Source organism: Cytobacillus gottheilii (assembly GCF_900166665.1).
Taxonomy (GTDB): Bacteria; Bacillota; Bacilli; order Bacillales; family Cytobacillaceae; genus Cytobacillus; species Cytobacillus gottheilii_A.
The window spans coordinates 572081-687423 of sequence record NZ_LT800494.1; the positions used below are offsets into that span (position 1 = coordinate 572081).

General features: G+C 38.2%; 109 protein-coding genes and 2 pseudogenes (2 of these 111 running past the window's edge). 96 read left to right on the plus strand and 15 right to left on the minus strand.

Annotation, left to right across the window (positions count from 1 at the left end; translation table 11 throughout):
• The 14 genes from B7E07_RS02795 to B7E07_RS02860 all read left to right on the plus strand — a co-directional run.
• On the plus strand, positions 1–394 hold the 3' end of the coding sequence (locus B7E07_RS02795) for a CehA/McbA family metallohydrolase (protein ID WP_080843963.1). Its footprint begins 1088 nt before the window's first position; only the last 394 of its 1482 coding nucleotides appear in the window; its start codon lies off the left edge, out of view; the stop codon is at positions 392–394.
• A gap of 541 nt (positions 395–935) precedes the next feature.
• Positions 936–2900, plus strand: a complete 1965-nt coding sequence (locus B7E07_RS02800; protein WP_080843964.1) for a M14 family zinc carboxypeptidase — start codon at positions 936–938, stop codon at positions 2898–2900.
• Between the two features lie 432 nt (positions 2901–3332).
• A complete protein-coding gene (locus tag B7E07_RS02805; protein ID WP_080843965.1) occupies positions 3333–4613 on the plus strand; it encodes a nucleotide sugar dehydrogenase in 1281 nt (426 codons plus the stop codon).
• A 12-nt stretch (positions 4614–4625) separates the two neighbouring features.
• Positions 4626–5333: a WecB/TagA/CpsF family glycosyltransferase gene (locus tag B7E07_RS02810; RefSeq protein ID WP_080843966.1), complete on the plus strand. Its 708-nt coding sequence runs from the start codon at positions 4626–4628 to the stop codon at positions 5331–5333.
• 40 nt (positions 5334–5373) lie between these two features.
• Positions 5374–6120, plus strand: coding sequence for a LicD family protein (locus B7E07_RS02815; protein WP_080843967.1), 747 nt, complete (start codon positions 5374–5376; stop codon positions 6118–6120).
• 291 nt (positions 6121–6411) lie between these two features.
• Positions 6412–7866 carry an oligosaccharide flippase family protein gene (locus B7E07_RS02820; RefSeq protein WP_080843968.1) on the plus strand — a complete coding sequence of 485 codons (1455 nt, stop codon included), beginning with the start codon at positions 6412–6414 and terminating at the stop codon, positions 7864–7866.
• A gap of 391 nt (positions 7867–8257) precedes the next feature.
• Positions 8258–9706, plus strand: coding sequence for a flippase (locus B7E07_RS02825; RefSeq protein ID WP_218970394.1), 1449 nt, complete (start codon positions 8258–8260; stop codon positions 9704–9706).
• A 304-nt stretch (positions 9707–10010) separates the two neighbouring features.
• Entirely contained in the window at positions 10011–11078 is a 1068-nt protein-coding gene (locus tag B7E07_RS02830; RefSeq protein WP_080843970.1) for a glycosyltransferase family 4 protein, read from the plus strand.
• A gap of 20 nt (positions 11079–11098) precedes the next feature.
• Entirely contained in the window at positions 11099–12562 is a 1464-nt protein-coding gene (locus B7E07_RS02835; RefSeq protein WP_080843971.1) for an O-antigen ligase family protein, read from the plus strand.
• 209 nt (positions 12563–12771) lie between these two features.
• On the plus strand, positions 12772–14007 hold the full coding sequence (locus B7E07_RS02840; protein ID WP_257391384.1) for a glycosyltransferase family 4 protein: 1236 nt from the start codon (positions 12772–12774) through the stop codon (positions 14005–14007).
• A gap of 17 nt (positions 14008–14024) precedes the next feature.
• Positions 14025–14906: a UTP--glucose-1-phosphate uridylyltransferase GalU gene (galU, locus tag B7E07_RS02845; RefSeq protein ID WP_080843973.1), complete on the plus strand. Its 882-nt coding sequence runs from the start codon at positions 14025–14027 to the stop codon at positions 14904–14906.
• 620 nt (positions 14907–15526) lie between these two features.
• Positions 15527–17401, plus strand: a complete 1875-nt coding sequence (locus B7E07_RS02850) for a phosphocholine cytidylyltransferase/choline kinase family protein (protein ID WP_080843974.1) — start codon at positions 15527–15529, stop codon at positions 17399–17401.
• 359 nt (positions 17402–17760) lie between these two features.
• Positions 17761–18450, plus strand: coding sequence for a sugar phosphate nucleotidyltransferase (locus B7E07_RS02855; RefSeq protein ID WP_080843975.1), 690 nt, complete (start codon positions 17761–17763; stop codon positions 18448–18450).
• Between the two features lie 475 nt (positions 18451–18925).
• Positions 18926–19990: a glycosyltransferase family 4 protein gene (locus B7E07_RS02860; protein ID WP_080843976.1), complete on the plus strand. Its 1065-nt coding sequence runs from the start codon at positions 18926–18928 to the stop codon at positions 19988–19990.
• A gap of 773 nt (positions 19991–20763) precedes the next feature.
• On the opposite strand, the gene B7E07_RS02865 is transcribed toward B7E07_RS02860, so the two are convergent.
• Both B7E07_RS02865 and B7E07_RS02870 read right to left on the minus strand, forming a co-directional pair.
• Positions 20764–21834 (minus strand): LCP family protein, encoded by a 1071-nt coding sequence (locus B7E07_RS02865; RefSeq protein WP_080843977.1) that lies wholly within the window; start codon positions 21832–21834, stop codon positions 20764–20766.
• Positions 21835–21973: 139 nt separating this feature from the next.
• Complete coding sequence (locus tag B7E07_RS02870) at positions 21974–22609, minus strand: YigZ family protein (RefSeq protein ID WP_080843978.1); 636 nt, start codon at positions 22607–22609, stop codon at positions 21974–21976.
• A 641-nt stretch (positions 22610–23250) separates the two neighbouring features.
• Here B7E07_RS02870 and B7E07_RS02875 point away from each other — a divergent pair.
• Both B7E07_RS02875 and B7E07_RS02880 read left to right on the plus strand, forming a co-directional pair.
• Complete coding sequence (locus tag B7E07_RS02875; protein ID WP_080843979.1) at positions 23251–24393, plus strand: sensor histidine kinase; 1143 nt, start codon at positions 23251–23253, stop codon at positions 24391–24393.
• Between the two features lie 47 nt (positions 24394–24440).
• The gene (locus B7E07_RS02880) at positions 24441–25124 is read left to right on the plus strand and encodes a response regulator (protein ID WP_080843980.1); all 684 of its coding nucleotides are present in this window, start codon (positions 24441–24443) and stop codon (positions 25122–25124) included.
• 178 nt (positions 25125–25302) lie between these two features.
• On the opposite strand, the gene B7E07_RS02885 is transcribed toward B7E07_RS02880, so the two are convergent.
• Positions 25303–25602, minus strand: a complete 300-nt coding sequence (locus tag B7E07_RS02885; protein WP_080843981.1) for a hypothetical protein — start codon at positions 25600–25602, stop codon at positions 25303–25305.
• A gap of 284 nt (positions 25603–25886) precedes the next feature.
• Here B7E07_RS02885 and B7E07_RS02890 point away from each other — a divergent pair, with 284 nt between their 5' ends.
• From B7E07_RS02890 to hpf, 35 genes are all read left to right on the plus strand, one after another.
• Positions 25887–26726: a DegV family protein gene (locus tag B7E07_RS02890; RefSeq protein ID WP_080843982.1), complete on the plus strand. Its 840-nt coding sequence runs from the start codon at positions 25887–25889 to the stop codon at positions 26724–26726.
• A 343-nt stretch (positions 26727–27069) separates the two neighbouring features.
• Complete coding sequence (locus B7E07_RS02895; RefSeq protein WP_373886038.1) at positions 27070–28581, plus strand: ATP-dependent helicase ComFA; 1512 nt, start codon at positions 27070–27072, stop codon at positions 28579–28581.
• Between the two features lies 1 nt (position 28582).
• Positions 28583–29251: a ComF family protein gene (locus B7E07_RS02900; RefSeq protein WP_257391385.1), complete on the plus strand. Its 669-nt coding sequence runs from the start codon at positions 28583–28585 to the stop codon at positions 29249–29251.
• A 47-nt stretch (positions 29252–29298) separates the two neighbouring features.
• Complete coding sequence (locus B7E07_RS02905) at positions 29299–29721, plus strand: TIGR03826 family flagellar region protein (RefSeq protein WP_080843984.1); 423 nt, start codon at positions 29299–29301, stop codon at positions 29719–29721.
• 315 nt (positions 29722–30036) lie between these two features.
• Positions 30037–30303, plus strand: coding sequence for a flagellar biosynthesis anti-sigma factor FlgM (gene flgM / locus B7E07_RS02910; RefSeq protein WP_080843985.1), 267 nt, complete (start codon positions 30037–30039; stop codon positions 30301–30303).
• A 12-nt stretch (positions 30304–30315) separates the two neighbouring features.
• Positions 30316–30795 carry a flagellar protein FlgN gene (locus B7E07_RS02915; RefSeq protein WP_080843986.1) on the plus strand — a complete coding sequence of 160 codons (480 nt, stop codon included), beginning with the start codon at positions 30316–30318 and terminating at the stop codon, positions 30793–30795.
• A 24-nt stretch (positions 30796–30819) separates the two neighbouring features.
• Positions 30820–32694, plus strand: a complete 1875-nt coding sequence (gene flgK, locus B7E07_RS02920) for a flagellar hook-associated protein FlgK (RefSeq protein WP_080843987.1) — start codon at positions 30820–30822, stop codon at positions 32692–32694.
• 12 nt (positions 32695–32706) lie between these two features.
• Entirely contained in the window at positions 32707–33759 is a 1053-nt protein-coding gene (flgL, locus tag B7E07_RS02925; protein WP_080843988.1) for a flagellar hook-associated protein FlgL, read from the plus strand.
• Positions 33760–33813: 54 nt separating this feature from the next.
• Positions 33814–34392 carry a DUF6470 family protein gene (locus B7E07_RS02930; protein ID WP_080843989.1) on the plus strand — a complete coding sequence of 193 codons (579 nt, stop codon included), beginning with the start codon at positions 33814–33816 and terminating at the stop codon, positions 34390–34392.
• Positions 34393–34405: 13 nt separating this feature from the next.
• Positions 34406–34855, plus strand: coding sequence for a flagellar assembly protein FliW (gene fliW / locus B7E07_RS02935; protein WP_080849089.1), 450 nt, complete (start codon positions 34406–34408; stop codon positions 34853–34855).
• A complete protein-coding gene (gene csrA, locus B7E07_RS02940; RefSeq protein ID WP_080843990.1) occupies positions 34849–35070 on the plus strand; it encodes a carbon storage regulator CsrA in 222 nt (73 codons plus the stop codon). The genes fliW and csrA overlap by 7 nt, the downstream gene beginning before the upstream one ends.
• A gap of 140 nt (positions 35071–35210) precedes the next feature.
• Positions 35211–36182: a flagellin N-terminal helical domain-containing protein gene (locus tag B7E07_RS02945; RefSeq protein ID WP_080843991.1), complete on the plus strand. Its 972-nt coding sequence runs from the start codon at positions 35211–35213 to the stop codon at positions 36180–36182.
• A 204-nt stretch (positions 36183–36386) separates the two neighbouring features.
• The gene (locus tag B7E07_RS02950; protein ID WP_080843992.1) at positions 36387–36974 is read left to right on the plus strand and encodes a hypothetical protein; all 588 of its coding nucleotides are present in this window, start codon (positions 36387–36389) and stop codon (positions 36972–36974) included.
• A 22-nt stretch (positions 36975–36996) separates the two neighbouring features.
• Positions 36997–38010, plus strand: a complete 1014-nt coding sequence (locus B7E07_RS02955) for an SDR family NAD(P)-dependent oxidoreductase (protein ID WP_080843993.1) — start codon at positions 36997–36999, stop codon at positions 38008–38010.
• Positions 38011–38046: 36 nt separating this feature from the next.
• The gene (locus B7E07_RS02960) at positions 38047–40344 is read left to right on the plus strand and encodes a motility associated factor glycosyltransferase family protein (protein ID WP_080843994.1); all 2298 of its coding nucleotides are present in this window, start codon (positions 38047–38049) and stop codon (positions 40342–40344) included.
• A 74-nt stretch (positions 40345–40418) separates the two neighbouring features.
• Positions 40419–41795 (plus strand): CDP-glycerol glycerophosphotransferase family protein, encoded by a 1377-nt coding sequence (locus B7E07_RS02965; RefSeq protein WP_080843995.1) that lies wholly within the window; start codon positions 40419–40421, stop codon positions 41793–41795.
• Positions 41796–41811: 16 nt separating this feature from the next.
• Complete coding sequence (locus tag B7E07_RS02970; protein WP_139785557.1) at positions 41812–43281, plus strand: glycosyltransferase family protein; 1470 nt, start codon at positions 41812–41814, stop codon at positions 43279–43281.
• Between the two features lie 16 nt (positions 43282–43297).
• Positions 43298–44671: a CDP-glycerol glycerophosphotransferase family protein gene (locus B7E07_RS02975; protein WP_080843997.1), complete on the plus strand. Its 1374-nt coding sequence runs from the start codon at positions 43298–43300 to the stop codon at positions 44669–44671.
• 25 nt (positions 44672–44696) lie between these two features.
• Complete coding sequence (locus B7E07_RS02980; protein ID WP_080843998.1) at positions 44697–45824, plus strand: glycosyltransferase family 2 protein; 1128 nt, start codon at positions 44697–44699, stop codon at positions 45822–45824.
• A 20-nt stretch (positions 45825–45844) separates the two neighbouring features.
• The gene (locus B7E07_RS02985) at positions 45845–46513 is read left to right on the plus strand and encodes an HAD family hydrolase (protein WP_080843999.1); all 669 of its coding nucleotides are present in this window, start codon (positions 45845–45847) and stop codon (positions 46511–46513) included.
• Positions 46514–46523: 10 nt separating this feature from the next.
• On the plus strand, positions 46524–46922 hold the full coding sequence (gene tagD / locus B7E07_RS02990) for a glycerol-3-phosphate cytidylyltransferase (RefSeq protein ID WP_080844000.1): 399 nt from the start codon (positions 46524–46526) through the stop codon (positions 46920–46922).
• 2 nt (positions 46923–46924) lie between these two features.
• Positions 46925–47905 carry an ATP-grasp domain-containing protein gene (locus B7E07_RS02995; protein WP_080844001.1) on the plus strand — a complete coding sequence of 327 codons (981 nt, stop codon included), beginning with the start codon at positions 46925–46927 and terminating at the stop codon, positions 47903–47905.
• Between the two features lie 12 nt (positions 47906–47917).
• Positions 47918–48649 (plus strand): cytidylyltransferase domain-containing protein, encoded by a 732-nt coding sequence (locus B7E07_RS03000; protein WP_080844002.1) that lies wholly within the window; start codon positions 47918–47920, stop codon positions 48647–48649.
• Between the two features lie 3 nt (positions 48650–48652).
• The gene (gene pseG, locus B7E07_RS03005; protein WP_080844003.1) at positions 48653–49690 is read left to right on the plus strand and encodes a UDP-2,4-diacetamido-2,4,6-trideoxy-beta-L-altropyranose hydrolase; all 1038 of its coding nucleotides are present in this window, start codon (positions 48653–48655) and stop codon (positions 49688–49690) included.
• The gene (gene pseI, locus B7E07_RS03010; protein WP_066442547.1) at positions 49687–50733 is read left to right on the plus strand and encodes a pseudaminic acid synthase; all 1047 of its coding nucleotides are present in this window, start codon (positions 49687–49689) and stop codon (positions 50731–50733) included. The genes pseG and pseI overlap by 4 nt, the downstream gene beginning before the upstream one ends.
• 11 nt (positions 50734–50744) lie before the next feature.
• Entirely contained in the window at positions 50745–51686 is a 942-nt protein-coding gene (locus B7E07_RS03015) for an SDR family NAD(P)-dependent oxidoreductase (protein WP_080844004.1), read from the plus strand.
• Between the two features lie 27 nt (positions 51687–51713).
• On the plus strand, positions 51714–52895 hold the full coding sequence (pseC, locus tag B7E07_RS03020) for a UDP-4-amino-4,6-dideoxy-N-acetyl-beta-L-altrosamine transaminase (protein WP_080844005.1): 1182 nt from the start codon (positions 51714–51716) through the stop codon (positions 52893–52895).
• A gap of 107 nt (positions 52896–53002) precedes the next feature.
• Positions 53003–53392: a flagellar protein FlaG gene (gene flaG, locus B7E07_RS03025; protein ID WP_080844006.1), complete on the plus strand. Its 390-nt coding sequence runs from the start codon at positions 53003–53005 to the stop codon at positions 53390–53392.
• A gap of 21 nt (positions 53393–53413) precedes the next feature.
• Complete coding sequence (locus B7E07_RS03030) at positions 53414–55273, plus strand: flagellar hook-associated protein 2 (RefSeq protein ID WP_080844007.1); 1860 nt, start codon at positions 53414–53416, stop codon at positions 55271–55273.
• 18 nt (positions 55274–55291) lie between these two features.
• On the plus strand, positions 55292–55690 hold the full coding sequence (gene fliS / locus B7E07_RS03035; RefSeq protein ID WP_080844008.1) for a flagellar export chaperone FliS: 399 nt from the start codon (positions 55292–55294) through the stop codon (positions 55688–55690).
• Positions 55690–56037, plus strand: a complete 348-nt coding sequence (locus tag B7E07_RS03040) for a hypothetical protein (protein WP_080844009.1) — start codon at positions 55690–55692, stop codon at positions 56035–56037. The genes fliS and B7E07_RS03040 overlap by 1 nt, the downstream gene beginning before the upstream one ends.
• A gap of 147 nt (positions 56038–56184) precedes the next feature.
• Positions 56185–56331: a hypothetical protein gene (locus B7E07_RS23460; protein WP_176215100.1), complete on the plus strand. Its 147-nt coding sequence runs from the start codon at positions 56185–56187 to the stop codon at positions 56329–56331.
• 17 nt (positions 56332–56348) lie between these two features.
• Complete coding sequence (locus B7E07_RS23465; protein WP_176215101.1) at positions 56349–56552, plus strand: hypothetical protein; 204 nt, start codon at positions 56349–56351, stop codon at positions 56550–56552.
• A 135-nt stretch (positions 56553–56687) separates the two neighbouring features.
• Positions 56688–57263 (plus strand): plasmid pRiA4b ORF-3 family protein, encoded by a 576-nt coding sequence (locus tag B7E07_RS03050; RefSeq protein ID WP_080844011.1) that lies wholly within the window; start codon positions 56688–56690, stop codon positions 57261–57263.
• A gap of 254 nt (positions 57264–57517) precedes the next feature.
• Positions 57518–58075 (plus strand): ribosome hibernation-promoting factor, HPF/YfiA family, encoded by a 558-nt coding sequence (hpf, locus tag B7E07_RS03055; protein WP_080844012.1) that lies wholly within the window; start codon positions 57518–57520, stop codon positions 58073–58075.
• 715 nt (positions 58076–58790) lie between these two features.
• Here the strand turns inward: hpf and B7E07_RS03060 are convergent.
• The 5 genes from B7E07_RS03060 to B7E07_RS03080 all read right to left on the minus strand — a co-directional run bounded on the left by B7E07_RS03060 (position 58791) and on the right by B7E07_RS03080 (position 62604).
• On the minus strand, positions 58791–60452 hold the full coding sequence (locus B7E07_RS03060; RefSeq protein WP_080844013.1) for a methyl-accepting chemotaxis protein: 1662 nt from the start codon (positions 60450–60452) through the stop codon (positions 58791–58793).
• Positions 60449–61441 carry a BMP family lipoprotein gene (locus tag B7E07_RS03065; RefSeq protein ID WP_445079831.1) on the minus strand — a complete coding sequence of 331 codons (993 nt, stop codon included), beginning with the start codon at positions 61439–61441 and terminating at the stop codon, positions 60449–60451. The genes B7E07_RS03060 and B7E07_RS03065 overlap by 4 nt, the downstream gene beginning before the upstream one ends.
• Before the next feature lie 271 nt (positions 61442–61712).
• Positions 61713–61991 carry a YkvA family protein gene (locus B7E07_RS03070; protein WP_080844015.1) on the minus strand — a complete coding sequence of 93 codons (279 nt, stop codon included), beginning with the start codon at positions 61989–61991 and terminating at the stop codon, positions 61713–61715.
• 65 nt (positions 61992–62056) lie between these two features.
• Positions 62057–62446, minus strand: coding sequence for a sporulation protein (locus B7E07_RS03075; RefSeq protein ID WP_257391387.1), 390 nt, complete (start codon positions 62444–62446; stop codon positions 62057–62059).
• Positions 62447–62472: 26 nt separating this feature from the next.
• Positions 62473–62604, minus strand: a complete 132-nt coding sequence (locus tag B7E07_RS03080) for an FbpB family small basic protein (protein WP_306807538.1) — start codon at positions 62602–62604, stop codon at positions 62473–62475.
• 365 nt (positions 62605–62969) lie between these two features.
• Here B7E07_RS03080 and B7E07_RS03085 point away from each other — a divergent pair, with 365 nt between their 5' ends.
• A complete protein-coding gene (locus B7E07_RS03085) occupies positions 62970–63503 on the plus strand; it encodes a chromate transporter (RefSeq protein ID WP_176215102.1) in 534 nt (177 codons plus the stop codon).
• A gap of 20 nt (positions 63504–63523) precedes the next feature.
• Positions 63524–64060: a chromate transporter gene (locus B7E07_RS03090; RefSeq protein WP_080844018.1), complete on the plus strand. Its 537-nt coding sequence runs from the start codon at positions 63524–63526 to the stop codon at positions 64058–64060.
• A gap of 20 nt (positions 64061–64080) precedes the next feature.
• Here the strand turns inward: B7E07_RS03090 and B7E07_RS03095 are convergent, their stop codons facing one another.
• Entirely contained in the window at positions 64081–64434 is a 354-nt protein-coding gene (locus tag B7E07_RS03095; protein ID WP_080844019.1) for a YrhK family protein, read from the minus strand.
• A 431-nt stretch (positions 64435–64865) separates the two neighbouring features.
• On the opposite strand from B7E07_RS03095, the gene secA reads away from it, so the two are divergent.
• The 12 genes from secA to B7E07_RS03155 all read left to right on the plus strand — a co-directional run bounded on the left by secA (position 64866) and on the right by B7E07_RS03155 (position 80827).
• Complete coding sequence (gene secA / locus B7E07_RS03100) at positions 64866–67376, plus strand: preprotein translocase subunit SecA (protein ID WP_080844020.1); 2511 nt, start codon at positions 64866–64868, stop codon at positions 67374–67376.
• 114 nt (positions 67377–67490) lie between these two features.
• A protein-coding gene (gene prfB / locus B7E07_RS03105) for a peptide chain release factor 2 (RefSeq protein WP_139785558.1) occupies positions 67491–68592 on the plus strand; the annotation gives its coding sequence in 2 pieces (ribosomal slippage) (positions 67491–67562 and positions 67564–68592; 1101 coding nt in all).
• 699 nt (positions 68593–69291) lie between these two features.
• Complete coding sequence (locus B7E07_RS03110; RefSeq protein ID WP_080844022.1) at positions 69292–70164, plus strand: YitT family protein; 873 nt, start codon at positions 69292–69294, stop codon at positions 70162–70164.
• 52 nt (positions 70165–70216) lie between these two features.
• Entirely contained in the window at positions 70217–70564 is a 348-nt protein-coding gene (gene cccB / locus B7E07_RS03115; RefSeq protein WP_080844023.1) for a cytochrome c551, read from the plus strand.
• A 627-nt stretch (positions 70565–71191) separates the two neighbouring features.
• On the plus strand, positions 71192–71878 hold the full coding sequence (gene ftsE, locus B7E07_RS03120; RefSeq protein WP_080844024.1) for a cell division ATP-binding protein FtsE: 687 nt from the start codon (positions 71192–71194) through the stop codon (positions 71876–71878).
• Complete coding sequence (ftsX, locus tag B7E07_RS03125) at positions 71868–72761, plus strand: permease-like cell division protein FtsX (RefSeq protein WP_080844025.1); 894 nt, start codon at positions 71868–71870, stop codon at positions 72759–72761. Before ftsE ends, ftsX begins: the two co-directional genes overlap by 11 nt.
• A 163-nt stretch (positions 72762–72924) precedes the next feature.
• The gene (locus B7E07_RS03130; RefSeq protein WP_257391388.1) at positions 72925–74259 is read left to right on the plus strand and encodes a murein hydrolase activator EnvC family protein; all 1335 of its coding nucleotides are present in this window, start codon (positions 72925–72927) and stop codon (positions 74257–74259) included.
• 238 nt (positions 74260–74497) lie between these two features.
• Positions 74498–75943, plus strand: a complete 1446-nt coding sequence (locus B7E07_RS03135; RefSeq protein WP_080844026.1) for a S41 family peptidase — start codon at positions 74498–74500, stop codon at positions 75941–75943.
• A gap of 194 nt (positions 75944–76137) precedes the next feature.
• A complete protein-coding gene (locus B7E07_RS03140; RefSeq protein ID WP_080844027.1) occupies positions 76138–77331 on the plus strand; it encodes a PDZ domain-containing protein in 1194 nt (397 codons plus the stop codon).
• 573 nt (positions 77332–77904) lie between these two features.
• A complete protein-coding gene (locus B7E07_RS03145) occupies positions 77905–78846 on the plus strand; it encodes a DNA/RNA non-specific endonuclease (RefSeq protein ID WP_080844028.1) in 942 nt (313 codons plus the stop codon).
• 578 nt (positions 78847–79424) lie between these two features.
• Positions 79425–80066, plus strand: coding sequence for an NUDIX hydrolase (locus B7E07_RS03150; protein ID WP_080844029.1), 642 nt, complete (start codon positions 79425–79427; stop codon positions 80064–80066).
• 104 nt (positions 80067–80170) lie between these two features.
• Complete coding sequence (locus tag B7E07_RS03155; protein ID WP_080844030.1) at positions 80171–80827, plus strand: Type 1 glutamine amidotransferase-like domain-containing protein; 657 nt, start codon at positions 80171–80173, stop codon at positions 80825–80827.
• Between the two features lie 263 nt (positions 80828–81090).
• On the opposite strand, the gene B7E07_RS03160 is transcribed toward B7E07_RS03155, so the two are convergent.
• Together B7E07_RS03160 and B7E07_RS03165 are read right to left on the minus strand one after the other, a co-directional pair.
• Positions 81091–81504 carry a MarR family winged helix-turn-helix transcriptional regulator gene (locus B7E07_RS03160; RefSeq protein WP_080844031.1) on the minus strand — a complete coding sequence of 138 codons (414 nt, stop codon included), beginning with the start codon at positions 81502–81504 and terminating at the stop codon, positions 81091–81093.
• Positions 81505–81551: 47 nt separating this feature from the next.
• Positions 81552–82598, minus strand: a complete 1047-nt coding sequence (locus B7E07_RS03165) for an NADH:flavin oxidoreductase/NADH oxidase (protein ID WP_080844032.1) — start codon at positions 82596–82598, stop codon at positions 81552–81554.
• Between the two features lie 296 nt (positions 82599–82894).
• Between B7E07_RS03165 and B7E07_RS03170 the strand changes: the two genes are divergently transcribed.
• The 3 genes from B7E07_RS03170 to B7E07_RS03180 all read left to right on the plus strand — a co-directional run bounded on the left by B7E07_RS03170 (position 82895) and on the right by B7E07_RS03180 (position 85269).
• Positions 82895–83692 carry a hypothetical protein gene (locus B7E07_RS03170; protein ID WP_080844033.1) on the plus strand — a complete coding sequence of 266 codons (798 nt, stop codon included), beginning with the start codon at positions 82895–82897 and terminating at the stop codon, positions 83690–83692.
• Between the two features lie 360 nt (positions 83693–84052).
• Positions 84053–84436 (plus strand): DUF1398 family protein, encoded by a 384-nt coding sequence (locus B7E07_RS03175; RefSeq protein WP_176215103.1) that lies wholly within the window; start codon positions 84053–84055, stop codon positions 84434–84436.
• A gap of 350 nt (positions 84437–84786) precedes the next feature.
• Positions 84787–85269: an SRPBCC family protein gene (locus B7E07_RS03180; RefSeq protein ID WP_080844035.1), complete on the plus strand. Its 483-nt coding sequence runs from the start codon at positions 84787–84789 to the stop codon at positions 85267–85269.
• A 106-nt stretch (positions 85270–85375) separates the two neighbouring features.
• On the opposite strand, the gene B7E07_RS03185 is transcribed toward B7E07_RS03180, so the two are convergent.
• Both B7E07_RS03185 and B7E07_RS24350 read right to left on the minus strand, forming a co-directional pair.
• A complete protein-coding gene (locus tag B7E07_RS03185; RefSeq protein ID WP_080844036.1) occupies positions 85376–85705 on the minus strand; it encodes a four-helix bundle copper-binding protein in 330 nt (109 codons plus the stop codon).
• 205 nt (positions 85706–85910) lie between these two features.
• Positions 85911–86105, minus strand: a pseudogene (locus B7E07_RS24350) (hypothetical protein); the annotation flags it as partial.
• On the opposite strand from B7E07_RS24350, the pseudogene B7E07_RS03195 reads away from it, so the two are divergent.
• The 13 genes and pseudogenes from B7E07_RS03195 to B7E07_RS03250 all read left to right on the plus strand — a co-directional run bounded on the left by B7E07_RS03195 (position 86039) and on the right by B7E07_RS03250 (position 97242).
• Positions 86039–86385, plus strand: a pseudogene (locus B7E07_RS03195) (Lrp/AsnC family transcriptional regulator). The pseudogenes B7E07_RS24350 and B7E07_RS03195 overlap by 67 nt on opposite strands.
• A gap of 144 nt (positions 86386–86529) precedes the next feature.
• Positions 86530–86700 carry a hypothetical protein gene (locus B7E07_RS23885; RefSeq protein WP_218970395.1) on the plus strand — a complete coding sequence of 57 codons (171 nt, stop codon included), beginning with the start codon at positions 86530–86532 and terminating at the stop codon, positions 86698–86700.
• A gap of 81 nt (positions 86701–86781) precedes the next feature.
• The gene (locus tag B7E07_RS03200) at positions 86782–87291 is read left to right on the plus strand and encodes a methylated-DNA--[protein]-cysteine S-methyltransferase (RefSeq protein WP_139785560.1); all 510 of its coding nucleotides are present in this window, start codon (positions 86782–86784) and stop codon (positions 87289–87291) included.
• A gap of 325 nt (positions 87292–87616) precedes the next feature.
• Complete coding sequence (locus B7E07_RS03205; RefSeq protein WP_080844037.1) at positions 87617–88897, plus strand: right-handed parallel beta-helix repeat-containing protein; 1281 nt, start codon at positions 87617–87619, stop codon at positions 88895–88897.
• A complete protein-coding gene (locus tag B7E07_RS03210; RefSeq protein WP_139785561.1) occupies positions 88894–89448 on the plus strand; it encodes a nitrous oxide reductase accessory protein NosL in 555 nt (184 codons plus the stop codon). Before B7E07_RS03205 ends, B7E07_RS03210 begins: the two co-directional genes overlap by 4 nt.
• A gap of 31 nt (positions 89449–89479) precedes the next feature.
• Complete coding sequence (locus B7E07_RS03215) at positions 89480–90295, plus strand: ABC transporter permease (protein WP_306807539.1); 816 nt, start codon at positions 89480–89482, stop codon at positions 90293–90295.
• On the plus strand, positions 90292–90987 hold the full coding sequence (locus B7E07_RS03220) for an ABC transporter ATP-binding protein (protein WP_080844040.1): 696 nt from the start codon (positions 90292–90294) through the stop codon (positions 90985–90987). The genes B7E07_RS03215 and B7E07_RS03220 overlap by 4 nt, the downstream gene beginning before the upstream one ends.
• A 181-nt stretch (positions 90988–91168) precedes the next feature.
• A complete protein-coding gene (locus B7E07_RS03225; protein WP_139785562.1) occupies positions 91169–92851 on the plus strand; it encodes a methyl-accepting chemotaxis protein in 1683 nt (560 codons plus the stop codon).
• A gap of 435 nt (positions 92852–93286) precedes the next feature.
• The gene (locus B7E07_RS03230) at positions 93287–93697 is read left to right on the plus strand and encodes a MarR family winged helix-turn-helix transcriptional regulator (RefSeq protein WP_080844042.1); all 411 of its coding nucleotides are present in this window, start codon (positions 93287–93289) and stop codon (positions 93695–93697) included.
• A gap of 35 nt (positions 93698–93732) precedes the next feature.
• Complete coding sequence (locus B7E07_RS03235) at positions 93733–94671, plus strand: ring-cleaving dioxygenase (protein ID WP_080844043.1); 939 nt, start codon at positions 93733–93735, stop codon at positions 94669–94671.
• 19 nt (positions 94672–94690) lie between these two features.
• A complete protein-coding gene (locus B7E07_RS03240; RefSeq protein WP_080844044.1) occupies positions 94691–95299 on the plus strand; it encodes an alpha/beta hydrolase in 609 nt (202 codons plus the stop codon).
• A gap of 182 nt (positions 95300–95481) precedes the next feature.
• The gene (locus B7E07_RS03245) at positions 95482–96585 is read left to right on the plus strand and encodes an AI-2E family transporter (protein WP_080844045.1); all 1104 of its coding nucleotides are present in this window, start codon (positions 95482–95484) and stop codon (positions 96583–96585) included.
• A gap of 174 nt (positions 96586–96759) precedes the next feature.
• A complete protein-coding gene (locus B7E07_RS03250) occupies positions 96760–97242 on the plus strand; it encodes a DUF2798 domain-containing protein (protein WP_080849093.1) in 483 nt (160 codons plus the stop codon).
• A gap of 360 nt (positions 97243–97602) precedes the next feature.
• On the opposite strand, the gene B7E07_RS03255 is transcribed toward B7E07_RS03250, so the two are convergent.
• Complete coding sequence (locus tag B7E07_RS03255; RefSeq protein WP_080844046.1) at positions 97603–97857, minus strand: alpha/beta-type small acid-soluble spore protein; 255 nt, start codon at positions 97855–97857, stop codon at positions 97603–97605.
• A 129-nt stretch (positions 97858–97986) separates the two neighbouring features.
• Between B7E07_RS03255 and B7E07_RS03260 the strand changes: the two genes are divergently transcribed.
• From B7E07_RS03260 to uvrA, 3 genes are all read left to right on the plus strand, one after another.
• Positions 97987–98223, plus strand: coding sequence for a CsbA family protein (locus B7E07_RS03260; protein WP_080844047.1), 237 nt, complete (start codon positions 97987–97989; stop codon positions 98221–98223).
• 284 nt (positions 98224–98507) lie between these two features.
• A complete protein-coding gene (gene uvrB, locus B7E07_RS03265; protein ID WP_080844048.1) occupies positions 98508–100487 on the plus strand; it encodes an excinuclease ABC subunit UvrB in 1980 nt (659 codons plus the stop codon).
• Between the two features lie 7 nt (positions 100488–100494).
• Positions 100495–103374, plus strand: coding sequence for an excinuclease ABC subunit UvrA (gene uvrA, locus B7E07_RS03270; RefSeq protein WP_080844049.1), 2880 nt, complete (start codon positions 100495–100497; stop codon positions 103372–103374).
• A gap of 86 nt (positions 103375–103460) precedes the next feature.
• Here the strand turns inward: uvrA and treP are convergent, their stop codons facing one another.
• Positions 103461–104897, minus strand: a complete 1437-nt coding sequence (gene treP / locus B7E07_RS03275; RefSeq protein ID WP_080844050.1) for a PTS system trehalose-specific EIIBC component — start codon at positions 104895–104897, stop codon at positions 103461–103463.
• Between the two features lie 280 nt (positions 104898–105177).
• Between treP and B7E07_RS03280 the strand changes: the two genes are divergently transcribed.
• The 12 genes from B7E07_RS03280 to hisB all read left to right on the plus strand — a co-directional run.
• A complete protein-coding gene (locus tag B7E07_RS03280) occupies positions 105178–105495 on the plus strand; it encodes a magnetosome magnetite crystal formation protein family (RefSeq protein WP_080844051.1) in 318 nt (105 codons plus the stop codon).
• Positions 105496–105786: 291 nt separating this feature from the next.
• On the plus strand, positions 105787–106896 hold the full coding sequence (locus B7E07_RS03285) for a DUF4097 family beta strand repeat-containing protein (RefSeq protein WP_080844052.1): 1110 nt from the start codon (positions 105787–105789) through the stop codon (positions 106894–106896).
• A 57-nt stretch (positions 106897–106953) separates the two neighbouring features.
• Entirely contained in the window at positions 106954–107301 is a 348-nt protein-coding gene (locus B7E07_RS03290) for a phage holin family protein (RefSeq protein ID WP_080844053.1), read from the plus strand.
• 280 nt (positions 107302–107581) lie between these two features.
• Entirely contained in the window at positions 107582–108517 is a 936-nt protein-coding gene (gene hprK / locus B7E07_RS03295; protein ID WP_080844054.1) for an HPr(Ser) kinase/phosphatase, read from the plus strand.
• A gap of 45 nt (positions 108518–108562) precedes the next feature.
• Positions 108563–109381, plus strand: coding sequence for a prolipoprotein diacylglyceryl transferase (lgt, locus tag B7E07_RS03300; protein ID WP_080844055.1), 819 nt, complete (start codon positions 108563–108565; stop codon positions 109379–109381).
• A gap of 6 nt (positions 109382–109387) precedes the next feature.
• On the plus strand, positions 109388–110335 hold the full coding sequence (locus B7E07_RS03305; RefSeq protein ID WP_080844056.1) for a nucleoside recognition domain-containing protein: 948 nt from the start codon (positions 109388–109390) through the stop codon (positions 110333–110335).
• Positions 110325–110978, plus strand: a complete 654-nt coding sequence (ppaX, locus tag B7E07_RS03310; RefSeq protein WP_080844057.1) for a pyrophosphatase PpaX — start codon at positions 110325–110327, stop codon at positions 110976–110978. Before B7E07_RS03305 ends, ppaX begins: the two co-directional genes overlap by 11 nt.
• Positions 110975–111508, plus strand: a complete 534-nt coding sequence (locus B7E07_RS03315; RefSeq protein ID WP_066442611.1) for an acyltransferase — start codon at positions 110975–110977, stop codon at positions 111506–111508. The genes ppaX and B7E07_RS03315 overlap by 4 nt, the downstream gene beginning before the upstream one ends.
• 487 nt (positions 111509–111995) lie before the next feature.
• Positions 111996–113180, plus strand: coding sequence for an ATP phosphoribosyltransferase regulatory subunit (locus B7E07_RS03320; RefSeq protein WP_080844058.1), 1185 nt, complete (start codon positions 111996–111998; stop codon positions 113178–113180).
• Positions 113177–113821: an ATP phosphoribosyltransferase gene (hisG, locus tag B7E07_RS03325; protein WP_080844059.1), complete on the plus strand. Its 645-nt coding sequence runs from the start codon at positions 113177–113179 to the stop codon at positions 113819–113821. The genes B7E07_RS03320 and hisG overlap by 4 nt, the downstream gene beginning before the upstream one ends.
• Positions 113821–115089, plus strand: coding sequence for a histidinol dehydrogenase (gene hisD / locus B7E07_RS03330; protein WP_080849094.1), 1269 nt, complete (start codon positions 113821–113823; stop codon positions 115087–115089). The genes hisG and hisD overlap by 1 nt, the downstream gene beginning before the upstream one ends.
• A 12-nt stretch (positions 115090–115101) precedes the next feature.
• Positions 115102–115343, plus strand: partial view of an imidazoleglycerol-phosphate dehydratase HisB gene (gene hisB, locus B7E07_RS03335; protein WP_080844060.1) — the beginning only. It continues 346 nt past the right edge of the window; 242 of the gene's 588 nt are visible here — the first part of the coding sequence; its start codon is at positions 115102–115104; its stop codon lies beyond the right edge, outside the window.

Genomic DNA, 115343 nt, shown 5'->3' on the forward strand with positions numbered 1-115343 from the left:
AGGACATGTGTATCTGTCGCGAGGTCCTATATTAAACTGCTTGGTTACAAAAGACGATCAGGTGTATCAATTAGGTGACAGATTACAAGTTGAAACAGATGAAGCAGACTTTGATTTTCAATTCACTGTAGAATATAGCAGCATTACAGAACCTTCATTCATAACCTGGATTGAAAATGGGGAAATCATCGATCAGTATGAACTAAATGAAAACGGAGAGTGCCCAAGAGCATTTACATGGAAAACGCATGAGTATAATTGGGTAAGGATAGAAGTACGCTCCAGAAATAATGTATTATTAGCATGCACCAACCCAGTATATGCTGGTGAGACAAATACAACGCTTGAGACGTGGGAGGATTTATTAATTGCAGGCAAAGACCACTTATCCTAACAGCCAATTGGATCTGGAAACAATAAGCATGATTCCATAATGATTTCATCTTTTCGGGAGAGAGGCTGGGCATAAGTATTCAATAGAGTGATATATGAGGCTGGACATAAGTATTTAGCCTAGTGATACATCCGAATGATTAGAAAACAAAACTTTCTAATCATTCGGTTTTTTGTTTGTTATTTAATAATATGTCTTTCGAACATGAGTGAAATGGAGAGGAGGATTCTCGATTCCTGCGGGTAATAGAAGATAGAATGAGACCCCCGCTTGAACATTTGCGACGACCAGGCTTATGCTTCTTATTCCGAGAGAAAAAAGATTCCGCAGCGCAATGGAAAGGACTGGTTTTACTGCTTGCTGAATGCTTTGATTAGTCGTATATAGGGATAGTCTTTTTATTTTTTTCTCACCTCTTTCTTCTTTATACTAAGTTTCTTTTTAAACTGTTCATTACAGTAAAACATTGTCACAATTCTATAAATCTTATAAAATATTTTGGTATAATTCATAGAGTAAAATAAATAGGCAGGAGGAAACTATGAAAAAAACAGTAGCTGCTTTGATATTCGGCGGATTCATTTCGATAGCTTCATTTGCACATGCAGAGGAAGTGAATATTCATGAGATTAATACGAAAGAGGAATCAAGTCAGGTAGATGCTAATCAAAATCTTCAGGAGACTAGTCAAATCGGTTGGGTGGAAATAGATGGTGATTGGTACTACTATATTGAAAATGTAAAGAGTAAGGGACTTCTTGAGTTGGAAGAGGGTGTCTACTATTTGCATCCTGAAACGGGAGAGCGTCAGTCAGGCTGGGTTGAGTTTGCGGAAGGATGGTCTTATTTTTCATATGAAACTGGTGCTAGACAAACTGCCTGGGTTACAGATCAAGGCAAACAATATTATCTGAACGACAATGGAATCATGCTTTCGAATGGATGGTATTTCATAGAAGAAACATGGTATTTCTTTGATAAAAGCGGAGCAATGAAAAAAGGCTGGATAAAGGACCGAAATAGATGGTATTACCTTATGAGCAGCGGGAAAATGGCGACAGGCTGGGTATATGATCAATATAAGTGGTATTACATGAATCAAAGTGGAGCTATGGTGACCGGCTGGGTAAACGAAGCAGGCCAATGGTATTTTATGGACAGCAGCGGAGCGATGAAAAAAGGCTGGTTAATAGACCAAAATAAATGGTATTACCTTATGAGCAGCGGGAAAATGGCGACCGGCTGGGTATATGATCAGTATAAGTGGTATTACATGAATCAAAGTGGAGCTATGGTGACCGGCTGGATAAACGAAGCCGGCCAATGGTATTTCATGGACAGCAGTGGAGCGATGAAAAAAGGCTGGTTGAAAGACCAAAATAAATGGTATTACCTGATGCAAAGTGGAAAGATGGCGACAGGCTGGGTGAAGGTTGGTTATCATTGGTATTACTTAAATAATAGTGGAGCTATGCTCACTGGATGGTATACGGTGGATGGAGAATGGTATTACTCTTTTGGCAGTGGCGCCATGGCTGCTAACACAAAAATTGGCAGCTATTACGTTGGGTATAGCGGCAAGTGGCTTCCGGATATTGTAAATCCTAAAACGGTGTATACATATGAACAAATGGTCACGGATATCAACGAATTTAAAAATACTTATCCTGATTTCATTCATACAGAGGTTATAGGGAAATCAGTTGATGGAAGAGATATCATTGCGGTTAAACTTGGCAAGGGGAAAAGGGAGATATTCCTTAATGGTTCCCATCACGCCAGAGAGCATCTTACGACTAACCTCTTAATGGAAATGCTCGATCAATATGCTGCAGCCTATGCAGATAATCGTCCTTTTGCAGGGTATTATACTGGATCAATCCTGAATCAAACATCTATTTGGTTTGTTCCAATGGTAAATCCAGATGGAGTTACGCTTGTTCAAAAAGGACATAAAAGTGCTAAAAACCCTAATTATGTATTAGCGCTAAATAATTATAATACGGATTTTTCAGGCTGGAAGGCTAATATACGCGGAGTTGATTTAAATCGTCAATACCCGGCAGATTGGGAGAACATCAAAGGTAATCCAGGTGTCCCTTCAACCCAAAATTTTAAAGGCTATTCTCCCCTAAGTGAACCAGAGGCAAAAGCAATTTATGACTTTACACTAGCACACGATTTTAAAACTGCTGTTGCCTACCATTCATCTGGCGAAATTTTATATTGGTATTTCAATCAAAAGGGATATGAATATACTAGAGATTACGCCTTGGCTGCAAAATATGGGGGTTTAACTAGTTATTCATTGGTCAGGGCAACGCCAAATCCAAGTGGCGGCGGATATACAGATTGGTTTGTACAAGACATTAAGCTGCCTGGTTTTACACCGGAAATTTCCCCATATACTTATGGAAAACCTGTCCCTGTCAAGAATTTTGATAAAATATGGCAGCAGAATAAAGCAGCGGGGTTAATGCTTGCGAAAGAATCTGAAAAATATTAAAAGATAAGAATTATGTTTATTAGGATCCTCAATAGATAAGCTCAAATCCTAAATGTAAAAGCTTGTCGAAGAAATGAAATTGTAATTTGCTTTTACCTAATTTTAGTGTCATAATTCGACTAGAAGTTCGTTCATTATTTAGCTTGTATTTACATTATATAAACATTAAATAGAAATATTCTTTCAAGTTCGGTCTTAAATAATGTTGCTTTTAAACCCTTCTAATCCTTTGGGGGAAATTGTATTCATTCAGCAAGTGAAATTGCTGAATGAACTACACTATTTTTGATGTGGTTTTTCAATTGTAAAAAGGGTATGAACATTTTCTTTTTGTCTTTAACCCTCCTATTTAACTATTTTTAATCATTTATTAGTGGTTCTTAAAGGGATTAACACAGGGTTAATTTTTTATTTTGGAAAGGAAGAAAAACAATGGAAAAGATTTGTGTAATTGGACTAGGTTATATCGGCCTGCCTACTTCTGTCATGTTTGCAAACCATGGAAAAAAAGTACATGGAGTAGATGTGAATGCTTCAGTAGTTGCTCAAATAAATAAAAAAGAAATTACAATAGAAGAAAACGGTTTAGAAGAAAGATTAATTACAGCAGTTGACAGCGGAAACTTTACTGCATCAACTACACCTGTCGAGGCTGATGTCTTTATTATTGCTGTGCCTTCTCCTATTAATGAAGATAAATCTGCTAATTTAAAATATGTTCAAGATGCAACTAGGTCAATCCTTCCTTATGTTAAGAAAGGCGATTTAGTCATTTTAGAATCGACTGTTCCACCAAGAACGGTACAGGATATTATGATTCCTATCCTTAAAGAAAGTGATTTGGAGATTGGTGTTGATCTATTTGTATCGCATTCTCCAGAACGGGTTATACCTGGCCATGTGTTTGAAGAGCTTGTTAATAATAGCCGCATTGTTGGTGGTGTGAATCAAGAGTCTTCACAAATGACAGCTGACTTATATCGTACCTTTGTAAAAGGTGAAATTTTCATTACAAATGCAACGACAGCTGAGATGGTTAAAGTAATTGAAAATACGTATCGTGATGTCAATATTGCATTTGCCAATGAGCTGGCCAAAATCAGTGAGAATATTGGTGTGAATGTATGGGAAGCCATTTCCTTGGCTAACCACCATCCGAGAGTTAACATTCACCAGCCAGGTCCTGGGGTAGGCGGGCATTGTATAGCTGTAGATCCTTGGTTCTTAGTTGAATTGGATAAGCAAAATGCTGAGATTATCAATTTAGCAAGAAAAACAAATGATGGAATGCCTGAATTCACTGCAAAAATGGTTCAGGATATTTGCGCTCAAGAGAGCATTCATAATCCAAAGGTTGCTGTGTTGGGATTATCTTTTAAAGCGGATATTGATGATATGCGGGAAAGTCCTTCGTTAGATGTGCTAAATCATTTAGCTGAATTAAATATTAAGACGGTTGCTTACGACCCTCATATTCATGAGATGAAGTTGGATAACCAAACGAATAATCTTTCTGATGCTGTGACCCATAGTGATTTAATTGTCGTTTTAACAGCACATTCAGAATTTAAGGAATTAGATCCAAATGAACTAGCTAACATGGTACGCTCTAAAATCATTTTAGATACAAAAAATTGTCTGGATCGACAAAAGTGGGAATCAGCTGGATTCAGGGTTAGATTACTTGGAGACGCTGCTGGTAAATCTATCTGAATAGGTGACATGATGAAAGAAAATATAATGGGAATTGATGTTTGCAGATATAATTACAATGATTTATCTACTATTCTTATTGAGAATATTGATAAGAAACAGAAGAGCTTTATCGTAGCCATTAATCCAGAGAAAATAATGAAAGCACAGGAAGATCAGGAATTAAAAAAGCTATTAAACAGTGCTGATTACCAAATTCCAGATGGTGTTGGAATTATCATTGCCTCGAAGTTAAAAAGAGGTAACATTAGGGATCGGGTAACGGGCATAGATATGATGCTACGTTTATGTGAAGAAGCTGCTAATAATAATAAAAGAATTTTCCTATATGGGGGTTCGCCGGGTGTTGCTCAAACCGCTAAGCAAGAGTTAGAACGGCGATACCCTAACATTAAAATTGTGGGTACAATAGATGGTTATGAGAAGGATGAACAGCTGATTGAAAATGCAATTAATGAGAGCAAGGCTGATATCCTTTTCGTAGCCTTGGGCAGTCCGAAACAAGAGTATTGGATTACGAAAAAAATGAACCAATTACATCCTACCGTTTATCAAGGTGTGGGTGGTTCGTTTGATGTGATTTCAGGTGATATCAATAGAGCTCCCGAGGTATTTCAGAAGTATGGATTGGAATGGTTTTACCGGTTATTAAAGGAGCCTTGGCGTATAAAACGGCAAATGATCTTACCTAAGTTTCTTATTAGTGCGTTGAAGAAATAATTAATAGAAGTTTACGCTTGAAAGGAATAAGGTGTTTGATGTGGCGGGGTTAATAGATAAAGTTTTAAAACAGATACGAACAAGTGCGGGGTATGAAAAAGCAAAAAACAACAAAGTATTGCGTCCTCTGAAACAAAAGTATGATCTATACAGAGTGAATAAAATGAAAGCTAATGTCCATGTAAGTGGTTTACAAACGCTTTTGTATGTGAAAGAGGCGTTTGCTAAGATTGATCATGATTTCTGGTTGGATTATGGAACTTTATTAGGTGCTATCAGGGATAATGACTTTATAGCTCATGACAACGACCTTGATATTGGAACATTTGATATTTCGGAAGAGAAAAAAAACCGACTCGCAGAATATCTACTAAGTAAAGGTTTCACGAGATTTAAACAATATATAATTGATGATGTGATTATTGAAGAAGCATACGATTATAAGGGAGTTCACATTGATTTCTTCTACTATCATCAAGGTGAGAATAATAAAATTTGGTGTTACTTCTGTGAAATTGGCCCTAAAATTGAATTTGAAAACTTCAAGGACTTTCAGTTAGCAAAAGGATATACGACTAATATTACAACTACAACGTTTGAAGGTCTAATGGAGTATATGTTTAAGGGACACAGCTTCAAAGTTCCAGTTAACTTTGATACGTACCTTAAAGACAATTATGGGGAAACCTATTTGATCGTTAATGAAAATTTCCATACCTCAGAGCTCGAGGATAGTAATATTACTTTTGTTGGGAACGACGTAGCAGTAGTTAGAGAATATATTTAATTTCATTTCAATAAAGTATGCTTCATCCATTAGGATGAAGCTTCTTTTTAGAAGGGTGAGTAACTTTTTAAACATTTTCAGTGTTTGAATCTAGCGCCTAGACCTTCCTGCTTATCAGCCAATTTATTTTGAATGGTTAAAGAAAAGCATTTTGATCAGACCGACTTTATGCTTAAGACTTACAAGATATGGGCTTTGCAGATGCTGCGGCAGGACATAGCGCAAAATCATCTGTTCTCCATGGTGTAGTGAGGTGCTTGTGCGTTTCTTAAGAAGGACAGGTAATATAAAATGAAAAAAAAATCTTTAATGAAAAACGCTTTTTATAAGATCATCCTAAATTTCTTTAATCTTATGCTGCCAATTATTATTGGGCCATATGTTTACCGAACTTTAGGAGCAGAATCAATTGGCAGTGTAAAGTTCGCTGAATCAATCTTTAATTACTTCTTTATTTTTGCGTCTTTTGGTATTTACCAGTATGGAATTAGAGAGCTTAGCAGAATTAAGAATGATAAGCAGAAGGTTTCTCAAATGTTTTCCAGCTTATTTGTTCTTAGTTTAGTGACGAATTTTGGAGCACTGCTTGTCTTTTTCATTGTCACATATTTAGGCTATGGACAAGATGTGATTTTCCCCATCTTAATGGTGTTATCTATTAATTTCATTTTGAATATATTCTATGTCGAATGGATCAATGAAGCTTTTGAGGATTATGATTTTATCACCATTAAGACAATTGTCGTGAAAATATTTTATGTTGTTCTATTATTTACTTTTGTTAATCATTCAGATGACTATTTAATATTTGCATTGTTGCTGGTGTTTTCGACATTGCTAAATAATATAATTAGCTTTATTTATGTAAAGCGTAAAGTAAAGTTTCATTTTAAAAATATCACCATTAAAAAGCATTTGCGTCCGTTGTTTTTAGTAGTGATATTTTCGAATGCAAATGTACTGTATTCTCAATTAGACCGTTTTCTTCTTGGAGAATTTGTAAATGACGTCTCGGTATCCTACTATGCGATGTCGCAGCAAATCATGACGCTGATTAATGCGATTATGATCGGAATTATACAAGTAACCATTCCAAGACTATCTTTTCTGCAGGGGGAAAATTCCGAAGAAGTATATCTATCATTATTAAATAGGGTTGTTAAAATTTACTTCACTATTCTATTTCCAGCTTCGATCGGTTTATTTGTGATATCTGACATAGGTGTTGTTGTCTATGGAGGGCAGGAATTTGTTAATGCTGGACCAGTTTTAGCTGTCTTTTCATTGTACATGATTACAGTAGGAATAGAGTCAATACTTGCAAATCAAGTCATCTATATAAAGCAAAGAGAGAAAATATTAGTATACTTTATTTTCCTTTGTGGCTTTATTAATTTATTTTTAGATGTATTGCTCATTCAATTAAATGTGTTTACAGCATTAACGGCAATTATCACAACTGCGGTTGCCAATGTCATTCTAGTATGTCTGGAATACTACTATATAAGAAGAGTGATCAAAGTTCCGATTGCACTGTTTGATATGACAAAAATGAAATATTTATTTTATGCCTTATTATTTGTTCCAGTAGCATATGCAATTAGAATGGTGATAACTGGAACATTTGAATCATTCTTTGTTATCATATTTATAAGTGCTATTCTGTATTTATTGATTTTGATTTTCACTAAAGATGAAATATTGACAATTCTTATTGATAAGGTGAAAGCAAGAGTGAAAAAATGATAATTAAAGTATTAATTGCTCAGGATTAGTATATATAAGGTATGTCTGATTTTGCTTAATGGAATAGTACGATGTGTTTAATAAATGTTTCTGAAAGAATGTTGTTTTTAGTAATACTTTTTAAAGGGCATTTTAGTTGTATCTCTGTTGAATGAAACGAAAGAATTCGAGACTTCTGCGGGCATGGATGCTCAGCGTCCGCCCCGCCGGAATGCGAGGTTTTTGAAGTGGGGTACTTTAATCATATAAGGAATAACAATTAAGTTTGCGATGATAGCCTTCTCTAAAAATTTACAAGTTCACAATACTTTACTAAACATTTACTTAATTGAAGTATTTTTAATATTTTCTTTTGATACACTTAAACTGCTGTCTACTACTATCGTTAGGCGTGATCAAAATAAATAAATTAAATAAAAATTTCATGTATGTCATTATTCAGCAGTTTATCTTATTAGGATTACCTTTCTTAACTATACCGTATATAACACGTGTTCTCGGTCCAGGCGGTGTCGGTCATTATAGCTACAGTTTTTCAATTGTTACTCTTGTGATTAGTATTTTTTTGTTAGGTTCGAATTTATATGCTGTGAGAGCTGTTGCTAAAATAAAAGACAACCAGGAAGAACTTAATAAGGTTTTTACGGAAATTTTGGTTCTAAGGTTTAGCTTAATGACTGTTGCAGGAATTCTTTATGCAATTTTGTGCAATCGCTACTTTGATAATGATGTTGTATTTTATTTACAACTCATTCATATAATTGGTGCTGCCATAGATGTTACTTGGCTTTTCCAAGGCCTTGAGAAGTTCTCAAAAGTTGTGGTAAGAAATATTTTAATCAAACTTCTTGGTTTTGGGTGCGTTTTTATTTTTGTACAAACGTCAGCAGATATAAATAAGTATACTATAATCATGGGCCTATCCGTCTTATTAGGGAATTTATTTTTATTGTGGGGATTGTTCAAATATGTTCGATTTGCCGCAGGGATTTCGATCGTGAGATACAAGCCGCATTTAATAGGGATGCTTATCCTTTTCATTCCGAGTTTTTCAGCATTAATTTACTCTGTAATGGATAAAACGATGATTGGTATATTATCTACAACTGAAGATGTTGGATATTATGACCAGGCATATAAAGTTGTTTTCATGATTACATCACTTATAAATGCTACAGGGATCGTCATGCTTCCTAGGGCTTCTAATCTAATAGCTAATAATCAGCTTTCGGTCCTAAAAGAAGTAGTGAATAAGGGGTTAATTATTACTTTAATTTTAGTCTTTCCGCTTGTGTTTGGGTATATCATTATAGCGGATGAATTTATCATCTGGTTTATGGGAGATAATTTTCAGGAAAGTATTCTAATCAGTATTATAATGGCGCCTACTATCATTTTTAAGGCATTAGGAGTGGTGTTTGGCTCTTGGTATCTAGTGCCTCTGCAAATGAATAAGGCGTATACGTGTCCCATCGTCATAGGGGCAATCGTCAATTTTGTATTTAATATACTATTCATTCCTTATTACGGAGCAGTTGGTGCTGCGGCTGTTACTCTGATTACTGAAGCAATCATTCTTCTCATTCAAGTTTGGTTTCTGAGAAGGGAATTTGAATTTGGACGCCTATTTAAACAGTACGTCTTAAGATATTTTTTAATGGGCTTTATCATGTTCACTAGTTTATTCTTACTTGAATTCGCTTTCAAACGAATTTCTGTAAATTTTATTCGTATGGGTGCTGAAATTATAATCGGGCTGATTATTTATCTTGGTTTATTGTTTATTACGAAAGATCAGCAAGTACTTCCTTTATTGAAAAAAATACGGAGATCGAACTAATTCGCATTTTAAAAAATTGGAAACATTTCATAGCTGTAATAGCATATAAGGGAAAATTGAATGTTAGCTGATGAACACTCACGGGTCGATAAATATTAGGCTCAAATGTTCTTATTTGAAGTGTGAAAGGTATTAAGCAGTACATTTGGGAGTCATGAGCATTTCTATCGTTATACGCCCTGGTTGAAAATCAAACTTTAAAATGTTGCCTAGTATTCTTGATTTTTATAGTAATACAAGATAACATTTTATTTGATTTTCTATATTTATAAAGACAAAATTCAAGTAAAACAGAGGCGATTTTTTGGATAAAGTACTTTTTATATTAAATTATACTGGTGATGGCGGCACAGAAAAATATGTTTTGGATTTAATTCGCTACTATGGACCAGAAAACTGTGTATTTGTTTACTCCCAAAGCGGGCCAGGACTTAAAAAGTTTGAAGAAACAGGGACAAGTATACACCAAGTCGATATGAAAAATCCTTTTGATTTTAAAGCAGCGAAACGTTTGAAAAAAATCATTGCAGATGAACAGGCTACGATCGTTCATGCTCAGTTTCTAAGAGAGAATTATATTTCTATTCTTGCTGTACTGATGGGTGCTAAGGTTAATGTCATTTGGACATATCATGTAGATGTGCCTATGGGCAAAAATGTAAGATTTCTCAACCGCATAGTTACCCGAATGAATAAGAAGGTTATTGCGGTTTCGCACTTTATGAAGGACCGGCTAATAGAAAAGGGAATTCCTGAACAAAAAATCAAAGTGATTTATAATGGAATAGACATGCCGGCTCACTTGGATCGTCATTCTATGGCTATAACCCATGACCCTCCTGTCATTACTGCAATTGGCAGGTTAAGGAACGAAAAAGGGCAGGACTTTTTGATTGACGCTCTGGCAAAAATAAAATTAGAAAATCCTTCACTAAAGTGGAAGTGCTACTTATATGGGGATGGACCTGAAAAAGACGATTTGGTAAATAAGGTAAAGTTAATGAAGTTAGAGGATTATGTGTCCTTTAAAGGTTATACTACAAACAAGGATCTAATTTATTTAAATAGTGATATAATAGTTGTACCTTCTAAGAACGAAGCTTTATCGTATGTAGCCATTGAGGCTTTGGCTTATTCTAAGCTGGTCATTGCAACGGATGTCGGAGGCTTACCAGAGGTTATTATAAATGGACAAACAGGATATTTGGTTAACTATGGGGATACAGAAGGGTTGGCTTCAAAATTATCTGATGTATTAATGAATAAGATGAATAATCAGCATATTATTGAAAATGGGTATAAGCACTTTATGACCCATTTTGAATCAACGAAGATGATGAAGGATCTTTCTAAAGTATATAAGGATAAATAAAAATAGTAGGGGTAAGAAATATGTTGAAAATCACTAGAGAGAATATAATTCTTTTAAGCTCAGTCATATTAGTGATAGTAGGGCTAGTATTTAATCATTCTATGTTAGCTGCAATCATTTGCCTTTTGCTGGCTATCGGTACTTTGAGTAATAAGTCGCTTGGAATTATGTTCTTATTAATGTATATACCAGTGAGGCCGTTCTTAATCACGGTTAATCCAGGTTTTAAAGTAATAGGTGATGCAATTGTCTTTGCATTATTAGTAAGAACAGTATTTGATTATAGAAAAAATGTGAAACAATTGTTTGTATTTAATAAATTTGAGATTGCTTTCTTATTATTTTGTGTGATCGGATCCATCTCTGCCCTATTGACAGATGTATCCCTGACAGCTATCATTTTCCAATTAAGAGCTTATTTATTGTTTTATATCCTATTCTATGTATTAAAAAGAATGGACTATTCCGAATTTAATATCAAAAAATATGCTCTATTAACGTTCCTATTAGCTGTTGTGTTATCGTTACAAGGCTTTGTGGAGAAAATCTCGGATAAGACGTTATTAATGCCTGAAGAATGGACAAATTGGTGGTTATCTCCTACAAATCATGTACGTGTGTATGGTTTGCTAAAAGGACCAAATGAGCTTTCGCTGTACCTGATGATTGCCATTTTTATCTCCATTTACTTAATTAGTCTTGTCAGTGTGAAAAACAGAAAATATATTTACATTGGAATAAGCCTTATTTTCACCACTATTTTATTGACCTATTCAAGAGGCGCATTATTATGTGCTATTGGCTTTGGCATCATCTATTTAGTGTTGTACCGAGAAACCTTAAAGAAAATTATTGTTCCAGCCATCATAATAGGTGCAGCCTCTACTATGTTATTCTTTTCGATTAACTGGGGAGCAGATATCTATTATAGCAATGTGATTGAAAATGAACAGAACTATGCTGACGAAGAAACAGGAGATACGGAAAGCGAGAGTTCGAACAAGGGATCTAACAGATATAAAGATGCTTTTTCAAAGACAACACTTGAACAAAGTATGTCTGCAGGACGAATTTACTATGTGCAAAAAGGGGTAGAAATTTTCAAGGATTATCCAATAATCGGCAGTGGATTTGCAACATTTGGAGGAGCAGCAACGTTATCTTATTCATCACCTATATATGAAGATTACAATATTGATCGAGACTTTTATTCCGATAATCAATATATCTTAGTGTTAGTTGAAACGGGGATCGTTGGTACACTTGCTCTATTTGCTACTTTTATCTTTTTGGCTTTATTTGTATGGAAGAGAAAGACGGGCTATTATTTTTCACCTTTATTAATGTTCTTGTTTATAAGTACATTGATTGGTGGAAGTGTATATAACATACTTGAAAATGATTCCTTTATGATGTTCTTTTACATGATTTTAGGATTGGCTGCCCATTTTGCGAAAAATAATGAGATAAGTTCAAAACTATAGGCTGTTTTGTTGTTTGTGGACAAGTTTTCTGATTGACAAAAGGCTAGTTGATTGGAGCGGAAGTTGTGAGGCTCCTGCGGGAGGAATGGGAACGGTGAGACCCCGAAGGAGTGTAAGCTACGAGGAGGCTTATCGCCCACCCCCGCAGAAAGCAAACATCCTGGAGCGAAAAATCAACTTCTGCTCATTTAAATTCATAGCAACCATGTTTGCAATTTAGAAATGAACCAAACGATAAAATACGCATCAGTTTTGCGTATTTTATTTTGAATTTATCACATAACACTATTAATGCTGATGATTTTAAACTCTTATTTCTCACATTGATCATTGCAATTAAAAAGGAGCTTTCGATGAGGATCTTTTTAGTATCAAATATGTACCCAAGTAAAGAATATCCTAACTATGGCGTTTTTGTTAAAAACACAGAGGAAATCTTAAAAGATAACGGCTGGGAAATTAGTAAAGCAGTTATGTATAAGCAAACAAACAAGATTGCAAAAATGATTCATTATATTATGTATTATTTAAAGATAATCTTAAAAGGTTTATTTCTTAAAAATGATCTTATCTATGTACATTATGCCTCTCATAATGCATACCCTTTACTCTTCCTAAAGAGATTAAAGAATGTGAAAATATATGTTAATGTACATGGCAGTGACGTTGTTCCGGAAGTAGCGTCCCAAGAAAAGTATCAGCCTTATGTAAAGAAGCTATTAAGTTGTTCCACTAAAGTTATTGCTCCTTCCAATTACTATAAAGAATTAGTTTCTGAGAAGTTTGGTATAAATAAAGATAAAATCTTTGTTTTTCCTTCTGGCGGTGTAAACAAAAATACATTTCGTGTCATGGAGAATAAGGATACAATCAGACAAGAACTTCAATTATCTGCTGAATATAACTACATCGGATTTGTTGGCAGAATAGATGTTGGTAAAGGATGGGATATTTTTTTAGAGGCTTATAAAGCTGTAAAAGATACAGGTGCATATGACCAAACGAAGATGCTCATCGTAGGAAAAGGAGCTCAACAAAAAGAATTTGAAGATAGGATTGATCGTCTGGGGTTACGTTCTGATTTAGTCTATTTTCCTCTTCTTCCTCAATCGCAGCTTGCCCAGGTATATAATTGTTTGGAATTATTCTGTTTCCCAACGACCAGAAAAGGTGAGAGCCTAGGTCTGGTTGGCTTAGAAGCAATGGCCTGTGGAGTTCCTGTCATTGGCAGTCGAATTGGCGGATTGAAAGATTATATTCAAGATCAAGTAAACGGACTATTTTTCGAACCTGGAGATTCAAATGCTTTAGCCCGGCAATTAGAAAAATACTCCCAGCTAAGTAAAGATGAACAAGATAAAATGAAAGAACATGCCTTGATAACAGCAGAAGGATACGAAGTGAATAACATTAAGCAGACGTTAGTCGAAATCTTTAAGCGGTAGAAAGGTGCAGTGATCATATGATTAAAAAAGCAGTAATACCAGCAGCGGGTTTAGGAACTAGATTCCTTCCTGCAACAAAAGCACAGCCAAAAGAAATGTTGCCAATTGTTGATAAACCAACAATTCAATATATCATTGAAGAAGCTGTAGAATCGGGAATTGAAGATATTATCATTGTCACAGGCAGAAATAAGCGTGCTATTGAAGACCATTTTGACTTTTCAATTGAGCTTGAAATGGAGTTGGAAGAAAAAGGAAAAGATGAATTGCTAAGCATGGTTAAGAAAATATCCTCAATGGTTAATATTCACTACATACGCCAGAAAAAGCCCCTTGGCCTAGGACATGCCGTGTATTGTGCTAGAAGGTTTATTGGAAATGAACCATTTGCTGTACTGCTTGGTGATGACATCGTTAACAGTGAGGTTCCTTGTCTTAAACAATTAATTAATGTGTATAACAAGTATGAGACAAGTGTGATTGGCACAAAAATAATGTCTGATTCAGAATTGCATAAATATGGAGTTATTCAACCTGTTGCCCAAGATCAACAGTTAAACTTGGTAGAAGTTAAAGATATGGTAGAAAAACCTAGAGAGAATGCTCCATCTAATTTTGCTATTATGGGAAGATATATATTAACTCCACAGATCTTTGATTATCTTGAAAAAGTAGATGTAGGCCATGGTGGAGAAATACAATTAACTGATGCCATGAAAATGATGGCAGCTGACCAATCTGTCCTAGCATATGCTTTTGATGGCATACGTTATGATGTTGGAGACAAGTTTGGCTTTTTAAAAGCAACAATCGAGTATGCATTAGAACGTGAAGAACTTAGATCCGACGTAGTGGACTATCTAAAGGGTCTATATCAAAATGAATTTAACATTAAATAGTTGCTATAATTAAATATTCAGGTCAGTAATATATCCGAATGATTAGAAATCAACATATTCTAATCATTCGGTTTTTTTATTGCTTTAAAATGAATTTTTAACTTGAGTGAAATGGGGCAAAGGACCTTTTCTTGCGGGGAGATAGAGAAAAGGGTGAGACTCTACAGGAGCGGCAGCGACAAGAAGATTTGGCTCCTCTTCCTTCCCGCGGAAAGCGAAGGTCCATAACGCATTGAGACGGGCTCGTTAACAGCTTAACTAGTAGTAAGATTAATTGTAATCGTGATGGACATCTTAATCTTGTCCCACCCTCTTAAAATAACTTGAGATGAGTTGGATAAATTATTTATGAACTTTAGCAGTGGTAACAATTAGCTTCAGGGATTTATGAGCAAGACGCTCAAAATAGGTGTGATCCGGTTTCAATACATAGCATTATTATAAACGATAACCACCTTAGAAAAATGAATTTATGTTCCCATTACTGTCAATGATCATCCATAATTATCAACAAGATTTTTACATGTTTTCAACTTCATGGGCGTCTTATTTACAACTAAATTTATAATTGGTATGCTTGTAGGGTTCAAAATTTGAATGTTTTTTGGGAGAGAAAACTTATGGTAGATAACTTCAAAATCATGGATATCATTTCAAATAATCCCGATTTAAGTCAAAGGGAAATTGCTGAAAAATGTCATGTTTCTGTAGGCAAGATTAATTATATGATTAGTAATCTTCTCTCTAATGGCTTGCTGGAGGTTGAAAAATCCCACAAAAAGCACCGTTATTCCCTTACAAAAGCAGGGAAGAGAGTTATGAAAATTGAACTAGAGCAGCTTCAAGAGACTAAGGTTAGGATGCATCATGAAGAAAAGCGTGTAAACTGTGCAGTCATCTTGGCTGCTGGGAAAAAGCGTGAGTTAGATATGTCTGCCGGTCTTATTTCCATTGGAGAAGATGAGACCTTGATTAAGAGGACTTTAAATATATTAAAAAATAATGGCATAAACAAAGTTATAATCGTGACTGGATTTAAAAGCTGGTCTCTTGAAGCTCAGCCATTTCTAATTAATAATCCAGATATCCATCTGGTACATAATTCTAATTATGAATGGACAGGGTCTATGGCGTCTTTAGCTATTGCTAAAGAATTCGTAGATGATGATTTTATTCTTATAGAGGATGATATCCTGATTGAAGAACAAGCTATTACGAAACTTATTGAAAGTAAGGAACGTGACTGCATCCTCATCACAAAAGAAAGCGGATCAGGTGACGAGGCATATATAGAGATTAAAAACAATTATTTATATAAGATATCCAAGGACATACATCAGTTAAATCGAATTGATGGAGAAATGATTGGGGTCACTAAGATTTCTTACGATGTATACAATGAGATGCTTGAGAACTTTAAATCCAATAAAAATCCTTTTATGAATTATGAGTATATGTTGTTAGATGTTTCGAGAAAGTTAAATATCGGTTACTTGAAAATTTCTGATTTGTTTTGGGCTGAAGTAGATAATCTTTCTCAGTTGGATACACTTGTTGACAAGGTATATCCCATGTTATTGAGAAAGGAAGCACAAATTAAAGAGCAGGAACTTAAAGAAGCTATAGGCAAGGCGATTAACATAGACATCGAAGCTATTACACATATAGAGCCTTTTGGCGGCATGACAAATAAAAATTACAAAATGATCATTAATGATGAAGATTGGGTTGTACGGGTAGCAGGTCTGGGAACGGGGCGGTTAATAAATAGAAGAGAAGAAAAGATAAATTCAAATATTGCAGTTGATATGGGGGTGTATCCAGAAATCCTCTATTTTGATGAACATGGCGGCCTGAAGATTTCTAAAATGATCCCTAATGCTGAGACTCTAAATGTAAAAACAGCTAAACGCATGGATATGATGCAGTTAATAAAGGATTTATTAAGAAAAGTTCATGATTCCGATAAAATTATTCCAAATGATTTTGATTTCTTTGATAAATTATGTCAGTACGAACAATTGACGATCCAGGTTAATGGTGTATTTTATGAAGGATATGAAGCTGTAAGAGAAAAAGTCATGCAAATTAAGGAGGATTATGAGCTATTTCCAGTAAATAAAGTACCCTGTCATAATGATACAATTCCAGAGAATTTTGTGAGAAGCGGTGATGAAAAGCTCTATTTAATCGACTGGGAATATGGAGGAATGAATGATCCTTTATGGGATATAGCTACTTTAACTTTAGAGGGCTTTAGTCCTGAGGAGGAAAGACGGTTTTTAACATTATACTTAGAGGGAGAGCTTACGGAGGAATTGGATCAGCGAATGCTAATTAATAAGATTTTTGCAGACTTTTTATGGACAGTGTGGACAATCTATAAAGAAGCATGTGGAGAAAATTACGGCACTTATGGGCAAGATCGATTTCAGAGAGTGAAAAAAAACATTAATGAATATAACCTTTTATACAAGGGGATAAGAAAAATATAATAGTGGAACGACCATAAACTCGGCATCCTTTTAATTAAATTTTTTTCTAATAGGCTGCTGGTTGTATTGAACGGCATGATGTACGGATGGGAAAATGGAAACAGGCCCCTTAAGGGTGATGCGTCTCACTCCCTGAAGCCGGAACTTTGAGTGAGAATTTTCACTTCTTCTCATTTAAGCCTTTAGAAAAAATCGGTTTGCTCTGATTTAATTCAGTTAAATAATAATTTGTATTCCTAGCAATTAATTAGAAGGATATGATAATGTACCTACTAAAGGTTTGAAGGGATCATTGGATTCCTTTACTATTGGTTGATGATTATAAGAGAAATTAAAAGCACAGAAGGGAAAGGGTAGAAATGAGGGCAATAATATTGGCAGCAGGACTTGGAACGCGATTGCGACCATTAACAAATGATACTCCGAAGGCACTAGTAAAGGTTGCTGGAAAACCCATGCTGGAAAGACAAATTGAATTTTTACATGAAAAAGGTATTGAAGACATTACCATTGTTACTGGGTACTTAGCGCATAAATTTGACTACTTAAAAGCAAAATATGATGTCAAACTTGTACTGAACGAAAAATATGATGTTTATAATAATATTTATACTATGTATAAGGTAAAAGATATCCTTCCTGGCTCTTATGTAATTGAGGGGGATATTTATATGAATAACAATGTTATTGATCCAAATCCTAAGGTTTCTACCTATTACTCAGCCTTCCGAACTAATTTCCAAAACGAGTGGAAATTAGTAACAGATGAAAACGGCCGTGTCACAAACATTGTCGTTGGTGATGGTGAGAATGACCATATTATGACGGGGATTTCATATTGGAGTAAGGAGGATGGGGAGTATATTGTTAAAGAACTCGAACAAGCAATCGAGTCTGGCGGGTTTGACGAGTTATTTTGGGATGACATGGTAAGAAATAACTTTTCAAACTTAAATGTCTACCTTCATCCATTAGAAGAATTTGACAGCTTCGAAATAGATAGTGTAGATGATTTGGAGAAGGTTGAAGAAATAATAAGTAAAAAATGAGGCTGATACATAAGTATTCAGCCTAGTGATCCGAATGGTTAGAGTACAACACTTTCTAATCATTCGGATTTTTTTGTTTGTTATTTTATAATATACCTTTCAAAGATGAGTGAAGTGGAGAAGAGGAAGATGGCTTTCACGTCACGGGAAGCGAGGTCCGCAGCGCAATGAAACGGACTTGTGTAAATACCAAAACCATGACATTGAACTCGTGTTTTAGAAATATTATTTTCTTATTGTCCTACATTCTTTTTTATTTAATCGAAAAACAACTCTAAAAAACTAGTATATTGTTGAATAATGTGGAAATGAAAATTATTTTGCTATTTAAATAGATTGTGATATAATTCATTTTGGTAAACAATAAATGTAAATGCTCGGTTAGCTCAAAGAGAAAAATATTGGCAGATAATAAAGAATAAATACCTGATTTGAAAGTGTGTTACTTGGGTATCATTTAAATAAGGAGGGCATCATGTTATACGTTACCCTAATACTGTGCTTCCTATGTTCAATACTAATAACACCATTTATAATAAAATTAGCTCATAAAATTGGAGCTACAGACAAACCAAACCATCGAAAAGTACACCAAAAGGTAATGCCTCGATTAGGTGGTGTAGCGATCTTTATTAGCTTTGTATTAGGCTTTTTAATTTTACGCCCAGAAAGTCCATATTCACTTCCTATTTTAGTGGGAAGTATCATTATCATCATTACCGGGATATTAGATGATAAATATGAAATTTCTGCTAAATACAAGCTTCTTGGTCAATTAGCTGCTGCTTTAGTTGTTGTAATATGGGGTGGAATTGATGTTGAATTTATTAACATACCATTTATGGGTGAAAAGCTAAACTTTGGTATATTCACAATTCCAATTACCGTTTTATGGATTATTGGTGTTACCAACGCGATTAACTTAATTGACGGACTAGACGGTCTGGCAGCTGGAGTTTCTTCCATTGCCTTAATTACCATTTCTGGAATGGCGATTATAATGGGGAATGGATATGTAATTGCAATTGCCTCCATTGTGCTATTCAGTACATTAGGGTTCCTGTTCTACAACTTTCATCCAGCTAAAATATTCATGGGTGATACTGGGGCGCTTTTTTTAGGATACATGATTGCAGTACTTTCCTTACTAGGATTCAAAAATGTAACGTTGATTTCCTTTATTGTACCAATAATCATACTTGGTGTTCCAATCTCCGATACATTTTATGCTATTATTCGGAGGATTGTTAATAAAAAGCCGTTATCTGAAGCAGACAAGTCTCATTTGCATCATTGCTTGTTGCGGTTGGGATATTCACATCGACAAACGGTGTTAATGATCTATGCGATGGCTGCTTTATTTGGACTAGTTGCGGTGATCTTCTCCCAAGCAAAACTTTGGGGCGCATTTCTGCTTGTGATCGCACTGCTTGTATTAATTGAATTGCTAGCAGAAAAAATTGGTCTTGTCGGTAAAAATTATAGACCGCTCCTGAAACTATATAAAGATATACGGTATTCTACTGCGAAAGACCGTTAGTGCCAAGGAACCTTAGAGTTGCTAAAAAGGTCTGCTGTAAAATATGAAAATGAAAATCCGAACTGTCTTAAATTCTACCGAAGAATTTAAACATAGTTCGGATTTTTTTATTTGTACCCGTATGTTTCTGCTCCTTATCCCATATAAGCATGAATGACAGAGTGTTCATTGATTACGGAAGTTGAATTGAATTATACCCGCTTGCTTGTTAGAACCCTTTAACTTTTACAGCTGTGATTACAAATTAGAGAATAAAAAGACATGCTTAACAAATTAGTTGTCAAAGAACATGTTTAAATTATCTCCACTTGGCTTCTTAACTATTCATTCCATTCTAAAGCATTCACTTTTTTAATTTAGAATTCCCCCTTGGACCAGGGCTTTCATAAGTGTAATCGATTGTGTATCAGTGGGTTTTTCAATGAAGAATAAAAACATCCTCTAAATTTCTATATATGAAAATACAGACAAGAATGGACAATAGGGATTGGAAGGGGCACTGTTAATGGCAAGCAAGCATCTTAGTAAGTAACATGATTGTTCGAATATAGAGGGTTTATTCCCTTTGTTGACGACAGATGGCGGCAGAAGATGTTATAAAGCTGATTTTTGGAAATGGTTAGGTTTTAAATAATTCTAATGAGCTAAGTAATCCTATATCTTTTATTAGTCAGATATAGGATTTGTGTGTCAGCTATCTTATAAGGACTATTAGTTTTTTTCTTCAATAATGTCTAGATATAAAAAAAGCTGCCAATATGGCAGCTCGTACATCAGTTCTGAGAATCCTCACTATCTGTTTGACCGTTTTCTTGATCAGGATCGTCAATTGTATTTTTTTCGGTATTTATCGTATTAGAGTTAAGATGGTTTTTCATCTCTGTTTTAACTTCTTCTAACTTTTCTTCATTCAACTGGTAATAATAAACATTAATACCGCTGGAATTTGGCAAGTACATGTCTGCTCCAGCTAAATTCAGGTTGTCGATATTAAGAGATGTTCCACCTGATACATAATCCATAAACGATTTCATTTGTTCAAATGATAGATCAGTCTCCATATTGTTTCCAACAGCGTCTATGACGTCTCCATACTTAGTGATTGACCCTGCGGATAATGATCTTTTTATGATTGCTTTGAGTATTTCTTGCTGCCTTTTTCCGCGTTCAATATCATTATCTAACTTACGTGTCCGTGCAAGGGCAAGGGCTTCTTCACCATCCAGAATTTGTTCTCCTGGTAATAATGTGATGGCATTTGCGACATCACTTGAATTCTGCTCTGAAAATTTAAAAGGAACGTCTACTTCAATTCCATCTAATGCATCGACAATGTCTATAAACGCATTAAAATTGAGTTTTACATAATAATCTATTGGGATATCAAGTAGATTTTCAACCGTTTCAATTGTCGTTAAAGGACCTCCGTGGGCGTGTGCATGGGTAATTTTATCTTCATACCCCAGTTTGGGGATATGCACATACGAATCACGTGGAATACTCAATAGCTTTATGGATTTGCTTGTCTTGTTAAAAGTCGCGACGAGTAAAGCGTCGGAACGGGCACTATTACTGAAGCCTCTTTCACTGCTATCATCCACTCCAATAATTAAGAGAGAGATGTTGTCTACCTCAGGTTTAGCTGCTGAAGCCCGATTGGTCTCCCTTTTTATTGGCTTGTATGAATCTTCAATAGCTGAGGAGGCTTTATTATAAAGATATGCGCCATATGCTGTTGCACTTAAGGCTAAGAGCATGATAGGGAGCAGTACCCAGATTAGGACTCGTTTTCTAATTCTTGATTTTCTTTTCTGATTATTATAATAACGTCTATTATCAGACATTGCTTTCTCCTTTTCGACATAAAATGATGTATTTCTAAGTATAAACTAGTGTTAATTTTACATTCTTTTTACGTAATAGTAAAATTATTTATTTAAACTAAAGACACTTTTTGGTTGTGGGATTTTCCGATTTATGGTGTTACAGAACAAGCTCCTCCATATAAAGGCTTACCCCTTTGCGGATCTGCGCTTGTCCATTTGTCAATTCGGTCATCCATTCCGAGAATGATGCTGTTTGATCTTCTTCTACATATACTTCTATTTCGACATTGTCTACATAATGAATCTCTTTAATGGTATAAACGGAGGAACGCAGCTCATTTTCAAGCTTTCCAAGCCAGGTATAATCTACTGCTGTGTGCATAACAGCCATGAGTTTCCGTTCAACAATTCCGGTCGCTGTCAATCCTTCCGAAGTCGCTTTTCCGTACGCGCGAATTAAGCCGCCTGCTCCTAATTTAATACCCCCAAAGTACCGGGTAATAACAGCAACGGTATCTTTTAGCTGTCTTTTTTTCAATACTTCGAGAATCGGCACGCCAGCGGTACCGCTTGGTTCACCATCATCATTTGCCTTTTGAATTTGATCGTTTTCTCCGATTAAATAGGCTGAGCAATTATGTGTGGCGTTCCAGTGTTCTTTCTTTATTTTTTGTATAAATTCCTGTGCTTCTTGTTCCGTTTCTGCTCTAGAGATGAAAGCAATAAAACGGGATTTTTGTATAACAATTTCAGTTTCTCCATAACCTTTTACTGTTAAATAGCTCGGCAGCATAAAGTGTCGCTCCTAACGGTTGTTTTCATGTTTGATCATCAATTGACCCCTATCCGGTGGTGGAGTGTAAGCCTGCTTATTTTAAACATATGATTTTTAAATGTCTTCCATTCGAACAGGTATCCCTATTATAAATCGACATAATCCAACATGTCTTCTTTTATACTATCATAATTTATAACACAGTAGAGAGAATGGTTTGTTAGAGGGAGTGGATCTATATTTAAATGTAATTTAAGCCTTGCGAAAACTCAATCGCCGCATAGCTTGCTTGCTGCTCAGTAAGCTTTCTTTAAAAGGATTGTAATGAAACTTTAATATGGATGTCTTAGGACCATGTTATAATAAAAAATATTCTTCAAGTGATAACGTTTTCGCTATGCGTATTCTGAGATATAGGATAAATGGCACGTTATCTGAAAATAATTATGAGACTAATTAACGAATTTAGCGGAATTTCGCACAATTTGCGGTTTTCTCATATAGAAACGAACATTTTTTCGAGTTAAAATAGGGTATAGCAACATGGAGATTATAATGGAAGTAGGTCTGGCAGGCTATTCTGACAAAAAGAGAGAATACAACATAAGTTAGCGCCAAGAACCTTATGCTGCGCTTTTCTTTCCCTTGGAGGAATGTGAATGAGTTTAAAGAAATTTGATACAAAAGCACTTGATTTAATATTGCAGAAAATGATTGAAACAGTCGGAACGAGTAAAGATGAAATTTTTCGGATTGGCGAACAGTGCCGAAAAGATTATGAAACGCTAACAGATGAGTTAAAAGAGGTCAAGCTGAATGTAGCGAAAATAATTACTGCTGGTGACGAACTCGAAGTAAAGACGAGGTTTGCCCGAAAACGGCTGTCTGAAGTCAGTATGCATTTTAAGGATTATACAGAGGTTGAAGTGCGCGAGGCATATGAGAAGGCTCATCAGCTGCAAATGGATCTTTCAATGAACCGGCAGACGGAAAAACAGCTGAGAGACAAGCGCGATGATATTGAAAGAAGACTCTTAACTGTTCATGATACGATTGAGCGGGCTGAGCATCTAATCTCACAGATTACCGTTGTGATGAATTACTTAACGAGTGATCTCAAGCAAATGGGTGAGGTGCTGGAGGATGCAAGGCTGAAGCAGGAATTTGGCTTAAAGATCATTGAAGCACAGGAAGAGGAAAGAAAACGCCTGTCGCGTGAAATCCATGACGGCCCAGCGCAAATGATGGCAAATGTGATGATGCGTTCTGATTTAATTGAAAGAGTATACAAAGAACGCGGCGGTGCAGAAGCAATTGTAGAGATTAAAAGCCTGAAGAAAATGGTGAGAAGCGCCCTGTATGAGGTGCGGAGAATTATCTATGATCTGCGGCCAATGGCGTTGGATGATTTGGGACTTGTTCCAACCTTGAAAAAGTATTTGCAAACAATTGAAGAATATCATCAAAACGTTGGAATTAGTTTTCAAAACATTGGAGAAGAGCGGCGGCTGCCTCCACAATATGAAGTGGCCTTATTCCGGCTGATTCAAGAATCAGTGCAAAACGCGCTCAAGCATGCGCAATGCTCGGATATTTCGGTCAAGCTGGAAATCCGCAGTGACAGAGTGGCAGCGGTAATCCGCGACAATGGCAAAGGATTTAATATAAAAGAGAAAAAGGGAGATTCCTTTGGTATCATGGGAATGAGAGAACGTGTGGAGCTTGTTGAGGGTCAGCTTTCCATTGATTCTAAGCAAGGAAGAGGCACAATCGTAATCATTCAAATCCCTTTAAGTTTATAAAAAAAGGAAATGAACATAAAAGAGAGAGAGCTTGGGAGGCGGAGAATTTGACAACAAAAATCGTAATCATCGATGATCACCAACTATTCAGAGAAGGGGTAAAAAGAATTTTGGATTTTGAAAATTCTTTTGACGTAGTAGCAGAAGGAGATGACGGCAGCGAGGCAATGGGCCTAGTTGAGACGCATCGTCCAGATGTTGTGATTATGGATATTAATATGCCAAATACAAATGGAGTCGAAGCGACACGTTTATTGACTGAAAAGTATCCAGAATCAAAAGTCATCATCTTATCCATTCATGATGATGAAAACTATGTAACACACGCACTAAAAACTGGTGCTAGCGGTTATCTGCTGAAAGAAATGGATGCTGACGCTCTAGTAGAAGCTGTAAAGGTTGTGGCTGATGGCGGATCCTATCTGCATCCAAAAGTTACACATAACCTAGTCAATGAATACCGCCGTTTGGCTTCTGAAGGGACAAACAATCGCAGTACCTATATGCAAGTGGAAATTCGCAGACCGCTTCATTTGCTGACACGCCGTGAATGCGAAGTTCTTCAGCTGCTTGCTGACGGAAAAAGCAACCGCGGTATTGGTGAAGCTCTATACATTAGCGAAAAAACCGTTAAAAACCATGTGAGCAATATCCTGCAAAAAATGAATGTAAATGACCGTACACAAGCTGTTGTTGTCGCGATTAAAAACGGCTGGGTTGAGGTTCGATAAAAAAACTGCACGTAAAGGGGAGCACCCTTTACGTGTTTTTTTTGTACTGCAGAAAATGAGGCACCCGAAAGAATATGCCGGGTGCCTCATTCGGTTTACTGCAAATCTTAATTGTGCATCTTTCTCGCTGTATATTTTAAAATCTTGAGGTCAAAGGGTAAATGGTTTTATGCTTATTTTATGTGAGAGAATCTATGGTGAGAGCTGATACGGCCATTTCAATAATGGCTTTTGTATCAGAATGATGTTTGCGTGCTTTTTGAATCATCAACACGAGCTTATCTATATATTGAGGAGAAGAATTGTGTATGAGCCAATCTGCTAACTCGGAACCGCTAATCTGTTCCTGATGAGCAGGAATGATAATTTTTTCGTGTTTTTGTAATTCGTGCCGCAGAATATTATGATTAAAAACGTTTCTGCCTTCAAAGTATTCACGATCCTTATACAGGAATCGAGAGTGAAAAAAGTCTTCCAACTGCTTTTAAAACCACCTTTCTTATAATATTTGTCAATTCAACAAGTATAGAGTTTAACACAATTGTTAGAAATTAGAAGATGTTTGCGGATTCACGTAATTTTAAAATTGTTGGGATTTTTCTATTTATATTGTCTATTTAATTTAAGACTTGATCTTTATTAAATATTTACATAGTGATCTGTAAGAATCTGCTTGTAAGTAATGCAATTTTTCATTCATTCATATAAAATAATAGAAGAACATATAGTAGAGAAAAAAGGATAAGGATGGTAGCTCTATTTATGAAAACAGCTGTTGTTACAGATAGTACGGCATACATACCACTAGAAATACGGAAAAAATTGAACATACATATGATTCCTCTAAGTGTCATTTTCGGCAATGAAACCTATCAGGAGGAAGTAGAAATTACCGCAGATGGCTTTTACGAGGAAGTTAAAACAAAAGAACTGCCAACCACTTCTCAGCCACCTGTTGGCGAGTTTATGGAGCTGTTCGAAAAGCTGTCAAAAGAATACGATGAAGTCGTTTCGATTCACCTTTCAAGCGGTATTAGCGGTACATTCCAGGGAGCTGTGTCTGCTGGAAGCCTAGTTGAAGATATTAAAGTATTTCCATTTGATTCAGAAATCAGCTGCATGGTTCAAGGCTTTTATGTCTTGGAGGCGGCGGAGATGGCAGCTGAGGGCAAGAATGCCGCAGAAATTATGGAACGTCTTGAAGAAATGCGCAAAACCTTAAAGGCGTATTTTATGGTGGATGATTTATCCCACCTGCAGCGCGGCGGACGCTTGTCCAGTGCTCAAGCCTTAATCGGCAGTCTTCTTCAGGTGAAGCCTTTATTGCATTTCGAAGATAAACTGATTGTTCCATTTGAAAAAATTCGCACAAGAAAAAAGGCAATGAAACGCATTGTTGAATTGCTTGGCGAAGCAGTCCAAAGCGGCGAGCCACACCGTGCAGTTATTATTCATGCAAATCGGGAGCAGGAAGCAATTGACTGGAAAGCAGAGCTTGAGGAGCAATTTCCGCACGTGGAGTTTGTGATCAGTTATTTTGGACCGGTTATTGGCACTCATCTTGGCGAAGGATCCATGGGACTTGGCTGGGTGAAGAAATAGAGTTTGAAAGGCACCATTTCCGCTGGGCGGGGGTGGTGTTTTTTTGTTGTGTTGGGGTTGGCGGGTGAATTTTTGTGGTTGGCAGTGCCGAATTAGAGGTTTGGCGAATAAAAGTATGTTTACAGCGAATATATGAATTTAATGGCGAATAAAATTTTTTCACGGCGAATAAATCAAATGAACAGCGAATAAATCCTCTGGACGGCGAATATCCAACCTCGAACCAGTAGCATTTCGGCACGACCAAAGAATCTACGCTCCAACGACCATATTTCCACCTCTTAAAAACTGACCCCCACCAAATTTCATGATAAAATAATCACAAAAAGAGAGGTGGTCCTATTTGCGCTTTACTCTGCAAGAAAACAAACTAAAGCTCTCAACCTCCACAGACCCAAACAGCACAACAATCGCAGCGCTCACCCACATCCCGCAGCCAGAAATAAATCCCAATTACCCTTTCAGCCAAAACCTTCAGCACTTTCTCCAAGGTCGAATGCTCCTTCACGACGAACTTCCCTTTCCGAAAGAACAGCTCCATGAACACTATGAAAATGGCTATATCCACTATCACAAAGGAATCAGCATTGAAAAAGGAAAACCTGTCTGCACACGCTGCGGCAATAGCACCAGGCATCATTTTGCAGCATTTTCTTGTGCGCGCTGCGGTGAAAAAGAGTGTTTGTACTGCCGGCATTGTATTATGATGGGCCGAGTCAGCAGCTGCACTCCACTTTTATCATGGGCAGGACCTGCAGCCCACTTATCAGGTACAGCGGCGCTGAAATGGGACGGAACGCTTTCCCAAGGACAAGCCCATGCTTCGAAAAAAGTCACTGAAGCTATTCAAGCAAACGGGGAGCTATTAGTTTGGGCGGTGTGCGGAGCAGGGAAAACCGAGGTGCTTTTCGCCGGCATTGCAGCAGCACTTGCACAAGGAAAACGCGTCTGTATCGCGACTCCGCGCACAGATGTTGTCCTCGAGCTCAGCCCCCGCCTCCAAGCGGTTTTCCCTGGTATCAAGGTAGCTGCACTTTATGGAGGCAGTGAAGAGCGCAATGAAAACAGCGTCCTAACGATCTCAACCACACACCAATTATTCCGCTTCCATGAAGCGTTCGACACGATTATTATTGATGAAGTTGATGCCTTTCCGTTCTCAGCGGACAGATCCTTACAGCATGCTGCTCAAAAGGCACGAAAAAATAGCTCAGCTCTTATCTCCTTATCAGCGACCCCGAACGAAAAATGGCAAAACGAATGCAAAAAGGGAAACAGGCCTTTCGTGACCATTCCCGGACGCTATCATCGCCACCCTCTGCCCGTTCCTGAGATGAAGTGGTGCGGAGATTGGGAGAAAACCTTAAAACGCGGAAAACTTCCCCTTATTGTAGAAACTTGGATTACTAAAAGGCTAACAGAAAAAACACCAGCCCTCCTTTTCCTTCCTAAAATTGAATTAATGGAAGTACTGCTTCCCTATATGAAAACCTTTGATGAACGAATTGAAGCAGTACATGCCGAAGATCCACAAAGAAAAGAAAAAGTACAGCGGATGCGGAACAAGGAAACACCACTCTTGGTGACGACAACGATTTTGGAGAGAGGGGTCACGTTTCCAGGTGTGGATGTTGCGGTGCTTGGTGCGGAGGATCGCATTTTTACCGAAAGTGCTCTAGTACAGATTGCCGGCAGGGCAGGAAGAAGCTCAAGTCAGCCAAACGGAAACATAACCTTTTTTCACTATGGAAAAACAAACGCCATGAACAAGGCATACAGACAAATCACGAATATGAATAAGGAAGCGTTCGAGAAAGGACTGATTGATTATGTTTTGCCTGGGATGCGGAACTGAATTGAAAAAGCTGGTCAGCTGGCAGAGTCTGTTTGCGAAGGAGGAAGGACCGGTATTATGCCAAGACTGCTTAGCAAAACTTGACTATATCACCGGAGACATGTGCAAACTATGTTCGCGCCCTCTGGAGCAAACCTCCTATCACCAGGACGGAACCTGCCTGGATTGTCTTCGGTGGGAAGAAAACGCAGCCTGGTCAGGTGTTTTGGATTTGAACATTTCCGTGCTGATATATAATGATTACTGCAAGGAACTGGTTGCTCTTTTTAAATATAGAGGTGACTATGCCGTCTCGGCTGCCTTTGCAAGCCTGCTGAAACCGAAACTCCAAACCCTCACATACGACCTCGTTGTACCGGTACCACTTAGTCCGGAGCGCCTTTATGAACGGGCATTTAATCAGTCAGAAGCGCTCATTCTCTCTTTAGGAAAAGAACCCACCCATCTCCTCACCAGAAAACATAGTGAAAAACAGTCGAAAAAATCCCGTCATGACCGCATTCATTTACCACAGGTATTTCAAATGATAGAGCAGACAAATTTATCCGGTAAACAAATTGTCTTAATTGACGATATATATACAACAGGATCTACATTGCGGCATGCTGCCATTCTTTTAAAGGAGGCGGGAGCAAAGACTGTGACATCGCTCACCGTCGCGCGCGGGTAGAGTCCGTTATGATCTATTGGAGATAAGAAAAATTAGAGGTGGAACCGATGGCTGAACTATCAAATTGTCCTAAATGTGACGCACTTTTTGTAATGAATCAATTCCGTAACATTTGCCAAAACTGCTATAACGAAGAAGAAAAAGCGTACGAAACGGTTTACCAATACATTCGCAAACGTGAAAATCGCACAGCAATGATGGACCAGGTTGTCGAAGCAACTGGGATTGAAGAAACACTGATCCTCAAATTTATTAAAACCGGCCGTCTAAAATTGACACAGTTCCCGAACTTAGGCTACCCTTGTGAAAAATGCGGCACATCCATCCGCGAAGGTAAAATTTGCTCAAGCTGTGCAGTCTCCCTGCGCAAAGAACTGCAAAACCACGAAACCGAAGAAGAACGCAAAAAAGACATAGAAAAACGCGACAAACAAGGCGCCTACTTCGTCTTTGATGACAAACTGAAATAACAACAAGTTAAAAGCAAGTAGGGAAAAAGTCATATATTTCTTACTTGCTTTTCTTTTGAAAAATAATTTGATCTTTTACTTTGTTGTTTGGAGCGGAAGGGTACGAGACTCCGGCGGGAGAAGCTCATCTCTCACCCGCGGAAAGCGAGCACCCTGCAGCGGAAAACAACACGCAGAAACTTTATATGCAATAAAATCAGCATGCATAGATAAGTAAATTTTACTAAATGCTAAGAAATATTTAAAAATCTGCGTTTTTCACCGATAATAGAAGTAAGAATCATTTTGCACGGAAACGAAAGTGAGTGATAAACAATGAAGATCAATAATATTGGAACTTCAGGAATTAATCCGTATAAACGTCAAATGAACAAAATCGATCAAACGAGCAAAACAACGGCATCTGCGTCTGATAAAATTGAAATCTCTTCTGCAGCAAAAGAAATGCAGCAGGCGTCTTCAACAACACAGGCCCGCCAAGCGAAGATTGACGATTTGAAAATTCAAATCGAAAACGGCAACTATAAGCCAAATCCAAAAGACATTGCGAAAAGCATCGTCAGCTACTACACAAAACATTAAGGAGGGAAGCGCATGTCTGCTACTGCTCTTATAACAGCGATGGAAAATCTGTTGAAGCTGCATAAAAGTCTCAATGAGCTAGCGATTAAAAAGACTGATATTATTAAGGCTGGCGACATGCCTGCCCTTGATCAAATGCTGAAGGACGAACAGTCCCATGTTGCAGCGATCGAAAAAATGGAACAGCTGCGGCAGGCTGCCTGCAGCAAGGTCGTACAGCAGCAGGAAAAACCAACGCTTGAAGATTGTCTTCCGTTCTTAGAGGAAGATATTAAAAGCAAAGCCTTAACCTTGAAGGACAGTCTGGTAACAGAAGTAGAAGCACTGCAGGAGCGCAATCAGCTCAATCAGCAGCTTATTTACCAATCACTGCAATTCGTTAATATGTCTATGAGTCTTCTGCAGCCGCAATCGATGCAGAACTTTAATTATACAAATCCAAAGAGTAATCAGTCTAAACCGCAAAAGGGCATGTTTAATTCACGTGCGTAGCCTTACAGCGATCGGAGGGTAACGATGAGATCATCATTTATGGGGTTAGAAACAGCACGCCGCGCGCTTTTCACGCAGCAGGGTGCTTTATATACAACTGCACATAATATTTCAAACGCAAATACACCAGGCTACTCCCGTCAGCGTGTCAACTTCAATCAGACGGAAGCCTACCCATCCATCGGCATGAACAGTCCGCTTTTGCCTGGACAAATGGGAACAGGTGTTGAAGCTGGATCTGTACAGCGCATTCGCGAAGGATTCCTAGATTCACAGTTTCGTAATGAAAACAATAAATTCGGTTACTGGAGCTCCCGCAGTGAAGCCTTAACACGAATGGAAGACGTGATGAACGAGCCTTCTGAGGACGGACTTGCTCAAACGCTTGATCGCTTCTGGAACTCTCTGCAGGATCTTTCCGTACAGCCGGAAGATTCTGGGGCACGCTCGGTTGTAAGACAGCGCGGAATTGCAGTGGCTGAAACATTTAACTATCTTTCCGGCCAAATTCAAGCGCAAAAAACAGACCTTGGCAATCAGATTGATCACTCTGTGAAAGAAATCAACTCGCTCGTCAGACAGATTCAAAACATCAATAACCAAATCGGTGACGTGGAGCCGCACGGCTACCTGCCAAATGATTTATATGATGCGAGAGATACACTCGTTGATCAGTTATCTGGACTTGTGAATATTAAAATTACACCTGCGCAAAGCGGCGGCATGTCCAGCAGCTTAGCTGAAGGTAAATATACAATTGAAATCTTAAACAGCAGCGGTAAATCAGTTGGTACGCTTGTAGATGGAAAAAATAATCTCATTAACGAAATGACCGTTAAAAAGAATCAAGAATCTGGAGCAATTACAGGTTTTACAGTTGGCAATAAACAAGTAGCTGCGGCTGATTTTACTTCAAATGGGCAGCTGCTATCTCAGGTACAATCCTATGGCTATGAGGATGCAACTGGTAAAGAAGTAGGCGAATATCCTAAGATGCTTGAAAACCTTGATCTAATGGCTTTTCGTTTTGCTCAGAACTTTAACGCCGTTCATAACAGCGGCTGGAGCATTACCGAGATTCAAAATGGTGCAAAACAAGGATTTGATTTCTTCTCTTATGAAGGCGGAGAGCTTCTTTCACCAAAAGGTGCAGCTTCCAAGCTGAAACTCTCGGATGATATTAAAAACGAACTGAATAATATTGCCGCATCATCAAGCGGAAAAATGTTCAGCGGCGGCATTACTGCTGGCGGAGCAAATACTTCGACTGGCAATCCAACCGTTCTAGGTGCTTTTGCAGGAGTCACTTCTGCGGGTACAGAACCGGTAGTGCATGACCAGGTGAAAATAGAAGTTTCCTATAATGCTGGTCAGTGGACATATACAGCAACTGACAAGAATACTGGCAGCCCAATTGCTGGACATGAAAATCAAACTGTACCAGAAAACATGGAATTATTCGGTCTTAAACTAGATCCTTCTACAATCAAAAATCTCAGCGCTGGCGACAGTTGGTCATTTGAGCTTGAAGGAACGGGTGTGAATCCTTCCAATCAATCCTTTGTCGGAGACGGATCAAATGCATTAGCACTTGCTAACGTGAAAGACAGCAATATGGAATTCAACGGCTCAACATCGAGCATCATGAGCTTCTACCAAGGAATCATCGGCCAAATGGGTGTCGACACAGAAGAAGCAAACCGCATGGTGCGCAACACACAAAACCTAGTAGACACAGTTGAATATAACCGCTCATCTGTCAGCTCGGTTTCACTTGATGAAGAAATGACCAACATGGTCCAATTCCAGCACGCCTACAACGCTGCCGCTCGACAAATGACTGCCATCGACGAAATGCTTGATACAGTAATCAACGGCATGGGCAGAGTCGGCAGATAAGGAGGAAACTAAATGCGCGTAACACAATCCATGCTATCAGCCAACTCGCTGCGGCATATACAAAACAGCTATAAAAACCTCGGCAAGCTAGAAGAACAGCTTACCACTGGTAAAAAAGTAAGCCGCCCTTCAGACGACCCTGTTGTCGCCATGAAAGGCATGCGCTACCGCTCACAAGTCGTTGAAGTTGAGCAGTTTAACCGTAACCTATCAGAAGTTTATAACTGGATGGATAATGGGGATGCGGCTTTGGATGAAGTGAACAATGTAATGCAGCGAATTAGAGAATTGACTAGTCAAGCTTCTAATGATTCTTATGAAACATCTCAGCGCCAGGCGATTGCAAGTGAAGTGAAGCAGCTTCGTGTTCATCTTGAATCTCTTGCAAATACGAAAGTAAACAATAAGTATATCTTTAATGGTTCTGATACATCCGGAAAACCAGTTGACTTAAGTAAGATTGACCAAGAAATCGACATAGCAACAATCAATGAAGGTAACGCTAAAGATTATACACTTTTTGCGGAAGATGGTACGCAGCTTCTGTGGAACGATACTAGTGGAGCATTCATTGATTCAAAAGGAACAAAGGTTGAAGTTCCAGTAGCGGGTGAATACGCGGCAAAGGAAGTTGGAGCTGTTTCCGTGAACCAAAGAGATGTTGATATTGAAGTAACCAAGGGTGTTAACCTGAATGTAAACATTACACCTCAAAATGTGTTTTCCTTAGATTTCTTTTCGGACATAGGTAAACTTGTATCTGCTCTAGAATCTCCTGAAACAAAGGGCGAGGATCTGAGTGAATTTCTTGGGATTCTTGATGGTCATGTTGATAATATTATTTCAGAACGAGCTGAGCTTGGAGCACGGTACAACAGAGTTGAAATGGTAGAAAGCAGGCTATCATCTCAGGAAATCATTGCAAAGTCAACAATGTCAGAAAATGAAGATATTGACGCTGAAAAAACCATCATTGAACTGACTTCACAAGAAACGTTACATCGTGCCTCTTTAGCAGTTGGCTCGAGAATTATACAGCCTTCTTTAATTGATTTTTTACGTTAAGCTATCAAATTTTGATAGCTTTTCTTTCTATTTTTAGTTAAAAGTGGTGAAACTATGAATATGCCGTCTTTGCAGGTACATCAAATTAGTGCGAAATTAGGTATTAATATTTATCAGCCGACAATGAAAATTCAGCAGTCTCAAGCCGAAATGCGAATTGAACAGCCTGCTGCTAAATTAGAAATTAACTATAAAAAGTCTAAGCTAAATATTGATCAAACAGAAGCTTTTGCGGATGTTGATCAGAAAAGCGCCGCGAGAAGAACGAGAGAGTGGGCAGAGCAAAGTAAGCAAATGCTAGCACAAGGTGTTGCACGAAGAGCTCGTGAAGGGGAACAAATGATGAAGATTGAGAATGGGGGGGATGCTATTGCTCGTATCTCCAAACAAAACAGTAGCCCTCCCATGAAAGAAATCGGGATCGGTTATTTGCCGAAAACACCATTTCGAGTCAAGATTGATTATGATCCAGGAGATGTCGATGTAAACTTTACTTCATTTAAGCCAAGAATCGATGTCACTACTAATAAACCAGTCATGCAGCATGAAAATTGGAGCGCAGATCCTTACTTGAAACAAAAAAATTCGTTTAAATTAGAGGTCGTTAACTTCCATATGGATGAGTATGTATAAGAGGTGAAAAATGATGAAAATAGCCACGAAATACCAAGGAGAACTAGAAATTGATGAAAAACAGGTGATTTATTTTAAAAAAGGTATCCCTGGGTTTCAAGATGAAACAGAATTTGCATTGCTTCCATTCTTAAATGAATTGCCTTATTTTATCCTGCAATCAACACAAACTCCAGAACTAGCCTTTGTGGTTGTGGATCCGTATCCATTTTTTCCAACATATCAATATCACCTTCCCTCAGCGTTGATTGAATCCTTAAAAATAGCAAGTCACGAAGATGTTGCAACATTTGTGATTCTAACATTAAAGGAACCTTTTTCAGCATCTACTGCCAATTTAAAGGGCCCGGTGGTTATTAATGTGAAAGAAAAAAAGGGGAAACAACTTATACTTAATGATTCAGACTATGAGACAAAGCAACCGCTTTTTCCAGCCTCAACTAAGGAGGAATCCTCATGTTAGTGCTAACTAGAAAACAAAATGAATCAATTATTATTAACGATACGATTGAACTAACGATCCTAGCGATCGATGGAGATCAAATCAAGCTCGGCATTAAAGCTCCAAGAGAAGTTGATATACACAGAAAAGAAATCTATCTGCAGATTCAGAAGGAAAATAGTGAAGCATCTGACCTTCCATCTAATTTAATTGAGCTGCTAAAAAATAGAAAATAAAAAAATAAAAATAACTGTAAAACTATTAGAAATCATGCCGATATAATTTATAGAAGCTGAGGGGGCGGCCGCCTCTCAGCTCAACAAAACAAAAACTACCACATGGATGTGGGACAGTTAAAATCAGGGAGGAAACAAAAATGATTATCAACAACAATACTTCAGCATTAAATACTTACCGTCAAATGGGCGTAAATAACAATGCTGGTGCAAAAGCAATGGAAAAATTATCTTCAGGTCTTCGTATCAACCGTGCAGGAGACGATGCTGCAGGTCTAGCAATTTCTGAAAAAATGCGTGCTCAAGTACGTGGTTTAGACCAAGCTAGCCGTAACGCTCAAGATGGTATCTCTATGATTCAAACTGCTGAGGGTGCTCTTGGAGAAACTCACAACATTCTACAACGTATGCGTGAACTTGCTACACAAGCAGCGAATGACACGAACGTAACTGTAGACCGTAACGAGATTCAAAAAGAAATCAACCAGCTTACATCTGAAATCAACCGTATCTCTAATACAACTGAGTTTAACACTCAGAAATTGTTAAGTGGTGGCGGTGGCTCTACTGGTACAGGTTCAGCTACATCATTCACAGCTACTTTCCAAATTGGTGCTAACATGGGCCAAAGCATGGAAATTGAAGTTATGAATATGAGCGCAAAAGCTCTTGGCTTAGAAGGAGAAAAAGGTGCAGATGCTACAGCAGGTTCTTCAGTTACAGAACTAACAGACAACAGTGATGTTGCTGGTGCTAAATTCAGTGGCGCTGGTGTTACGAACGGAACAAGCAGTGCTAAAACAGGTTCTGCATTAAGTGTTCAAAACCACGATGATGCAACTGCAGCAATCAAAGTAATCAACAATGCAATTGAAGCAGTTTCTGCACAGCGTTCAGATCTTGGTTCATTCCAAAATCGTTTAGAGCACACAATATCTAACCTAAACAACTCTTCTGAAAACCTATCTGCAGCTGAATCTCGTATTCGTGATGTAGACATGGCTAAAGAGGTAATGGAAATGACTCGTGCAAACATCTTAGGTCAAGCTTCTCAAGCAATGCTTGCTCAAGCAAACCAAAAACCTCAATCAGTACTACAATTATTAGGTTAATATTTAAAAAAGAAGACTTTGGATTTCCAAAGTCTTCTTTTTTTTTGTATTTTTATTTATTGATCCCCACATACTAATTGAAATACTGGTTATCTTTCCTATAAAATAACTCCCTAGGTCCTTATAGCTATTCCTTAATAGATATTGTTAACTTTTGTAGAAGAATGTCGATATAAAACATATCGAAGAATCGGGGGAATTAAAATGAAATTAAATGCCATGGGTATGGAATTCACATTTGAAAATAGTGAAAAAGGTACATCAGAACTAATTGAGAAAATCAACGAACTTCTAGCTAATGGTGATCAATATTTTAGTCATTTAAATATAGATGGTATTGAGATTTACTCGGAACATAGTGATTATATCGTGGGAAATATAAATGATATTAAAGAAATCACCTTGAAATTAAGCACCGTTGAAGAATTTATCTCGAATCTGTTGGTATCTTTATACGATTATACTAATGGAGGAATTCCAGAAATTAAAAAAATGGTTGATGAATTCTATCAAAATCCAACAGATCAAACATGGGAAACGTTAACCCTATTATTAGAAGGTATTGCTTGGATTTATCAAACTGTAAAGAGTATTGACGATACTAACCATAATATAGCTGGATGGGAAGAAATTCTAAAGAGTATTGCGACTTTCGATGTGGAGTTGCCTAATTTATTGGAAGCCTTGGAAAATAAAGACTCTACGCTTATTGCAGATATTATTTTGTACGAGATTTTACCACAATTTGAAATAATTAACGCAGAAACAGAGAGGAACTTTGAAGTAAAATGAAACTAACGAAGTGGGTATTTTGATGCAAAAAACAATGTATACGAATAAGAAAATCCTTATTATTGGCGGTACCGGGACTATAGGTCAGTATTTGACAAAAGAACTGCTTTTACAAGGTCCAAATGTTATCCGAATTTTTAGCAGAGATGAATATAAACAATTTGAGATGCAGCAAGAATTACAGGAACATCATAATATCAGGTTTTTAATAGGTGATGTAAGAGATGAAAAAAGACTCTCCCGGGCAATGGAGGATATTGATTATGTTTTTCATCTTGCTGCTATGAAACACGTTCCAGCTTGTGAATATAACCCATTTGAAGCAGTCCAAACCAATGTATTAGGCACACAAAATGTTATACAGGCAGCTTTAGAAGCGGGAGTAAAAAAAGTTTTATTTACAAGTACAGATAAAGCGATAGCACCAACGAATACTTATGGAGCAACTAAATTAACAGCTGAAAAGTTAATTTCTGCTACTGAATTTCAAAAGGGACCAAAGGATACAGTTTTTTGTTCTGTAAGATTTGGAAATGTAATGGGTTCACGTGGATCTGTTATTCCGCTTTTTAAGAAGCAAATCCTAATTGACAAAAAAGTTAATGTCACAGATTTGGCAATGTTAAGGTACATGATGACCCCGTCGCAAGCGATCTCACTTATTTTAAAAGCAAATGAGATGGCAGTTGGAGGCGAAGTATTTGTTTTAAAAATGCCAGTCATAAAATTGAAGGATTTAGTAGAGGTTTTAATTGAGGGAGTTAGAAAGAAACATAGTCTGAATGATACAGTTCAAATTAAAGAAGTTGGCCTTCGTCCAGGGGAAAAAATGTATGAACAGTTAATGACTGAAGATGAAGCAAAGATAGCTCTAGAGACAGAAGAACTTTTTATATTGCTACCTTCATTTGGAGGTAAGGGACCGAACTACAAAACATTAAAAAAATATAATGGTGAACCTCCTTCTCCCTTTAAGAAAGATACAATTAACAAGGATACTTTAAGAAAATGGCTGCTGGATGAGGAGCTATTTTAACTGAAATTGCTTAGAAATAACGGGGTGAATGTTTGTATGTATAAAGAAAATTTAAACTACCTTAAATTACATTATCCAAGTGTTTTAAATATATTAGAGAGCGAAGTTTCAGGCAATGATTTTTTAGAGTCAATAATAGAAGAAACAAAAAGTCATGAATTAACGATAAAAGCTGTTACTCAAAATCAATCCATATACATTCATAGTAAGTATGACCCGTTAAAGGAAGCAGAACGGATAATCTACAATTATTCCAGTAAAATTGGCGATGATACTCATGTCATGTTTTATGGGATTGGACTTGGTTATCAGATTGAATATTTTACAAAAGTTTTTCCTGTTACAAGTTTTTCTATTTATGAACCGAGTATTACTTTATTTAAAGAGATACTCAATAATCGTATCTTTCCGAATTTCAATACGAGTAATTTGGAGAATATCTATTTAGAAAATAGTCCTAACTCTTTAGAAGAATGTTTAAACCATTTTTCTTCATCAATATTTGGTGATGTTGTTTTGATCCCCTTGCCTAGTTATGAAAAAATTTTTCCCAATCAATTTAGCAGTTTTGCAAAGAGGATAAAAATTGCAATAGAAGCAAGAGTTTATAACCTTGGTGTAGATTATCATTTTGCTAGGAGATGGACTCTAAATTCTTTAATGAATTTACCAACAACATTAAGTACTCCAAATTTTATAGAAGAGAAAAAAGATTATTTTAAGGGCAAAACAGTAATAATTGTTTCAGCTGGTCCTTCATTACAAGATGAATATGAAAACTTAAGATATATCAAAGAGAAGGGCTTAGCTTATATTTTTGCAGTTGGTTCTGCGAACAAAGCACTAATTGCAAATGATATCCTGCCAGATGCAGTTTTAACATATGATCCACAAGAGCATAACTTTTCTGTTTTTAGTGTTTTTGAAAAAGAAGGAATTACTTCTGTACCGATAATATACGGTACAAGTGTTGGTTATGAGACAATTCAAAGATACCCTGGCCCTAAATTTCATTTTATAACATCACAGGACACAGTGTCTCCTTTTTATCTTAAGAATAAAAACAATAGTTATATAATAAATGATGCCTTTTCAATCGCAATCGTCACTATTGATATCCTATCAAGGTTAGAAGTAGGAATGATTATTTTAGTTGGACAAAACCTCGCCTTTAAAGGTAATCTGTTTTATTCAAAAGATATTAACAGAGGCAAAAACAAAAATGCTGAAATCCAAAAAAAGGATATGATTGATTTAGTTGAAGTTGAGGATGTTTTTGGGAACAAGATCAACTCAAATTCTGCATTTAATCAAATGCGTTTTATGATGCAGCAGTATATAGAACAAAACAAACAAATAGAGTTTATTAACACCACAAATGGTGGAGCGAAGATTGAAGGAGCTCCTTATCAGCAACTTGAAGACGTAGTTAAAAAGAGGTTACAAAATAAGGTTGTCTCAAAAGAAACCTTTTCTAACAACGCAACTGATTCGTTTCTTAAATATGTCACTGACAAAGTAAGAAAAATGCAGAAATCAATGAGGGATTATGTAAAGCTAATTATCGAAATTTATGACCAGTTAGATGCGTTAGAAGAATTAGTAACTACTAATAGTTTAACTAAGATCCAATCAGTTTACGTGAAATTTGATAAAAAAATTAATAATCTTTTAGAAAACGAATTTTATAAAGTTTATGTTAGGCCTATTACTAGAGTGCAATTTGAATTACTAGAGAAAAGCATACAAAAGGTTAAAAACGAAGAAAATTCAAAAATTAAAGCTATGCAGATTAAGAATTTATTTGAAGCATATTTGGATATATGCAAGCAAACCTATAATGATCTTGCACCGACAATAAAGAACTATGTTCATAAGTATATTGAAAACCAGGACAAATACAGGAATTGTAAAAGATTCGAGAGTGATTCAGGAGAATTTCACTATACTGAGAATTGGTTTAAGCAAGAAACTAAGCTTCAAAATAAAATGTATAAAGATCAATTTGTATATAGTTGTATGAAGACAACCACAATAAATGAAAATATTAAATTCAAATTCAAAGGTACATTTCTAAGAATTATCGGTGGAAAACATATAGATAATTCATCAAAAATATCTATAAAAATTGATGGGGTTTCATATACCTTCTCATCGAGTGAAAAATTATATGATAATTCATTTGTATGTGATTACGAAAATGTAATCTTTGAAAAAAGTAAACTATCTAACACTATACACGAGGTTGAAATTATAAACTTAGATGAAAAGACCTTTATTTTTCAAGCTGTTGAAATAGATTTGGATGGACATTTAATTCATAAGGATGTTTAAAGAAAGATAAGGTAGTTTACAGAAAATAACTAATATTAAATATTGTAAAATAAACAAGATAGAGGTTATCTGGAATGGATATTATTATATTTGGTTCAGGGAGTGCTGCTGAAGAGGCATTAGCACAAATAAGTGAATCAATTAACATCATTGCAATTTCAGACAATGATATAAAAAAATGGGGTACAAATTGGAATGGATATCGTATAGCTCCTCCCATGGAATTAAAAGAAAGTAAATATGATTTTATATTAATATGTAGCATGCACACAGCTGAAATATTAGAAGGTTTGCTAAAGATGGGTATAAATAGAGAGAAAATTGTTCCATTCTTTGATAATATTGATTGGTTTAAGAAATATAGGGACCAGTCAGAGAAAGAAAAACTAATAAGGAACATTATCTTTCCAAAAAGAGAAAGTAAAAAAATTGGACTGCTTTCTAGAAGAAATTCAGGCTGTAATTGTCTTGCACTTTATAGGAAGACTCCAACGGATATAAAAAAGAGATTCAAAGTGGAATTGATTGACCTGGAAGAATACAGAAGGAGTTGGAAGGAATATGAGATTATAGTCACGACTCATATGGAATCTAGAAACTATAAAAGTGAGATAAATATAGAAACATGGCACGGTTTCCCATTAAAAGCATTAGGAGCAATGGTGAAAAATACAGATAATCTGGGGAATGTGGATAAAGGTATAGATTATATCATATCGTATTCTAATTTTTATAGTTACATGATTTCTAGTGTGTTTAATATAGATATAACTAAATTTAATACAACTGGAATGCCAAGAAATGATCTATTACATTCACCTAAGGCAAGTACCTTTCTCTCGCTTTTAACTGGGAAAAAAAGTGAACATAAGAAGGTGATATACTATATACCAACCTTTAGAAGGAGAGAAGGGGTAGAATATATCGAAGGAGATAATATCTCTAATTATGGTGATGAATTAAGTATTATTGATCAATATTTAGGTAGTAAAGATAGTATACTACTAGTTAAAAAGCACCCCTTTGATGCAGACTTAAGTATTGAACAGGGATATAAACATATCTATTTTGTTTGCGATGAAGATTTTAAGAGGTTAAATATTGATTTCTATGAAACTTTAGATGGAAGTGACCTACTAATTACAGATTATTCATCTGTTTACTTTGACTATTTACTTTTAAATAAACCACTAGTATTTTGGACCAGGGATCAAGAACAATATGAAAACAATAGAGGTTTTTTATTCGACAATCCAGAGACCATGATGCCAGGCCCAAATGTAAAAAATGTAGAAGACTTGATCAAGGCGATTGATCGATTTTTAGTGGATGATAAATGGTATTCAAGCGAAAGAACTCACATTAAAAAAATGGTCCATAAATATGATGATTTTGACTCATCTAAAAGAGTATGGGATCTTATTATATCTAAATACGAGGGAAAAAAATGAGAGGGAAAAATCTCTGATGGAAAACTTGAAAAAATATTTAAAAGAAAATTATAAGAAAATAATCGGTTGGGGTACAAGTGGTTATTATCAAGAAACTTCAAAAAAACTTAATATTGAAATTGACTATCTGATAGACAGTGACCCAGCAAAGGTTAATACAAAGTTAGATGGAAAACAAATTATGAGTTCAGATAGCCTATTAAATGAAAAAGCAAGTGAAGTATTAATAATTGTATTTTCGTCATTTTATAAAGAGATATGTGAAACAATAGAAGCATATGACAATTTTTATACAATTAGTGGAGAAGAACTATTACGATTTTTTTCCCTACAAAAACTAGGTGAAGATGAAATAAATCAGATAAGCGATAATTCAGTAATTACCATTTCGAGGAATAATTTTGCTTTATATCTAGGAGGAACTAGCAAATTTATTAGAGAACAAATGGAATTACTTAATAAAAAGAATTATACACATGTGCATCTGTTTTGGAGAAAGTATAATATTAAACAATTCAGAGGAACTTACTTTACGATTGTGATAAATGGAATCGAGTTAGGCTATAGTACGATCGCGGATATCAATTCTCTTCTAAAAAAGGTAAAAGCAATATTTATTCATAACTTAATAGGAATGCAACTTGAAATTTTATTGCCAATCTTTGAAAGTGTTAAGAAAAGAATACCTGTGATTTATTACCTGCATGATTTTTCAAGTATATGCAGTAACATAAAGCTAATTTACAATGATGATGAGTTTTGTGCAGGTTTTGATGATAATTGGGGAAAATGTTCAACCTGTAAAAGCGGGAAATTAAAAAAGGATATTTATGAATTTCATCAAAAGCTTTTTCACGATGAGTTTATTCAATTAATTGCACCATCTAATAGTACTAAAGAGATCATTCAGAGATCTTTCAATCTGCCAGCTGGAAAAATAAAAGTTATTTCCCATCAAAATTATAGTATTGAATCTAAATTAGTAACAAAAATAAATCCATCTATAAAAATCGCTTATGTAGGTTATAAAAATAAACATAAGGGCTGGGACACTTTTAAAAAATTAGTTCAAGAATTTCAAGGTGATTATGAATTTTACTGCTTTGGCTTTAGTGATGAAATATTAGAGGGAGTACAACATATTGATGTTTCGTTTATAGAAGATGGAGAACTAGCAATGACAAATAAGCTGAAAGAATACAATATAGATATCTCCTTTTTATGGTCTGTATGGCCAGAAACATACTCATACACTTATTATGAAAGTTATGCGGCAGGAACTTATGTTATAACTAATAACCTAAGTGGGAATATACACGACCAAGTCATGATAAATGGTAATGGAATATCATTTGAAAATTATGAACAGCTAAAAATGATATTAATGGATAAGATAAAGATAAAAGAACTAATTCTAAATAATAAGTCATTCATATCAGGGTTAAGAAGAAACGAAGAGGACATATTACAATTAATTCATAATTAGATATTGGTGAGGTTTGATGAAAAAAATATTTTTATTCGGTGCGTCCAAATTAGGAGAACTGGCTGTTGATAAATTATTATCTCATTATGATATTAAAGGTTTTATTGATAATGATCCAAATAAACAAGGGACTCTTTTGCTAGATAAAAAAGTATATGGTATAGAAATTTTAGAGAACTTTCAAGACTGGGAAGTAATTATAAGTAGTGTATATGATATTGAAATTGCGAAACAATTGATAGACCATGGAATTAATAAATTTGTGGTATTTGAGTTAATTGAAGATGACTATTGTTTAAATTTTTACGATTATTCACAGGTTGATAATTTTAATATTAATCACAAAAAAGTTTGTCTCCTAGTTGAAAATAATTCAGGTTCAAACACATTTGCTCTTTCGAAAAATATAGAGGAATCGAATATGGAGCAAGTAGATATTATCACGATTGATAAAAGTAAAAAAAACAACAATTATTATTATGATATCTTAACAAGTTTCGTAATTATTACAACCCACGACTATAGATGTAACGATAAACAAATTAATATCCAATTATGGCACGGAGTACCGCTTAAAGGCCTATCGTATATGAGCAAATATGAAAACCAAAATGTTGAGGCAAATCATTTTGCGTGGTCTAAGTTTGATCATATTATTTCATATTCTCAAACTTACAGTACTCTTTTAAATGCCTGCTATGGAGTAGAGGGAAAAAAATATGAAGTTCTCGGAATGCCGAGAAATGATTTGTTATTTGACTTTTTTGAAAGCAGGAGAAATCTAGAAGGAATTTTAGATCAAAGTTTAGAAGGGAAAAAAGTTATATTCTTTTTACCAACTTTCCGAAAAACAATATATGGTGAAAAGAATGGCCGAATTGATCGTGATCAAGATTTTTTTGATATTGAAAATTTACATGAAATCAACTCATTTTTAAGGATTAATAATATTATTTTAGTTGCAAAACCTCATCCACAAGAACGAAAGAATCTTTCAGAACTTAGCAATATATATATTTTAAACGAAGAAACTTTAAATAACAGAAATATTGATTTATATGAAATTTTGGGTGCTGCTGATACACTAATTACAGATTATTCATCTGTCTTTTTCGATTATTTATTACTTGATAAACCAATAATTTTTTATACTCCAGACTACGAGGAGTATATAAGTGATAGAGGATTATTATTAGAACCCTTTGATTTTTGGTCTCCTGGAAAAAAATGCAATAATATTAAAGAGTTAAAAGAGGCTATCCTTCAAACGTCAGAGAATGACCTTTTTAGTAAAGAAAGAAGACAAGTTCTCAATATACTTCATAGGTATAAGGATCCTTACTCATCGAGAAGATTATGGGATTTTATAAAAAAGTTAATAACAAACTAATTTTGAAGTAGTAAGGAGTATACCGATGATTAGTGTTATTCTGCCAGTATATAATGGTCAAAAGTATATTCGTGAATCTATAGAGAGTGTGATTCAGCAAGACTATATAGACTGGGAATTATTAATTATAGATGATGGTTCCACTGATAATACAGCTTCAATTATCAAAGATTATATAAATGAAAAAATTCATTACCATTATCAGTTAAATCAAGGACCATCTGCTGCTAGAAATTATGGAATTTCGCTCTCAAAAGGAGAGTACATTGCTTTTATAGATGCTGACGATTTGTATATGTCAGATAAACTGTCTGAGCAACTACAATTTATTGAAAAAAACCCTGAAACACAAATAGTATATTGTGATGCTAGAGTAGTAAATAATTCATTAGATCAAATCAATGTACTGAAAAGTGAAGGATTATTTAACAATAAAGAAGATTTTCTAGCACAACTTCTTTTTAGGCAGATTGTACCTTTACCACAAGCAATGCTGCTCAAGAAGGATTGTTTTAAAAAACTTAGGTATAACGAAAATTATATAAATGCAGAGGACTATGATTTAACTATAGAACTGGCTAAACTTTTTAAATTTGGATATTTAGCTAGAGAATTATATGTTTACCGTAGACATGAAAATAATCTAACTAATTCGCATGAAAAACAAGTGCAAGCTGAAAAGAAGATTATTCAAAATATAGGCATTTCAAACATTAAAAATACTGTTATGAAAAGTTCGTTCCCCTTTGAGGATAAAGTATTGCTACTAGCAAAGATATTTATGAAGATTGAGTATTACGAGGAAGCAATACAATTACTCAATGAATTAATTCCAGTTAAATCCCAAAATCCACTTATATACTTTTACATGGGAAATTGTGCATATGCTATGAATGAAGCAGAGAGAGCGGAGTATTATTATCGTCATGCATTGACTTACGATGACAATATGGCTGAGGCTTACAATAATTTGGGTTGTTTATTGGTAACAAAAAACAGTAGAACTGATGCAGAAAAATTATTTAATATAGCATTAGATATAAGAGAAAATTATATGGATGCTTTTTTTAATAGAGGTCAACTTAGCAGTGCTAATCCAAGTTTGAAAATAACTTGGAGAGAATTAAGAAGAAATCTAACTACTTATATCTAACTATAATGAAGGAAAATGCTATGCTTGATTATAAAGCTTATATTTTTGACTTGGACGATACTTTATATTGTGAACATGAATATGTGAAATCTGGCTTTAAGGCAGTTGCAGAAGAGATTGCCAGTCAATCTAATTATAGTATTAACGATGTTTATCCCCAATTATTAGCTATGTGGAAAGAAAGTGGCCGTGGGAAGATTTTTGATGATGTTTGTAAAATGATGAATATTGAACTAGATATTGCTCATCTAGTTGATGTATACCGGTCTAACAAACCAATTATTTCACTATATGAAGATGCTCAAGTTTTTTTAAATTTCCTTAAAGAAGAAAGAGTTAAAGCGGCTCTTATAACGGACGGTAACTCTCTAATGCAATGGTCAAAAATCAAAGCCCTCAATTTAGAGGGGCGTTTTGATTGTATTGTAGTGACAGGAGATTTAGGTAGTGATTTTTGGAAACCGCACGAGTTGCCTTACAAGAAAGTTGTGGAATGTCTGAATATGAGCTACGAACAATGTGTTTACATTGGCGATAATCCTAATAAAGATTTCATTACAGCAAGTAAACTAGGTATGGGAACAGTACGTATAATTCGGGATGTTGGAGATCATATGAAATTAACATTATCTAAAGAATATGAAGCCGATAGGAATATTTATTCCTTATTAGAGCTTATAGATAAGTAAGGAGACAACTATGAAAAGAGTAATCACTTATGGAACGTTTGATCTGTTGCATTACGGCCATATCAACATATTACAGCGTGCTAAGGAGTTAGGGGATTATTTGATTGTCGGTTTATCAACAAATGAATTTAATTTATCGAAGGGAAAAGAGAGCTACTTCTCATATACTGAACGTAAGCAATTACTCGAATCCATTCGCTACGTTGATTTAGTAATTCCTGAATATCATTGGGATCAAAAAATTAATGATATTATAGAGTACAAGGCAGATTTATTTGTTATGGGTGACGACTGGAGAGGGAATTTTGATTATCTGAAAGACTATTGTGATGTGAAATATCTGAGTAGAACTCCAGAAATCTCTACAACCAAAATAAAGAGTGATTTGAATCTGGTTACAATAAAGTGAGTATGATTAATAGGAATACGACTGGTTTTAAAAGTCCGTCTAATGTGTTAATAACAAGCATCTCTCGTAAAGTTCCATTGTTACAATCGATTAAAGCAGCTATGGCTAAAATAGATTTAAACATGAAGCTATATGGTGGAGATAACGATAGATCTGTTATAGGAAAGCATTTTGTGGATACCTTTTGGGAGATGCCAATCATATCTAATTTGGATATTGAAGAATTAATCTCATACTGTAAAAAAAATGAAATTCGGTTTATTATTCCTACCAGAGATGGTGAGTTAAAGTACTTCTCATTAAATAGGGAAAGGCTTAAACGTTTGGGGATTCATATAATGATTTCTCCGTTATTCAATATTGAAATCTGCCTCGATAAATTTAATTTTTTTTCATATTCAAGAGAGAATGGTATACCGGTAATTCCGACTTTCCTATGTATAGAAGATAGCAGAGAGAGCATGAAATACGTTGTTAAAGAGAGGTTTGGAGCAGGTTCCCAAACACTAGGGAAGAGTCTTACTTCTACACAAGCTCTGAACCATGCAAAAAATCTTAAAGAACCTATTTTTCAGCCAATGATAGAAGGTACAGAGTATAGTATAGACATATACGTTGATATAAATGGCAGGTCGAAAGGTGTAATTTCTAGGACAAGGGATAAAATTGTAGATGGAGAATCTCAAATAACTACTATAAGAAATATACCGGAACTAGAAAAACTATGTTCTGCTGCTGCAGAAAAATTAGGCCTGTATGGGCATGTCATCTTTCAAGTTATAATTGATCAGAATAATGAATTTCATATTATTGAATGTAACCCTCGCTTCGGCGGTGCATCTACTCTGAGTGTTGCAGCTGGCCTTGATAGTTTTTATTGGTTCTTTCTAGAATCCATGGGTGTAAATCTAGATCAATATTCTTTTATTCAAAATGAAAAAGTATCAACAATGGTTCGCCATCCGCAAGACTATATTTATTAGTAAGGTGATCATATGGATGTAATTATCATAATCCAAGCCAGAATGGGCTCCTCACGTCTTCCTGGTAAGGTGCTAATGCCGCTTGGTAATTCTGTTGTATTGGATTATGTCATAGCGAGATGTCAGCAGATTCCTAAAATTAAGGAAGTTATCATTGCTACTTCCACTTTAACCCAAGATGACCCTATAGAAGAATGGTGTCAGCAAAATGGTGTAATTTGTTTTAGAGGTTCTGAAGATGATGTTCTATCTCGGTATTATGAATGCTCAAAACAATACCAGCCAGACTATGTGATAAGAGTTACAGCGGACTGCCCATTTGTCGACTATCATTTGGCCGAAGATATTATTAATAAAATGGAGTCTCAGCCAACTGATATCATGGATCTTGAGGGTGAATTGCCTAGAGGGCTTGTGGTTGAAATGGTCTCTTATAATGCATTAAGATATATGTTTCAACATGGCAAAGAGGATAGACATCGTGAACATGTGACATACTATGCAAAAGAAGAGAAACATATTAATGAATTTAAACGGACACTCTATACTATTCCCGATAATATGCAGCATCCTCATCTGAGAATAACCTTAGACACTGAAGAAGACTATGAACTGTGCAAGAGTATTGCCAATCATTTTAAGGGAGATCTATTGGTGTCTTCAGCAAATGTAGTAGCCTATCTGTTAGAAAACCCTGAAATTGCCCAAATAAATGCCCATATAGAGCAGAAACCGGTTGTGTAGCTAATGAATATTTTCTTTCGTGTTGATGCTTCAACGACAATAGGAACAGGACATATTATGCGTTGTCTCACCTTGGCAAACTTCTTGAAAGAGAACGGAGCCAAGGTTACTTTTATTTGCGCTGACATAAAAGGAAACATGATTGAACATTTAAAATCTAAAGGCTTTGAAGTTTTTACAGTTGCTGACGAACTAGAAGTCGATGCTCAATGTACTATCTCTATTTTAAAAAATATGAAAGTTGATCTGATAATTATAGATCATTATCAGATTGATATCATTTGGGAAAGGACCGTAAGAAAAGCTTTTCCTTCCTTGAAAATGATGGTAATTGATGACTTAGCTAATCGTGAGCATGATTGTGATATACTTCTTGATCAAAATTATCAAGATAACTATCAATTCCGGTACGATCAATTAGTCCCAAAAGCGTGTGAACAACTGCTTGGACCACGATATCTTCTGCTTAGACCGGAATTTTATAAAGAAGAAGTAAAACGGAAAAGTGATCGAATAAGTAGCATACTGATTTTTTATGGTGGTTCCGATCCTACAGGAGAAACTTTAAAGTTGGTAAACGCATTGAATCAGTTGGCGCTTTCTGAAATGAAAATACATGTTGTCGTTGGGTTATCAAATCCCCAAAAAGATATTATTAAGGAGACATGTATCGAAAAAGGTTACAAATATCATGAGCAAATTGACTACCTTGCAGATTTAATGGCGGAATGTGATTTAGCTTTCGGAGCGGGTGGGGTAACGATGTGGGAACGCTGTTATCTTGGGCTTCCTTCAATTGTGACAATTGTAGCCGAGAATCAAAGGGAATCAACTATTGCTGCGGCAGAATATGGGGCCATTTGGAATCTTGGCTGGCATGAGGGTGTAAAACAAACAGATCTTGTCGATATAATTAAAAGAGCAATAAAATGCCCAAGCAAACTGAAAGAACTTTCTTTAAGATCGAGTATATTAATGCAAAAAAGACAAAGAGAGCATATAAATCCTGTTGTAAAAGCAATTATGGAGGGTACAAAATGACAATTAATATTGAAGGGCGATTAATAGGCTCTCAACAAAAGCCTTTTATTATAGCTGAGATGTCTGGTAATCATAATCAGTCATTAGAGAAGGCCTTGCAAATTGTAGAAGAAGCTGCAAAGGCTGGAGTAGATGCATTAAAACTTCAGACATATACAGCTGATACCATGACTTTAGATATAAATGAGGGCGAGTTTTATATAGATAATCCAGATAGTTTATGGAAGGGAACTTCTTATTATGATTTGTATAAAGAAGCCTATACACCTTGGGAGTGGCATGAACCAATCTTTAAAAGATGCCGTGAACTTGGATTAATTGCATTCAGCTCACCATTCGATGAGACTGCAGTCGATTTTCTTGAAACGTTAAATGTACCATGTTACAAAATTGCTTCCTTTGAAAATACTGATATTCCGCTCATTGAAAAAGTGGCATCCACAGGTAAGCCGCTGATCATATCCTCAGGTATGGCGACTGCTGCTGAATTAGATGATTCTATAAGAGCCGCTCGCAAAGCAGGATGCAAAGAAATCATTCTTCTAAAATGTACAAGTACATATCCTTCTTCTCCAGAAAACACCAATCTTCAAACACTTGCACATATGAGAGAATTATTTCAATGTGAAGTCGGTTTATCCGATCATACAATGGGAATTGGAGTGGGAGTAGCAAGTGTTGCATTAGGAGCGAGTGTAATTGAAAAGCATTTTACCACTTCAAGAGCTGAAGGCGGAACGGATGCTGCATTTTCTATGGAACCTGCAGAAATGAAGTCTCTTGTAGAAGAGACTGAAAGAGCTTGGTTAAGTCTTGGCAGTATTACATATGGCCCGACAAAAGCAGAAGAGCCTTCTCTTAAGGATCGTCGTTCACTATATGTGGTAAAGGATATACAAGCCGGAGAAATATTAACAAAAGAAAATATTCGAGCCATTCGTCCAGGTTTTGGACTTCCACCAAAACATTTAAAAAGTGTACTAGGAAAAGTGGCAAAAACCAGTGTGAAAAAAGGAACTCCATTATCATGGGAGTTGTTATAGGGGGTAAATAAATGAATGTTTTGCTTACTGGAGGAGCTGGCTTTATTGGTCGCGCTGTTGCCAAAAAGCTTCTATCTGACGGTCATAAAGTTTGGATACTAGATGATTTATCAAATGGAAGAAAGGAAAACATTAAAGATTTCAGGAATGAGCTTGAAGATTTTATTACCGGTGATATAAAGAATGAAGAGTTATTAAATGATCTCTTCAATGAAATTCCATTTGATATATGTTACCATCTTGGTGCATCAATAAATGTACAAGATTCTATTGATGATCCAAGAACCACCTTTAATAATGATACACTTGGTACTTTTTATATTCTTGAACAATGCCGGAAGCATAACGTAAAGGTTGTTTTTATGAGTACATGCATGGTATATGACCGCTGTTTAGATGAGAGTGGAATTACTGAACGGCATCCAATTAAACCAGCTTCACCTTATGCTGGGGCAAAAATTGCAGCAGAGAATATGGTTCTGTCCTACTATCATGCGTATGGGCTTCCTACAGTAGTCATACGACCTTTTAATACCTACGGGCCTTATCAGAAAACTGGCGGAGAAGGCGGTGTTGTAGCTATCTTTATTAAGAAAAAGCTATCTGAGGAAACTTTAAGTATTTACGGAGAAGGAACGCAGACACGAGATCTGCTTTATGTGGATGATTGCGCTGATTTTGTCGTACAAGCCGGATATTCAGATCAGGTTAATGGCGAAATAGTAAATGCTGGCCTAGGAAGAGACATATCTGTCAATGATTTAGCTATGTTAATTGTGAAGAATCCAGCAAAAATTGAACATGTAGAGCATATTCATCCGCAAAGTGAAATTAAAAAACTTTTATGTAATTACGAGAAGGCTAAAAACCTGCTCGGCTGGGAACCTAAGATTTCCCTTGAAGAAGGAATTAGAAGAACGGAACAATGGATAAAATCAAGTCACCTTATTTAAAGGGTGACTTTTTTTGGAGGGATATTTATGACTTTGGCCATATTTGGAGGAAAGCCTGTTAGAGATACATTTTTATCTTATGGTTCACAATGGATTGATGAAGAAGATATAGAGATCGTGGTAAGTACCTTGAAGAGTTCATTTTTAACTCAAGGACCGATGATAAGAGAATTCGAACAATCAATAGCTAATTATGTTGGAGCCAAGCATGCAGTAGCATTTTCAAATGGAACTGCTGCTTTGCATGGTGCTTGTTTTGCCGCAGGCATTAGCGACGGGGATGAAGTGATTACTTCTCCAATTACATTTGCAGCAAGTAGTAATTGTGTTTTATATTGTGGTGGGAAACCAGTTTTTACTGATATTGATCAAAAAACATACAATATAGATCCGCAAAAAGTCAAAGAAGCTATCACTAAGAGAACAAAGGCAATCATTCCGGTTGACTTTACCGGTCAGCCGGTTGACTTAGATTCAATAAACTCAATAGCGAAGGAACATGATTTAATTGTAATTGAAGATGCTGCACATTCTATAGGTGCGAGTTATAAAGGAGTCAAAATTGGTTCCCAAGCGGATATGACAATGTTTAGCTTTCATCCAGTAAAACATATTACAACAGCTGAGGGTGGAATCATTGTAACTAATTCTGATGAATACGCGGAAAAGCTTCGATTATTTCGTTCACATGGTATTAAAAACACAGATTTATTGAAAGAAGAGGGACCTTGGTATTATGAAATGGTGGCTCTAGGATACAACTATCGAATGACAGATATTCATGCTTCATTAGGAATTTCACAATTAAATAAGCTAGATTATTTTATTGAAAGAAGAAGAAGTATTGCAGCCCGCTATGATAATGAATTTTCTAAAATAAGTGGGGTGAGAACTCCTTATCAGTCAAAGGATACAAACTCTAGCTATCATCTGTATATGTTACAACTGGATTTAGAGAAGTTTAAGGTAGGTAGAAGGGAAATTTTTGATGCACTAAGAGCGGAGAATATAGGGGTTCATGTACATTATCTGCCTGTATATATGCATCCATATTATCAGGAGTTGGGATATGAAAAAGGATTATGTCCAATTGCCGAAGATTGGTATGAGTCAGCACTAACAATTCCCTTATTTCCTAAAATGAGTGAATCAGATGTTTCCTCTGTTATCGAGGGAATAAGCAAAGTTATCAACTATTATCTTAAATAAACTTATCTTCCAAAATTGCTATTCGGCTTAAAAATTTAAAAGATCATTTAAGATTCCTTATGTTTTGTCCGATATAATACTTAGGTTAATATAAGGAGTTGCTCATTATGAGTTTTAATGGGGTATCAAATAATATTCAAAGTAGTTCTAACAACTATGCTGTTAAAACTGAAATGAATTCTTCACCTTCGAATCTGCTGGAATCTAGCCAACAGAAAACTGTTCAGGAATTCAGCACACAACTAATTGAGAAGAACAGTAAGAGTAACTTTGATAAACAAGAAGTTGAACATATTGTTAAAGGAATGAATGAATTTTTAAAGCCTCATTATAGCTCTGTGAGCTTTAAACTGCATGAAGAATTAGAAAAGTACTATGTTGAAGTGATAGATAAAGAAACAAAAGAAGTCATTCGTGAAATCCCTAATAAGGAAATTTTAGACATGTATGCCAAGATGAAAGAATACTTAGGGCTATTTATAGATGAAAAACTCTAATTATTAGAGGAGGTAGTAAATATGGTTAATTCAATACGTTTTTCAGGTATTGCAAGTGGGATGGATACTCAATCAATTGTTGATTCTATGATGAAAGCTCAAAGAATACCATTAGATAAAATTCACCAAAAAAAGCAGTTGTTAGAATGGAAACGCGATGATTATAGAAATGTCAACCTTATGTTAAAGGAACTTGATGACTTTACTTTTAATGGTATTTTCAGACAAGCTAACTTACTTAAGAAATCTGTTTCGTCATCTAATACTGAATTTGTGACTGCAAATGCAAGTCCAAATGCTGCTAATGTCAACTATACAATTAAGGATGTTAAGTTAGCGACAGCAGCAAGACAGCAGGGGCAAAATATAAGCTCATCTAAACTAGACCCAGATAAAAGTTTAAGATCACAACAAAATATATTTTCTTCTACATCAAGTATTGATTGGCAAGAGGAGACGAAAACAGAAACCCTTAAAGTTCCTGAAGGCAGTAATGGTGAGTTCCAGCTTTCTAAAAAAGAGATATCGATTACGGCTGGCGCAAACATTTCTGTTGGTGGACAAGACTTTACAGTTAGAACGGATGCAATAACTGACGGAAATCCACTAAAGGAAAATGAAGTTTACGTTAATCAAACTACAGGTAAGGTGAAATTCGGAGCTGAATTGGCTGCTGGGACAACTTTTGATGTTAGCTATACGAATCATTATCTGGAGTTTGATATTAAAACATATAATGAGCAGGGAGAAGCACAGTATAAGAACTTTAAGTTTGATGGCAGTACTTCATTAAATAATATGTTCAATACGATAAATAAATCTACTGCTGGAGTTAACATGTTTTATGATAGCAGTTCTGATCAAGTTTCTGCAATGAGAACAGAAACTGGTGAGTTCAACAAGAATGGAAACGAAATTGAATTTCTTAATGTAATAAAGGATAGCAATGGCGATCCTACAAGGTCGAGTAGCAGCTTCTTCAATAATGTTTTAGGTTTAGGAAATGACATAGCAGGAACAGGAACAGATGCTGAGTTTTCCATTAATGGGCTTAACACGACAAGAAAATCTAACACATTTACTTTGGATGGGGTTACATTTACATTAAAAAAAGATTCTGTGGTTAATGGCGTAAGCACAGGAGAATCTGCAACAATCAATATCCAATCGGATACTGATAGCATAATGACAACTATTAAAGATTTTGTTAATAAATATAATGAAATAATCGGTAAGGTTAATGGTGAATTGACTGAAGAACGTTATAGAGATTACTCTCCATTAACAGATGAAGAAAAAGAAGCTTTGAGTGAAAAAGAAGTTGAAAAATGGGAAGATCAAGCGAGAAGTGGAATGCTTCGACGGGATTCCATACTATCTGGAGCTTTAGATCAGATGCGTAACAATATGTATTCTGAAGTAACGGTTAGCGATTCTAATGGAATGAATTCCAATTACAATCAATTGGCTGAAATAGGTATTACTACTACTAGAAATTACTTAGACCGAGGAAAGCTTGAGATCGATGAAGAAAAGCTGAAAGCTGCTATAGAAGATGATCCAGAAGCTGTATACCAATTATTTATGGCAGATGGGAATACATCTAGTGAGAAAGGACTAGCAAGAAGACTGCGCGACAGTATCTCATCAACAATTCAAACAGTAGAACAGCGAGCGGGAAATAGTTACAAGACCCCACAATCTTATACAATGGGGAAACAATTGTTAGATTATGAAGAACAAATAGACAGATTTGAAACAAAACTTGTGACAATAGAAGATCGTTACTGGAAACAATTCAATGCAATGGAAAAAGCTATGCAAAATCTAAACAACCAATCCAATCAACTATTATCGTATTTAGGAATGGGTAACCAATAAAATAAGTAGGTGAAAATAATGGCAATACCACAGCCACATCAAGCATACAAGCAAAACTCCGTTAACTCGGCTTTGCCAGAAGAGTTAACATTACTTTTATATAACGGCTGTTTAAAGTTTATAAAACTAGCTAAAAGGGCAATGGACGATGATAATATTAGCGAACGTAACGTGAATCTGATTAAAGCCCAAAAGATTATACAAGAACTAATGATCACATTAAATATGGATATTGAACTTTCACATAATTTAATGAGAATGTATGATTATCTCTACAATAGGTTAGTAGAGGCAAATACAAAGAATGATGTTGAAATTATTAACGAAGTTGAAGGATATATAGTAGAGTTTAGAGATACATGGAAGTCAGCAATTCAACAAGTAAAAAAACAACAGCTTGAGAGCAGTCAGGTTTAATGGAAATACTCAAACAATATCTGCAAACTTCTATGGAACTAAAGAATATTCTTAAAGAAGAAATCACATTTAAGGAACAAGATCACTATTTAGAAAAGATTGAATATTTATTAGAAAAAAGGCAGGCCTATCTGAATAGTTTCCCTGATTTATCTTCTTTAGAACCTTCTGTAAAGGAAGAAATAATTAAATTAGAGAGGGAAATTAAAACTCTAATTGATACCAAGAAAACTAAAATTCAAAGCAATTTAAAGATATTGCAGGTAAAGAAAAAGAAAAAAAATCAATATTCTAATCCTTATGGCGATGTATCTATAGATGGAATGTTCCTTGATAAAAAAAAATAGACCTATTTGGTCTATTTTTTTTATCAAGAATGAAGGTTAAGATTAACTTTGCAAGTCTTAAGGAATTGTCCTAAAGAATATGGGCCATTCTGTAAACACCCAAGAAGATAATTTAAAAGCTATACTATTTTCAAAGCTGGTGTGAACATGGATCAGGAAACAATGTTAAAGGACATTTTAAATGCCCTAAATTTACACTCTCGTAAAATGGATGAAAAATTTGAGCAAGTGGACGCTCGATTTGAACAAGTAGATGCCCGCTTCGAGCAAGTGACGCTCGATTTGAACAAGTAGATGCCCGGTTCGAGCAAGTGGATGCCCGATTCGAACAAATGGAAGCGCGTTTTAACCAGGTAGACGCCCGCTTCGACCGCATTGAAGAACGATTAGATCGGGTTGAGAAAAAAATGGGTGGCTTTCGTACAGAGATGTCTGAAATGCAGGAAACCGTTGACTTTATCTCCTCGAAGACAATTCAGCATGAAAAAAAGCTCCGTGAATTCAACCGTCAGTAATTTTACCAGCAGACTAAAATCCCACTAAAACTACGAAATACACTTCAAGGGAAACCTCTATTTTATAGATTGCTTGTTTAGACTCACCTCTCTTAGCTATACTAATAGATAAGGCTGTGGAGAGGAACTGTACATATGATCTACCAATTAAAAATCCTTTTAAAAGATACCAAACCGCCGCGTTGGAGAAGAGTGCTTGTACAGAAAGATATGACATTTGCCCACCTTTATGAAGCCATTCAAATTGCTTTTGATTGGGAAGGTGTATTTTTGCACGGATTTGTGCCAATGAAGGTAAAGGGAGAAAACGTCAGAAGTTTGCCCATTTTAATTCGCCCGAAAGAATTTGACGGAGAGATTCTCACCAAAAAGAACTACGATTATGATGACAGTGAAGAAATTCTCTCAGATTGGCTTGTTTTTAAGAAGGATAAAATGATGTATGTTTACGACTATAGGGAGTACTTACAGCATGAAATTGTCTTGGAGAAAATAGTTCCCTTTGACAGAGATCTGCATTGTCCCTACGGTGTAAAAGCAACACTTGGATCTCAGCCAGAAGCAGAAGAGGAATGGGGTTATACAGATCTTAAACAACTAACAGAGGATATCTACGATCTATTTAAGGCCCATTTTGTTTCTCAAGGAAAAGAACAGGATGTAACCAGCTTCTTTAATGAACTCGAAATTTTACGAATTCCATTTGATTGATAGTATTCCCTGTTTTTCCTATAATCTTCACGAATTCGACAAAATTCTTCTAATTGTTTTTCCGTTTTAGCAGGAATTTGTTGGGGTAAAATAGAAATGTAATACATAGTCTTTTTTAAAGGGAAAATGTTTTCAAGCAGAAGACTTTTTCTCATAAGACGAGACTGTTTGGGAAAGCTAATATGGTGTTTTTTTACGGGAAATCCACAAAACCCAGCAGTCATTATTGCCCATTGAAAAGGAGGAGTTCACATATGAATTATAACATTCGTGGTGAAAACATTGAGGTAACTCCAGCAATTCGAGAGTATGTCGAGAAGAAGATTGCTAAATTGGAAAGGTATTTTACTGAAACTCCTAATGCAAATGTGAATGTCAATTTAAAAACGTATAATGATAAATCATCAAAGGTAGAAGTAACTATTCCAATGCAGAACCTTGTGCTTCGTGCAGAGGAAGTACATGCTGATATGTATGCAGCGATTGATTTAATTACAGATAAGCTTGAACGCCAAATTCGTAAACACAAAACAAAAGTAAATCGTAAATTCCGTGAAAAGGGCAATATCAACGCTCTATTTGCGGCAACGGATGAAGGCGGCGCACCAGCAATTGAAGAGGACGATACAGAAGAACTAGAAGTTGTCCGCCAAAAAAGCTTTGATTTAAAGCCAATGGACAGCGAAGAAGCCATCCTGCAAATGAACATGCTTGGCCATAGCTTCTACGTCTTCACTAACGCAGAAACAAACTTAACAAACGTTGTATACAAACGAAAAGATGGCCGTTACGGTCTAATTGAAGCTCAATAAAATATGAAAAGAGGCTGACCTTGGTGTCAGCCTTTTTTTTGGGGTTTTGGGGAGTGGAATTTCAAAGAGAGGAATACCATGTTAAAGGCAATTGACCTAAAAGTTGATGGAAAAGATCGAAACCCTAAATGAAAAGACCGAATATCCTTTTCAAATGATCGAGTAAAGTAGGGAAATGATCGATAAATTTTGGGAAATGATCGAATACCTTTAAGAAGAGATAGAAAATTGGTTAGTTCACCGCTTGAGCAGAGATTTGATAGGAAACCGGAAAAGTTTGATAGGAAAAAGCGAGATTTTGATAGGAAATCAAGAAAGTATGATAGGATAGAACGGGAATTTGATAGGAAATCAAGAAAGTTTGATAGGAAACAAGCTGCTTGATCCATTAAAGCGGTAATTTAATACCGTACAGAACAAATACAATAGGAAAGAAGCCAAAGATAGATAGAAAAGGGCCCCCCTCGCAGAAAAATTCCCAACCTCAATCGGATCTAGGATCATTTATTCAAAAAACCATTACTTTTCTAGGTATCATCCACGCATTATCATAGCCACAGCCAAAATCCAGCCCGAAACTCCACCACCCCAAAATAAGTATCTTTTAAAATACTCTCATCTACCAACCGCCAAACCCCCAGTCCAGCTCTATACTCGTCATAACACACTCCACACAAAAAAAGAGACCGACAAATGTCGGCCTCTTTTCTTCCAATTAAATCTTAAATTTCTCGAGTTCTGCTGTCAAAACGCTTGTCATTTCCTGGAGTTCTGCTACTTTTTCGCTTACCTGCTGGAAGGCGTGAAGCTGTTCTTCAGTGGATGCTGAGATTTCTTCGGTTCCGGCAGCTGTTTCTTCTGTAACGGCGGATATGTTTTCAATGGCTGAGTTTACTTGCTGGCTCATGGCATTGGTTTGTTCCATATCGTCATTTAAGCGATGCAGCTGAGCGTTGATACCAGAAACATGAGCAGATATCGCTTCAAAGGATTGTTCTGTTTCCGACATAGATTGAGATTGCTGTGTTGAAAGACCATGTCCATGCTCGGTTGCAGAATAGATGACAGTGATACCGTTTTGAATATTGCTTACCATGGATGTGATGAGGCTTGTGGCTTTCGCCGTTTCATCTGCCAGTTTTCGAACTTCATCTGCTACGACGGCAAAGCCTTTTCCTGCCTCGCCGGCACGTGCTGCTTCAATAGCGGCATTCAGGGCAAGCAGGTTCGTTTGCTCTGCGATTGCATTGACCGTTTTGGCTGCGCCGTCAATTTCTGTTGTGAATCTTGAAAATTCGCTAACTGATTCTTTGATTTCACGAGAAGAATCAGAGATTTTTTCTGCTATTTCTACTTGTTTTTGCAGTGAGCTGCGTCCAGATTGAACAGCAGTTAATGCTTCTTTGCTGCTTTCTGCAGACTGCTCGCTCGTTTGTTTGACTGTTTCGAATTGGTCGGTCATTGAGCTCATAAGAGAAGCGGTTGCCTGAATATCCTCTGAAATGGTGGCACTTCCTTTGGCCAGTTCATCGGTTGAAACCGCCACTTGCCTGCTGCCCTCGTTCAGGCTTTGCATATAGCTTGTCACGTCTTCGGTAAACCTGCCGACATTTTTTCCAACTGAGTCAATGGATTGGACCGTTCCTTTTAAACTGTTAATCATCGTTGAGAAGGACTCCGTCAATTGGTGTAATTCATTACGGCTGTTCTTTTTGTAAGTAAGAGCAGAAGTATCAATTGTCAGGTCTCCTGCTGCCACCATCTTCGCTGAAACTACAAGACGGTGGATTGGTCTTGTAATATTTCGAGCGGCAACCCATGAATAAATTCCTGTAAGGATGATTAAAAGCAGTGCTCCAATCAAGGCAGAAGTAGCGATCATCGCAATTTTTTGTGATGTTTCTTCGTTCATTTGCTTGTACCATTCATTTGTTTCTTTTTTTAGAAGGTACATATCATTCAAAATACCGGAAATTCGAATTGATTGCTTTTTAATATCTGCAGCATTGCTGGCAGCGAAGCCGGCATCTACTGCATCCTTTAGCGCAAGATATTTTGTCTCAATTTTTGAGATAATCTCTTGATGCTCGTTCACCTTTGCCATAGATGACAAAGCGGCTAAGTTTGCCCCTGTTTCTTCCAGCATTGAGAGGGCTTCATTTTTGTTAGCCTCACTGTTTAAAAAAGTATAATTGTTCAAAGACTGGCTTGTGACGACTAAGCTCTGTTCCAGTTCTTTAACAGAAAGAAGCAGAGCTGTATCGTCTTCAGCTGTCGTTTGAATATCGGCCGTTTGATAAATGATGAAACCAATCATGGCAGTTGATAGAATGATTGGAATTAAAATATTGATTAATAGGCGGTTTCTTAATGTCATTGGCTATTCTCCTTTTCGGAAGCAACGGTAATCTTACCGGAAACGATCTCTTCCTGCGCCTTTTCAATGGCAGCCTGCTGTTCAGCTGTCAGTGTGATGTTGCGGATTGGTGCCAATCCTACGCCATCTTCTGATAAGCCAAATAAGTAGCTTTTTTCAGAGATGCTGCCTTCTTCCTGTAATGTCTGTGCAATTTGAAAAACAGCCGTATTTACATTCTTTAGCATCGAAGTTACAACTGCTTTTTCGGCAATGAAGAATTGATCTGAGTCCACACCTGCTGCAAAAATGCCTTCTTCTTCAGCTTTTTTAATCATGCCAAAACCTGAGAAACCAGCCGCGTGATAAATAAAATCTACACCATTTTCAATAAAACCAGCCGCGATGGCAGAGCCTGCCTCGGAATCATCAAATGAACCGACATATTCACTAACAACTTCAATGTCTGGATTATAATATTTGGCACCGTCGATATAGCCCATTTCAAAATGGTGAATGAGCGGGGTATCCACACCGCCGACAAAGCCAATTTTCCCGGTTTTGCTGGCCATTGCAGCAACCATTCCTACCAAGAAGCTTCCTTCTTGCTCCTTAAATGTTAAGGAAATAATATTCTCAAGCTCTGACTTTTCATCAATCAGTAAAAACTGCTGCTCGGGATATTGTTTTGCCACACTCTCTAACGCATCCTTCACGGAAAAGCCAAGACCAATGATCAGGTCATGTTTTTCTTCAACAAGTTCTGTAAGCTTTTCCTCGTAATTTCCATCGGGAGCTTCTTTATAGTCAAAAAGAACACCAAGCTCATCGCGGGCCTTCTCTAGACCTTGAAAGGCAGAGTCGTTAAACGATTCATCTCCTAACCCGGCATCAGAAAGCATAATCCCAATCTTATATTCTTTTTCAGCTTGCTCTGAAGACTGTGCTGAACAGCCTGCAAGGAATATTCCTATGATCATGATTGCAATAGTAATTTTCTTCAAGTTCATCCTCCTGATGTGTAATAAGACGTTATACTTAGATGATATCGGCAGAATAACTTGGTTTTTTAATAGTTTGTGTTGATCTGAGGAGCATTTTTTACTGGGTGTGGAGATAGATGTTGGAAAAGGGAGGGAGGATTAGTGAAAATACTATATGTATTGGTGAGGTTCTTTATTTATTGTGACATTATAGGGGAATATTTGATTTCAGAGATATGATTCTCCCATCGTTAATATAAAAAAGAGCCTGCACTATGCAGGCTCTCTCTTCCAATTATCAATCATTCAATACCTTATACTTTTCTTTCAGCTCTTCTGGTGCCATTTTAATCATTTGCTGCAGGAGAAAGGTGGTTAGGACGATGTCGTCGGTAAATCCAAGGATCGACAGGAAGTCGGGAATGATGTCGAATGGCAGAAGAATATAGGCAATGATTGCCGCGATTGGCAGCAGTTTCTTTGCCATGGAGACATTCCGTGATAAAAAGTAATCCTTTAAAAAAGGGATAAACCGCCAAAATTTAAAGATGAATTTAACGCGTTTCATCAGTTTCATTCTTATCCCCCTTTAGTAGGTGATAGATAGTATTTATCCGGACTGGCCGCTTGTAAACCTTTAGATCAATCCTTTTTAATGGTGATATTATCCGTATCGGCACTTTTGACACCTTCATGGAAGATTAGTCTTGTCCGAAATTTGTATTGCGGATTCAGCGATGTTTCAGGAAGTTCTTCCGGCAGCTGGTAGCTGAAGGTAATTGATTCTGTTTGTTTTGGTTTGATCACCTTTGACGTCAGAATCGTTGAACTGCCAATGACTTCATCAATTTCGCGCTTTTCACAATGCATAATCAGGTCGCATTCAATGCGTTTGAGCGGCTGGGAAATAAAGCCGCCTGCAATGTTAAATTGTCCCTCAATGTTTTCACCAACGGTAAATTCGTATTTAGGAAGTACTAAGTCGATTTTGGCCGATCCGATCCCAAGCATGCACATATATTTTTGTAGCATCAGTGTGTACTCTCTCTCCTGGTCTATTATTTTGTATTTGTGTAGCGTTCATCAATTTTCTTTTCGATCTTCTCAAGCTCAACTTGATTTTTCAGAAGTTCTTCTTTGTTTTTCTTTGTTAATTCCTCAAGTGAAAATCTAATTTTTCTTTTCATCATTACTCCACCTCATTTTAAAGTTCTACTTAGTTGTTGTCCACTATTCATTAGCAAATTTTGTTGTCTATTTTGTGTAGAGAAAAACAAGCAAAAGACCTTTGCCAATGCCGGCAAAGGTCATAAATAAAGACCTCTACCGTCTGGTAAAGGTCTGGCTAACAATTTTTTAGAAATTGCCAACAGAACCGAGAGCAACTGCTCTGAAATGACGACTCTGCTGTAAAAGCTACTCCCCTTTAGGAGAACAACTATTTAATTTTATACTCTTATTCTATGAGGAACACGCAAAATTGTCAAATATTTAGCGGTATGAAAAAGGGATTCGGGAACAATTTAAAGATAAAAGACGGTGGAAGTGATCCAAAGTGAAGATACAGCTGCAGTTATTTTTAGCATTTTTAAAAGTGGGGCTATTAGGTTATGGCGGTGGGCCGTCCTCGATACCGCTTGTGCATGTGGAGACAGTTGAACGGTATAAGTGGATGGACCGGGATGAGTTTGCAGATATTTTAGCTTTAGGAAATGCGCTTCCGGGACCAATTGCTACGAAAATGGCTGGGTATATCGGTTATCGAATGGGCGGATGGCTTGGAATGTTGAATGCAGTTGCGGCCACAATTGTCCCGACGATACTGCTGATGATTTTTGTGTTAACGGCTCTCAATGCATTCAAAGATAACCCGATGGTCGCAGGGATGGCACAGGCAGTAGTCCCGATTGTCGCGGTGATGCTCGGAAGCCTGACATGGGATTTTATTAGAAGTGCAGGAACATCTGCATTAGGCTGGAGGGGGACGAGTATGCTCCTTGCTGCCAGTCTGGTCTGCATACAATGGCTGCATATTCATCCAGCCATTCTGATAGGAGTTCTTATCGTAACTGCATTTATTAAAAAATAATGGATGGCAGGTGAAGAATATTGAGCTTATACATACAGCTTTTTCTCGCTTTTTTTATCCCCGGGATTTTAGGCTATGGCGGCGGACCTGCTTCCATTCCTTTGATTGAGAAGGAAGTGGTCGACCGCTATGAGTGGCTGACTGTCAGTGAGTTCAGCGAAATGCTGGCGCTTGGCAATACATTGCCTGGACCAATTGCTACGAAAATGGCCGGCTATATTGGCTATGAGCAGGCTGGTGTTTTGGGAGCGGTGATCACTATCTTCGCAACGGTCGCCCCCTCGCTTGTGCTTATGCTTGCGCTGCTGGGATTATTGATGAAACATAAAGAATCTCCGAAAGTAAGGCGGCTGACGATCTATATTCGGCCTGTGATTGCCATCCTTTTAGGTGTGATGACATTTGAATTTTTCATTTCCGCCTGGGAGGGAGCAGGTCTTTGGCAAACGATTGTGATTGGAGGTGCAGCCTTTCTTTTATTAGAAGTAATGAAAGTGCATCCAGCCTATGTCATTGGCATGGGCCTTGTTTATGGATTGTTCTTTTTAGCGTCATAACGTAAGAGGAGCCGATCTCTTTATCCCTTATATACTTGACCGCTGCTGCTGTCTTTATCAGGTTCTTTGAGACTCGTATCATCCTTTTCCTCATCTTCTTCAGTGTGTTTTCTTATATTAATATGACGAAAGACTCGGATGATAGGACGGACGATCATAGCCAAACTTCCGATGAGGTAAGCGGAGTTAGGATAAACTGAAGGTACATTTAGCAAATTTAGAATACTGCCTAGGATAAAAAAACAGCCGATCACGGCATCCGCAATCCATTGAATAATATAGGTATATTGAGCAAACTGAATCTTAAATCTTCCCTGATCGATTTCTATATCAATTCCGCCTTCATACTCTTTCCGTTTAACATTTTTAAGCATGTATTCACCTGAATTCCATTAGAATGTTTTTCTGCTATTCCTAATCCTTCATTTACCCTCTCTTTATCACCTCCACATTGTTTAAAACGCATTCTGCTAGAAAAGAGACTATTTATTCATACAATGTCCAAGATGTAACCGTGAACATTTCTCCAGCCTACTTACATAAGTTGTCACTCCCTAGTGTAAGTGGTAATATTAATAGGGAAACAATTCGTATTTAAAGTGTAATGACCATTGACGGATGTATGATCTTCACCAGTCATGGATTGTACTGCCATATACCTACAGATTTCTTAGCTTATACGCTCTATCCTTGTATTCTTAAACTTTCATTTAAGAACAGGATCATTGTATTCGCTCATTTCTGACAGCAGACAAGCTGTGGAGGTATATTTCGATCTTACTTTTCAATTAAAGGAGCGTTTTTAATGCTTGGAATTTTAAATAAAGTGTTTGATCAAAACAAACGTGAACTAAAGCGTTTAGAAAAAACGGCTGATCAGGTGGATGCCCTGGCAGCAAGTATGGAAAAGCTTTCTGATGAGGAATTTAAGACAAAAACAGAAGAATTTAAAGGGCGGTATCAAAAAGGCGAAACCCTTGATGATTTATTAATAGAAGCGTTTGCTGTTGTCCGTGAGGCGGCAAAACGTGTGCTTGGCTTATATCCATATAAGGTCCAGCTTATGGGGGGAGCTTCCCTGCATGATGGAAATATATCAGAGATGAAAACAGGGGAAGGTAAAACACTTACTTCCACATTGCCTGTTTACTTAAATGCGCTTGCAGGTAAAGGCGTGCATGTAGTAACCGTCAACGAATATTTGGCAAGCCGTGATGCGACCGAAATGGGACAGCTTTATGAATTCCTTGGACTAACGGTCGGATTAAACTTAAACGGCATTACGAAAGAAGAAAAGCAAGCTGCGTATTCAGCAGATATTACGTATAGCACAAACAATGAACTTGGCTTTGATTATTTGCGTGACAACATGGTTTTGTATAAAGAGCAGAAAGTACAGCGTCCGCTTTTTTATGCGGTCATTGATGAAGTGGATTCCATCTTAATTGACGAAGCGCGTACACCGTTAATTATTTCTGGATCTGCACAAAAATCGACTCAGCTCTATATCCAGGCAAATGCGTTTGTCAGCAGATTAAAGGCAGAGGAAGATTACACGTATGATGAAAAAACAAAAGGTGTGCAGCTGACAGAAGAAGGGATGACAAAGGCGGAGAAAGCTTTTGGCATTGAGAACTTGTTCGATATCACGCATGTTTCTTTGAACCATCATATTACACAGGCGTTAAAGGCTCATTCGAGCATGCATGTTGATGTTGACTATGTTGTTCAGGAAGGCGAAATCGTTATTGTTGACCAATTCACTGGCCGTCTCATGAAAGGACGCCGCTACAGTGATGGGCTTCATCAGGCGATCGAAGCGAAGGAAGGATTGGAAATTCAGAATGAGAGCATGACACTTGCGACCATCACTTTCCAAAACTACTTCCGTATGTATGAAAAGCTTTCCGGAATGACAGGTACAGCGAAAACAGAGGAAGAAGAGTTCCGCAATATTTACAATATGAATGTAGTGGTCATTCCAACAAATCGTCCGATTGCCCGTGACGACCGTGCCGATTTAATTTATGCTTCCATGGAAGGCAAGTATCGCGCGGTTGGTGAAGAGATTGCTGAACGCCATAAAAATGGACAGCCTGTGCTTGTTGGTACGGTTGCGATTGAAACGTCTGAAATTATTTCAAAATATTTATCGAAAAAGGGCGTTCCGCATAATGTCCTCAATGCGAAAAACCATGGAAGAGAAGCAGAAATTATCGCAGATGCCGGAAAGCAAGGTGCGGTCACGATTGCGACGAACATGGCAGGACGTGGTACCGATATCAAGCTTGGTGAAGGTGTAAAAGAGCTTGGCGGGCTTGCCGTTCTTGGAACAGAGCGCCACGAAAGCAGACGGATTGACAATCAGCTCCGCGGACGTTCAGGACGTCAGGGAGACCCAGGGATTACACAATTCTACTTATCAATGGAAGATGAGCTAATGCGCCGCTTTGGTTCTGACAACATGAAATCCATGATGGCCCGTCTTGGCATGGATGACACACAGCCAATTCAGAGCAAAATGGTATCAAGAGCAGTAGAATCAGCGCAAAAACGAGTAGAAGGTAATAACTTTGATGCTCGTAAACAGCTTCTTTCTTACGATGATGTGCTTCGCCAGCAGCGCGAAATCCTCTATACACAAAGAAACGAAGTACTTTATTCTGAAAGCTTAAGAGAAATTATTGAGAGAATGCTGACAACATCCATTCAGCGCAATGTCGAAGCCTTTACACCTCTTCATGAGGAGCAGGAAAAATGGAATCTGCAAGGCTTAGTTGATTATGTAAACGGAAATCTTCTCAATGAAGGAGATCTAACGGTTACTGATCTGCAGGGCAAGGACGGCGAAGAGATTGTCAAACTTCTCTTAGATAAAGTAAAAGTGAAATATGACGAAAAAGAAGTTCATCTTGCCGATCAAATGCGTGAATTCGAAAAGGTTATCGTTCTCAGAACAGTTGATACAAAATGGATGGACCATATCGATGCAATGGATCAGCTCCGCCAGGGAATTCACTTGCGCGCTTATGGGCAAATCGATCCGCTTCGTGAGTATCAGCAAGAAGGGTTTGCGATGTTTGAACATATGATTATGTCGATTGAAGATGAGGTTTCAAGATTAGTCATGAAAGCAGAAATCCGCAATAACCTGGAGCGTCAGGAAGTAGCGAAAGGCCAAGCAGTCAATCCGAAAGAGGATGGCGAAAAGCTTAAGAAAAAGCCAGTTGTGAAGCAAATGGATGTCGGCCGTAATGACCCATGTATTTGCGGAAGCGGCAAAAAATATAAAAACTGCTGCGGTGCAGCAAAATAAAGAATTTAGAAGCCGGCATAGTCTTTGCCGGCTTATCGTTTGAAGATCCATGTGTACCATTTTGTTTCTGGTGGGATATAATGTATGATGGAAAAAAATAATGAGGTGACATAAATGGAATTAGCAGATATTCGGAATGAACTTGAAAAAACAGCTAGAATTTTAGCGGACTTTAGGGGGTCTCTTTGACTTAGAAAACAAAGAGGCTCGTATTGCTGAACTGGATGATGTGATGCTTCAGCCTAATTTCTGGGATGACCAGCAGCAGGCGCAAATAGTCATCAGTGAATCCAATGCGTTAAAAGATGCAGTCAATGAATTCAACGATTTAAATGAAACATATGAAAATCTTGAATTGACATATGAACTTGTTCGAGAAGAAAGCGATGAAGAGCTTCAGGAAGAGCTTGAAACTGAAATGAAGGACTTAATGAAGCGATTAAGCGATTTTGAATTGCAGCTGCTTTTAAGCGAAGAATATGATAAAAACAATGCGATCCTTGAGCTGCATCCAGGGGCTGGCGGAACAGAATCTCAAGACTGGGGTTCCATGCTGCTGCGTATGTATACACGCTGGGCGGAGAAAAAAGGATTCAAGGTTGAAACACTCGACTACCTGCCAGGAGATGAAGCGGGCATTAAAAGCGTGACACTTGCGATCAAAGGCCATAATGCATACGGCTATTTAAAAGCAGAAAAAGGCGTACACCGTCTTGTCCGTATTTCGCCATTCGATTCATCTGGACGCCGGCACACATCTTTCGTCTCCTGCGAAGTCATGCCGGAATTTAACGATGAAATTGAAATAGATATCCGTACAGAAGATTTAAAAGTTGATACGTACCGTGCGAGTGGTGCCGGCGGACAGCACATCAATACAACTGACTCAGCTGTTCGAATTACCCATACTCCAACGGGCGTAGTGGTTACATGCCAAACGGAACGCTCGCAAATCAAAAACCGTGAACGTGCGATGAAAATGCTTCAAGCGAAACTATATCAGCGTAAAATTGAAGAGCAGGAGCAAGAGCTTGCCGAAATCCGGGGCGAGCAAAAAGAAATTGGCTGGGGAAGCCAGATTCGCTCATACGTCTTCCACCCATATTCTATGGTGAAGGACCACCGTACGAGCACAGAATCAGGAAATGTCCAAGGCGTTATGGACGGAGACCTCGACAGCTTTATCAATGCTTACTTACGCTCGCGTTTGAGCTAAGCAATAAGAAAAACGACCTTTGCGGACGAAACAGCAAAGGTCGTTTTTTTGAAGAGTTATGAAAAATGAAGACTATAAATGTGACGTTTATGGAAGTGCAGACTTGGGTGTTGGAGAACAGCTTACAGGAAATGAAGAGATTTCTCGGAATAAGCGGAAATCCTCCCATTATTTCATGAAGAAGATACATTCTCCCTGGACTATACCTATCCATAAGCGGAGAAATTCCGGTTAAGGTGTAAAAAAGAGCTAAAACAGCAAAAATAAGCGGAGAAATTCCGGTTAACAGCTATATTTGGAACGAAATATAATAATTTTGTTCAAATAGTCGGAAACCCTCCCCTTATTTTGCAGGAAATGAAGAGATTTCTCGGAATAAGCGGAAATCCTCCCTTTATTTTCTCCAAGACAATACATTCTCCCAGACTATACCTATTCATAGGTGAAATACCTCTGCTAATAAATTCCTCTAAAAGGAATTTTCATCACTGCCCCCGCTCATATTTTGCCAAAGAAAACAAAAGCTATGAAAAGACAGACAAGCATCGAGCGTACTGAGTTCATTCACCTCTTTACCACAGTAGTCCGCTGGCATTCACAAAGAAGGAAGTGGCATGCTAAAATGAGCCCTGGTGCAGGTTTCCTGTATTGGAAGCTAAATCAACTAGTGTACATAAAAGAGGTTAGAGGGAGACGAAAATGGGAAGAAAAAATAGAGCAGTTTTGACAGGGAAAAAAACACCGTTAGCTTGGGTGTTGGAATATGCTTTTGTATTACTGGGATCAGCAATTGTAGCGATCTCATTTAATGTATTTTTACTGCCGAACCGGGTCGCTTCTGGCGGAGTCAGCGGGATCAGTACCATTCTTGATGCACTTGTTGGCTGGGAACCCGCCTATGTGCAATGGGCTTTTAATATTCCGCTGTTTATTGCTGGAGTCATTTTGCTCGGCAGACAGTTTGGGGCGAAAACACTGGCGGGGACGATCTTCTTGCCGTTTGTTGTGTTTTTGACAAACGATTGGGATGCTTGGACAAGTGATCCTTTGCTTGCATCTTTATTTGGCGGAATTGGCGTGGGGCTTGGATTAGGCATTGTATTTAGAGGAAAAGCATCAACGGGAGGAACCGATCTTGCCGCGCAAATTATTAATAAGTATACAGGCCTGTCATTAGGAACTTGTGTAGCACTTATCGACGGACTTATTGTTTTATCAGCTGCCATCGTCTTTAATATTGAACAAGGATTATATGCATTGATTGGCTTGTATGTCACTAGTAAAACAATTGATTTAGTGCAGGTTGGTTTTGGAAGATCCAAAATGGCTCTTATCATCACAGAAAAACAAGATGATGTTCGTGAAGGGATACTGAATAAAATAGACCGTGGTGTGACAAAACTATCTGCATACGGAGGTTATACCGATCATGAGCGTCCTGTGCTTTTATGTGTAGTTGATCCAACCGAGTTCACAAAATTGAAACAACTGGTGAAAACAATTGATCCATCTGCATTTATCATTGTTACCGATGCTTCAGAGGTGCTTGGTGAGGGTTTCAAAAGGGACTAGTATTGGTATAATATAACTGTATTATGGATTTTTTCCTGAGGGGGAGTTTAAAGTGAAAAAGAAGCTGCTTGCATTATTATTAGGATCTGCACTTGTACTTGCTGCTTGCGGCGGCGGTGACGATGCTGCTGAAGACACAAGTAGTAATGACGCTGCTGGTGGAGAAACTACTACTGCAGATGCCGGCAATGCAGAAAAGCTATACAATCAAAAATGTTCTCAATGCCATGCACAGGATCTATCTGGAGGAGCGGGCCCGGGCTTGCAGACAATTGGATCCACATTATCCAAAGATGAAATTGAAAACATCATTCTTAACGGCCAAGGCGCTATGCCTAAAGGTCAGCTGACTGGTGAAGATGCATCCGTAGTCGCAGAATGGCTTTCTGCTAAAAAGTAATAGAAGAAAAACGTCCTGTTGGGCGTTTTTTTATTGGTTTTCCACATTTAAAGTATTATGAAAATGCATATTACTTAGTTATCGATCATTTCCTAATGTTTTTCGGTTAATTTCCAGTGATATTAGATAAATTAATCATTATTTCTGGTCACTTCATTGAAGTATTCGTTCAATTCAACGAAATATCCGATCATTTACAAAGTCTTAACAAATATATTTCGTTTTCTATTTATGCCTTAACGGATTTTACGTACGGATTAGAATTCCTCTTTATAAAGCAAACCTTCAACCCTGTACATTTCTATAGCATACTACCCAGTCAATGTTCCAATTTTTAACACCATTCAGCAAAAAAATAAAAATAAATAGGGTAATATAGAAGGAAAATTCCGTCGATTTATTGAATATTTTATAAAATATTTAGGAAAAAAGTAGGAATACAGGAGATAAATGAAAAGAAAATGTAATATTTTTTTCCGTTCTTTTGACAAAGTATGATGGTATAATGAAGTCTGTGAGAAAGAGAACAAAGAATTTGTTCCTTTTCCTCTGATTATGTCGATAAATGTCGTATTTTGGTGAAGTTTCTGCATAAATAAAACTAAGACATATTTTTAGGTGATATAGATGATAGAAATGCAAGACGTATATAAAAGATACCCTAATGGTGTCACAGCTGCTAATGGAATAGATGTTCATATAAAGCAAGGTGAATTTGTCTATGTAGTTGGACCAAGTGGAGCCGGGAAATCAACTTTTATTAAAATGATGTACAGAGAAGAAAAGCCGACAAGCGGTAAAATTCTCATTAATGGTGTAAACCTAACAGAGCTGAAAAATAATAAGGTTCCGAACTTGCGAAGAGATATCGGAGTCGTTTTCCAAGATTTTAAGCTTCTGCCAACGCTAACTGTATATGAAAATGTTGCCTTTGCGCTTGAGGTAATTGAAGAGCATCCGAAAAATATTAAAAAACGAGTGATGGATACATTGGAACTCGTTAATTTAAAACATAAAGTAAGAATGCTGCCAACTGAGCTATCTGGCGGTGAACAGCAGCGTGTTTCAATTGCCCGTTCAATTGTAAACGCCCCTAAACTAGTAATTGCCGATGAGCCGACTGGTAACCTTGACCCTGAAACTTCTTGGGAGATTATGAACATTTTTGATGAAATTAACACGAGGGGAACGACGGTCCTCATGGCTACTCATAATAAAGACATAGTTAACACGATTAAACATCGTGTTATCGCAATTGAGGGCGGAAAAATTGTCCGGGATGAGCAAAGAGGTGATTACGGCTATGAAGTCTAGAACATTGCGCCGTCATTTCCGTGAAAGCTTCAAAAGTCTTGCCCGCAACGGCTGGATGACTTTTGCATCAGCAAGTGCGGTAACGGTCACTTTAATATTAGTAGGCGTATTTTTCGTCATTATGATGAACCTTAATAATGTGGCAACTTCAATTGAGGAAGATGTTGAAATCCGTGTTCATATTGATGTTGCAGCTACAGAAGAAGATCAGCAGATTTTAAGGGAACAAATTGAGCAAATATCTGAAGTGGGTTCTGTTACTTTTATTCCAAAAGAAGAAGAGCTAAATAACATGATTACTAGTCTTGGAGAAGATGGGGAAGCTTTTAAACTCTTTGAGCAAGACAATCCATTGAATGATATCTTTGTCGTAAAGACGAAAAATCCGACAGATACAATGACAGTAGCTGAAGAACTTGAAGCATTGGCATATGCATCTAAAGTTAAATATGGACAAGGAGAAGTTGAAAAACTATTCTCCTTCATTAATGTCAGCCGAAATGTAGGCCTAGTGCTGATCATCGGGCTATTATTTACAGCGATGTTTTTAATCTCTAATACAATCAAAATCACGATTGTATCCAGACGTCGTGAAATTGAAATTATGAAGCTAGTAGGTGCAACAAACTCATTTATTCGCTGGCCGTTTTTCCTTGAAGGATTATGGCTTGGAATACTAGGAGCGATTCTTCCGATTGCATTAATTGCAACATCCTATTCCTATGCATATGACTATATTGCACCACGGTTGGACGGGCACTTTATCCAGCTCTTAGAGTTTAGCCCATTCGTATTCCAGGTTTCCGCTTTGCTCATTTTAATGGGTGCTTTAATTGGAATCTGGGGAAGTTTAATGTCTGTCCGTAAATTCTTAAAAGTTTAATAGAGAAGGAGAGCTGCGGTTTTTGATATGAAAATCGCACTCTTCCGTTTTATACATAGAACATTCCATTTCTATGAACAGTTTTCTGGTTTTTAACATTGAATGCAGCCACGGACATCTGTAACCAAAATCATCAGTATTGGTATGAGGGGAGAAAAGAAAAGTGAAGAAAAAACGTCTACTAGTTCTATCCATGGCTACAATGCTAGGTGCTGGCGGTTTGGCAATAGGCACTCCAGCCAATCAGGCTTTTGCGGAAAATAAAATAAATAATTTGCAAAAAGAGCAGGAAAAGCTTCAGCAGGAACGCTCTGGTGTTGATTCACAAATTAATAGTGCAGGCACGGAAATTGAACAATTGCAAAATGAGCAAGAGAATGTTAAGGCAGAGATTAAAAGATTAGATCTTGCCATCAGTGATGCTCAAACAAAAATTACAGAAAAAAATGAGCAGATCTCTAAGACAAAAGATGAAATCGCCAAGCTTCAGGAAGAAATTGGAATCCTGAAAGAGCGCATTGAAAAAAGAAATGAACTTCTAAAGGATCGCGCACGCTCATTTCAGGAAACGGGCGGTGCTGTAAGTTATATAGATGTTCTTATGGGAGCACAAAGCTTCAGTGACTTTATTGATCGAGTTGGTGCTGTTGCAACCATCATGGAAGCCGATCAAAGCATTTTAAAAGAGCATCAGGCGGATAAAGATCTTCTTGAAGAAAAGCAAACGACTGTAGAAAAGGAACTTGCTTCCCTTGAAACAATGCTGGCAGATCTTCAGCAGCTAGAAAAAGAATTGAACAGTCAAAAAGGTGAAAAGGACAAGCTAATGGCTTCCCTGCAAGAAAAAGAAGAACAAAAGCATGCTGAAATCACTGACCTTGAAGAACAGAAAGAAATCTTAGCTGCTCAAACGGCGGCTGTCGAAAAAGCAATCAAGCTAGAGAAGCAGCGTCAAGAAGAAGCTGCAAGAAAAGCAGCAGAGGCAGCAGCAGCAGCTCAGCAGGCGGCTGCTAAAAAGAATAGCAGCAGTTCTTCTAGTAGTGGTTCAACGCCACCTGCATCAGGCGGCGGACAGCAGGTTTCAGCACCACCGGTAGCAAGCGGAGCCTTTACACGTCCATCTGCTGGCCGTTTGTCTTCTGGATTCGGCCCTCGCTGGGGTACATTCCACTACGGCATTGACCTTGCTGCACAAGGAAGTGTTCCTGTTGTAGCAGCTGCAGATGGTGTGGTCATTCGTTCCTATTATTCTTCCAGCTACGGAAATGCTATTTTTGTTGCGCACTCCATAGATGGGGTTGTTTATACAACGGTTTATGCTCATTTAAGCAGCAGATCAGTTGGTTCTGGTGCTGTCGTTTCCAAAGGGCAACAGCTCGGATACATGGGGAATACAGGTCAATCTTATGGCCAGCATTTGCATTTTGAACTTCACCGTGGACAATGGAATGCATCAAAATCAAACGCTATTAATCCAGTCGGAATTGTACCATTGTAAAAATATACGTTTAACGGAAGAGGCGATGCTTCTTCCGTTTTTTATTTGGATTAAATAAAAGTTACAAACTCCCCAGCATAGGACTTGGATCTGCTTCGTATCTCTACATTTCTTTTACCCTGTATTCTCCTGCAATAATCATAACTCGTCCATCTAGTTCATATATTGGTCTGTAGAAAATGCTGCAGAATGACTCGTGCTTTGAGTGACAGCTATTGACAAAAGAGAGGGCGATTACATGAGAAAAAGATGGGTTGCAGCAGTTGTAGCCAGTTCGATGCTTGCAGGTGCTGGTGGGACATATGTGGGGATTTCATATTATGCTGGAGAAGAAATCAATGCTGAAAAATCTAAAATTCATTCCGAAGCAAATGATAATAGCGCAGTAACGTTTGATATTGAAAAAATGGAATCAGCTTATCAGTTAATTTTAAATAGCTATGTAGAAGAGGTGGAAAGCGAAGAGCTCGCAGAGGGAGCGATTCAGGGAATGCTCGCTACCTTAGACGATCCGTATTCTGTTTATATGGATGAAGAAAGTGCACGGCAGTTTAATGAAACATTAGAATCCTCTTTTGAGGGGATTGGGGCAGAGGTCAGCAAGGTAGACGGAAAGATCGTCATTGTTTCTCCTTTTAAAGACTCGCCTGCAGAAAAAGCTGGATTAAAACCGGATGATGAAATCTTAAAAGTAGATGGCGATAGTGTTGAAGGCTTAGATCTGAATGAAGCAACCTTAAAAATCCGAGGAGAAAAGGGTACAAAGGTGAAGCTGGAAATTGCCCGCACAGGTTTGAATAAACCGTTGCAGATTGAAGTGAAAAGAGACGAGATTCCGCAGATTACGGTTTACTCAGAAGTGAAAAGAGAGAATGGAAAAAATATAGGATATATGGAGATTACCTCTTTTTCAGAGGATACAGCAAGTGAGTTTTCCGATCAGCTGAAAAAGCTGGAAAATGAGGGTGTAGACGGCCTATTAATTGATGTGCGAGGGAATCCAGGCGGCTTTTTAACGTCAGTGGAAGAAATACTGGGCGAGCTTGTCACAAAGGAAAAACCATTTGTTCAAATTGAACAGCGCAACGGTGAACGTTCCACCTACTTCTCAGAGAGAGAAGAGGAAAAAGACTATCCGATTGCTGTGTTAATTGATAAAGGCAGTGCTTCAGCTTCTGAAATCTTGGCTGGTGCTTTAAAAGAAGCGGGCGGTTACACACTCATTGGAGAAAAAACATTTGGAAAGGGAACGGTGCAGCAGCCAATGGCAATGGGAGACGGCAGCAACATTAAGCTAACCCTCTTTAAGTGGCTCACTCCTGACGGAAATTGGATTCATAAAAAAGGGATTGAACCGACTCTTGAGGTCACTCAGCCGGATTTATACCGGACACATCCGCTTCAATTGGAAGAAACCTTAAAAAAGGATATGAATCGAGAGGAAGTACAGTATGCCCAGGAAATTTTATCTGCATTAGGCTTTGAACCTGGCAGAGCGGACGGTTATTTCAGTGAAGAGACAGAGGTTGCTGTCCAGGCATTTCAGCGAATGCATGATCTTGAAACGAGTGGAGAGATCGATGGGAAAACAGCTCAAGCTCTGCAGCAGGCTGTATTAGAAGAACTGAAAAAAGAGAATAATGATTTGCAGCTGCAGGCTGGGCTGAAATATTTAGCACAATAACTAGAATGACAGGCAACGCCATTTTTCGACATGGAGATGGCGTTGTTGTCATATTTTTATTTATGAACGATAGAATTATCAATAGGTTTTGCCGCAGCAATTTGGTAGAATATAATACATATAGAAACAGATGAAATTTTGACATGTAAAGAATATTAGAATTCTATTCTAGAAATATAGAGGTTGGTGGAACAATGGCTGAATTATGGCTGATTGAAATAGCAAAAGGAGCGGCCAGGCTGCTATTGAATCCGGTATTTTATTTGCTCTTTTTTTATGCCGCATGGCTTGGTGTCTCTCGTGTAAAAAAAGAAAGAAGAGATTTTTCGGTGCGTGCCGAAAATGCCTATTTTGAACTGAGACAGCTATTGCCTCTTGGATTGCTGTTAGGTCTTATTTTTTCCCTCGTTATGGTAGGAGCTGGGTTAGCTGTCCCTCTTGAAACGATCGTATTCGCGGCTGCCTTAACTGTGCTGATTGCACTGACAGGGAAGGTGAGGTGGTTATCTCCCGTTTATACGCTAGGCTTTGCCTTTTTTCTGACAACCATTGCGGTTCAGCAAAATTGGCCGCTTCCTTCCTGGCTACAGTCTGTCATTGAAGGAGATGCAATAATATTTCCTGCAGTTGCTGTTCTGGCTGGTCTGCTGTTAATAGGAGAAGGCATTTTAATTGCGAGAAATGGCAGCAAAGGGACATCCCCACGGTTAATGAAAAGCAAACGCGGGCAAGTTGTCGGAGCTCATGAAGTAAAGAGAGTTTGGATGGTGCCGGTATTTCTTTTAATTCCAGGGGATGCCCTTCAGACTTGGATTGAATGGTGGCCGGTCTTTTCTATTGGAGAAAATGTTTATTCTCTAATTCTAGTGCCTTTTGCGGTTGGCTTTTTCCAGCGTATTCAAAGCTCGCTGCCAAAACTAGCAGTGAAAAATGTCGGAAGACGGATCATGGCTCTTGGTGTATTGGTGCTGTTAACATCGATTGCGGCGTATTGGTATCCTGTTGCCGCTGTTGCCGCTATTACAGGAGCGATCCTTGGCCGGGAAATCCTAGCGCTTCGTAACCGCGTGCACGAGGATAATGCTACCTTCTACTTTTCAAAACAAAACCATGCGCTCATGATTTTAGGGATCATCCCCAATACTCCAGCAAGCAAAATGGCTCTGCAGGTTGGCGAAATGATCACAAAGGTGAATGGCGTAAAGGTCTCAAATGAAAACGGCTTTTACGAAGCACTGCAAAAAAATCGTGCCCACTGTAAGCTCGAAGTTCTAGACGTCAATGGCGAAGTGCGCTTCGTCCAGCGTGCTCTTTATGAAGGTGACCACCATGAACTTGGCATTCTTTTTGTGCAGAATGAGAAGAAGTGGGGAAATGAAGCGGTTTGATTGAGTGATTTTTTAATTAATCATCTGAAAAAGTTCTTAATCTTTCAGAATTACCAACATAATAAAAAAATTTTCGAGAGACTGGAACGTAAGTATTTAACACAACCACAGAACCGAATGGTTAGGAAGTTTATCTTTCTAATCATCCGGTTTTTTATTTGTTTTTAACATTTAATATTTCTAAACATGAGTGAAATGGAGCGAAGGCCCCTCGACTCCAGTGGGCAATAGAGGAAAGGGTGAGACCCCGCAGGAGCGCCAGCGACGAGGAGGCTCAGCTTCCTCCCCACGGAAAGCGAGGGTCCGTAGCGCAATGGAACGGGCTTGTGTAAACACGCAAACCTTGAAAATGAACCTTGGTGTTTTAGAAGCAATATTTCCATTTTGTCCCAGTCTTTTCTTTGTTTTAGAACATGTGTAAATACAGCATAACTTCCAACAAAATAACTACTGAAATAAAGTTAATCTTAGAATATACTATTATCAACAGGTTAATGTTAAAAACGTTAATCTAATATTATTCATTCTAATATCTTTAGAATGAACAACATGAAACTCATAGGAGAATCTAAAATGAAAACGAATTATTTGATCTTACTTTTAACGGCCATCATTATGGTTGGCTGTACGAACGATGATCATGCAGCCACCACAGATATAGAAACAGATCAACAAGAAGTAACAACAGTTGAGCCAAATAAAAATAGTGAAAAAGAAGAAATTGTCACGACGGTTGAGGATGAACCAGCAGCAGAAGAAACATTAACCCAAGCAAATGATGAACGATTTGCAGGATACGAACTCATGGAAGTAGATGGGGGTGATTTGTCTGGAAATCGTAAATCGAACGTCGTCGTTGATATTGGTTACGGAGACCGTGAATATTGGGCATTTACGAATGAATACGGACAATTAGTGCGTGTTATTGCTGACGAAATCATTCTACAAGATGACAGTAAGGAGACTGTATTATCGTCTGGCCGCTATTATTCGGATGAAGCAAAGGTTCCTGGCGTCGAAAGTGACGTTTTAGATGAAGGACATGTCATTGCTGATTCTCTCGGAGGGGTATCAAATGCTTATAATATTACTCCACAAGATAGTACGCTAAACCGACATGGTGACCAAGCCTATTTGGAAGATACTATCCGCAAGGCAGGCGGGGCCACTCATTTCGAAGCGATTATCACCTACCCGGATACAGTAACACAGATTCCTTCGAGCTATCAGTATACGTATACAGTAAAAGGAAATGTCATTACGGATTCATTTGACAATGTGAACCCTGATAAAGTAAACGAATCACTTGGACTAACCGGAAGTAAGGACACCGAGCCCGATTCAGCAAGTTCTTCCACAAATGAAGGAGATCTTTCTAATATTGATACAAACGGGAATGGACAGGTGACAATCGCAGAAGCAAAAGCAGCAGGTTTCAGCATGCCAATAATGAGTGATCATTGGTTGTACAAATATATGGATGATCGAGACGGTGACGGTATGGTAGGCGAGTAAGACACTCGAATTTTGAGGCAAAATAAATAAACTTGTTGGATGATTTATGTCAATTTGCAAATGGCTGTCTGTACAGAAATAATCATTTAGATTTGTATGGTGGAAATATAATTATTTTTCACTAATAGGGCTTTCCTTAAAAAGGGATGCCTTTTTTCTTATGTAGAAATAGGGCCAAGTGAGTTTAATAGGAAGGGGATATTAAGTACATGACGAATTTAAATGATAACAAAATTGGGAGGTAATCAATGATTCCAAGATTAAATCAAGTTGGTGCAGTATTTTTTCCTGTGCCTGTTCCTTTCATTGGTACAATATGCAAATGACAAATAATATCTCTATAGTCCTAATATGTCACAATACAAATTACGAGTCTTTTCAATGTTGCTTTTGTATTAGATAGCAGGATATTTTCAGAGGATAATATTTTTAAAACCCCACCCTTTCATCTGGTTTAATTTCAAAGATCCTTATGGTAATCATCTAATTGGTCTGCATGTGTTAAAGCTTTGTTGAGAAAAGTTGTAGGGTGATTATATCCTTATTTTAAAAAATTCAAATGAATAAAAGGTGAAATAATGAATACAGAGATCCTAAAGATTTTTGATGTGAATGGAAAATACATAGGAACATCTACTAGAGAGGAAGTTCATAGTAAAGGCTTATGGCATGAGACATTCCATTGTTGGTTAGTGAGTGTAGTAGATCATAAATATTTTATTCATTTTCAGTTAAGAAGTAATCAGAAGAAAGATTATCCCAATATGTTAGATATATCTGCAGCTGGACATTTAAATGCAGATGAAAGTGTTCCTGATGGTATTAGAGAAGTTCATGAAGAGTTAGGTGTAAATGTATCAATGGAGGATTTAATTTTTATCGGAAACATACGTGATGAAATCATTCAGGATGATATTATTGATAGGGAACTTGGACATGTATTCTTATACATAATCCCAGATGTGTCAGAAATTAAGTATAACTTCCAAATTGAAGAAGTATCCGGAATAATGATGATTGAGTTAGAATCATTTGAGCGGTTATGGCTAGAAGAAATAGATAGTGTTCAAGCTAAAGGTATAGTATTAAATGAAAAATTGGAAAATATTGAAGTAGATCGATTCGTGCGTAAAGATGATTTCTTGCCCCATGATAATACCTATATTTCCAAAGTTTTAAAGGAATTAAAATTTTTCTTAAATAGAAGTCTTATTAATTGATAGTAAAGAGTTGGCCTTGAAAGAATATCAAAAGACTACCAAATTTAACAGAGAATGAGTGAAGCAAGGAATAATGATATTTACACTTTGCTGAGGGGGTACTTATGAAAACTCACTATTATTTAGGTTGGTTTGAAAGTTTTTTTTCAGAGAATCTGGGTAGGGCGCTACAGGAGGATATAATTGATAGAAAATCGCTTGCTATGATTAGCTCAAACCCATCTATTTATGAAGATGATGGTGCTACTGAACGCACGTGGCTCGATCAGGTTGGTGTTATGTTTGATGAGTATCATTTAATTAATTACCGCCTACAGAAGGAGGATGCTCAAACGATCATTCAAAATGCTTCCGTAATTTTCTTGTTGGGTGGCAATATTTTTAATCAAAATCGTTTTTTAGTGGAATATAAATTATCAGATTCGATAAAAAAAAGCAGTGCCGTTGTGATGGGAGCAAGCGCTGGAGCAATCAACATGTCCGCAAAATGGTTATCCTCGAAAAACTTTGGAGATGAAGTTGAAACGAGCACTGTTTACGACGGAATCGGTCTTGACGATTTTTCCGTTCTGTCTCATTTTGATCTTGAAAATAACATTGCACTGGTTCAAAGCGAACTATCTCCTCTATCAAAAGAAATAAATATTTATGCGTCGAATAAAGATTGCGCTATACGTGTAAAAGGAGACAAAATCGACGTCATTGGCGATGTTTATTTAATTTCCAACTCAAAGATTCAGAAAATGGATGAGACGCTCTAATTGTAGGGAATCGAACTGGCTTAACTGAATTAATTTCTTTATAACACCTTCTCTATTTTAAATTAAGCGAAGGAGAACTGGCGCCAGTGTTGAGTATGCGGTTATTTATTTACTTCATTTACCGGGTGCTTAAGTTCAAGGGACAGCTGCCAATTCAGATGGCTAGAGGGGCAGTTTTGTTTAATAGGGGTACTAAAATAAATAGAAAAGGCATATCAAAAGGTCCGTTTAGGGAAACTTGATATGCCTTTTATTACTAAAAGTTATTCTGCAAATAATTTTAGATTTAATATATCTTTAGTAGAAAGTGATTGTTCTAACACGATATTTATTTCCTTCATAATCTCCACAATATATTGTCCGCCACTGGGTGTCAGTAGGGCATAAACACTGCGTTTATCTTTATCAAAGCTCGCTCTCTCCACTACTTGTAGATGATGTTGCTCTAGTCTTGATACTAAACGAGACAGTGCGCTTTGACTTAGACCAACCATCTTTTGAAGCTCTGATAGACGTAACTTCTTTTCTTGAGCTTCATTTAAAAATATTAAAAAATAAAACTCATTTAAGCCAAGCTGGTATTTTTGCTGAAGTACTTGATCAAGAGCGCGTGTAATTCGATTATGGAATTTTGAAAAATTCATCCAAATCTGGATTAATTCATCGGAATTATTCATTGCCATCGCCTTTCAATAATTACTGACTCTAGTGTAACATATTATGGTTATTGAATGCTTCGAGCATATTGAAATGGCGGTGTAACTTTGCGTGTAATTTCTTTTATTGCATGTAGACTCCAATAAGGATCATTCAACATACCTCTTGCAACAGCCACTAAATCGGCGTCTCCATTGGATAAAGCAGCCTCTGCTACTTGAGGGGTACTTAGCATGCCTACTGCGATCACAGGAAGTCCAAACTTTTCCTTGAAAGCTCTTGCCAAAGGCACTTGATAGCCAGGGTAATTGCCTGGCTTTAAAGAACCTGGTATACCTTCGCCGCCAGTTGAAACATGGAATATATCAACACCAGCTTCTTTAAATTGTTCAGCTATTTGTAATGAATGATCTAATCCGTAACCACCATCAATATATTCAATAGCCGAAATTCTTAAGATTAGAGGCATGTCTTCTGGCATGACAGATTTAACTGACCGAATCACTTCAACGCCAAATTTGGAGAGATCTTGACCATATTCATCTGTTCGATTATTAATACTTGGAGACATAAATTGATGTAATAAATAACCATGCGCACCATGAAGCTCAATTGTATCAAAACCTGCAGCAACGGCTCTTCTAGCAGCTTCTTTGAATTGCTGGATTATTTCCTGAATCTCATTGAGCTTCAACGCACGTGGCTGCTTCAATGATCCATTTTTCGTTTCTTCAGGAAGTGCCTCACCTCCGAGATTAGATGGTCCAACTGGCTGCAGGGCATCTTCAGCCTTTCTGCCGGCGTGAGCAATTTGGATGCCAATTTTTGCACCATATTTATGAACTTCAGATACAATACGCTGATATGCGGGAATCTGGTTATCATCCCACAAACCTAAATCCTGATTCGTTATTCTCCCTTCAGGGGTTACACTCGTCATTTCCATAATGATTAATCCAGTACCACCGACGGCTCTGGATACATAGTGAACGTAGTGCCAATCATTCGGTATGCCATCTTCTTTATCTACAGAGTATTGACACATCGGTGCCATCACCGTTCGATTTTTAAGTGTTAAGCCTTTCATTGCAAAAGGCGTTCCGATTGTTTTCATAAATAACCCCTCCATTTTTAAATGCATGCACATGCATGTATTTAAAATAACAGAATTACTTATCAGACGCAATCTTAATAAATTTTATCATCTAAGTTTGTTTATATAGAGGAAGTGAAAATTTTCACCAAATTATCGTGTGCAAGTTTAAAGAATTGTTCGCTGTGGCGTCTTATTTCTTGTTGTACAACGGGCAAGTTTTCTTTATTAGAATATTTAAGTTGGATCAATCTGCTAATCTATTGATGTAAGAATTTGTGCTATCATATTAAAAAAAGGAAAATTTCAGGTGATTTATGAATTTACAAATAAGATTTAATGACACAGTGATGGATTACATACTTAATAAGGTTGCAGCTCTTGGTTTGTTAATATTTATTATGTGTACATATTTATTGTTGGGTACCGGTTTAGATTTGTTTGAGTTTACAGAGTACTTATCAGATCTAGAGTATTGGCTATATATAAGTGGATATGCACTACTAATAACCGTTCTAATCGATTTAGTAGGATACAAGTGGGTTAAATTAACGATTATTGCAAAAATCTTTTTACACTGTTTGGCAGGATTCATTGTTTTTTTTCCATTTATGGGGATAAATCCTTTTACGTTGATTGCTGGATTTGTTGGTTCATTATGTGCGCTTATCTATGTTTTATGCTGTTATTTTTTAAAAAAGAAAAAGAGATTGGCTTTGATTGCTCTATTCGTTTTCCCTTTACTCCTCAGTGTGAGATTAATCGATTTTACTGATAAAGAGAATTGGACTGAAGAAATAACAAATACATCATATGCTGCAATGTTTGACCATTTTAATGGCAAGCATGAAATTCCTCTATCTTTAAAAAAAGGAGATCTGGTAACGATTTATATATCCTTTACACCAACAAACGGAGGAGGATATGGATACCAGATTTTAGATCAAAATAATGAAAATGTAGGGATGACAGAACTAGGGGAAATGGATAGAGAGTATGAAGAGCTTAATACGAGAGCGATCCAATTTAATGCAGAAAAAGCAGGAGCTTATAGGTTGATTGTCACTGGAGATCACTTGAAGGGGAAGATAGATGTAAAATGGACAATAAATTAATTCAAACTATTTATTTATAAAATAGACATTCGTTTTTGTTTTCCTTTAAACAAACGGGTGCGATTCTTCAGGTGTGAAAGATCGCTATTTTGTTTATTCAAGTAAACGTGGAAGCTTAACTTAAACAGAAATAATACTTAATGTGTGCTAGCTCTACTAGTACGAAAAAAGAAGAATAGTGAATCTTTACAGTAAAAAATCACCATTTAGGCAATCCTAAATGGGACATTAGAACATGGTGGTAATAACGTATACATCGAATGTATATCAGAAGGAATATAATGAGAAATCAGTTTTATTAGAAGGAAGTATCTTGATACAAGCTTTAGAATAAAATTAATTCTTTTTGGAGGTATTTGTGTGAATGACAATATAACAGAAGGTGAGTTTCAAGAGATTATCCGCAAAAGAAGCAGTGGTGATTTAAGTTTTTCACAATTCTTACAAGAATTGTCCCAAAGAGGCATAAATGAATACGAAATAGATGTTTCAATTGGTCAAGCCACCTATAAAGGAGTCCATTCGGAGTTTAAAACAGACTCTCAAGTAGACCTAGCTATCTCTGATCAATTTAATCGAAATAAGGTATTGGAGGCAATCGCAAATATCTCGCTTCCTTTTTTAGATTTCTTAAAAGAAATTGCTGACGCTGGAATCATAACTTATCGGGTGTACATACCAGAGAGGAAAATTATATATTTGGGTATAGAGGGAGAAGTAATTGAAGAACAGCTTAGAGTTTAAATTAATTTTCAAAACAGGTACGTAAAAGAATTTTTAAAAAAAGTTATGTTAAAATGGTGGAGTTGCTTAGGCAACTCTTTTTTTGGAAGCAAGTTTAGTTTGTGAGGAAAACACTTAAACAAAGGGTGCTATAATTTAGTCATCTGTACAACAAAAGCGATATTATATAGATGGAAGCCTGCTATAACTGTATGTTACCCTTCAAATTTACTAAAGAAGTCATCCAAATCTCTTCAAATGATAAGCTTGAAGGGATTTTTTATAGGATCATTTTGGGCTTCTTCTTGTTATTTGATACAATATAAGCAACAATACAGCTGCTATTTTTGTCAATAGAAGGAGGAATCAATATGATTGAAAAAGGAACTTTTCATGAGTCAAAAGGCCATTATTCTTTAAGGTTTGAGCGTTCTTTTTCTCAAAAAGCAGAAGAGGTTTTCGCCGTTCTAACTGATCCTGGTTCATTCACACAGTGGTACCCTTTTGCAACTGGTGAGATGGATGTTAGGCATGGTGGTGAAATAGCCTTTGATGATGGAGAAGGAACAACATATAAAGGAACGATTACCGAGTTTGAAGAGCCCTTCCTTTTTGCTTTTCATGAGGGTGGTGCTGATTTAATAAGAATCTCATTGCAAGAAAAAAATAACGGATGCCGAATGACTTTTATTCATACATTTGAAGATCCTTCATGGGCGGTTCAAACCGCAGCAGGGTGGCATCGCTGTCTCGATGCTTTTGGGCAGATCGTTAATGGGGAACAGATTAAGTGGGATGACAACGCAGGTGAGTTGAGAGAGATGTATCGGGAAGCGTTTAAGGTGGAACGTTAAAATAAAGCAGGAAGCTCCTTAGATGCTGAGATTCTCTAACATATAAAAAAACAAAAGAACAACATACTGAAGCAGCGTACTTCAACATGTTGTTCTTTTTGTATTATTAAGCTGCCATGCTGCGGCAGACTTCCGCACACTTAAAGCATGCCTCCGCACATTTTTGACAGTGGTCATGATCATGTTTTTTACATTCGTTTCCGCATTTCTCACAGATTTCCGCGCAAAGAGCACAAATCTGTTTTGCGGCTGGGCTGTTGGTTTGCATTGCTTTTACAGCTAATCCGCATAAATCTGCACAATCACGGTCTAATCGGATGCAATCGGCCATCATTTTTACGTTATCTTCCTCTAAACAAGCGTCAAAGCACACATTACATGCTTCCATACATTCTAAACAGGCTTTGATGCATTCTTCATATTGCTGCTGGGTCATAGCGAACTCTCCTTACTTTGCATTTTAGTAGTATTACTACCCTGTCTTCTTTGGACAAAACACAATCTTTCTAAAAGCAGCAAAAAGACCCGAACAATTAGACAGAACATCAACATATCTGCAATTGTTCGTATTTATGTCCCAGCCTTCAAATAGTAAAATGTATATGCTTCACCGTCATTAGGAACAAATACTAGATCAGAGAATAGTGATCTAGGTGTAAATGAGTTACAATAACAGCATCTGTCTGATCCTTCAATTCTTCAATAGAAAATGGTAAGTCCACTAACGGATTATTCTGATTCTGTCTTGAGGAGTTTTGTAATGGCGGATATGCTCCTTTTTCGCCGAAAAATGGATCGATTGATAATTTCTTGCAACAACAAAGGCTGCATCGAATTTGTAGATGAAAAGGTCCATTTAACTGGTGAGGCAGCTTCCGCACGAGTTGCAAAGCTAGAGGATCTTGGCGTAAGTGAGGGATATACAATTAAAGTAAATGAGGAAAAAGGGAAACACGGTACATGCAATCACCATATTTTTATGCGGAGTTCACCAGGTCTATCCTGATTTTGTGAAAGAGCAGAAGGAATTTGTCTTAAACAACTACAAATCAAGTGGAGAAAGCTGAATGCAAATTTCCATCCAATACAGCTCTGGATGAGTTTTTAGTGAAATAGAGCAAATATGCGGGGAATAAAGTATCGATTGTTCATATTAAAGGAGATTTTGGTAGTGGTAAAGTGCTTAAAATAAGATCAGACGCTCCCAAAAAGGAGAGCCTATAAATCTTTTGCTAGGCTTTTCCTTTTCGGCGTAAAATAATGGCGTTTATTAATAAAACAACAGTAAGTAGTATGGATAGTGTAAAAGATACACTGCTGATTTCTGCTTTGAATAAAAATGCAAGTGTATTAGAGATGATCAGTATAATGGCAATGACTAAAGAAATAGTGGAGAACTTAGTCATAATCTGCTCCTTTCATTTTATGTAAGTAAGGTTTCGTTATTTTAAGATAACATATTTAATTGAAAAGTGTATTGTTTCTGCCAATCGTTTTGAGGAGGAGATAAAGATGGAATTGAAAATGACCACGTACCAATCACCAATAGGATTGATTGAAATAACGGGTGCCGAGCAGGGGATTGTTTCCATATTATTCTCTGAGGAGTCTGCACAAGATTCTGTGAATGTAGAATCTGTTCCAGCACCAATGAAGCAGTGTCTAAAGCAGCTGGATGAATATTTTAAAGGAGAAAGAATGGACTTTTCGTTTCCTTTTGCCTTTGCCGGAACGGATTTTCAAAAGAAGGTGTGGAATGCACTGACAACAATACCTTATGCGAAGACGGGCTCGTATAAACAAATTGCTGTTGCGATCGGCAACGAAAAAGCAGTGCGAGCGGTAGGTATGGCCAATAGCAAAAACCCAATCAGCATAGCAGTACCTTGCCATCGAATCATCGGCAGCAGCGGAAAACTCACAGGCTATGCAGGCGGCTTGTGGAGAAAAGAATGGCTATTAAAACATGAGCAGACCATGGCTGAAAATAGAAGGAAAGAAAATGCTAGTATTCTTAAGTAGAGTACTAGTTTTTTTATCTTATTCTTTCTCCTAATAGATTTTTTGAAAATTGAACCTGCTGATTGAAACGGAAGGGTGCGAGACTCCTGCGGGACGAGTGGGGAGCTGAGACCCCGCAGGAGCATCGCGACGAGGAGGCTCAGCACCCGCCCCGCCGGAAAGCGAGTACCCTGGAGTGGAAATCTAACATATCTTCTTATCTTTTTAAAAGTCTTCAAGATAACTTCATTATTTCTTCACTTTTCCAGATTATAATGGGAAAAAATCATGTTTTGATAAGGATTCTCTTGTCAATAATGCAATAGAATTGAAAAGGGGGTTATGAATGAAGATCACTTACATACTTTTCTTATCATTATGTTTATTGCTATTCCCAAATTCAATCTCAGCAGAAAGGCCCTCCTTACAAGTAATGATAGATGAGGCCGAAGCTGGCGGCACTCTGATAATCCCACCAGGGTATTATGAAGAAAACATTGCCATCGATAAACCTTTGAATTTAATCGGTGAGCGGGATGTCACAATTAACTCGTGCGAGAACGCTCCCGTTGTAGCGATAAGCGGAGATGGAGTCCAATTAGGCAACGTTTCGATTGAACAGTGCAATGAAGACAATAGTGAACTGGCTGCTGTATATGTCACGGGAGATCAGCATCATTTGAGCAATTTGAAGATCCAGTCATCACAAATGGGCTTGCAGCTGTTTGAAGCAAATCAGATTGTTGTGGAAGAAAGTGCAATCATGGGCACCAGGAAGGAGAACGGCATTGACCTTTGGAAAACAAATGACAGTACCATCAGAGAAATGAAAATCGACACTATTTTAGATGGTATTTATATGGAGCAAAGTCATCGAAATACGATCGTACAAAATGTCATTGAGAATGCCCGTTACGGCATTCATTTAATGTTCACGAATGATACAGTCATTGAAGAGAATCAGTCGCAGCATAACTTTACAGGAGCCATGGTGATGGAGGCTGAGAATGTGCTGATCAAGAACAATGATTTCTCCTTTAATAACCAAAATGTTAATTCACAAGGACTGCTGCTGTACTTAACTTCGGATGTAGTGGCAGAGAATAATGTATTTGCTTCGAATCGGGTAGGAGCTTTCATAGAGGATTCCTCAGATGCAACTATATCGAAAAATATCTTTCAATCTAATACGATTGGCGCGCAATGGAAGAATTCCAGCGATAATCAATTAGTCTCAAACACCTTTAATGGAAATGTGAATGATACCCAAGCGAATGAAAGCGCTAATAATATTATTATAAATAATTACTGGGATGCTGCCCTTAAACTCGATATAGACGGAGATGGGGTGAGTGAACTTCCCCATGCAGCGGACCCATACTTCATGGCGCTTGTTCAAAGAATTCCAGAGTACCAATTATTTTTCCAGCATCCAGGCATTACTTTGTTAAAACAAGTATTCAATGGACCAGAAGATGAATTATTAAGGGATTTAGAGCCTTCTATGGTCTATGCATGTTCTGAAAATGGACAAAAAAATGAAAAACAAATCGTTCTTTGGTTTGTGGGTGTTGCCTTTATATTTGTAAATCTTTTAATCATTCAAAAATGGAGGAGAACTACATGAAGAAAGTAATCTATTTTTCCCTTTTAAGTGTTATCATTGGCGGATTGCTGATGGGGTGTGGCAGTGAGGAGGTTCAGCCTAGAGCGATCAATGAGGAGACGGATAAATGTCCGGTCTGCAATATGTCGGTAATGGATAACCAGTTTGCTACTCAAGTAGTATTGGAAGATGGTTTATCTCACGTATTTGATGACTTAGGTTGTATGTATGTGTGGCTGGATGAAAATCCAGATGAAGAAATTGCAGCGACATTTGTAAGAGATTATAACAATGAGGAATGGATTCGCTCTGAAGATGCTTTCTATGTGTACAACATGGATGTGAAGACGCCAATGGCTTATAATATGATCTCATTTGAAAACCAGGATTCCGCAGATGAATTTATCGCTGAAAATGATGGAGAATTGATTGCAGCAGATGCACTTGCTGATCATGATTGGCAGATGAATCATGAGATGATGGAAGGTCATGGACATGAAGGTGATCACGGACATGGTGAAATGAAATCTGACCATGGTCATAGTGATAAAGAGGAGTCAGGCTCTCACTAATCTTCTCGTTTAACCTAAACAAAGGATGGTCATGATGCGGAATTTCTGTTTATCCGAAATCTATACAACAATCAGGCAGCGTTCCTATTATTCTTTTAGTATCTTATGGATTGCTGTCTTGACGTTATTATTTATGCTGCAAAAAAGTGTGCCTGCCCTCACGTTATATACGAATATGACGGGCACGGTCATGAATATAGCATTATACATTATTCCGCTGTTTATGCTATTGGCCGGCTCATTTTCCATATCAGCTGAGATGGAAAATGGGCAGTGGCGCTTGCTTAGCACCTATCCCATTAATACACTGGAGTATGTGTTAGGAAAAATCGCTGGACAGTTTATCTCGCAGATCACTGTTTTTACACTCAGTTTTGGCGTCAGTATTGTCATCTCACTGCTGACGGGCGGGGGAATTACGCTAAAGTGGGTTATGCTGCTCTATGGATTTTCCGCTTTATTAATGTATATCTTTCTAGTCATTGGATTTACGGTCGGTTCCTTTGTTTCAACAAGGTGGCAATCATTATCGATATCTGTTGGGATCTGGTTTTTCCTGATCATGGTGTGGCCCATCGCCTGGATCAATCTGTTAAGTTTATTTCCATATACTTGGATCTCGCCGCTGATGAAGATATCCCTGTTTCTCAACCCTGCTGAACTGCTCCGCGTGATCTATGTGATTACCTTAGATGGCGGTGCTGTATTTGGGCAGCCATATGACGGACTCGTGAAGTTTTGGGAATCACCATTTTCACTGTTTATGTTATTTAACTACTTGGTTGTTGTATCTGCAGCATGCATCTTAACGTCTGCATTTGTTTTGAAGCGGAGGAGGCAAGTATGAGTCTGTTCATTGTGGATGGCATCAGTAAAGTGTATAAAGAAAAAGTAGCGCTTCATACCACCTCTTTCAAAGCTGAACCGGGGAGCTGTATTGTTCTGTGCGGAGGCAACGGAGCTGGGAAAAGCACAATGATTAATATCCTGGCAGGGATTTCAATCCACGATGGCGGAAATGTATATCTTGGAGAAACGAACCCGAAAGTGAAGCGCAAAGAATATTTACAGCAAATCGGTTATATGCCGGACGATTATCGTGCACAAGATACGCTTTCTGTAAAAGAATTTCTCCAATTTTATGCCTCCATCCGACGCATTCATAAGGATCGGGTTGGTGAGGTGCTTGAGAAGATTGGCTTATCCGATAAAAGTTCCATGCTAGTTAAGAGTCTTTCAAAAGGAATGAAACAAAGACTTCTCTTTGGCCAGTCATTGCTCTCAAATCCAAAATTACTCATCATGGATGAACCAACAAATGGTCTTGATCCATATTGGGTTGATCAGTTTTTGGCAATCCTCACAGAGTTAAAAAAAAGCGGCACTATTATTATTTTTTCGACTCATATGATGGATGTGGCTGCAGAGATTGCTAGTGAAATTCTTTTTATGAAGGAAGGAAGAGTCATTGAAGTTTTGAACTCAGAGCAGCCGGTGAAGGAAAATATCAGTCGTCTGATGCTGCTGCATAGATCATAGATTCCCGTTTGCTTGCTGAGCTAGTATTCTTTCAAGAATACTAGCTTTTTTTACGTTAGAATGGAAGCTATTCTATTCCTTGAAAAAATTCCTTTCTCTTCAAAATATTACTCAATTGTACACGCTTTCTGCCGATATTAAAGATGGAGAAAATTATTCATTTTTCAACAAAGGAGAAACTATGAAAACGATACGCGGGAAGTTAATACTAGGATTTTTAGTGGTTATTGTGCTGAGTATCGCACAGTCTGTTTATAATTTTTGGACCGTATCTTCTATGAACGATCGAACTGAAGAGGTCGTTTCAGAAGAGCTTCCGTTATTAATTGCTGATGAGAATCTTTTAACAAATATTGCGCAAGGTGTTTCAGCCGTAAGAGGGTACGTGTTATATGGAGATAGTGTGCATAAGGATGAGTTTTCTTCTTATCACTACACAAGTATGGAGGAGTTTGATCAAATTCTTCAAATCTCAAATAATCCCCAGGTTGAAGAATTAAGAACAGCTTATCAAGATTGGGCGACATTAGTTGAAAATGAAGTGTTTGCTACATATGATTCTGGTGACAGAGATGGTGCAACACAATTATTAGTGGGGGAAGTTCAGCCTGCAGCCCGTGAACTAACAGAGCAGCTGACAGAATTGGCTGCACTCAGAGAAGCGGAAATTTTAGAAAGTGGAGATACTCTCCTTTCATATGGAGAAACCATTAATCTGATTGGATTAGGTGTATCTGCACTTATTATCATATTAGGTCTTATTATTGCGATCATAACCGCACGGAATATTTCCAACCCAATCAAACGAGTTGCAGCTCGAATGAAGGCGATTGCAAGTGGAGAGCTCTCAACGAAGCCTATGTTGACGAGAGACAAAGGTGAGATCGGACAGCTTGTAGCATCTATTAATGAAATGAACAACAATCTAAGCTCCATTGTTGGAAATATAGCATCTGTTTCCGATCAGGTGACAAGTCAAAGTGAAGATCTGCGCCGTTATTCGGAGGAAGTTAAAGCTGGTGGCCAGCAGATTGCGATGACGATGGAGGAGCTCTCAAAAGGAGCAGAGGAACAGGCGAACTCTTCAAGCACTCTTAGTGAGAGCATGAATCATTTCGCCACACAGCTGATGAATGCGGCTTTAAAAGGCGAGGACGCAAGAATATTGACGGATGAAACCATTAAAGGCACAGATAAAAGCAGTGAATATATGGATGATTCTATTAATAAAATGAATGCAATTAATGAAAAAATGCTAAATTCTTTGGAGATGGTACAAGGCTTGGATCAGCGCACAAGGGAAATATCACAAATTGTTCATGTGATTCAGGGAATTGCTGAGCAGACGAATTTATTGGCACTAAATGCTGCCATTGAAGCGGCAAGAGCTGGTGAGAGTGGCCGAGGCTTTGCGGTGGTTGCTGATGAAGTGCGCAAGCTTGCGGAACAGGTTTCACATTCCATTGCCGATATTACCGAAATCGTTGCAGGCATACAGAGTGAATCAGAGCTTGTCGTTTCATCTCTGCAGGAGGGCTATGAACTTGTTACAGACGGCACAAGCGGCATTGTTGAAACAGGCAAATCCTTTACAGCTGTTCAAGAATCGATTAAGAACACGGGTGTTCAAATTGCGGAAATGTCTGCTGTTCTATATGAAATTCTTGACCACTCTAGAGGAATAAACGAATCGATTGAATCGGTCGCGTCTATTTCAGAAGAGTCGGCTGCTGGCATTGAACAAGTTGCAGCAACAGCACAGCAATCCAGCAGTACAATTGAACAAGTAGCTGGAAGCATCGCTACTTTAGAAGGAAACACGGCTAAGTTAAATAATCTGATTTTGGCATTTAAGGTGAAATAATGTGGGTTTGGTGAAGGTCGGCTGAGAGGCCGTCCTTTTTTTAGTTGTATGCGGATTTGACCGTCTGGCTGGGGTTTGGCGGATAAACTGCTGTTTTTGGCGGATAAATGAAAATAACGGCGGATAAAATTTTTTAACGGCGGATATATCAAAATAACGGCGGATAAAATTTCTGGACGGCGGATATCTTCATCTTATAGGCTAAAAACAGTGAGATTTCCAACAGGAATGGCAGCAATTTTCTCCTTTTGGTGTCAATTCTTCAAAAAACCTCTTTGCTGAACGAATTTCCTCACAAATGCAGCTCCCACCCACGCAAACTCGCCTAACCACTGCTGCAAAAAGGCAACGATATTGACAGTCTCAACTATCTGCAATATAATTATCTCATATTCAAGATATTTTAATTAAGTGTAAATAAAGGAGGCAAGCTTAATGAATGAAGTTTTTGTCTCGATTTTAAAAACATCTAAAGCGATTCAGGATTTTTTAAAGCAATATTTGCGGGAATACGGGCTTAGCACGACTGAATTTGCCGTTCTTGAGGTATTATACGAGCATGGCAAGCAGACCGTACACCAAATTGCTGGAAACGTGTATCTTGCTACTGGTTCAATGACCTACGTAATTGATAAGCTTGTTGAAAAAGGATATGTCATGCGAAGTGATTGCAAAGAGGACCGCAGAGTTGTTCACGTTGAAATGGCAACAGAAGGACAGCGGCTCATGAATGATTTATATCCTTCCTATAAAAATGCAATAGACGTGTTATTTGAAGAAGTGACAGAAAGTGAAATGAACAGCACCATTTCTGCTTTAGGTAAAATAGAATTAAAAACAAAATAAGAACCAGAGTTGTACAGAAAAAGGAGGGAGCAGTTTTGAAAAAAGCAACAGCAGGCATTCACCATATCACCGCCATTGTTGGGCATCCACAGGAAAATGTAGATTTCTATCATGGTGTATTAGGGCTTAGACTTGTTAAAAAGACAATTAATTTCGATGATCCGGGCACATATCATTTATATTTTGGTGATCAAAATGGCAATCCAGGCACCATCATCACCTTTTTTCCATGGGCCAATGCATATCCGGGAAAAATTGGCGACGGACAGGTTGGCGTAACAAGCTATGCTGTTCCAGCTGGAGCACTGCCATTTTGGGAAGAAAGATTCGTACATTTGGGGATTTCCTTTGAAAAGACAGAGCGTTTTGGTGAAGATATACTGGCGTTTACGGACCCGCATGGGCTGAAGCTGGAGCTGGTTGAGCGTGCAAGCGGTGAACTGAATCAATGGGAAGAGTCTGGCATTCCGGCAGATAAAGCCATTAAAGGCTTTGCAGGTGCAATTCTTTTTTCAGCACATCCTTTAAAAACAGCTGAGGTGCTTGAAGAAGTCATGGGATTGGAAAAGGTCGCTGAAAATGATGATTACATCCGTTTTCAATCAAGTGCGTCAATCGGAAACATTGTTGATGTTAAGAAGGTTTCCAGTGGTAAAGGGCGATTGGGCGTAGGGATGGTCCATCATATTGCATGGCGTGCGCAGGATGACGAAGATCAATTAGACTGGAAACAATATATTGAAAGTAAAGGCTTAGGCGTGACGCCTGTTCAGGATCGCAACTATTTTAATGCCATCTATTTCCGTGAGTATGGAGAGATTCTTTTTGAAATTGCTACAGATCCGCCTGGATTTGCACACGATGAATCTTTAGAAACAATGGGAACAGAACTGAAACTTCCTGAGCAATATGAACAATATAGAAGCAAACTAGAGCAATCACTATTTCCGATTAAAGTAAGAGATTTAAATTAATAGAATGGGGGAGAGTTTAATGAAGCATATTTTTGAAAAAGGCACGAATCCGGATAAACCAGTTTTGCTGCTATTGCATGGTACTGGTGGGAATGAATTAGATCTATTGCCGCTTGCTGAAAAAATCGATGGAGAAGCTTCTGTGTTAAGTGTACGAGGGAATGTGCTGGAGAATGGCATGCCGCGCTTTTTTAGACGCCTGGCTGAAGGGGTATTTGATGAAGAGGATCTGCAATTCCGTACAAAAGAATTAGATGAATTTCTGGATGAAGCTTCTCAAAAATACGGATTTGACCGCAAAAATATTATTGCAGTAGGCTATTCAAACGGAGCCAATATTGCTGCTAGTTTAATGTTCCATTACGCTGACAGCTTGAAGGGAGCTATTCTGCACCACCCGATGGTGCCGAGAAGAGGCATCCAACTTCCTGACTTATCAGGAACTTCCGTTTTCATTGCGGCAGGTACAAATGACCCAATCTGCCCATCAAGCGAATCAGAGGATCTTAAATCATTGCTTGAAGGAGCCAATGCCTCTGTTGAACTGCATTGGGAAAATCGTGGCCACCAGCTAACATTAGATGAGGTGCTGGCGGCTGCGAAGTGGTATGAGGAGAAGAAATATTAAGGTAGAAATGAATGATAAAGTGTTCAGGGGATAAGGCCTTGTAAAAAGGGCCTTATTTTTATTGTTGAACCAGTTCTTTACACCAAATCTATATTTCCGTCTGTTCTTCATATAGCTTTAATGTGCCTTCTTACTGGCATTTTGGTATAATAGTTCAAAATGCTGCAGAAAAAGGTGAGAATGTGCCAAAGAAGAAGTTTCAGTTTTGGGCTTTACAGTTTTTAATTGTTTTAACCATTATCTATGTTTCAACTAAGATTTCTTTTTTATTTCAGCCAGTAGGAATCTTTGTATCTACCTTGTTTTTCCCGATCATCATCTCTGGTTTTCTATTTTTTATGCTCAATCCGCTCGTGCAAAGATTACATAAGTGGAAGGTTCCAAAGGTTGTTGCAATTCTCCTTATCTATGCAGCTGTAATCGGTGTTGTCGTGCTCGCAGTTGGCAACCTCGTTCCTATGATCTCCAATCAGATCGTTGCACTTGTCAATGATATGCCAACCTATGTGGAAAAAACAGAGGAATTCTTTGATTCATTATCCGAAACGCAAGAATTCCAGTGGATTACAACCCAGCAATATGTGACACAGGAAGAAATTATTAGAAGAATTACGGACTACGCCAATACGCTTCCTGATCGAATCACATCAGGGATATCCGGCATCTTCAGCGTTGTCACCAATATAGCGATTACCATTGTGACAGTACCTTTCCTTCTATTTTATATGATGAAGGATGGAGATAAGTTTCCTGCAGCTATCGCAAAGTTCTTTCCTGCAGGTTACCGTGATGAAGGAATCAAGACATTAAAGGAAACAGCAAACACATTATCTTCTTATATCCAAGGGCAGATTACGGTAGCACTGTTTGTTGGTACATTGTCTCTGATTGGCTATTGGATTATTGATTTGCCTTATATGCTTGTCATGGCTTTAATTGTGGCTGTCACAAATATTATTCCTTATGTTGGACCGTTTTTAGGCGGAGCTCCAGCCGTTATTGTTGCCTTGTTTGACTCGCCTGGAAAAGCTTTTCTGGTGGTGGTCGTGATTGTAGTCGCGCAGCAAATTGAAGGGAATGTACTCTCTCCTTTAATCTTAGGAAAAAGCTTAAATACGCATCCAGCAACGATTATTATCTTGTTGCTTGTTGCGGGAAATTTAGCGGGAATCCTTGGTATGATTCTTGCGGTGCCAACGTATGCTGTCGCTAAAACGATTTTCGTTAATACAGTGAAATTTTTCCGGACCAGAAAACTGGCCCAATCGGAAATACCACCTATTTGATCAAGAGAGCCTCTGCATGATTGCAGGGCTCTTTTTTTATGTGTTTTTGGATTTGTCAATAAAAAAACATGTATAAAAACAGTCTTTCATCCAAATGTTCACAAAATGTTCACTTACGAAGAGGATTTCCCTATAAGTATAATCAGAAAGTGTTAAAAAGAAGGGATGATGAAATTGCCAACAACGAAAAAAGAAAGTATACAATTTGGTTTAATGATGTGTTTTGGAATGGTACTGGTTATGACGTTTTATAACTTTTATCTGAACGGTACATTAGGAAAAATGACGTTTATGGATGCTGCTGTTAACTTTGCCATTGGATTTATCATTGCACTGATCCTTGATTTATATTTAGTAGGACCTATGGCGAAGAAAATAGCAATGAAACTGACAGCCAATACAAACAAGGTCATCTTTAAAGTTCTAGCGATATCTACTTGTATGGTATTAGGGATGGCGTTTTTCATGTCCATTTATGGTGTTATCATGTCCAGTATGCATAACGGCATTTCTGATCATATCTTTATGTCATACCTAGCTGTGTTCGGAAAAAATCTGCTGATGGCATTGCCGCTTCAGATTCTTGTAATGGGACCGCTGGTTCGTCTGATTTTTATTAAATTTGTAAAAGCTGAGCCTGCGGTTAGGTCAGTGTAATTGCCAGATGAAAATATGAAAGAGGCTGGGACAAAGCTAAGTTCTATTTCTAAAACATGAATAATCAATATCTTGGTTTAGGTATTAAAACAAGTCCGTTCCATTGCGCTGCGGACCCTCGCTTTCCGCGGGGAGCAAGCTGAGCCTCCTCGTCACTCCGTTCCTGCGGGGTCTCACACTTTGCTCTGCAGCCCGCAGGAGTCGAGGGCCCTCCGCTCCATTTCACTCATGTTTAGAAAATATATTTTATAATCATAAATAAAAAAACCGGATGATTAGAAAATCATTTCCTAATCATTCGGTTCAATGATCGTGTTAAATACTTATGTCCCAGTCTCTTTCATCACTATATGTTCCTCACTACCTTTTCTGCAGTTCCTCCTGTGCCAAACGAACGAGTTCTTTTACCATGCTGCCGCCCAGTCTGCCGCCGACCTGTCCGGCTTCAACAGATGTAAGCCTTCCGTTATAGCCCTTTTGAAGAGGAACACCTACTTCCTTAGCAGCTTCGAATTTTGCTTCATCTCCATTTTGAGTGCCCATTATTCTGCTCTTCAGTTCATCAAGGCCATGACGCGCTTCAGGAACGAGCGGGCGCCTTCTTCTTCTTGCCATATAATAACCCTCCATTTGAAAGTTCTTCATCTATTAGCATCTCCATCTGTATGACAAAATACTTGTTTTCAAAGACGACAAGAGCTATTGTAAGAGTGTGTACATTTTGTGAACAAAGAAGGTGTAAATATGGCATTAAAATACATATCAGCATTTTTCCTGCCAGGCTTATTAGTCTTGTTTTTTACAAGAGTGACATATAATCGCGTCATTGGATTAATCCTGACCGTGGCTTTAATTGCAGCTTCTGTGTACAAAGGATATACAGATACCTATTGGCTCATTGTAATCGATGCTTTTTCACTGACTGCAGGTTTTTGGTATGCGCAGGTGCTGAAGAACAAAATGAAAAAATCGAATTCATGAACATTTCGAATACGAACAGAACTCCCAATCAAACGTTTGATTAAGAGCTCTGTTCGTATTTTTTGATTGCAGCAGTCATCATGCTCTATAAGAATTACAAAAAAAAACGAATATCCGTTCGTATATTGTTGGTTTGTATATAAGAGTTTGTGGTAGAATGATGTTATGGGTATGGAAGTTAAATACTGACAAATGGGCGGCAGCTTGGTCCTTATGCAAACTGAAAGTATGTGCATTTGTGCAGTATCTGATTTCAATTACGGATTTGAACGGGAGGATTTTGAGTGAAGGACCAATTTGAATTAGTATCCAAGTATTCTCCACAAGGAGACCAGCCAGCAGCCATTCAAAAGATCGTTGAAGGAATCCGTGCTGGCAAGAAACATCAAACGCTGCTTGGAGCAACAGGTACAGGAAAGACATTTACGATTTCAAACGTCATTAAAGAAGTAAATAAACCGACGCTTGTCATCGCTCATAATAAAACATTAGCAGGACAGCTTTACAGCGAATTTAAAGATTTTTTTCCGAACAATGCGGTTGAATATTTTGTCAGCTATTATGATTATTATCAGCCGGAAGCATATGTTCCGCAAACAGATACATTTATTGAAAAAGATGCAAGCATCAATGATGAAATTGATAAACTGCGGCACTCTGCAACCTCATCCCTATTTGAAAGACAGGATGTCATTATTATTGCGAGTGTATCATGTATATATGGCTTAGGTTCCCCGGAAGAGTATAGGGAGCTTGTTTTGTCTTTGCGAACAGGAATGGAAATCGAAAGAAATCAGCTTCTTCATCGATTAGTGGATATTCAGTACGAACGAAACGACATTGATTTTAAGCGCGGTACATTTCGTGTGCGCGGTGACGTAGTTGAGATTTTCCCGGCTTCAAAGGATGAACATTGCATTCGCGTTGAATTCTTTGGCGATGAGATTGACCGAATTCGTGAAGTGGATGCGCTAACCGGAGAAATTATCGGTGAACGCGAGCATGTTGCTATCTTCCCGGCATCTCACTTCGTAACGCGTGAAGAAAAAATGCGCGTAGCTATTGAAAATATTGAAAAAGAACTGGAAGAGCGCCTAGCGGTTCTAAGAGAAAATGACCGTTTGCTAGAAGCGCAGCGCCTTGAGCAAAGGACTCGTTATGACTTAGAAATGATGAGAGAAATGGGCTTTTGTTCAGGAATTGAAAACTATTCCCGTCATTTGACATTAAGGCCTCCTGGCTCAACGCCATATACATTAATCGACTACTTCCCGAAGGATTTTCTTTTGGTTGTCGATGAATCTCATGTAACCATTCCTCAGGTGCGCGGGATGTTTAATGGTGACCAGGCGCGTAAAAATGTTCTGGTTGAGCATGGCTTCCGTCTGCCTTCTGCGATGGACAACAGGCCATTAACATTCCCGGAATTTGAAGAGCATATCAGTCAAATTGTGTATGTATCAGCAACGCCTGGACCATATGAAATGGAACACACACCAAAAATGATTGAGCAGATTATCCGTCCAACTGGATTGCTTGATCCTACGATTGATATTCGTCCGATTGAAGGGCAGATTGATGATTTGATTGGGGAAATTCATGAACGAGTCGAGCGCAATGAACGTGTTCTTATTACAACACTGACGAAAAAAATGTCTGAGGATTTAACCGATTATTTAAAGGAAATTGGCATTAAAGTGCAATATCTGCATTCTGAAATAAAGACGCTTGAAAGAATCGAGATTATTCGTGAACTTCGTCTTGGAAAATATGATGTTCTTGTGGGAATCAACCTCTTGAGAGAAGGTTTGGATATTCCGGAAGTTTCATTAGTAACGATTTTAGATGCAGACAAAGAAGGCTTCCTTCGTTCAGAAAGATCCCTTATTCAAACGATTGGCCGTGCAGCGAGAAATTCAGCAGGCCATGTGATTATGTATGCTGATAAAATCACGAAATCAATGGATATAGCCATAAACGAAACGAAGCGCCGCCGTTCCATACAAGAAGAGTACAATGAAAAGCATGGCATTACTCCGCAGACGATCCAGAAGGATATCCGCGATGTGATTCGAGCAACACATGCGGCAGAGGAAACGGAAGAATACAATGCGCCGGCAAAGCTTGGCAAAATGAACAAGAAAGAACGCGACAAGCTGTTAAGCGAAATGGAGAAAGAGATGAAGGATGCGGCCAAGAATCTCAATTTCGAGCGTGCAGCTGAGCTTCGTGATCTAATACTTGAACTAAAGGCGGAAGGATGATGACCCTATGGCAATGGATAAACTGATTGTAAAAGGTGCCCGAGCACATAATTTGAAAAATATTGATGTCACCATCCCGCGAGATAAGCTTGTTGTTTTAACAGGGCTTTCAGGTTCCGGAAAGTCTTCGCTCGCCTTCGATACGATTTACGCGGAAGGACAGCGCCGCTATGTAGAGTCGCTGTCTGCTTACGCCCGTCAATTTTTAGGGCAAATGGATAAACCTGATGTCGACGCCATTGATGGTTTATCACCGGCTATCTCAATTGATCAGAAAACCACCAGCCGCAACCCGCGTTCAACGGTCGGAACCGTCACAGAAATTTATGATTATTTACGGCTTCTGTTCGCGCGTGTTGGCCGTCCAACATGTCCGATCCATGGAATTGAAATATCATCACAGACCATTGAACAGATGGTTGACCGCATCATGGAGTATCCGGAGCGAACGAAGCTTCAAGTTCTGGCACCGCTTGTCTCTGGAAGAAAAGGCACACACGTAAAAATTTTAGAAGAAGTGAAAAAGCAAGGATTTGTCCGTGTTCGTGTTAATGGAGAAATGCGTGACCTTGGAGAAGAGATCGAGCTTGAAAAGAACAAAAAGCACTCAATTGAGGTTGTGATCGATCGAATTGTGGTGAAGGACGGCGTAATAGCCCGCTTAACAGATTCAATGGAAACCGCCCTAAAGCTTGGTTCAGGCAAAGTGCTTGTGGATGTCATTGGGGAAGAGGAATTGCTTTTCAGTGAAAACCATGCTTGTCCGCACTGCGGCTTTTCCATCGATGAACTGGAGCCGCGAATGTTTTCCTTTAACAGTCCCTTTGGAGCATGTCCGCAATGTGATGGTTTAGGATCTAAGCTCGAGGTTGATCCAGAGCTTGTTATTCCTAACTGGGATCTTCCTTTAAATAAAGGTGCCATTGCCCCATGGGAGCCGACGAGTTCACAATACTATCCTCAGCTTTTAGAAGCTGTCTGCAATCATTATGGTATTGACATGGGTATTCCTGTAAAAGATTTGCCCAAAGATCAGCTTGAACGGGTCCTATATGGTTCGGGAAAAGATAAAATTTATTTCCGCTATGAAAATGACTTCGGACAAATTCGTGAAGGCTATATCAACTTTGAAGGAGTTATTCCGAATATTGAGCGCCGCTACAAAGAAACGAGCTCCGATTATATTCGGGAGCAAATGGAAAAGTATATGGCCCAGCATTCTTGTCCTTCATGTCAAGGCTATCGCCTAAAGCCAGAAAGCCTGGCTGTCTTAATTAATGGGGAACATGTCGGTAAGGTAACGTCTCTTTCCATTCAAGAAGCCTTTCATTTCTTTGAACAACTCTCACTAACAGAAAAAGAGATGGCTATTGCCAACCTAATTTTAAGAGAAATTAAAGAGCGTATTGGCTTTTTAATCAATGTGGGACTAGACTACCTGACACTCAGCAGAGCGGCCGGTACATTATCTGGAGGAGAAGCACAGCGGATTCGTCTGGCTACTCAAATCGGTTCAAGATTGACAGGTGTTCTTTATATATTGGACGAGCCATCCATTGGGCTGCATCAGCGCGACAATGATCGTTTAATTGAAACCTTAAAAAATATGCGTGATATTGGGAACACACTTATTGTCGTTGAGCATGATGAGGATACGATGATGGCGGCAGACTATCTAATCGATGTCGGCCCTGGTGCTGGTGTTCACGGCGGACAAATTGTCTCAGCCGGAACACCGCAAGAAGTCATGGATGATCCGAATTCACTGACAGGTCAATATTTGGCAGGGAAAAAGTTCATCCCGCTTCCTGTTGAAAGAAGAAAAAACGATGGAAGATTCATTGAGGTAAAGGGTGCAAAGGCGAATAACCTTAATAATGTTAACTTTAAGTTTCCACTAGGCTCGTTTGTGGCTGTTACTGGGGTTTCGGGATCAGGAAAGAGTACACTGATTAATGAAATACTTCATAAGAGTCTCGCTCAAAAGCTGCACAATGCGAAAAGCAAACCAGGTGAGCATAAAGAGATTAATGGGGTCGAATTTTTGGATAAGGTCATTGATATCGATCAGTCGCCTATCGGCCGGACACCAAGGTCCAATCCAGCTACCTATACGGGTGTTTTCGATGATATTCGTGATGTGTTTGCAACTACAAATGAAGCGAAAGTGCGCGGATATAAAAAAGGTCGTTTCAGTTTTAACGTTAAAGGCGGCCGCTGTGAAGCATGCCGTGGAGATGGAATTATTAAAATCGAAATGCATTTTCTGCCTGATGTGTATGTACCATGTGAAGTGTGCCACGGCAAACGATATAACCGTGAAACGCTTGATGTCACATATAAAGGAAAGAACATTGCTGACATTCTTGATATGACAGTGGAAAACGCACTAGAATTCTTTGAAAATATCCCGAAAATCAGCCGAAAGCTGCAAACCATTTTTGATGTCGGCTTAGGGTATGTAAAACTTGGCCAGCCAGCTACAACCCTTTCTGGAGGAGAAGCACAGCGTGTCAAGCTTGCATCAGAATTGCATCGCCGCTCAACGGGAAGATCTCTCTATATTTTAGATGAACCAACAACAGGTTTACATGTTGATGATATTTCCAGATTGCTAGTAGTCCTGCAGCGTCTTGTGGAAAATGGCGATACTGTTTTAGTCATTGAACACAATCTTGATGTTATTAAAGCAACTGATTATATCATTGACCTAGGACCAGAAGGCGGAGACAAAGGCGGAACGATTGTTGCAGCCGGAACGCCGGAAAAAGTTGCGGAAGCTCCTGGTTCCTATACAGGAAAATACTTAAAGCCAATTCTTGAACGTGATCGGGAACGAATGAAAAAAGAAATCCAAGAAAAAGAAGCAAGTGCAGCAAATGCATAAAAAAATCAGCTAGGCGCTATAAGCCTAGCTGATTTTTTATTGTTTGGCCTTGGCGGGAAACAACCAAAGTTTTAATCCCTTTCTTCTTATGCTCTTTTTTGGAAAGGGATTTTTCCAAAGTTCATCTTCGAGAATACAACCGTTAAGATGAATGGAATCACGATTGCGACAACCATTCCAACAGCGAACATTAGCATATGTTCAGTTTGTATGGATAAAATTCCAGGTAAACCGCCTACACCAATGGAATATGCCATAACGCCGCTTCCGACCGAAATGACTGCTGCTACCATGGAACCAATCATGGCTGCTAAGAATGGATAGCCGTACTTCAAGTTAATACCAAACATAGCAGGTTCCGTAACACCTAGATAACAAGAGATCGCTGCTGGAACGGAAACCTGTCTTTCTTCTTTGTTTTTGCGGTTAATATAGATCATCGCTAATACAGCTGAACCTTGTGCAATATTAGATAGAGCAATCATTGGCCATAATGGTGTACCGTCTAACGCATTCATAAGCTGAAGGTCGATTGCATTTGTCATATGATGCAAGCCAGTGATAACTAATGGTGCATAAACAAATCCAAACAATGCTGCAAACAGCCAGCCAAATGCGGATGTTAATCCACCGTACACAACATCAGAAATAAAGGTACCGATCTGCCAGCCGATAGGACCTAAAACAGTATGTGCCAGTAATACAGTTGGTACTAAAGATAAAAATGGGACAACAATCATTGAGATTGAATTTGGAATAACTTTTCTTAAGTTAATTTCTAATACTGAGAAAAGCAGCCCGGCTAGGATTGCAGGAATAACCTGTGCCTGATAACCGATCATTTCAATTTGGGCAAAACCAAAATCCCAGACTGGAATGTCTCCAGTTTCTGCACCTGCCACACCATAGGCATTAAGAAGCTGCGGAGAAACGAGCGTAATCCCCAGCACAATCCCGAGAATTTGGGATGCTCCCATTTTACGGGCAACAGCCCATGTGATGCCAACAGGAAGGAAATGAAAGATTGCTTCGCCAATTAACCAAAGAAATGAGTGCACGCCAGCCCAAAACTGGGAAGATTCTACAAGAGTCATGGTTCCATCTTCAAGTAAATTAATTTCACCAATCACATTACGGAAACCTAGTATTAACCCCCCAACAACAAGTGCTGGAATTAATGGAGTGAAGATATCAGCTAAATGAGCAATCATCCGCTGCAGGAAGTTCATATTTTTCTTCGCAGCTACCTTAGCATCATCTTTAGAGGTGTCACTCACACCCGCGATTTTCACAAACTCATTATAAAATGTTGATACTTCATTGCCTACGATAACCTGGAATTGACCAGCTTGTGTAAAAGTACCTTTTACAATTGGGATTGCTTCAATTTTTTCAACATCAGCTTTCTTTGGATCAACGAGCACAAATCTCATCCGAGTTGCGCAATGGGTAACAGCTGAGATATTTTCGCTGCCGCCAATTTCGTCTAACAGCTGTTTCGCAGATTCACTGTACTTGCTCATTTTTTCTCCCCCTAACTTTTTATAAAAATACTTACCTGTTAAAAAGTCAAACTTGTATATACAGATTATGATTACGGTTTCATTCTAACTTGTATATACAGATTTGTCAACGAGAAATAAATCGCTTTCAGATCCCTATTCCAATAGGTAATTCCACCTTTTTACCCTACCCTGTTTTCAACTGAATCACTCTTGAAAACCAGGGAAAAATGTCTTAGAAAATAAAATGTTTGAAACCTTTTTGAACCTTTCTCGTAAAAAGGATAAAGGAGATGAACGTATGGATACAGATAAAATTCTTTCAGCTTTAAGTTATTTCAGTATTTTCTTCGCTGGTTTTATTTTTCCACTCGTTTTATTTTTTGCAACAAGCAGCGAAAGTGTAAAAGAGCATGCCAAAAAAGCGTTTATTTCACATATCATACCGCTCCTCTCAGTGCCGCTTTTACTCTTTGCGGTATTCATGGAGCCGACTTTTACAGCAGGAGCAAATGAAATTCCGTTCTTTTTTCTAGGATCCCTGCTGGTCAGCCTTCTTTTATCTTTTATTGTCGTTATTTGGAATATTATTAAAGGAATTAAAGTCTTTACTGTTTAATAAATAGAAGATTGTAGTCTTAATGTATTGTCTAAGAAAATATTTGTAGATTGAAATGGTGCGAGAGACTCCGCAGAAACGCTGTACCATGAAATGGGAATCAAACTAATCACATTAAAAAAAGGTTTTAGTTGATTAGAACGAAAGTATGCGAGACTCCGGCTGGACGAGGTGGCTCAATACCCGCCCCGCCGGAAAGCGAGTACTCTGGAAATCTTTCAACATTTAAGTGAAAACAACAAGGTTTGCCAAAACGGCCTAAAAAAAGGCATAAAATATGGAGGGATCCCGATGCAAGAAGAGAGAAAACGTATATTAAAAATGGTTGAAGACGGAAAGCTAAAGGTTGATGAAGCACTTATTCTTCTTGAAGAACTCGAAAAATCCAATAAAGCAGCACAAGAGAAAGAACAGAACATGTTTCCAGAGCTAAGTGACAAAGTTCATTTTGAAGAAGCGAAAAAAGAAGATCCTTTAAATGAAAAGTTCAATAGCGCAAAAGTGAAAATCATTGATTTTGTCGATTCAGCTCTAAAGAAAATTAAGGATGCAGATTTTGATTTGAATTTTGGCCAGTCCGTTGATATTTCGCATATTTTCCAATATTCGAATGTATATTTAAAGAACATAGACATTGATGTAGCGAATGGTGGGATTAAGTTAATTCCTTGGGAGCAGCAGGATGTCCGCATCGAGTGTAAGGCAAAGGTTTATCGCGTGGAAACACAGGAAGAGGCAAGACAGAAATTCTTAAAGGACGTTCTTTTTGCAGTTGAAGGGGAGAAGCTCCGCTTTTCGGCTCAGCAAAAATGGATGAAGCTTGAAGCTTCCATTTATGTTCCTCAATCACAATATGAAAACATTAAAGTGCGCATGTTTAATGGACCGATAGATGGTGAAAACTTATATGCGGAAAGCTTTAAAGCAAAATCAGCGAATGGTAAAATTAATGTAGTTGGTCTGCAGGGGAAATATGCAGAAATCGAGACAGCGAACGGGCAAGTCAATATTCAAAATAGCACGGTAGACGAGTTTGAAATTGAGACAATTAATGGAGTGGTCCATGTGGAAGGCAGCTGCAGAAAGGCAGACGTTCAAACCTTCCATGGAGATATTTATTGCCATATAAAAGGCACAGGCTGTGAGCAGCTTGAAGCAAAAGTAACGACAGGAAATATTGAATTATTTGTTCCTGAATTTACTGCTGTAAATGGAGAGTTGAAGACAAATCTAGGCAGCTTTAATGTCGAGCTCGATGGCATTGAAGTCATTGAAGAGAAAAGCGAAGTGATTCAAAAGAATCTGCGCTTTCGCTCATTGAAGGATCCTCTCAGCGGATTAAGGCTGCTGGCTGATTCAAAAACAGGATCAATATCGGTAAAAAAATCAGCAATCATATAAAATAGACAGTTGCGAAGAGAGCTGTCTGCAGCAATGCTGCTAAAAGAGGTGTAGCGAATGAAATGGTTAGTAGGAATACTCATAAATGCTGTTCTGTTTATCGCGATAGGAGGTTTTTTTGGAGACTCCTTCTATTTATCGGGATTTGGGGCGGCAATCATTGCAAGCGTGGTGCTATCGGTTCTTAACATTTTGGTCAGACCCATTTTAATTATCCTGACACTGCCGATCACGTTTCTTACACTGGGATTATTCCTATTTGTAATTAATGCTGTTACCCTTCTTATCACAGATGGCATTATGGGCAGCTCCTTTGAACTGGCAGGCTTTGGAACAGCCTTTATCGTCAGCATCATCATGTCCATTGCCAACATAATCATCCAAAGTACATTTGCAAAAGATTAACAAACGGGTCATTTTAACCCAAAATAAACCCGAACTGTTAGCAGAGTTCATTCATCTGCCTGATGGTTCGGTTTTTTGTGTCTTTAGAATCCTGCCTCTGAAAGCGAGTACCATGGAGTGGAAACACTCTCTCTTCTTTATTAAGGCAACAAAGTATGCAAAAACATCCAAAAAACAATCTCAGCAATTTGGTTCTTGTGAAAAAAATGCTAAAATAGATTGATGCATAATAACCGTTACGAACGTGTTAAAGGCTAGCGAGATAAAAGGAGGCGTATTTATGCCAAAGGTTCGCACGAAAGAAGTTATTGAAAAATTCAATTTAGAATTAATTAGTGGTGAGGAAGGCATTAATAGACCCATCACAACGACTGATATTTCAAGACCAGGAATTGAGCTTGCCGGATTTTTTGACTACTACCCAGCCGAAAGAATTCAGCTGATTGGAAAAACGGAATTGACTTTTACAAAAAAACTGAATAAATCAGAACGCACAAGCAGACTTGAAAGATTATGTTCTGACATTACACCGGCAATCATTGTAACAAGAGAAATGGACGTTCCCGATGAATTGATTGAGGCAGCTGAGAAAGAAGCCGTTCCTTTGTTGCGGACGAAGCAAAAAACAACACGCTTTTCCAGCTTGCTGACAAACTATTTAGAAAGTAAACTTGCTCCCACAACGGCCATCCACGGAGTGCTTGTTGATATCTATGGCGTAGGTGTATTAATCACCGGTAAAAGTGGAGTCGGAAAAAGTGAAACCGCATTAGAGCTTGTGAAGCGGGGGCATCGCCTTGTTGCGGATGACTGCGTGGAAATTCGACAGGAGGATGAAGATACTCTTGTTGGCAGCTCTCCAGAGTTAATTGAACATTTACTCGAGATTCGCGGCCTTGGCATTATTAATGTAATGACCCTTTTTGGAGCTGGTGCAGTTCGCAGCTATAAAAAAATTGCGCTTGTGATGGACTTAGAGATATGGGATCCGAAAAAGCAATACGACCGTTTAGGGCTCGATGAAGAGAAAATGAAAATTATTGATACCGAAGTGACCAGATTAACGGTCCCTGTTCGACCAGGCCGAAATTTAGCAGTTATTATTGAAGTGGCAGCCATGAATTTCCGCCTGAAAAAAATGGGAGTAAATGCTGCTCAGCAGTTTACGGATAAACTATCAGATGTAATTGAAGACGGAGATCATGAAGATCGTTAAAATTTAAACTATATAGATAGCAGGATAAGAGGAGGAGAATACAGAGTGGAGCAAAATATAGAACCGCTTAATCGAGTTGCCTTTGAAATTGGGCCGCTCACGGTCAATTGGTATGGCTTAATTATTGGTGTAGGAATTGCCCTTGCTTTAATGATTGCAATGCGCGAGTCAGACCGCCGCGGCTTGGATAAAGAAATCTTTGCTGACTTAATGTTATGGGCGATTCCAATTGCAATTATTTCAGCAAGAATTTATTATGTTATTTTTCAATGGGACTATTACGCACAAAACCCAGGTGACATTATTAAAATCTGGGAAGGCGGAATTGCGATTCACGGTGCCCTCATTGGAGCCGTCATTACAGCGTACATATTTACAAGAATAAAAAAAGTTTCTTTTTGGAAAGTAGCTGATATAGCTGCTCCAAGTATCATTCTTGGGCAAGCCATTGGCCGCTGGGGCAACTTTATGAACCAGGAAGCGCATGGTGAAGAGGTTACTCGTCAGTTCTTGGAAAATCTTTATTTGCCTGATTTTATTGTAAATCAAATGTATATTAATGGTACTTACTACCATCCGACATTTTTATATGAATCGCTCTGGAATTTTGCGGGCTTTATTCTTTTAATCTTGCTTAGAAGAGTTAATCTGCGCCGTGGCGAGCTATTTTTAACGTATGTCATCTGGTATTCCATCGGAAGATTCTTTATTGAAGGAATGCGTACAGACAGCCTAATGGTTACCGATTTCTTGCGAGCTGCCCAATTGCTTTCTGTTGCTCTCATTGTTGGTGCTATTGCACTGATTATTTTTAGAAGAGTCAAAGGTTATGCAGATGCTCGTTATTTAGATAAAGGTGTGTAAGATCGTATGTTTCTGGAGTCTGTAAAAAAAGGGTTGATGGTTGGCTTAAAGACAACATGGACATTAGGAAAAGTCATCTTTCCAGTTACATTAATTGTTTCATTGCTGCAATACACGCCGGTACTTCCGTGGGTCATTTCATTGATCACCCCGCTCATGAATATCATTGGGCTATCAGGTGATGCGGCCATTCCGATTGTATTAGGGAATTTGCTGAATTTATATGCTGGAATTGGAGCCATTTTAACATTGGACCTGACTGTCAAAGAAGTATTTATCATTGCTGTCATGCTGTCCTTTTCACATAATCTTCTGATTGAATCAGGAGTGGCACTGAAAGTTGGCGTTAAGCTGTGGGTCATTCTTGCCGTCCGGATTGGTCTTGCATTTGGCTCTGCCCTAATTATCAATCTTGTTTGGAAGGGCGGATCGGAAATGGCCCGTTATGGGTTTATTCCCCAAACGGAGGCAGAATTAACCGGCTGGGCTGCCATTTTATTGGATGGCCTTCAAAAGGCTGCTTTAGGGATTTTTCAGCTGGCGTTAATCGTTATTCCGTTAATGATTGCCATTCAAATACTAAAGGATTTAAAATGGCTAGCTGTCTTTTCAAAATGGATGGCACCTGTGACAAGAATGTTAGGGATGAAAGAAAATACATCTACAACTCTTGCAGCAGGTCTGCTGTTTGGTCTTGCATTCGGTGCAGGTGTAATGATTCAAGCTGTAAAAGAGGATGGCGTCAGCAGAAAGGATGTCACCCTTGCGTTTATATTCCTGGTTGCGTGCCACGCAGTTGTTGAAGATACATTGATCTTTATTCCGCTTGGAATCCCCGTGCTGCCGCTCTTGCTTATAAGGATCGGGGTCGCTATAGTGCTTACACTCGTTGTAGCCTATTTTTGGAGAAAGGCGGACTTGTCGAAAAGAAAGGAAGCAACCTATGAACACTAAAATAAATACGATTCTATTTGATTTAGATGGAACACTCATTAATACAAATGAACTGATTATTTCTACGTTTTTGCATACATTGGAACAATATTATCCGGGAAAATATAGCCGTGAAGATGTTCTGCCATTCTTAGGGCCGACTTTGCATGAAACGTTTCATAAACTGAATCCCGAAAAAACAGATGAAATGATCGCTGTCTATAGAAGCTATAATATTGCCAACCATGATCTGCTCGTGACAGAGTTTGAAGGTGTTTTTGTAACAGTTAGGACCTTGAAGGAGTCAGGCTATAAGCTGGCGATCGTAACAACGAAGATCTTAGATGTTGTAAAAAAAGGACTTGTTTTAACCAATCTCGATCAGTTTTTTGATGTCGTGGTGGCGTTAGATCATGTCGAAAATGCCAAACCAGATCCAGAGCCGATTCTGAAGGCATTAGAACAGCTGAATTCAAAGCCGGAAGAGGCTATTATGGTGGGGGATAATCATCATGATATTTTAGGCGGCAAAAATGCACGCACGAAAACAGCGGCTGTTGCCTGGTCTGTGAAAGGCAAAGACCATCTCATGACTTATCAACCTGACTATATGTTAGAAAATATGGCAGATTTACTGGATATTTTAGAGGCTGAAAACAAATGAGAAGAACGACAAGGTATCCTGTGACGGGAGGCAATTCTCTTTGGCATGTATACAAAACCGTGCCATTTCTCAAGGTTGTGAAAAACTTTGTCGTCATTCAGCTTGCTCGATATACACCGATATTAGGGTTGAAAAACTGGCTTTATCGCACATTTTTAAGAATGAAGGTGGGCGATCAGACATCCTTTGCCTTAATGGTGATGCTTGATGTGATGTTCCCGGAAAAAATAAGCGTTGGCCGAAACACCGTGATTGGCTACAATACAACCATTCTGGCACATGAGTACTTAATCAAAGAATACAGATTGGGAGAAGTAGTCATTGGTGATGAAGTCATGATTGGTGCCAACACTACCATTCTTCCCGGTGTGAAAATCGGGGATGGGGCCATCGTCTCAGCCGGTACGCTTGTCCACAAAGATGTACCGGATGGCGTCTTTGTCGGCGGCAACCCGATGCGGATTATTTACACAAAAGAACAGCTGGCAGAACGCTGGGCAAACGATGAGATTTATGGAAATGGATCTTGATTAAAGAGGCTGGGACATAAGTATTTAACACACCCATAGAACCGAATGGTTAGGAAGTCATCTTTCTAAACATTCGGTTTTTTTTATTTATGATTATAAAATATATTTTACCAACATGAGTGAAATGAAGCGGAGGACACTTGACTCCAGTGGGCAATAGAGGAAAGGGTGAGACCCCGCAGAAGCTTTGCTTCGGGGAGGCTCAGCTTCCTCCCCACGGAAAGCGAGTGTCCGCAGCGCAATGGAACGGACTTATCTAAATACCCAAACCAAGATATTGGAAATTCGTGTTTTAGAAATACTAATTTCGTTTTGTCCCATCCTCCCTTTTGCGTAATCTAATAGAACCTTCTCACACCTAGTCTTATTTTTCCGAAAACAAAGAGTTTTTCATTGACGCTTCACACTTTCAGATGTAAACTAACTAATAACTTCACTTTATTAGCATGGTAGCGAACTAAAGGATTTGACAGAGGTGACGATCAAAATGAGTCCATTATATATGTTTGAAAAGCCATTAGGCATGAGAGATACCTTGCCAGAGCTTTATGAAATAAAACGAAATGTCCGTGCATCAGTTGAAAATGAAATGAGAAGCTGGGGCTATCAATTTATTGCTACACCAGCGCTGGAATATGATGAAACCGTAGGAGCTGCATCTGCGATTATGGAGCAGCAGCTATTTAAACTTCTTGATCAGCAAGGCCGCACTTTGGTGCTGCGTCCGGATATGACCGCTCCGATTGCCAGAGTCGCAGCTTCAAAACTGTTAAAAAGGAATATCCCGATTCGGCTGGCTTACTCGGAAAATGTCTATCGCGCTCAGCAAAGAGAGGGTGGCAGACCAGCTGAATTTGAACAAATCGGAGTTGAGTGTATAGGAGACTCTACCATTAGTGCGGATGGAGAAGGAATTGCCCTTATGATTTCGGCTCTAAAAGCAGCGGGATTGCAGGAGTTTCAATTATCTGTTGGACATATCGGATTTGTCCGTAAGTTATTTCAGCAAATAGTAGGTACAGAGGAAAGAGTTGAGGCACTGACCAGGTTCCTATATGAAAAAAACTATGTTGGCTTCAAAATGCATGTTGAAAACCTGTCTCTGTCTTCCATTGATAAGCAGCGCCTGCTTCGTTTTCTTCATCTAAAAGGGCATGAAGAAACCATTTCTGCTGCTTATGACATTCTTGAAAATGGGCAGGGAACAGATGAGGTTGAAGAACTGCGCCAGCTTTGGGCTATCATAGCCGATTATGGCTATGCGGATATCGTTAAGTTCGATTTAACGCAAGTCAGTCATATGAGCTATTATACAGGGATTGTCTATGAAGCATATGCAGAAAAGGTGGGTTTTCCAATTGGCAACGGAGGCCGATACGATGGATTGCTAGGAAAGTTTGGGAAGCATACCGGGGCAACCGGTTTTGCCATCCGCTTCGATCGATTGCTGGAAGCGTTAGTAGAGAAGAAAGAAGCTGAACCTATATATGCCATCTTTTTCAGTGCAGAAAGAAGAAAAGAAGCTTTTCAGCTTGCAAGTGAACAAAGAGCATTCGGTAAAAAGGTTGTACTGCAGGATATAAGCGGTGTTCACGATCTGGATGCCAACACGAAGCAATATGAAGATATCGTGTATTTACTAGGAAAGAGCGGAAAGGAGTCTATGCAATGAATAATCTGCTGACGATTGCGATGCCAAAAGGGAGAATATTTACAGAAGCGGCAGAGCTCCTCAGAAAAGCAGGCTTCCCTTTGCCGCCAGAGTTTGATGATTCAAGGAAACTTATTATTGATGTTCCTGAGGCTCAATTTCGCTTTATTTTAGCAAAACCAATGGATGTGGCGACCTATGTAGAGCATGGAGTGGCTGATCTTGGGATTGCAGGAAAAGATGTTATGCTCGAAGAAGAGCGTGATGTATATGAACTGCTGGATTTGAAAATAAGCGCTTGCCATTTGGCTGTAGCTGGCCTGCCTGACACCAAAATGAACGAGGTTGCGCCAAAGGTGGCGACAAAATATCCGCATGTGGCCGCAGACTATTTCCGTCAGCAGGGAGAGCAGGTTGAAATTATTAAGCTGAACGGCTCGATTGAACTTGCACCATTGATTGGACTTGCAGACAGAATTGTGGATATCGTTTCAACAGGCCGTACGTTAGTTGAGAATGGTTTGATCGAGTATGAAGTGATTGAGCATATTACATCCAGACTAATTGTCAACCGCGTCAGCTATCGGGTGAAGGACGAGCGTATTACAGAAATCGTGGAAAAGCTAAGCGAGGTTATAAAGCAAAAAGGAGAGCCCGCATGATGAACATATTAAAAGCAACGGCCAACCTTTCCATTCAGCGTTCTGTTGATGGCGGAACGGACGAGCAGCGTGCTGCCGTTCAAAGCATCATAGCAGATGTGCGGAAGAATGGAGATGCTGCACTCTTAAAATATACGGAAAAATTTGATGGCATAACGCTGTCCTCTATTAGGGCAACATCTGAAGAGATTGAAGAGGCCTACACTCTTTTGGAGGAAGAACAAAAGGAAATTATCCAGCGGGCAGCGGCCAATATTCGCGCTTTCCACGAGAAACAGCGAACTCAATCCTGGATCACGACAGATGCTGATGGAACGTTGCTCGGACAAAAGGTAACACCGCTGGATTCAGCTGGCTTATACGTGCCAGGCGGAACAGCAGCTTATCCATCATCGGTGCTGATGAATGTGATTCCTGCCCAGGTTGCCGGTGTTAGTAAGATCGTGATCACTTCTCCTCCTGATCGCACGACAGGCAAGCTGCCTCCTGCTGTTTTAGTCGCAGCTAATGAAGCAGGTGTCACGGAAATATACAAAGTTGGCGGGGCGCAGGCCATTGCAGCACTTGCGTACGGAACAGAGACCATTCCTGGTGTTGATAAAATCACTGGACCAGGCAATATTTATGTTGCTCTTGCCAAACGTGAAGTATACGGAGATGTGGATATCGATATGATTGCCGGACCGAGTGAAATTGTTGTTCTAGCAGATGAAACAGCTTTTCCAAACGAGGTGGCAGCAGATCTATTATCACAGGCTGAGCACGATGAACGGGCCTGTGCCATCCTCGTTACAGACAGTATGACGTTAGCGGAAAACGTAAAGCTGGAAGTAGTAAAGCAGCTCGAAACCCTGCCGCGCAAAGTAATTGCCGCATCAGCGATCGAAAACTACGGTGCCATTTATGTAACAGATACTATGGATGAAGCAGTAGGACTGGTGAATCAGCTTGCTCCAGAGCATCTGGAATTACTGACGGCAGAGCCGATGACACTGCTGGGAAGCATTCGCCATGCCGGTGCCATTTTTATGGGACGATACAGCTCCGAGCCGGTGGGTGATTATTTTGCAGGACCGAATCATGTGCTGCCGACAAATGGAACAGCCCGTTTCTCTAGTCCATTAAGTGTCGATGACTTTGTGAAAAAATCGAGTATTATCTACTACAGTGAAAAAGCATTGCAGAAGAATGCTGAAGATATTGCAGCCTTTGCCAGAATGGAAGGTCTTGAAGCACATGCTCGTGCCGTTGAATCGCGGTTTAAATAGGAGGAAAATAACATGACTCGTACAGCAGAAATCACTAGAAATACAAACGAAACCAAAATTCAATTGTCATTAAATATAGATGGAGAAGGCAAAAGTGATTTGCAAACAGGTGTTCCTTTTTTAACCCACATGCTGGACCTTTTTTCCAAACACGGCCAATTTGACTTGACTGTCAATGCTGATGGCGATACCGAAGTAGACGATCACCATACGACAGAGGATATTGGAATCTGCCTTGGTCATGTACTGAAGGA

Coding starts and splice junctions, on each gene's coding strand:
- B7E07_RS02800 (WP_080843964.1), top strand. CDS start 936: ATGAAAAAAACAGTAGCTGCTTTGATATTCGGCGGATTCATTTCGATA.
- B7E07_RS02805 (WP_080843965.1), top strand. CDS start 3,333: ATGGAAAAGATTTGTGTAATTGGACTAGGTTATATCGGCCTGCCTACT.
- B7E07_RS02810 (WP_080843966.1), top strand. CDS start 4,626: ATGAAAGAAAATATAATGGGAATTGATGTTTGCAGATATAATTACAAT.
- B7E07_RS02820 (WP_080843968.1), top strand. CDS start 6,412: ATGAAAAAAAAATCTTTAATGAAAAACGCTTTTTATAAGATCATCCTA.
- B7E07_RS02835 (WP_080843971.1), top strand. CDS start 11,099: ATGTTGAAAATCACTAGAGAGAATATAATTCTTTTAAGCTCAGTCATA.
- galU (WP_080843973.1), top strand. CDS start 14,025: ATGATTAAAAAAGCAGTAATACCAGCAGCGGGTTTAGGAACTAGATTC.
- B7E07_RS02850 (WP_080843974.1), top strand. CDS start 15,527: ATGGTAGATAACTTCAAAATCATGGATATCATTTCAAATAATCCCGAT.
- B7E07_RS02855 (WP_080843975.1), top strand. CDS start 17,761: ATGAGGGCAATAATATTGGCAGCAGGACTTGGAACGCGATTGCGACCA.
- B7E07_RS02860 (WP_080843976.1), top strand. CDS start 18,926: ATGTTATACGTTACCCTAATACTGTGCTTCCTATGTTCAATACTAATA.
- B7E07_RS02865 (WP_080843977.1), bottom strand. CDS start 21,834: ATGTCTGATAATAGACGTTATTATAATAATCAGAAAAGAAAATCAAGA.
- B7E07_RS02870 (WP_080843978.1), bottom strand. CDS start 22,609: ATGCTGCCGAGCTATTTAACAGTAAAAGGTTATGGAGAAACTGAAATT.
- B7E07_RS02875 (WP_080843979.1), top strand. CDS start 23,251: ATGAGTTTAAAGAAATTTGATACAAAAGCACTTGATTTAATATTGCAG.
- B7E07_RS02890 (WP_080843982.1), top strand. CDS start 25,887: ATGAAAACAGCTGTTGTTACAGATAGTACGGCATACATACCACTAGAA.
- B7E07_RS02905 (WP_080843984.1), top strand. CDS start 29,299: ATGGCTGAACTATCAAATTGTCCTAAATGTGACGCACTTTTTGTAATG.
- flgM (WP_080843985.1), top strand. CDS start 30,037: ATGAAGATCAATAATATTGGAACTTCAGGAATTAATCCGTATAAACGT.
- B7E07_RS02915 (WP_080843986.1), top strand. CDS start 30,316: ATGTCTGCTACTGCTCTTATAACAGCGATGGAAAATCTGTTGAAGCTG.
- flgK (WP_080843987.1), top strand. CDS start 30,820: ATGAGATCATCATTTATGGGGTTAGAAACAGCACGCCGCGCGCTTTTC.
- flgL (WP_080843988.1), top strand. CDS start 32,707: ATGCGCGTAACACAATCCATGCTATCAGCCAACTCGCTGCGGCATATA.
- B7E07_RS02930 (WP_080843989.1), top strand. CDS start 33,814: ATGAATATGCCGTCTTTGCAGGTACATCAAATTAGTGCGAAATTAGGT.
- fliW (WP_080849089.1), top strand. CDS start 34,406: ATGAAAATAGCCACGAAATACCAAGGAGAACTAGAAATTGATGAAAAA.
- csrA (WP_080843990.1), top strand. CDS start 34,849: ATGTTAGTGCTAACTAGAAAACAAAATGAATCAATTATTATTAACGAT.
- B7E07_RS02945 (WP_080843991.1), top strand. CDS start 35,211: ATGATTATCAACAACAATACTTCAGCATTAAATACTTACCGTCAAATG.
- B7E07_RS02950 (WP_080843992.1), top strand. CDS start 36,387: ATGAAATTAAATGCCATGGGTATGGAATTCACATTTGAAAATAGTGAA.
- B7E07_RS02955 (WP_080843993.1), top strand. CDS start 36,997: ATGCAAAAAACAATGTATACGAATAAGAAAATCCTTATTATTGGCGGT.
- B7E07_RS02960 (WP_080843994.1), top strand. CDS start 38,047: ATGTATAAAGAAAATTTAAACTACCTTAAATTACATTATCCAAGTGTT.
- B7E07_RS02965 (WP_080843995.1), top strand. CDS start 40,419: ATGGATATTATTATATTTGGTTCAGGGAGTGCTGCTGAAGAGGCATTA.
- B7E07_RS02970 (WP_139785557.1), top strand. CDS start 41,812: ATGGAAAACTTGAAAAAATATTTAAAAGAAAATTATAAGAAAATAATC.
- B7E07_RS02975 (WP_080843997.1), top strand. CDS start 43,298: ATGAAAAAAATATTTTTATTCGGTGCGTCCAAATTAGGAGAACTGGCT.
- B7E07_RS02980 (WP_080843998.1), top strand. CDS start 44,697: ATGATTAGTGTTATTCTGCCAGTATATAATGGTCAAAAGTATATTCGT.
- B7E07_RS02985 (WP_080843999.1), top strand. CDS start 45,845: ATGCTTGATTATAAAGCTTATATTTTTGACTTGGACGATACTTTATAT.
- tagD (WP_080844000.1), top strand. CDS start 46,524: ATGAAAAGAGTAATCACTTATGGAACGTTTGATCTGTTGCATTACGGC.
- B7E07_RS02995 (WP_080844001.1), top strand. CDS start 46,925: ATGATTAATAGGAATACGACTGGTTTTAAAAGTCCGTCTAATGTGTTA.
- B7E07_RS03000 (WP_080844002.1), top strand. CDS start 47,918: ATGGATGTAATTATCATAATCCAAGCCAGAATGGGCTCCTCACGTCTT.
- pseG (WP_080844003.1), top strand. CDS start 48,653: ATGAATATTTTCTTTCGTGTTGATGCTTCAACGACAATAGGAACAGGA.
- pseI (WP_066442547.1), top strand. CDS start 49,687: ATGACAATTAATATTGAAGGGCGATTAATAGGCTCTCAACAAAAGCCT.
- B7E07_RS03015 (WP_080844004.1), top strand. CDS start 50,745: ATGAATGTTTTGCTTACTGGAGGAGCTGGCTTTATTGGTCGCGCTGTT.
- pseC (WP_080844005.1), top strand. CDS start 51,714: ATGACTTTGGCCATATTTGGAGGAAAGCCTGTTAGAGATACATTTTTA.
- flaG (WP_080844006.1), top strand. CDS start 53,003: ATGAGTTTTAATGGGGTATCAAATAATATTCAAAGTAGTTCTAACAAC.
- B7E07_RS03030 (WP_080844007.1), top strand. CDS start 53,414: ATGGTTAATTCAATACGTTTTTCAGGTATTGCAAGTGGGATGGATACT.
- fliS (WP_080844008.1), top strand. CDS start 55,292: ATGGCAATACCACAGCCACATCAAGCATACAAGCAAAACTCCGTTAAC.
- B7E07_RS03040 (WP_080844009.1), top strand. CDS start 55,690: ATGGAAATACTCAAACAATATCTGCAAACTTCTATGGAACTAAAGAAT.
- B7E07_RS23460 (WP_176215100.1), top strand. CDS start 56,185: ATGGATCAGGAAACAATGTTAAAGGACATTTTAAATGCCCTAAATTTA.
- B7E07_RS03050 (WP_080844011.1), top strand. CDS start 56,688: ATGATCTACCAATTAAAAATCCTTTTAAAAGATACCAAACCGCCGCGT.
- hpf (WP_080844012.1), top strand. CDS start 57,518: ATGAATTATAACATTCGTGGTGAAAACATTGAGGTAACTCCAGCAATT.
- B7E07_RS03060 (WP_080844013.1), bottom strand. CDS start 60,452: ATGACATTAAGAAACCGCCTATTAATCAATATTTTAATTCCAATCATT.
- B7E07_RS03065 (WP_445079831.1), bottom strand. CDS start 61,441: ATGAACTTGAAGAAAATTACTATTGCAATCATGATCATAGGAATATTC.
- B7E07_RS03070 (WP_080844015.1), bottom strand. CDS start 61,991: ATGAAACTGATGAAACGCGTTAAATTCATCTTTAAATTTTGGCGGTTT.
- B7E07_RS03075 (WP_257391387.1), bottom strand. CDS start 62,446: ATGCTACAAAAATATATGTGCATGCTTGGGATCGGATCGGCCAAAATC.
- B7E07_RS03080 (WP_306807538.1), bottom strand. CDS start 62,604: ATGATGAAAAGAAAAATTAGATTTTCACTTGAGGAATTAACAAAGAAA.
- B7E07_RS03095 (WP_080844019.1), bottom strand. CDS start 64,434: ATGCTTAAAAATGTTAAACGGAAAGAGTATGAAGGCGGAATTGATATA.
- secA (WP_080844020.1), top strand. CDS start 64,866: ATGCTTGGAATTTTAAATAAAGTGTTTGATCAAAACAAACGTGAACTA.
- B7E07_RS03110 (WP_080844022.1), top strand. CDS start 69,292: ATGGGAAGAAAAAATAGAGCAGTTTTGACAGGGAAAAAAACACCGTTA.
- ftsE (WP_080844024.1), top strand. CDS start 71,192: ATGATAGAAATGCAAGACGTATATAAAAGATACCCTAATGGTGTCACA.
- ftsX (WP_080844025.1), top strand. CDS start 71,868: ATGAAGTCTAGAACATTGCGCCGTCATTTCCGTGAAAGCTTCAAAAGT.
- B7E07_RS03135 (WP_080844026.1), top strand. CDS start 74,498: ATGAGAAAAAGATGGGTTGCAGCAGTTGTAGCCAGTTCGATGCTTGCA.
- B7E07_RS03140 (WP_080844027.1), top strand. CDS start 76,138: ATGGCTGAATTATGGCTGATTGAAATAGCAAAAGGAGCGGCCAGGCTG.
- B7E07_RS03145 (WP_080844028.1), top strand. CDS start 77,905: ATGAAAACGAATTATTTGATCTTACTTTTAACGGCCATCATTATGGTT.
- B7E07_RS03150 (WP_080844029.1), top strand. CDS start 79,425: ATGAATACAGAGATCCTAAAGATTTTTGATGTGAATGGAAAATACATA.
- B7E07_RS03155 (WP_080844030.1), top strand. CDS start 80,171: ATGAAAACTCACTATTATTTAGGTTGGTTTGAAAGTTTTTTTTCAGAG.
- B7E07_RS03160 (WP_080844031.1), bottom strand. CDS start 81,504: ATGAATAATTCCGATGAATTAATCCAGATTTGGATGAATTTTTCAAAA.
- B7E07_RS03165 (WP_080844032.1), bottom strand. CDS start 82,598: ATGAAAACAATCGGAACGCCTTTTGCAATGAAAGGCTTAACACTTAAA.
- B7E07_RS03170 (WP_080844033.1), top strand. CDS start 82,895: ATGAATTTACAAATAAGATTTAATGACACAGTGATGGATTACATACTT.
- B7E07_RS03180 (WP_080844035.1), top strand. CDS start 84,787: ATGATTGAAAAAGGAACTTTTCATGAGTCAAAAGGCCATTATTCTTTA.
- B7E07_RS03185 (WP_080844036.1), bottom strand. CDS start 85,705: ATGACCCAGCAGCAATATGAAGAATGCATCAAAGCCTGTTTAGAATGT.
- B7E07_RS23885 (WP_218970395.1), top strand. CDS start 86,530: ATGGCGTTTATTAATAAAACAACAGTAAGTAGTATGGATAGTGTAAAA.
- B7E07_RS03200 (WP_139785560.1), top strand. CDS start 86,782: ATGGAATTGAAAATGACCACGTACCAATCACCAATAGGATTGATTGAA.
- B7E07_RS03205 (WP_080844037.1), top strand. CDS start 87,617: ATGAAGATCACTTACATACTTTTCTTATCATTATGTTTATTGCTATTC.
- B7E07_RS03210 (WP_139785561.1), top strand. CDS start 88,894: ATGAAGAAAGTAATCTATTTTTCCCTTTTAAGTGTTATCATTGGCGGA.
- B7E07_RS03215 (WP_306807539.1), top strand. CDS start 89,480: ATGATGCGGAATTTCTGTTTATCCGAAATCTATACAACAATCAGGCAG.
- B7E07_RS03220 (WP_080844040.1), top strand. CDS start 90,292: ATGAGTCTGTTCATTGTGGATGGCATCAGTAAAGTGTATAAAGAAAAA.
- B7E07_RS03225 (WP_139785562.1), top strand. CDS start 91,169: ATGAAAACGATACGCGGGAAGTTAATACTAGGATTTTTAGTGGTTATT.
- B7E07_RS03230 (WP_080844042.1), top strand. CDS start 93,287: ATGAATGAAGTTTTTGTCTCGATTTTAAAAACATCTAAAGCGATTCAG.
- B7E07_RS03240 (WP_080844044.1), top strand. CDS start 94,691: ATGAAGCATATTTTTGAAAAAGGCACGAATCCGGATAAACCAGTTTTG.
- B7E07_RS03255 (WP_080844046.1), bottom strand. CDS start 97,857: ATGGCAAGAAGAAGAAGGCGCCCGCTCGTTCCTGAAGCGCGTCATGGC.
- B7E07_RS03260 (WP_080844047.1), top strand. CDS start 97,987: ATGGCATTAAAATACATATCAGCATTTTTCCTGCCAGGCTTATTAGTC.
- uvrA (WP_080844049.1), top strand. CDS start 100,495: ATGGCAATGGATAAACTGATTGTAAAAGGTGCCCGAGCACATAATTTG.
- treP (WP_080844050.1), bottom strand. CDS start 104,897: ATGAGCAAGTACAGTGAATCTGCGAAACAGCTGTTAGACGAAATTGGC.
- B7E07_RS03280 (WP_080844051.1), top strand. CDS start 105,178: ATGGATACAGATAAAATTCTTTCAGCTTTAAGTTATTTCAGTATTTTC.
- B7E07_RS03285 (WP_080844052.1), top strand. CDS start 105,787: ATGCAAGAAGAGAGAAAACGTATATTAAAAATGGTTGAAGACGGAAAG.
- B7E07_RS03290 (WP_080844053.1), top strand. CDS start 106,954: ATGAAATGGTTAGTAGGAATACTCATAAATGCTGTTCTGTTTATCGCG.
- hprK (WP_080844054.1), top strand. CDS start 107,582: ATGCCAAAGGTTCGCACGAAAGAAGTTATTGAAAAATTCAATTTAGAA.
- B7E07_RS03305 (WP_080844056.1), top strand. CDS start 109,388: ATGTTTCTGGAGTCTGTAAAAAAAGGGTTGATGGTTGGCTTAAAGACA.
- ppaX (WP_080844057.1), top strand. CDS start 110,325: ATGAACACTAAAATAAATACGATTCTATTTGATTTAGATGGAACACTC.
- B7E07_RS03315 (WP_066442611.1), top strand. CDS start 110,975: ATGAGAAGAACGACAAGGTATCCTGTGACGGGAGGCAATTCTCTTTGG.
- B7E07_RS03320 (WP_080844058.1), top strand. CDS start 111,996: ATGAGTCCATTATATATGTTTGAAAAGCCATTAGGCATGAGAGATACC.
- hisG (WP_080844059.1), top strand. CDS start 113,177: ATGAATAATCTGCTGACGATTGCGATGCCAAAAGGGAGAATATTTACA.
- hisD (WP_080849094.1), top strand. CDS start 113,821: ATGAACATATTAAAAGCAACGGCCAACCTTTCCATTCAGCGTTCTGTT.